This is a genomic window from Tritonibacter sp. AK171, assembly GCF_030127025.1.
GTDB lineage: Bacteria > Pseudomonadota > Alphaproteobacteria > Rhodobacterales > Rhodobacteraceae > Epibacterium > Epibacterium mobile.
In genome coordinates this window covers 162,501-274,240 of sequence record NZ_CP126134.1, presented here as the reverse complement: position 1 = coordinate 274,240, position 111,740 = coordinate 162,501, and the positions used below count along the sequence as shown (strand labels likewise).

117 protein-coding genes, 3 tRNA genes, 2 rRNA genes and 1 pseudogene (2 of these 123 cut by a window edge) are annotated in these 111,740 nt (G+C 58.7%); 41 read left to right on the top strand and 82 right to left on the bottom strand.

Features of this window, described 5'->3' with window-relative positions; translation table 11 throughout:
• From pnuC to QNI81_RS14760, 5 genes and pseudogenes are all read left to right on the top strand, one after another.
• On the top strand, positions 1-415 hold the 3' portion of the coding sequence (gene pnuC, locus QNI81_RS01340) for a nicotinamide riboside transporter PnuC (RefSeq protein WP_283967105.1). Its footprint begins 185 nt before the window's first position; the window shows 415 of its 600 coding nt (coding positions 186-600); its start codon lies off the left edge, out of view; it ends in the stop codon at positions 413-415.
• Complete coding sequence (locus QNI81_RS01335) at positions 412-1,404, top strand: AAA family ATPase (RefSeq protein WP_283967104.1); 993 nt, start codon at positions 412-414, stop codon at positions 1,402-1,404. Before pnuC ends, QNI81_RS01335 begins: the two co-directional genes overlap by 4 nt.
• Before the next feature lie 178 nt (positions 1,405-1,582).
• A complete protein-coding gene (locus QNI81_RS01330; protein ID WP_283967103.1) occupies positions 1,583-1,975 on the top strand; it encodes an ACT domain-containing protein in 393 nt (130 codons plus the stop codon).
• An 824-nt stretch (positions 1,976-2,799) separates the two neighbouring features.
• Complete coding sequence (locus tag QNI81_RS01325; protein ID WP_283967102.1) at positions 2,800-3,822, top strand: restriction endonuclease; 1,023 nt, start codon at positions 2,800-2,802, stop codon at positions 3,820-3,822.
• 274 nt (positions 3,823-4,096) lie between these two features.
• A pseudogene (locus QNI81_RS14760) lies at positions 4,097-4,375 on the top strand (nuclease-related domain-containing protein); the annotation flags it as partial.
• Positions 4,376-4,736: 361 nt separating this feature from the next.
• Here the strand turns inward: QNI81_RS14760 and QNI81_RS01320 are convergent.
• The 7 genes from QNI81_RS01320 to QNI81_RS01295 all read right to left on the bottom strand — a co-directional run bounded on the left by QNI81_RS01320 (position 4,737) and on the right by QNI81_RS01295 (position 11,615).
• Positions 4,737-5,812, bottom strand: a protein-coding gene (locus QNI81_RS01320; protein WP_283966187.1) for an IS3 family transposase whose coding sequence is annotated in 2 segments (ribosomal slippage) — positions 4,737-5,563 and positions 5,563-5,812 — 1,077 coding nt in all. Because the reading frame shifts where the segments join, the coding sequence is not laid out codon by codon here.
• A 29-nt stretch (positions 5,813-5,841) separates the two neighbouring features.
• Positions 5,842-6,270: a hypothetical protein gene (locus QNI81_RS01315; RefSeq protein ID WP_283967101.1), complete on the bottom strand. Its 429-nt coding sequence runs from the start codon at positions 6,268-6,270 to the stop codon at positions 5,842-5,844.
• Complete coding sequence (locus QNI81_RS14755) at positions 6,267-6,809, bottom strand: DUF6932 family protein (protein WP_502999757.1); 543 nt, start codon at positions 6,807-6,809, stop codon at positions 6,267-6,269. Before QNI81_RS14755 ends, QNI81_RS01315 begins: the two co-directional genes overlap by 4 nt.
• A gap of 894 nt (positions 6,810-7,703) precedes the next feature.
• A tRNA-Arg gene (locus tag QNI81_RS01310) sits at positions 7,704-7,780 on the bottom strand.
• Between the two features lie 275 nt (positions 7,781-8,055).
• Positions 8,056-9,441: a sensor histidine kinase gene (locus QNI81_RS01305; RefSeq protein WP_283967100.1), complete on the bottom strand. Its 1,386-nt coding sequence runs from the start codon at positions 9,439-9,441 to the stop codon at positions 8,056-8,058.
• A 17-nt stretch (positions 9,442-9,458) separates the two neighbouring features.
• On the bottom strand, positions 9,459-10,874 hold the full coding sequence (locus QNI81_RS01300; protein WP_283967099.1) for a dihydrolipoyl dehydrogenase family protein: 1,416 nt from the start codon (positions 10,872-10,874) through the stop codon (positions 9,459-9,461).
• Positions 10,875-10,877: 3 nt separating this feature from the next.
• Positions 10,878-11,615, bottom strand: coding sequence for a TVP38/TMEM64 family protein (locus tag QNI81_RS01295; protein WP_283967098.1), 738 nt, complete (start codon positions 11,613-11,615; stop codon positions 10,878-10,880).
• Between the two features lie 427 nt (positions 11,616-12,042).
• Here QNI81_RS01295 and rpmH point away from each other — a divergent pair, with 427 nt between their 5' ends.
• From rpmH to yidD, 3 genes are all read left to right on the top strand, one after another.
• Positions 12,043-12,177, top strand: coding sequence for a 50S ribosomal protein L34 (gene rpmH, locus QNI81_RS01290; protein WP_005632162.1), 135 nt, complete (start codon positions 12,043-12,045; stop codon positions 12,175-12,177).
• Positions 12,178-12,210: 33 nt separating this feature from the next.
• Entirely contained in the window at positions 12,211-12,678 is a 468-nt protein-coding gene (rnpA, locus tag QNI81_RS01285; RefSeq protein WP_283967097.1) for a ribonuclease P protein component, read from the top strand.
• 132 nt (positions 12,679-12,810) lie between these two features.
• A complete protein-coding gene (gene yidD / locus QNI81_RS01280) occupies positions 12,811-13,071 on the top strand; it encodes a membrane protein insertion efficiency factor YidD (RefSeq protein WP_168595064.1) in 261 nt (86 codons plus the stop codon).
• Position 13,072: 1 nt separating this feature from the next.
• Here yidD and QNI81_RS01275 read toward each other — a convergent pair whose 3' ends face one another.
• Positions 13,073-13,621: a DUF3833 domain-containing protein gene (locus QNI81_RS01275; protein ID WP_283967096.1), complete on the bottom strand. Its 549-nt coding sequence runs from the start codon at positions 13,619-13,621 to the stop codon at positions 13,073-13,075.
• A gap of 134 nt (positions 13,622-13,755) precedes the next feature.
• Between QNI81_RS01275 and ttcA the strand changes: the two genes are divergently transcribed.
• From ttcA to QNI81_RS01240, 7 genes are all read left to right on the top strand, one after another.
• Positions 13,756-14,643, top strand: a complete 888-nt coding sequence (gene ttcA / locus QNI81_RS01270) for a tRNA 2-thiocytidine(32) synthetase TtcA (protein ID WP_039982583.1) — start codon at positions 13,756-13,758, stop codon at positions 14,641-14,643.
• Positions 14,644-14,710: 67 nt separating this feature from the next.
• A complete protein-coding gene (locus QNI81_RS01265) occupies positions 14,711-16,255 on the top strand; it encodes a putative bifunctional diguanylate cyclase/phosphodiesterase (protein ID WP_283967095.1) in 1,545 nt (514 codons plus the stop codon).
• A gap of 304 nt (positions 16,256-16,559) precedes the next feature.
• Positions 16,560-18,395, top strand: coding sequence for a membrane protein insertase YidC (gene yidC / locus QNI81_RS01260; protein WP_046002749.1), 1,836 nt, complete (start codon positions 16,560-16,562; stop codon positions 18,393-18,395).
• Positions 18,392-19,129: an MOSC domain-containing protein gene (locus QNI81_RS01255; RefSeq protein WP_283967094.1), complete on the top strand. Its 738-nt coding sequence runs from the start codon at positions 18,392-18,394 to the stop codon at positions 19,127-19,129. The genes yidC and QNI81_RS01255 overlap by 4 nt, the downstream gene beginning before the upstream one ends.
• The gene (yihA, locus tag QNI81_RS01250; protein WP_005635897.1) at positions 19,129-19,779 is read left to right on the top strand and encodes a ribosome biogenesis GTP-binding protein YihA/YsxC; all 651 of its coding nucleotides are present in this window, start codon (positions 19,129-19,131) and stop codon (positions 19,777-19,779) included. Before QNI81_RS01255 ends, yihA begins: the two co-directional genes overlap by 1 nt.
• A gap of 16 nt (positions 19,780-19,795) precedes the next feature.
• Complete coding sequence (locus QNI81_RS01245) at positions 19,796-20,155, top strand: DUF2946 family protein (RefSeq protein WP_283967093.1); 360 nt, start codon at positions 19,796-19,798, stop codon at positions 20,153-20,155.
• Between the two features lie 68 nt (positions 20,156-20,223).
• Positions 20,224-21,636: a PepSY-associated TM helix domain-containing protein gene (locus tag QNI81_RS01240; RefSeq protein ID WP_283967092.1), complete on the top strand. Its 1,413-nt coding sequence runs from the start codon at positions 20,224-20,226 to the stop codon at positions 21,634-21,636.
• A gap of 46 nt (positions 21,637-21,682) precedes the next feature.
• Here the strand turns inward: QNI81_RS01240 and QNI81_RS01235 are convergent, their stop codons facing one another.
• Complete coding sequence (locus QNI81_RS01235; RefSeq protein WP_065334421.1) at positions 21,683-22,414, bottom strand: SDR family NAD(P)-dependent oxidoreductase; 732 nt, start codon at positions 22,412-22,414, stop codon at positions 21,683-21,685.
• Positions 22,415-22,585: 171 nt separating this feature from the next.
• Here QNI81_RS01235 and argB point away from each other — a divergent pair, with 171 nt between their 5' ends.
• From argB to QNI81_RS01215, 4 genes are all read left to right on the top strand, one after another.
• Positions 22,586-23,446 (top strand): acetylglutamate kinase, encoded by an 861-nt coding sequence (gene argB, locus QNI81_RS01230; RefSeq protein ID WP_046002741.1) that lies wholly within the window; start codon positions 22,586-22,588, stop codon positions 23,444-23,446.
• Between the two features lie 69 nt (positions 23,447-23,515).
• Positions 23,516-24,211 carry a ferredoxin gene (locus QNI81_RS01225; protein ID WP_283967091.1) on the top strand — a complete coding sequence of 232 codons (696 nt, stop codon included), beginning with the start codon at positions 23,516-23,518 and terminating at the stop codon, positions 24,209-24,211.
• On the top strand, positions 24,208-24,705 hold the full coding sequence (locus tag QNI81_RS01220) for a SixA phosphatase family protein (RefSeq protein ID WP_009176851.1): 498 nt from the start codon (positions 24,208-24,210) through the stop codon (positions 24,703-24,705). Before QNI81_RS01225 ends, QNI81_RS01220 begins: the two co-directional genes overlap by 4 nt.
• 216 nt (positions 24,706-24,921) lie before the next feature.
• Complete coding sequence (locus QNI81_RS01215) at positions 24,922-25,347, top strand: GNAT family N-acetyltransferase (RefSeq protein WP_283967090.1); 426 nt, start codon at positions 24,922-24,924, stop codon at positions 25,345-25,347.
• A gap of 236 nt (positions 25,348-25,583) precedes the next feature.
• On the opposite strand, the gene QNI81_RS01210 is transcribed toward QNI81_RS01215, so the two are convergent.
• The 8 genes from QNI81_RS01210 to crcB form a co-directional block, all read right to left on the bottom strand.
• Positions 25,584-26,375 carry an amino acid ABC transporter ATP-binding protein gene (locus QNI81_RS01210; RefSeq protein ID WP_065326685.1) on the bottom strand — a complete coding sequence of 264 codons (792 nt, stop codon included), beginning with the start codon at positions 26,373-26,375 and terminating at the stop codon, positions 25,584-25,586.
• 12 nt (positions 26,376-26,387) lie between these two features.
• The gene (locus tag QNI81_RS01205; protein ID WP_283967089.1) at positions 26,388-27,716 is read right to left on the bottom strand and encodes an amino acid ABC transporter permease; all 1,329 of its coding nucleotides are present in this window, start codon (positions 27,714-27,716) and stop codon (positions 26,388-26,390) included.
• A 1-nt stretch (position 27,717) separates the two neighbouring features.
• The gene (locus tag QNI81_RS01200; RefSeq protein ID WP_283967088.1) at positions 27,718-28,986 is read right to left on the bottom strand and encodes an amino acid ABC transporter permease; all 1,269 of its coding nucleotides are present in this window, start codon (positions 28,984-28,986) and stop codon (positions 27,718-27,720) included.
• A gap of 139 nt (positions 28,987-29,125) precedes the next feature.
• The gene (locus QNI81_RS01195) at positions 29,126-30,142 is read right to left on the bottom strand and encodes an amino acid ABC transporter substrate-binding protein (protein WP_065322993.1); all 1,017 of its coding nucleotides are present in this window, start codon (positions 30,140-30,142) and stop codon (positions 29,126-29,128) included.
• A gap of 310 nt (positions 30,143-30,452) precedes the next feature.
• On the bottom strand, positions 30,453-31,157 hold the full coding sequence (locus tag QNI81_RS01190; RefSeq protein ID WP_283967087.1) for an ATP12 family chaperone protein: 705 nt from the start codon (positions 31,155-31,157) through the stop codon (positions 30,453-30,455).
• 42 nt (positions 31,158-31,199) lie between these two features.
• The gene (locus QNI81_RS01185) at positions 31,200-31,868 is read right to left on the bottom strand and encodes an HAD-IA family hydrolase (RefSeq protein WP_283967086.1); all 669 of its coding nucleotides are present in this window, start codon (positions 31,866-31,868) and stop codon (positions 31,200-31,202) included.
• Complete coding sequence (locus QNI81_RS01180; RefSeq protein WP_283967085.1) at positions 31,865-32,911, bottom strand: RluA family pseudouridine synthase; 1,047 nt, start codon at positions 32,909-32,911, stop codon at positions 31,865-31,867. The genes QNI81_RS01185 and QNI81_RS01180 overlap by 4 nt, the downstream gene beginning before the upstream one ends.
• Positions 32,908-33,288: a fluoride efflux transporter CrcB gene (gene crcB, locus QNI81_RS01175; protein ID WP_283967084.1), complete on the bottom strand. Its 381-nt coding sequence runs from the start codon at positions 33,286-33,288 to the stop codon at positions 32,908-32,910. Before crcB ends, QNI81_RS01180 begins: the two co-directional genes overlap by 4 nt.
• A 167-nt stretch (positions 33,289-33,455) precedes the next feature.
• Here crcB and QNI81_RS01170 point away from each other — a divergent pair, with 167 nt between their 5' ends.
• Complete coding sequence (locus QNI81_RS01170; RefSeq protein WP_283967083.1) at positions 33,456-34,850, top strand: multicopper oxidase family protein; 1,395 nt, start codon at positions 33,456-33,458, stop codon at positions 34,848-34,850.
• Positions 34,851-34,917: 67 nt separating this feature from the next.
• Here QNI81_RS01170 and QNI81_RS01165 read toward each other — a convergent pair whose 3' ends face one another.
• The 3 genes from QNI81_RS01165 to QNI81_RS01155 all read right to left on the bottom strand — a co-directional run bounded on the left by QNI81_RS01165 (position 34,918) and on the right by QNI81_RS01155 (position 38,927).
• Positions 34,918-36,249: a replication-associated recombination protein A gene (locus QNI81_RS01165; RefSeq protein ID WP_046002746.1), complete on the bottom strand. Its 1,332-nt coding sequence runs from the start codon at positions 36,247-36,249 to the stop codon at positions 34,918-34,920.
• A 4-nt stretch (positions 36,250-36,253) separates the two neighbouring features.
• Positions 36,254-37,651, bottom strand: coding sequence for a trypsin-like peptidase domain-containing protein (locus tag QNI81_RS01160; RefSeq protein WP_283967082.1), 1,398 nt, complete (start codon positions 37,649-37,651; stop codon positions 36,254-36,256).
• Between the two features lie 181 nt (positions 37,652-37,832).
• A complete protein-coding gene (locus QNI81_RS01155; protein ID WP_283967081.1) occupies positions 37,833-38,927 on the bottom strand; it encodes a 3-deoxy-7-phosphoheptulonate synthase in 1,095 nt (364 codons plus the stop codon).
• Between the two features lie 356 nt (positions 38,928-39,283).
• Here QNI81_RS01155 and QNI81_RS01150 point away from each other — a divergent pair, with 356 nt between their 5' ends.
• Complete coding sequence (locus tag QNI81_RS01150) at positions 39,284-40,681, top strand: MATE family efflux transporter (RefSeq protein ID WP_283967843.1); 1,398 nt, start codon at positions 39,284-39,286, stop codon at positions 40,679-40,681.
• Here the strand turns inward: QNI81_RS01150 and QNI81_RS01145 are convergent.
• Entirely contained in the window at positions 40,656-41,321 is a 666-nt protein-coding gene (locus QNI81_RS01145; RefSeq protein WP_283967080.1) for a YitT family protein, read from the bottom strand. The two genes, QNI81_RS01150 and QNI81_RS01145, sit on opposite strands and share 26 nt — an antisense overlap.
• Positions 41,322-41,472: 151 nt before the next feature.
• Here QNI81_RS01145 and QNI81_RS01140 point away from each other — a divergent pair, with 151 nt between their 5' ends.
• Complete coding sequence (locus QNI81_RS01140; RefSeq protein WP_283967079.1) at positions 41,473-42,372, top strand: NAD-dependent epimerase/dehydratase family protein; 900 nt, start codon at positions 41,473-41,475, stop codon at positions 42,370-42,372.
• 55 nt (positions 42,373-42,427) lie between these two features.
• Complete coding sequence (locus QNI81_RS01135) at positions 42,428-42,766, top strand: zinc ribbon domain-containing protein YjdM (protein ID WP_005621798.1); 339 nt, start codon at positions 42,428-42,430, stop codon at positions 42,764-42,766.
• 187 nt (positions 42,767-42,953) lie between these two features.
• Here QNI81_RS01135 and rplQ read toward each other — a convergent pair whose 3' ends face one another.
• From rplQ to QNI81_RS01090, 9 genes are all read right to left on the bottom strand, one after another.
• The gene (gene rplQ / locus QNI81_RS01130; RefSeq protein WP_126136193.1) at positions 42,954-43,379 is read right to left on the bottom strand and encodes a 50S ribosomal protein L17; all 426 of its coding nucleotides are present in this window, start codon (positions 43,377-43,379) and stop codon (positions 42,954-42,956) included.
• Between the two features lie 146 nt (positions 43,380-43,525).
• Positions 43,526-44,542, bottom strand: a complete 1,017-nt coding sequence (locus tag QNI81_RS01125; protein ID WP_005621805.1) for a DNA-directed RNA polymerase subunit alpha — start codon at positions 44,540-44,542, stop codon at positions 43,526-43,528.
• A 113-nt stretch (positions 44,543-44,655) separates the two neighbouring features.
• On the bottom strand, positions 44,656-45,045 hold the full coding sequence (gene rpsK / locus QNI81_RS01120; RefSeq protein WP_005621807.1) for a 30S ribosomal protein S11: 390 nt from the start codon (positions 45,043-45,045) through the stop codon (positions 44,656-44,658).
• A gap of 16 nt (positions 45,046-45,061) precedes the next feature.
• Positions 45,062-45,430: a 30S ribosomal protein S13 gene (gene rpsM, locus QNI81_RS01115; protein ID WP_005621809.1), complete on the bottom strand. Its 369-nt coding sequence runs from the start codon at positions 45,428-45,430 to the stop codon at positions 45,062-45,064.
• Positions 45,431-45,804: 374 nt separating this feature from the next.
• Complete coding sequence (locus tag QNI81_RS01110) at positions 45,805-46,386, bottom strand: adenylate kinase (RefSeq protein ID WP_005621812.1); 582 nt, start codon at positions 46,384-46,386, stop codon at positions 45,805-45,807.
• On the bottom strand, positions 46,383-47,747 hold the full coding sequence (secY, locus tag QNI81_RS01105; protein WP_065328343.1) for a preprotein translocase subunit SecY: 1,365 nt from the start codon (positions 47,745-47,747) through the stop codon (positions 46,383-46,385). The genes QNI81_RS01110 and secY overlap by 4 nt, the downstream gene beginning before the upstream one ends.
• A 110-nt stretch (positions 47,748-47,857) precedes the next feature.
• Positions 47,858-48,328, bottom strand: a complete 471-nt coding sequence (rplO, locus tag QNI81_RS01100; RefSeq protein WP_283967078.1) for a 50S ribosomal protein L15 — start codon at positions 48,326-48,328, stop codon at positions 47,858-47,860.
• A gap of 185 nt (positions 48,329-48,513) precedes the next feature.
• Positions 48,514-49,206 carry a hypothetical protein gene (locus QNI81_RS01095; RefSeq protein ID WP_283967077.1) on the bottom strand — a complete coding sequence of 231 codons (693 nt, stop codon included), beginning with the start codon at positions 49,204-49,206 and terminating at the stop codon, positions 48,514-48,516.
• 451 nt (positions 49,207-49,657) lie between these two features.
• Positions 49,658-49,873, bottom strand: a complete 216-nt coding sequence (locus QNI81_RS01090; protein ID WP_005621822.1) for a DUF1127 domain-containing protein — start codon at positions 49,871-49,873, stop codon at positions 49,658-49,660.
• 260 nt (positions 49,874-50,133) lie between these two features.
• Here QNI81_RS01090 and QNI81_RS01085 point away from each other — a divergent pair, with 260 nt between their 5' ends.
• Entirely contained in the window at positions 50,134-50,874 is a 741-nt protein-coding gene (locus QNI81_RS01085) for a class I SAM-dependent methyltransferase (protein WP_283967076.1), read from the top strand.
• A gap of 94 nt (positions 50,875-50,968) precedes the next feature.
• On the opposite strand, the gene rpmD is transcribed toward QNI81_RS01085, so the two are convergent.
• The 15 genes from rpmD to QNI81_RS01010 all read right to left on the bottom strand — a co-directional run bounded on the left by rpmD (position 50,969) and on the right by QNI81_RS01010 (position 58,447).
• On the bottom strand, positions 50,969-51,157 hold the full coding sequence (gene rpmD / locus QNI81_RS01080; RefSeq protein ID WP_005621828.1) for a 50S ribosomal protein L30: 189 nt from the start codon (positions 51,155-51,157) through the stop codon (positions 50,969-50,971).
• A 12-nt stretch (positions 51,158-51,169) separates the two neighbouring features.
• Positions 51,170-51,733, bottom strand: a complete 564-nt coding sequence (rpsE, locus tag QNI81_RS01075) for a 30S ribosomal protein S5 (RefSeq protein ID WP_009176874.1) — start codon at positions 51,731-51,733, stop codon at positions 51,170-51,172.
• A gap of 167 nt (positions 51,734-51,900) precedes the next feature.
• Positions 51,901-52,260 carry a 50S ribosomal protein L18 gene (rplR, locus tag QNI81_RS01070; protein ID WP_005621834.1) on the bottom strand — a complete coding sequence of 120 codons (360 nt, stop codon included), beginning with the start codon at positions 52,258-52,260 and terminating at the stop codon, positions 51,901-51,903.
• 11 nt (positions 52,261-52,271) lie between these two features.
• Positions 52,272-52,805, bottom strand: coding sequence for a 50S ribosomal protein L6 (rplF, locus tag QNI81_RS01065; RefSeq protein ID WP_005621838.1), 534 nt, complete (start codon positions 52,803-52,805; stop codon positions 52,272-52,274).
• Between the two features lie 15 nt (positions 52,806-52,820).
• Positions 52,821-53,213, bottom strand: a complete 393-nt coding sequence (gene rpsH / locus QNI81_RS01060; RefSeq protein ID WP_005621841.1) for a 30S ribosomal protein S8 — start codon at positions 53,211-53,213, stop codon at positions 52,821-52,823.
• Positions 53,214-53,225: 12 nt separating this feature from the next.
• Entirely contained in the window at positions 53,226-53,531 is a 306-nt protein-coding gene (gene rpsN, locus QNI81_RS01055; protein WP_005621844.1) for a 30S ribosomal protein S14, read from the bottom strand.
• Positions 53,532-53,550: 19 nt separating this feature from the next.
• Positions 53,551-54,114: a 50S ribosomal protein L5 gene (gene rplE, locus QNI81_RS01050; RefSeq protein ID WP_005621847.1), complete on the bottom strand. Its 564-nt coding sequence runs from the start codon at positions 54,112-54,114 to the stop codon at positions 53,551-53,553.
• On the bottom strand, positions 54,114-54,419 hold the full coding sequence (gene rplX / locus QNI81_RS01045) for a 50S ribosomal protein L24 (protein WP_005621849.1): 306 nt from the start codon (positions 54,417-54,419) through the stop codon (positions 54,114-54,116). Before rplX ends, rplE begins: the two co-directional genes overlap by 1 nt.
• Positions 54,419-54,787 carry a 50S ribosomal protein L14 gene (gene rplN, locus QNI81_RS01040; protein ID WP_005621870.1) on the bottom strand — a complete coding sequence of 123 codons (369 nt, stop codon included), beginning with the start codon at positions 54,785-54,787 and terminating at the stop codon, positions 54,419-54,421. Before rplN ends, rplX begins: the two co-directional genes overlap by 1 nt.
• Before the next feature lie 101 nt (positions 54,788-54,888).
• Positions 54,889-55,119 carry a 30S ribosomal protein S17 gene (gene rpsQ / locus QNI81_RS01035; protein ID WP_005621877.1) on the bottom strand — a complete coding sequence of 77 codons (231 nt, stop codon included), beginning with the start codon at positions 55,117-55,119 and terminating at the stop codon, positions 54,889-54,891.
• A gap of 12 nt (positions 55,120-55,131) precedes the next feature.
• On the bottom strand, positions 55,132-55,332 hold the full coding sequence (gene rpmC, locus QNI81_RS01030; RefSeq protein ID WP_005621881.1) for a 50S ribosomal protein L29: 201 nt from the start codon (positions 55,330-55,332) through the stop codon (positions 55,132-55,134).
• Positions 55,333-55,561: 229 nt separating this feature from the next.
• The gene (locus QNI81_RS01025) at positions 55,562-56,602 is read right to left on the bottom strand and encodes a succinylglutamate desuccinylase/aspartoacylase family protein (protein ID WP_009177189.1); all 1,041 of its coding nucleotides are present in this window, start codon (positions 56,600-56,602) and stop codon (positions 55,562-55,564) included.
• A gap of 72 nt (positions 56,603-56,674) precedes the next feature.
• Positions 56,675-57,295, bottom strand: a complete 621-nt coding sequence (locus QNI81_RS01020) for a 2OG-Fe(II) oxygenase family protein (RefSeq protein WP_009176738.1) — start codon at positions 57,293-57,295, stop codon at positions 56,675-56,677.
• A gap of 117 nt (positions 57,296-57,412) precedes the next feature.
• Complete coding sequence (locus tag QNI81_RS01015; protein WP_065323005.1) at positions 57,413-58,123, bottom strand: substrate-binding periplasmic protein; 711 nt, start codon at positions 58,121-58,123, stop codon at positions 57,413-57,415.
• Between the two features lie 69 nt (positions 58,124-58,192).
• Complete coding sequence (locus tag QNI81_RS01010; RefSeq protein ID WP_009176451.1) at positions 58,193-58,447, bottom strand: hypothetical protein; 255 nt, start codon at positions 58,445-58,447, stop codon at positions 58,193-58,195.
• Between the two features lie 274 nt (positions 58,448-58,721).
• Here QNI81_RS01010 and QNI81_RS01005 point away from each other — a divergent pair, with 274 nt between their 5' ends.
• Positions 58,722-59,372 (top strand): glutathione S-transferase family protein, encoded by a 651-nt coding sequence (locus QNI81_RS01005; protein ID WP_283967075.1) that lies wholly within the window; start codon positions 58,722-58,724, stop codon positions 59,370-59,372.
• Positions 59,373-59,460: 88 nt separating this feature from the next.
• Here QNI81_RS01005 and rplP read toward each other — a convergent pair whose 3' ends face one another.
• From rplP to rplB, 5 genes are read right to left on the bottom strand one after another with little or no spacing between them, the layout of a single operon-like run.
• The gene (gene rplP, locus QNI81_RS01000; RefSeq protein ID WP_005621901.1) at positions 59,461-59,874 is read right to left on the bottom strand and encodes a 50S ribosomal protein L16; all 414 of its coding nucleotides are present in this window, start codon (positions 59,872-59,874) and stop codon (positions 59,461-59,463) included.
• Between the two features lie 12 nt (positions 59,875-59,886).
• Positions 59,887-60,606, bottom strand: coding sequence for a 30S ribosomal protein S3 (gene rpsC / locus QNI81_RS00995; protein WP_005621904.1), 720 nt, complete (start codon positions 60,604-60,606; stop codon positions 59,887-59,889).
• Positions 60,606-60,986, bottom strand: a complete 381-nt coding sequence (gene rplV, locus QNI81_RS00990) for a 50S ribosomal protein L22 (RefSeq protein ID WP_005621907.1) — start codon at positions 60,984-60,986, stop codon at positions 60,606-60,608. The genes rpsC and rplV overlap by 1 nt, the downstream gene beginning before the upstream one ends.
• 3 nt (positions 60,987-60,989) lie before the next feature.
• A complete protein-coding gene (gene rpsS, locus QNI81_RS00985) occupies positions 60,990-61,268 on the bottom strand; it encodes a 30S ribosomal protein S19 (protein ID WP_005621910.1) in 279 nt (92 codons plus the stop codon).
• A gap of 3 nt (positions 61,269-61,271) precedes the next feature.
• On the bottom strand, positions 61,272-62,114 hold the full coding sequence (rplB, locus tag QNI81_RS00980; protein WP_008207548.1) for a 50S ribosomal protein L2: 843 nt from the start codon (positions 62,112-62,114) through the stop codon (positions 61,272-61,274).
• A gap of 309 nt (positions 62,115-62,423) precedes the next feature.
• Here rplB and QNI81_RS00975 point away from each other — a divergent pair, with 309 nt between their 5' ends.
• Entirely contained in the window at positions 62,424-63,035 is a 612-nt protein-coding gene (locus QNI81_RS00975; protein WP_283967074.1) for a hypothetical protein, read from the top strand.
• Positions 63,001-63,240: an abortive infection family protein gene (locus QNI81_RS14750; protein WP_502999756.1), complete on the top strand. Its 240-nt coding sequence runs from the start codon at positions 63,001-63,003 to the stop codon at positions 63,238-63,240. The genes QNI81_RS00975 and QNI81_RS14750 overlap by 35 nt, the downstream gene beginning before the upstream one ends.
• Before the next feature lie 185 nt (positions 63,241-63,425).
• Here QNI81_RS14750 and QNI81_RS00970 read toward each other — a convergent pair whose 3' ends face one another.
• The 6 genes from QNI81_RS00970 to QNI81_RS00945 form a co-directional block, all read right to left on the bottom strand.
• Positions 63,426-63,722, bottom strand: a complete 297-nt coding sequence (locus tag QNI81_RS00970; RefSeq protein WP_005621923.1) for a 50S ribosomal protein L23 — start codon at positions 63,720-63,722, stop codon at positions 63,426-63,428.
• On the bottom strand, positions 63,719-64,336 hold the full coding sequence (gene rplD, locus QNI81_RS00965) for a 50S ribosomal protein L4 (protein ID WP_005621925.1): 618 nt from the start codon (positions 64,334-64,336) through the stop codon (positions 63,719-63,721). Before rplD ends, QNI81_RS00970 begins: the two co-directional genes overlap by 4 nt.
• Entirely contained in the window at positions 64,333-65,052 is a 720-nt protein-coding gene (rplC, locus tag QNI81_RS00960) for a 50S ribosomal protein L3 (RefSeq protein ID WP_009176269.1), read from the bottom strand. Before rplC ends, rplD begins: the two co-directional genes overlap by 4 nt.
• A gap of 18 nt (positions 65,053-65,070) precedes the next feature.
• On the bottom strand, positions 65,071-65,385 hold the full coding sequence (gene rpsJ, locus QNI81_RS00955; protein WP_005621947.1) for a 30S ribosomal protein S10: 315 nt from the start codon (positions 65,383-65,385) through the stop codon (positions 65,071-65,073).
• A gap of 170 nt (positions 65,386-65,555) precedes the next feature.
• Positions 65,556-66,164 carry a hypothetical protein gene (locus tag QNI81_RS00950; protein ID WP_283967073.1) on the bottom strand — a complete coding sequence of 203 codons (609 nt, stop codon included), beginning with the start codon at positions 66,162-66,164 and terminating at the stop codon, positions 65,556-65,558.
• A 368-nt stretch (positions 66,165-66,532) separates the two neighbouring features.
• The gene (locus QNI81_RS00945) at positions 66,533-67,021 is read right to left on the bottom strand and encodes an NYN domain-containing protein (protein WP_283967072.1); all 489 of its coding nucleotides are present in this window, start codon (positions 67,019-67,021) and stop codon (positions 66,533-66,535) included.
• Positions 67,022-67,234: 213 nt separating this feature from the next.
• On the opposite strand from QNI81_RS00945, the gene QNI81_RS00940 reads away from it, so the two are divergent.
• The gene (locus tag QNI81_RS00940; RefSeq protein ID WP_283967071.1) at positions 67,235-68,074 is read left to right on the top strand and encodes a phytanoyl-CoA dioxygenase; all 840 of its coding nucleotides are present in this window, start codon (positions 67,235-67,237) and stop codon (positions 68,072-68,074) included.
• A 4-nt stretch (positions 68,075-68,078) separates the two neighbouring features.
• Positions 68,079-68,993, top strand: coding sequence for an aldo/keto reductase (locus QNI81_RS00935; protein WP_283967070.1), 915 nt, complete (start codon positions 68,079-68,081; stop codon positions 68,991-68,993).
• 168 nt (positions 68,994-69,161) lie between these two features.
• Here the strand turns inward: QNI81_RS00935 and tuf (QNI81_RS00930) are convergent, their stop codons facing one another.
• The 4 genes from tuf (QNI81_RS00930) to rpsL form a co-directional block, all read right to left on the bottom strand.
• A complete protein-coding gene (gene tuf, locus QNI81_RS00930; protein ID WP_074712646.1) occupies positions 69,162-70,337 on the bottom strand; it encodes an elongation factor Tu in 1,176 nt (391 codons plus the stop codon).
• Positions 70,338-70,399: 62 nt separating this feature from the next.
• Positions 70,400-72,520, bottom strand: a complete 2,121-nt coding sequence (fusA, locus tag QNI81_RS00925; RefSeq protein WP_065323907.1) for an elongation factor G — start codon at positions 72,518-72,520, stop codon at positions 70,400-70,402.
• A 21-nt stretch (positions 72,521-72,541) separates the two neighbouring features.
• On the bottom strand, positions 72,542-73,012 hold the full coding sequence (gene rpsG / locus QNI81_RS00920; protein ID WP_005621089.1) for a 30S ribosomal protein S7: 471 nt from the start codon (positions 73,010-73,012) through the stop codon (positions 72,542-72,544).
• Positions 73,013-73,030: 18 nt separating this feature from the next.
• A complete protein-coding gene (gene rpsL, locus QNI81_RS00915) occupies positions 73,031-73,402 on the bottom strand; it encodes a 30S ribosomal protein S12 (RefSeq protein WP_005621086.1) in 372 nt (123 codons plus the stop codon).
• A gap of 337 nt (positions 73,403-73,739) precedes the next feature.
• Here rpsL and QNI81_RS00910 point away from each other — a divergent pair, with 337 nt between their 5' ends.
• On the top strand, positions 73,740-74,546 hold the full coding sequence (locus QNI81_RS00910) for a putative rhamnosyl transferase (RefSeq protein ID WP_283967069.1): 807 nt from the start codon (positions 73,740-73,742) through the stop codon (positions 74,544-74,546).
• Here the strand turns inward: QNI81_RS00910 and QNI81_RS00905 are convergent.
• The 17 genes from QNI81_RS00905 to parC all read right to left on the bottom strand — a co-directional run bounded on the left by QNI81_RS00905 (position 74,525) and on the right by parC (position 97,240).
• On the bottom strand, positions 74,525-75,406 hold the full coding sequence (locus QNI81_RS00905; protein ID WP_283967068.1) for a DMT family transporter: 882 nt from the start codon (positions 75,404-75,406) through the stop codon (positions 74,525-74,527). The two genes, QNI81_RS00910 and QNI81_RS00905, sit on opposite strands and share 22 nt — an antisense overlap.
• A gap of 1 nt (position 75,407) precedes the next feature.
• Complete coding sequence (locus QNI81_RS00900; protein ID WP_283967067.1) at positions 75,408-76,220, bottom strand: glycosyltransferase; 813 nt, start codon at positions 76,218-76,220, stop codon at positions 75,408-75,410.
• A 164-nt stretch (positions 76,221-76,384) separates the two neighbouring features.
• Positions 76,385-80,617, bottom strand: a complete 4,233-nt coding sequence (gene rpoC, locus QNI81_RS00895; RefSeq protein WP_110365824.1) for a DNA-directed RNA polymerase subunit beta' — start codon at positions 80,615-80,617, stop codon at positions 76,385-76,387.
• Positions 80,618-80,670: 53 nt separating this feature from the next.
• Positions 80,671-84,810 (bottom strand): DNA-directed RNA polymerase subunit beta, encoded by a 4,140-nt coding sequence (gene rpoB / locus QNI81_RS00890; protein WP_283967066.1) that lies wholly within the window; start codon positions 84,808-84,810, stop codon positions 80,671-80,673.
• Between the two features lie 293 nt (positions 84,811-85,103).
• Positions 85,104-85,478, bottom strand: a complete 375-nt coding sequence (gene rplL, locus QNI81_RS00885; protein ID WP_005621055.1) for a 50S ribosomal protein L7/L12 — start codon at positions 85,476-85,478, stop codon at positions 85,104-85,106.
• Positions 85,479-85,558: 80 nt separating this feature from the next.
• A complete protein-coding gene (rplJ, locus tag QNI81_RS00880; RefSeq protein ID WP_065323902.1) occupies positions 85,559-86,077 on the bottom strand; it encodes a 50S ribosomal protein L10 in 519 nt (172 codons plus the stop codon).
• A gap of 309 nt (positions 86,078-86,386) precedes the next feature.
• Positions 86,387-87,331: a glycosyltransferase family 2 protein gene (locus QNI81_RS00875; protein ID WP_283967065.1), complete on the bottom strand. Its 945-nt coding sequence runs from the start codon at positions 87,329-87,331 to the stop codon at positions 86,387-86,389.
• 162 nt (positions 87,332-87,493) lie between these two features.
• The gene (gene rplA, locus QNI81_RS00870) at positions 87,494-88,192 is read right to left on the bottom strand and encodes a 50S ribosomal protein L1 (RefSeq protein WP_005621045.1); all 699 of its coding nucleotides are present in this window, start codon (positions 88,190-88,192) and stop codon (positions 87,494-87,496) included.
• A gap of 1 nt (position 88,193) precedes the next feature.
• A complete protein-coding gene (gene rplK, locus QNI81_RS00865; RefSeq protein ID WP_009176390.1) occupies positions 88,194-88,619 on the bottom strand; it encodes a 50S ribosomal protein L11 in 426 nt (141 codons plus the stop codon).
• Positions 88,620-88,779: 160 nt separating this feature from the next.
• Entirely contained in the window at positions 88,780-90,003 is a 1,224-nt protein-coding gene (locus tag QNI81_RS00860) for a glycosyltransferase family 4 protein (RefSeq protein WP_283967064.1), read from the bottom strand.
• Positions 90,004-90,118: 115 nt separating this feature from the next.
• The gene (gene nusG / locus QNI81_RS00855) at positions 90,119-90,652 is read right to left on the bottom strand and encodes a transcription termination/antitermination protein NusG (RefSeq protein WP_005621026.1); all 534 of its coding nucleotides are present in this window, start codon (positions 90,650-90,652) and stop codon (positions 90,119-90,121) included.
• Positions 90,653-90,847: 195 nt separating this feature from the next.
• Entirely contained in the window at positions 90,848-91,045 is a 198-nt protein-coding gene (gene secE, locus QNI81_RS00850) for a preprotein translocase subunit SecE (protein ID WP_005621023.1), read from the bottom strand.
• Positions 91,046-91,385: 340 nt separating this feature from the next.
• Positions 91,386-91,461, bottom strand: a tRNA-Trp gene (locus QNI81_RS00845).
• Between the two features lie 152 nt (positions 91,462-91,613).
• Complete coding sequence (locus QNI81_RS00840) at positions 91,614-92,672, bottom strand: hypothetical protein (protein ID WP_283967063.1); 1,059 nt, start codon at positions 92,670-92,672, stop codon at positions 91,614-91,616.
• A 211-nt stretch (positions 92,673-92,883) separates the two neighbouring features.
• On the bottom strand, positions 92,884-94,059 hold the full coding sequence (gene tuf, locus QNI81_RS00835; RefSeq protein ID WP_074712646.1) for an elongation factor Tu: 1,176 nt from the start codon (positions 94,057-94,059) through the stop codon (positions 92,884-92,886).
• A 113-nt stretch (positions 94,060-94,172) separates the two neighbouring features.
• Positions 94,173-94,757, bottom strand: coding sequence for a hypothetical protein (locus QNI81_RS00830; RefSeq protein ID WP_009177211.1), 585 nt, complete (start codon positions 94,755-94,757; stop codon positions 94,173-94,175).
• Between the two features lie 134 nt (positions 94,758-94,891).
• On the bottom strand, positions 94,892-97,240 hold the full coding sequence (gene parC, locus QNI81_RS00825; protein ID WP_283967062.1) for a DNA topoisomerase IV subunit A: 2,349 nt from the start codon (positions 97,238-97,240) through the stop codon (positions 94,892-94,894).
• A gap of 305 nt (positions 97,241-97,545) precedes the next feature.
• Between parC and QNI81_RS00820 the strand changes: the two genes are divergently transcribed.
• The 4 genes from QNI81_RS00820 to QNI81_RS00805 all read left to right on the top strand — a co-directional run bounded on the left by QNI81_RS00820 (position 97,546) and on the right by QNI81_RS00805 (position 99,909).
• Positions 97,546-98,199, top strand: a complete 654-nt coding sequence (locus tag QNI81_RS00820; RefSeq protein ID WP_065326371.1) for an SH3 domain-containing protein — start codon at positions 97,546-97,548, stop codon at positions 98,197-98,199.
• Between the two features lie 30 nt (positions 98,200-98,229).
• Positions 98,230-99,060, top strand: a complete 831-nt coding sequence (locus tag QNI81_RS00815) for an SDR family NAD(P)-dependent oxidoreductase (protein ID WP_283967061.1) — start codon at positions 98,230-98,232, stop codon at positions 99,058-99,060.
• Between the two features lie 71 nt (positions 99,061-99,131).
• The gene (locus QNI81_RS00810; protein ID WP_005616935.1) at positions 99,132-99,335 is read left to right on the top strand and encodes a twin transmembrane helix small protein; all 204 of its coding nucleotides are present in this window, start codon (positions 99,132-99,134) and stop codon (positions 99,333-99,335) included.
• A gap of 1 nt (position 99,336) precedes the next feature.
• Positions 99,337-99,909, top strand: a complete 573-nt coding sequence (locus tag QNI81_RS00805) for a cob(I)yrinic acid a,c-diamide adenosyltransferase (protein WP_216012656.1) — start codon at positions 99,337-99,339, stop codon at positions 99,907-99,909.
• A 140-nt stretch (positions 99,910-100,049) separates the two neighbouring features.
• On the opposite strand, the gene QNI81_RS00800 is transcribed toward QNI81_RS00805, so the two are convergent.
• The gene (locus QNI81_RS00800; RefSeq protein WP_283967060.1) at positions 100,050-100,859 is read right to left on the bottom strand and encodes a CatB-related O-acetyltransferase; all 810 of its coding nucleotides are present in this window, start codon (positions 100,857-100,859) and stop codon (positions 100,050-100,052) included.
• A gap of 294 nt (positions 100,860-101,153) precedes the next feature.
• Here QNI81_RS00800 and QNI81_RS00795 point away from each other — a divergent pair, with 294 nt between their 5' ends.
• Together QNI81_RS00795 and QNI81_RS00790 are read left to right on the top strand one after the other, a co-directional pair.
• Positions 101,154-101,912 (top strand): electron transfer flavoprotein subunit beta/FixA family protein, encoded by a 759-nt coding sequence (locus QNI81_RS00795; protein ID WP_005616943.1) that lies wholly within the window; start codon positions 101,154-101,156, stop codon positions 101,910-101,912.
• Positions 101,912-102,841, top strand: coding sequence for an electron transfer flavoprotein subunit alpha/FixB family protein (locus QNI81_RS00790; RefSeq protein ID WP_283967059.1), 930 nt, complete (start codon positions 101,912-101,914; stop codon positions 102,839-102,841). Before QNI81_RS00795 ends, QNI81_RS00790 begins: the two co-directional genes overlap by 1 nt.
• Before the next feature lie 79 nt (positions 102,842-102,920).
• Here the strand turns inward: QNI81_RS00790 and QNI81_RS00785 are convergent, their stop codons facing one another.
• Entirely contained in the window at positions 102,921-103,745 is an 825-nt protein-coding gene (locus tag QNI81_RS00785; protein WP_283967058.1) for a DUF6473 family protein, read from the bottom strand.
• 168 nt (positions 103,746-103,913) lie between these two features.
• Between QNI81_RS00785 and QNI81_RS00780 the strand changes: the two genes are divergently transcribed.
• The 5 genes from QNI81_RS00780 to QNI81_RS00760 all read left to right on the top strand — a co-directional run bounded on the left by QNI81_RS00780 (position 103,914) and on the right by QNI81_RS00760 (position 108,506).
• Positions 103,914-104,789: a 3-hydroxybutyryl-CoA dehydrogenase gene (locus QNI81_RS00780; RefSeq protein WP_283967057.1), complete on the top strand. Its 876-nt coding sequence runs from the start codon at positions 103,914-103,916 to the stop codon at positions 104,787-104,789.
• A 125-nt stretch (positions 104,790-104,914) separates the two neighbouring features.
• Positions 104,915-105,787 (top strand): LysR family transcriptional regulator, encoded by an 873-nt coding sequence (locus QNI81_RS00775; RefSeq protein ID WP_283967056.1) that lies wholly within the window; start codon positions 104,915-104,917, stop codon positions 105,785-105,787.
• Positions 105,788-105,971: 184 nt separating this feature from the next.
• Entirely contained in the window at positions 105,972-106,949 is a 978-nt protein-coding gene (locus QNI81_RS00770; RefSeq protein ID WP_283967055.1) for a DUF1852 domain-containing protein, read from the top strand.
• Positions 106,950-106,974: 25 nt separating this feature from the next.
• Positions 106,975-108,015: a methionine synthase gene (locus tag QNI81_RS00765; protein WP_283967054.1), complete on the top strand. Its 1,041-nt coding sequence runs from the start codon at positions 106,975-106,977 to the stop codon at positions 108,013-108,015.
• Positions 108,012-108,506 carry a flavin reductase family protein gene (locus QNI81_RS00760; protein ID WP_283967053.1) on the top strand — a complete coding sequence of 165 codons (495 nt, stop codon included), beginning with the start codon at positions 108,012-108,014 and terminating at the stop codon, positions 108,504-108,506. The genes QNI81_RS00765 and QNI81_RS00760 overlap by 4 nt, the downstream gene beginning before the upstream one ends.
• 150 nt (positions 108,507-108,656) lie before the next feature.
• On the opposite strand, the gene QNI81_RS00755 is transcribed toward QNI81_RS00760, so the two are convergent.
• From QNI81_RS00755 to QNI81_RS00745, 3 genes are all read right to left on the bottom strand, one after another.
• A tRNA-Met gene (locus QNI81_RS00755) sits at positions 108,657-108,733 on the bottom strand.
• Positions 108,734-108,784: 51 nt separating this feature from the next.
• Positions 108,785-108,899 (bottom strand): 5S ribosomal RNA (gene rrf, locus QNI81_RS00750).
• 217 nt (positions 108,900-109,116) lie between these two features.
• Positions 109,117-111,740: ribosomal RNA gene (locus QNI81_RS00745) — 23S ribosomal RNA — on the bottom strand (it continues 205 nt past the right edge of the window).

Genomic DNA, 111,740 nt, shown 5'->3' with positions numbered 1-111,740 from the left:
GCAAATTTACTTTTTCATCATTCAGATCTACGGCCTTAACATCTGGCTGAAAGGACGCGCTCAGGACGGTCGCGTCGTCGTTGCGCCCTTGCGTAGCGCCACCTTCGCACTTTACCTCGGTGCCACCGCTGTGGTGTGGTTGCTCGTTGCAACCTTGATGGCGACCTATACCGATGCCGCCGCACCGTTCTGGGATGCTGCCATTGCAGCGCTTAGCATCTCTGCGCAATTTCTCTTGTCGCGCAGACACCTGCAAAGCTGGTACTTGTGGATCGCGGTAGATATCTTGGCGATTGGCCTCTTCTACACACGCGGGCTGGAACCAACAGCTGCCCTTTATGTGATTTTCTTGGGGCTTGCGATCACAGGATTGATCCAGTGGCGCCGGGCACCAATTCAGCACGCTGCACCATGACAACGCACGGTTTCTTGCTTGGGAAGTTCATGCCGCCGCATGCGGGGCATCTGTTCTGCGCCGAAGTGGGTAAAGCGCGGTGCGATGTAATGACCGTGCTGGTCTGCAGCCATGACGCAGAACCGATCAACGGGCACTTGCGCGCCAAATGGATGCGGGCCTGCCTACCGCATCCTGAATATCGCGTACTTCACCTACATCGCGACATCCCCCAGGCACCTGAAGATCACCCCGATTTTTGGCAGATCTGGCGTGCGGCCATCACAGAGTTCCACCCCGAGCCAATTGACTGGGTGTTTGGATCGGAAGGATACGTCCACCGTCTCGCGCAAGAGGTCGGCGCGCAGCCCTTCCCAGTGGATTCTGAACGCCGAATTGTTCCTGTTTCCGCCACCGCCATTCGACAGGACCCATGGGCGAAATGGGATCATGTGCCCGGCCCCGTGCGCAGCCATTATCAGCGTCGCCTCGTTTTGCTTGGCGCAGAAAGCACCGGCAAAACCACATTAGCCCAAACCTTGGCCGCCCGGCTCTCGGCAGCGCCGGTCCCTGAATACGGTCGTGAATATGACGCGGTGTTCCGACATGGGCAAAAATGGCACGCAGCAGATTTCGAAGCCATTGTCGCTGGCCATATCGCGGTGGCAAACTCAATCGCAAAACGTGGCGGCCCAATTGTTGTTGAGGACACCGATGCGGTCCAGACATTGGTCTGGGCTGAGGCCTTGCTCGGACAGATTCCAGAGATGCTTGTCGATCAGGCAAGAGCCGCCGTTGCAGGCAAAACCTACCTTCTGCTCGATCATGCGGTGCCATGGCAGGATGACGGAACGCGCTACTTTGCCGACACCGCGCACAGGGGATGGTTCACCGACCGGCTCATCACATGGCTCGACACGTTTGGCGCAGATTGGCAGCTTATCGAAGGTGAGGATTGGCTCGCACGTACGGAGGCTGCGGTGGCCCAACTGGACGGGCTCACCCCGTAACCCCCAATGGGTATCCCTTTGTTCAGCACGGACTCTTTTGCGAATACCCACTTGGAGATGCAGAGCAATAGGCTTACGCTAAGAAGACGTACCATCTTGGAAGATGAAGCTCCCACTTTGAGACGGCACATTGCAGCCGGGAATGTCCTTCTTCAGTTCAACTGTGGAAGGCCGTCACATGAACAATGCTCTGAAAATACACTTCGTTCCGGGGCGCTATGCTGTCTCACGCCTCGCCCCCAATGCCACCATTCCGGATTGGTTCAATGGCCCTGCCTTCAAGGCCGTTATCTACTCTGACGACGAGACAACCATTGTTTGTCTCGAAGATCGCGTTCCGGCTAAAATTGAAACAGAAAAGGGATGGGCTTGCTTGCGTACGATTGGCCCCTTCCCGTTTGATGCGGCAGGGATCGTTCAGTCTTTGGTCACGCCACTCTCCACCAATGGCATTGGCGTCTTTGTCATCTGCACATTTGACGGAGAGCATGTGCTGATACCTGCCTCGGACACCAAAAAGGCCAGCCAGGCTTTAAAAGCGGCAGGTCACGACTGCCAGCAACCGCGCTGAGCCATCTGCTCTACAATGAGAGCAACGGAAGCACAGGCCAACTCGCCCGTCAGGCATCCGATCACCTCGGTTTCGATCTCATCTTGGATGACAAGGGGCACAAAATCGACGACGTCCATAACCAAATGCGCAGCCGCGACATCCAACCTTTGCCCTCGGCTACGCCTGCGGGCCGCACCAACCCGGTCGAATAGCATTGCCTCGCCCCCTCCCGCGTTCGCCCGCCGCTTGAAACTTGGGGCAGATCAGCAGGAACAGGCGACATCAAAGTCTGAACCTGCAAATCAGCCCTGATTTTCCGAATGGAAGGTCAGATCAACGCAACAAGCCACACGGCAAAACAGTGGATTGGGTCAGTTTATGACGCCTAAGTCAATTTCGTCTGACGTTCAACAAGGGGTGTGAAACGTCGGACACCTTTGACTCAATCAACGGTCAAAATCTGAGGGAACAGCAGAGACGCGTATTTCAAATCTGACCCAAACGTCAAGCATTTCTGACCCAGAAGACCGCGTATATCGATAAGCGCGCTTACCTGCGCCAGGAACTAGCGGCCCTGTCCGGACTTCCGCCGGGATGATCATCACTGCAGTGCAGCTTCCCCGAAGCGGTCATCTATAGCTTTATGCAGCATCGTCGGCAGGCCAAGGACAGCAGTGCGGAGCGTGAAGCTGCCGTTTCGGCATCAGCAGCCAGCCGGAATGACCGCCCAGAGCGGATGCAGGTGCCTGTGGCTACCTGGAGCAGATTGGGACTTTGCGGCTTTTTTTCTTGCTTCGACGCTGCAGAAGCCATTGACTAGATAAAAATTTTGAGGTGCCGTTTTGAAACAGATTTCGCGGGTATGGGGCGTCCATATGGGCGAGCACGTCGGCAATCGCCCATTGGACGAGGGCTATGTCGCAATAGGTTGGTCAGCCTTAGGCGACCCAAGGCAATACGCAGACCGGGAAACAATCAAGGCCGCGCTGGCTGAGCACTACCCGGACAAGAAGGCCGGGTCGCGGCCGGTGGATGCAGGCATACTATATCGCTTCGCTTACGAAATGCAGGCGGGCGACATCGTTGTTTATCCGTCAAAACACGACCGGATGGTCAACATCGGAAGATTTACCGGCACCTTTGACCATATTGCTGATGATCCCGATGACTACCCGAACCACCGCGGTGTGGAATGGATTTTGCACTTGCCCCGAAACGAGTTTGGGCAAAGCGTCCTCAATGAGATCGGTGCGTTTATCACTGTCTTCTTGATCCAAAGAAGTGCGGACACATTCCTCGGCAAACTAGGTGTGTCCGGTTCCGCAGGAGTTATGCCCGAGGATGAACCTGCCGTTGAAGTAGAGGACGACGATACAGCGACAGTCGCAGTCTCCAAGCAGGCGGAGCTGACGACTGGGGACTTTATTATCCGTCAAATCATGACCAAACTATCAGGCTACGAGTTCGAGGAGTTCGTCGCGCATTTGCTTGAGTGCATGGGGTATACCGCGCGCGTCACGCAACGCTCGAACGATGGCGGGGTCGATGTGATTGCGCATCGTGACAAGCTTGGGTTCGAGCCGCCGATTTTGAAAGTTCAGTGCAAGCGCAAGACCGATCAGACACCCCGCCCGGAAGTGGACCAATTGCTCGGAACCTTGGGAGAAGGCGAGTATGGGCTGTTCATTGGACTGGGATCATTCAGCCGTCAATCCGTGGAATTGGAACGAAACCGCCCCAAGCTCCGCCTGATTGACGGCGAGCAATTTGTGGAGCTTGTGATCGAAAACTACTCCAAGCTGTCGCCGCGCTACAGGACCATGCTCCCTTTGAAGCAGATCTATGTGCCCGATCTCCCAGGGTGAAGGTTCCAGAGGTCATTTCTATCCACACCCGTCGGCGCAGCGCAAAAGGCGGAGTTCGACCCACGGGCGACCTTGGGCTGCCGCATGCCGTTGACCGAAAGCGGTCGGTCGCGTCACGCTGTTATCGTATTTCAGCTTTTAGCCCACGCTTCATTTCGCATTATGCTCAGATTTAGATGGCCATTGGACGGAGAACATAAAGCCCTTGGAACTAGTTTTGGTTTTGCTCGCGGTCGGCGTAGCAGTTCTTTACTTCTACCTGAATTCTCCCACAGTGATTGGCGCAGAAGGCGAACGACGCGTTAATGCGTCGCTCAGCCGAACACTAGATGAACAGAATTATATCCTCCTAGAAGATCTCACCTTGCCAACCAACCATGGCACGACACAAGTCGACCATATCGTCTTGTCACGTTTCGGTGTTTTCGTGATTGAAACCAAGAACATGTCAGGATGGATTTTCGGTAGCGAAACTCAAGGACGTTGGACGCAGGTCATGCGTCGCCATAAATCACAGTTTCAGAATCCCCTTCGTCAGAATTACCATCACGTAAAAGTCGTCCAAGACTTGCTTGGTATCAGGCTAGATCAACTAGAAAATCTTGTAGCATTTGTCGGCTCAGCGGTACCAAAAACTGCAATGCCAGCTAACGTGTTTTGGGACAGACGAGAGCTATCGAACTACATTGCCTCGCGGACAGACGTTCGGTTCACTGAAAATGAGGTTCGCGATTTTGCCCGCATACTCCGCAGCAGCGCTTTGGATTCCAACAAGGAAACGCGGCGTGCGCACGTCCAGCACATCCGTGAAAAAACCAATCAAAAAGAAACTGATCTCACGAAATGCCCCCGATGTAGGTCGAAGATGATCGAGAGAGCCAATCGAAATGACCTGCCCCCCACTGGTCCCTCGTTCATGACGAGAGTCTGCGGGTTTGATTTTGGTAGTCGTCGGTTTCGGGCTTGGCAAGCGCGCCGGGCGCGGAGCCCTCAAATTGCTCAAGCGTCCGGCGGGCGTCGTCCAGGGTGTCAAATATCTCCTCGTTCAGCAGTTCGTCGCGCAGGCTGCCGTTGAATGACTCGATAAAGGCGTTCTGCTGCGGCTTCCCTGGGTCGATATAGTGCCACGGAATTGCGTTCTGATCGGCCCACCTCAGAATGGCCCGGCTCGTGAACTCTGTCCCGTTGTCGCTGACTATGCATCCGGGTTTACCGTAGATCCGCACCAGCGCATCCAGCTCACGCGCAACACGCGCGCCGGAGATGCTGGTGTCAGCAATCAGGCACAGGTTTTCGCGGCTGCAATCGTCTATCACTGCCAGGATGCGGAATTTCCGGGATGCCCCGAAGCTGTCAGCCAGGAAGTCCAGAGACCAGCGCGCATTGGGATACGCAGCCTCCGGCATCGGGGAGCGCGTTCCACGGGACCGCTTGCGGCCGCGCCGCCGCTTCACTGACAGCCCTTCTTCCCGGTAGAGCCGATACAGTTTTTTGTGGTTCATTCTCATGCCCTTGCGCTCAAGCAACACGCCAATCCGGCGGTAGCCGAACCGGCGCCGCTTTCCGGCGATCTGCTGCATCTCATTGCGGATCTCAGGGCAGTCCGGCGGGCGTTCGCGCCGGACTGTCTTTGGGTCGACACCGACAAGCCGGCAGGCCCGGCGCTGCGAGATGCCGTGATCCCGCATCGCCCTGAGCGCTGCCTCTCGCCGCTTGGTCAGCGTCGTCAGTTCTTTCCCAGAAGATCCTTCAGAACCACATTGTCCAGCATCGTATCGGCCAGCAACCGCTTCAGCTTGGCGTTCTCGTCCTCCAGCGCCTTCAGCCTCGCGGCCTCCGACACCTCCATGCCGCCGTACTTGGACTTCAGCTTGTAGAACGTTGCAGGGCTGAGCCCGTGCCTGCGGCACACCTCCGTCGTTGGTATGCCTGCCTCTTGCTCCTTGATCATCCCGATGATCTGCGCCTCGGTAAAACGGCTCTTCCGCATTCGTCTGCTCCTTAAGGGTTGGGCAGACTCTACATCATGGTGAGGGATTTCGCGGGGGGCAGGTCATCTGGCACTTCCATCTCGAAGCCGAATGAGCCTAAAGCTGTGCCAGTAATCATCAAAGGGAACTGCGCCTTGTCTGGAATTGGGCCGGAGTAACGCAATCTCGAATTGATACCCGCAAGAATAGCGGAAAAAGCGTCATGAAAAGCCGTAGCTGCTTTTCCGGCGAAATCGGCGGAAATGGCGTGACTTCCGATGACCGGCTCACCGCGAAATGTTAGGGCAAGCTTCTCAGGTTCCGGCCGAGCATCCGGCAGAAGCATGAGGTTGCTATTCAGCTCCGCTAGTCTTTGTTCAATGCTGAATCGGTCAATGACATTCTCCTCCGGTATTTCGTCGAGAATAGATTGAACTTGCTTTATTTCAGCTTTGAGGTTTTCGGCGCGCGTGCTCATGGTTTAAAACCTGATGCTGTCACCTGTGCGAGGGCTGTTTGGGCCGCAGAATCGTTGACAGGGTCTAATGGAAGCTGCGCAAACCCCTTCCAGAGGCCGTCACGCCGATGCGACCAAAGACTATACCAATAGCAGACGTTTGGAATTGTAACCTGATGCAAGCTAAAAACATGCGCATCGACCTTATACTTTGCCTTGGTAGCGTTTTTGTCCATTAGCGGTGCCAGTGCAGGTAGTAGCGAAGCCTGAGAGGTTCCAGTTGGTATCACAATATAGGTTACCACATCGACATCATTTGGGGGCCGACTTTGGTTGGTTTCGATGTCCTCCAAGAAGCTGCCATTAACCCATTGAAAACCATCAACGATGCCGGTTGCGTAGAGGTCTGCACGGTAGTCGATGAGGCCTTCTAGTATTGCTGCTCTCTCGGGGGAAGTAGCAAACCTGTTAACAAGGTCGTGCAGCGAAACTGCGTAGGGCGAACGGTCAGGGCCCGCTGGACTAGCTCCCGGTCGCACAGGGGGCAGAGCTCCAGCCATGTTCCAATTGGGTAAGCTCAATGATCTATCATATCTTTTTGGTCACACGGGAAAAGATGCTATTCAGCCAGTCGCGCAACCACTGAGAGTTAATCACATTAGGATTCCGCTGTGCAAGGGTGACGCTTTTCACTTCCTCTTCTCGCGGGTCCGCCTTGGCGTTAAAAGGCAGCTATGGCGGGCCGCGCCGCAGCATCCGAGGAAGCCTTTCGACGTCTCAATTGGGCCGGTCGGAACACACATCTCGCCAGGGAGACCTCAGCTTTGCAAAGGTCGCTATCTGCGCTTTGCCGACCTCTGAGCTGAGCGCGGCATCGCCCTGGTCATCGGAGCCGTTCGAAGGTCCGCTCTCAGGAGATCGTTCGCGCTTGCAGCAAAGGTATCGCTGCACCTTGCATGAGTGTCGTATTCGGGCTGGCTACGGTCATCGATGCGGGTATCAGCACTAGCGGTTGGGTCCCAAACCTGTGAACTCAGTTTTCAAAATTGAATGACCGCAACACGGAGGCGGGCCTGATGGCCCCGCCGCTTCTGTTTTGTGGGCCAGCGGGATTTGGACAAGCCAAACGCCCCTGGCCGTCAGGGAGAGGGTGCTACCCTCCCCCTCGGGCAATCCGATTAGACCGGGCCGTGTCCCGTGTCCTCGGCTGCGCCTGCGGGCCGCACCAACCCGGTCGAATAGCATTGCCTCGCCCCCTCCCGCGTTCGCCGGCCTTTAGAAACATCGGGCAGATCAGCAGGAACAGGCGACATCAAAGTCTGAACCTGCAAATCAGCCCTGATTTTCCCAAAGGAAGGTCAGATCAACGCAACAAGCCACACGGCAAAAACAGCGGATTGGGTCAGTTTATGACGCCTAGGTCAATTTCGTCTGACGTTCAACAAAGGGGGAAGTGGCGGACCGAGGAGGATTCGAACCCCCGACCCCTTGATTCGTAGTCAAGTACTCTATCCAGCTGAGCTATCGGTCCACTGAGGGCGGGGTTTATAGCTGGCCCTCGACGGGCGCAACCCCAAATCAGAACTTTTTTGAACCATCTATGACAGCGCGCCCTGTTGATCGCTCCGAGGGTAGAGATTCTCCTAGCAGAAAGGAGACCCTTGGAGGATGCCGCCGTCGCAATAAAGAGCATTCAGGCCACGGCTTAGACCGGTCAGCGTTTGTTCACCAAAGACCCCCGCAAAGAACTCTGTAATTGCCCCGGCTGACATCATCGCAACCACCCAAACCCAGCAGATCAGAGAGTTAAACCGCGCCATCGCCTTTGGGCAGGCAAATCTCAAACACCGTGCCTTCTGGGCCGGTTTTGCCCAGCGTCAGTTGTCCGCCGTGCCCTTTGACCAGTTCCGCCGCAATCGCCAGCCCAAGTCCGGTACCGCCCTTGCGCGCACCGCCCTGAAACGGGGTGAACAGATTGTCGAGCGCCTTTTTCGGCAGACCGGGGCCATCATCGGCCACTTCGATCCACCACGCATCCTCTTCTTCGCGCAAGGACACCGTAACGCGCCCATCACGCCCTGTGGCGATGATCGCCTGCCGGGCATTGCGCACGAGGTTCATGATCACGCGAAAGATCTGTTCCTTGTCGCAGCGGATCATCGTGGGCAGCGGCACAGTATTGGCGATCTCCACCAACACATCAGAGGCGACGAGGTTTTCACTCTCTGCCACATCATCAATGATCTCACTGAGGCACACCCGGCCAAATGTCGGCGCCGGTTCTTCGGCGCGCCCAAAGGCCAGCGTGCCCTCGCAGAGCGACACCGCGCGGGTGATGGAATTCACCAGCTTCGGCGCCAGACGTCGCACAAGGGGGTCTTCGCTCATCTCGATGCGGTCGGTGAACAGTTGCGCCGAGGTGAGGATATTGCGCAGATCATGGCTGATCTTGGCCACCGCACCGCCAAGCTGCGCCAGCCTCTCGCGCTGCTTTAGCGCATGGGTCAGCTCGGTCTGGAGCTTTTGCAACGCCTCTTCGGCTTCGCGCAGCTCGATCACCCCGGCCTTCGGAGTAATGATCCCACGTGCATCTTCGGGCGCGGCTGCATAGCGCTGCATATAGCCAATCACACCCTTGATCGGCTTCACCAGCACCATGCGCACCGCGATAAACAACAACACCGCCGTCAGCACAGAAATCACCGCCGAGAGCAGCAGGATACGCAGGCCATAGTCGATCATTGCCGTCCGCAGCGGACCGGTCTCCATGGTGATCTCAATAAGCAGACCCGCATCCCGCACCGGTGCGCCGATCACCCGAATGATGTCGTTGCCCGGCGTCGAAAGGCGCATCAACGCATCGCCAATCAGGGTCAGCGCGCTGGCGTCGCGCAGATCAAATGTCGCACCAATCGGGCGCGGGATGGGCGAGGACAGCACCAGTTGGCGCATCTCGTCGCGTCGAAGCACCACGTTATAAACGCCCGCATTCTCCAACAGCTCCCGCTCTAGGCTGCTTTCGATCATGTCATCGGCCAACAGCGCAAGCGAGGCGATCTGGGCCCGCTCCAGACGGTCCTCCAGATAGTCCTGCCGAAACCGAGAGATCGAGGGGACAAAGATCAACACCTCGGCCAACATCACGAAGACCGTTGTCAGGATCAGGAATCTGCCCGAAAGCGTGTTTAACATCAGTCCCCGTTTTCGCCTCAGGGTAGCCAGCGCTGCACCAGCCGGACAACCCGTTTTATGCCGGAATTTTCAAATAGTCTCGGTGAGAAATACGCCCCCGCGACCCGTTTGTTAAGTTCCGCGATTGTTGGATAAGGCGCAACCATTGCGGCGATTTGGCTCATCTTCATCGCATTGGCAATGGCAAGCGACCATGTGGCGATCAACTCTCCGGCCTGATGACCGGCAATGGTCGCCCCCACCGGGCGGCCCCTGACCACCATCACCTTAATGAAACCACGCGCCTGACGGGTCGCAATGGCGCGGTCGTTGTGGCCGTAGTCAAACCGCGCCACCTCCAGTCGCCCCTCGTATTTTTCGCGCGCCTCAGCCTCCGTAAGCCCCACTTGGGCGATCTCCGGATCCGTATATGTGGCCCGCGGGATGTGGTCGCCCTTGGCCTTGGCGGGCAGGGCAAACAGCAAAGAGCGGATAATGACACTGGCGTGATAACCCGCCAGATGGGTGAATTGCCCCTGCCCGGCCACATCCCCGATGGCGTAGACTTTGGAATTGCTGCTGCGCAGGTCCGGCCCGACCTTGATACCGGCGCGTGTGACATCGACCCCTGCTGCCGCAAGGTTCAGCCCGTCGATATTGGGCTTGCGCCCCACCGCCACCAAAAGATGCGAGCCAGAGACCGTCCCGGCGCTGGTCTGCACCACGATCTTGCCTGCCTCCTGCCGCACAGCCTGCGCTGCGGTGTGTTCGCGAATGTCGATCCCCTCGCCGCGCAAACGCTCCAGCACAAAGGCTGCCGCCTCCGGGTCATCGCGCCCCAGCGCGCCCTGCGCCTCAAGCACCGTGACCTTACTGCCCAGACGGCGATGCGCCTGCGCCATCTCCATGCCGATCGGGCCGCCGCCAATCACAATCAGATGCGCCGGACGTTCTTTGAGATCCCACAGCGTTTCATTGGTCAGATAGGGCACATCCTCCAACCCCGGTATCGGTGGCACAAACGGGCTGGACCCCGTGGCAACCACGATCCGCCGCGCGGTGATCCTTGTCTCGCCAGCCTCCACCTCATTGGGGCTGACAAACCGGCCCTGTTCACGGATGACCCGCACGCCAAACCCTTCAAACCGCTCTTGACTGTCCACCGGCGCGATGGTGTCGATCACCTCCTGCACATGGCCCTTGGCGGCGGCATAATCCACCTGAGGCGCATGATCCGCGATGCCAAACGCCGCGCCATGTGCCTGTGCATGGGCCATATGGCCACTCGCCAGCAGCGCCTTTGACGGAACGCACCCGTAGTTCAGACAGTCGCCGCCCATCTTGTGCGCCTCAAGCAGCACCACATCGGCCCCCATCTGGCTTGCACCCGCCGCCAGCGACAGCCCGCCGGACCCCGCACCGATAATAAGCAGATCACATTTGATCGATTGCATCTCTCAGACCTCCGTCTTGCCGCGCAGGGCCTTGATGACAATGGGCAGCGCCGCCAGGGCACACAGACCAAGGATCGGCCCCAAGACATGCGGCTCCCACAAAAGGCTGAGGTTCGGGTTTTCGCCGCGATCAAACACCTCGCCTAAACCGACACCAATCCATGTGAACACAATCGCCCCCGGAATGATGCCCAGCGCCGTGGTCCAGAAGAAATTCCACAGCTTCACCCCCACCAGCGCCGGCAGGAGGTTCGCGACAAAAAACGGCACCGCTGGCACCAGACGCAACAGCAGCAGCACCTCGATCTCGGTGTCATGGAGCGCAGCTTTCAACCGTTGGACACGGCCTTCGCTGGCCGCCATCTTGGCCGACAGTGTCGCCCCCAACCCCCAGCGCGCGGCCAGAAAGATCGCCATCGCCCCAATGGTGGCGGCGATCACGTTGAACGCGGTGCCCGCGATCAGACCAAACAGGAACCCCCCGGTCATTGACGCCACCGCCGCGCCCGGCAACGAAAAGGCAACAATCACGATGTAAGCGGCCAGAAACGCCAACACGAGCCCCACATAGTTCTGATCCCGAAATGCCAACAGCGCCTCGCGGTTGTCACGCAGGGTTTCAAACGACAGCACATCCCCGAGGGTCACAGCCCCAATGATGGCAACGACCGCCACGAGGGCCAAGGGCACATGTCTGGCCCAGGTCTTTTGGGGCGGGGAGGGCGGGGTTTCGCTCATCATCTCATATTCCTTACGCGGGCTCTGCAGGCATCCGTCGGTGCGGGTGCTCTTTTGCTCTAGCGCTCTAGATGTGGAAATGGCGAGAGCGCTGCAGCCTCTCTCACGCCCGCTTGATGACGGCCTGCCGTTTCGTGATGATCCGGGCCCTTCGATGACAGAATTGAAACATTTCCTCGACGTTGCGCGCTGTGCATTTTGGTGTAAGTGATTCCCTTCGATGACGTGTCACCGCCGCGCCATTGGGCGATTTGCCCCGTTCGATCGCGCCGCGCCTTGCGTTTTTTAACAGAAATATGGCAGCAGGCGCTGAAATTGCCCGCATGGGGTTTGACAGCCGGGCATCAGGCGTCTAGAGACCGGGCTTCGAGATAGACCCCGGGGGGCGATTCCGCGCCGTACCCGATGACAACATTTGGAGACCGGAGCGATGAAACGCACCTATCAGCCTTCGAACCTGGTTCGCAAACGCCGCCACGGCTTCCGTGCGCGTATGGCCACCAAGGCAGGCCGCAAAATCCTGAACTCACGCCGCGCACGCGGTCGTAAGTCCCTGAGCGCATAAGTTTTCGCGCTCAAACGACTGGTTCTGACGGACATGACACCGCCGGAGGCTCCCATGGACGGCAAAGCTGACCAGGGGACACAGCCTCCGGCGGTGTCCGTTTGCGCATCTGCCACCCCCAAAACAAGCCGCGCCCCGCGCCCGTCCAAGCCTGCAAAGATTCGGGCGGGAATGGAACTCTTGACCAAACGCGGCGATTTCCTCGCTGCCGCCCGCGCGCGCAAGCAGGGCACAAGGTCGATGATGGTGCAGGGACGCAAGCGCGGCGACGATGATCCGTTTCGGGTTGGCTTTACCTGTTCCAAAAAGGTCGGCAACGCGGTGATGCGCAACCGCGCCAAACGGCGCTTGCGTGAAATCGCGCGGCTGCTGTTGAAAGAGCACGGCAAACCCGGCTGGGATTATGTGCTGATCGGACGCGCAGGCGAGACCACCACCTGCCCGTTTGAGCAAATGCAAAAAGACTTTGCCTACGCGCTGCGCAAAATCCACGGCTCCTGACAGCGGGAGGCTCCCGCCCGTGTCGGGTGCATTAAAATGCCCCCTCCCCCGTTGGGCCCAGCGCCGCTGCGCGGCGCGATCTGCCGCCCCATCAAAGTTGCGCTGTCAGATCCCAGCGCTTATGTCGGTGTCATGCGCTTTCTCGCCCGTCTCATCGCCCTCCCCGTCCGCGGCTATCGGCTGCTGTTCAGCCCATGGGTGGGCTTTAACTGTCGCTATCAGCCGACCTGTTCCGCCTACGCGCTGGAAGCGCTGGAGAGACATGGCCCCCTCAAAGGCACATATCTGATGCTACGCCGCATTGCCCGCTGCCATCCCTTTGGCAGCTCTGGCTATGATCCGGTGCCCGGCGCCGACCCTGAGCATGACCGCTGCTGCGGCCACGACCACTAGGTCACTGGCGTTTTTCAAAGAAGATCGTAACCTCGCCCAACGTCACGCCAAAGCGCTGCATGTAAGCGATATTCAATAGACGCCCATCCTCCTGAAGCCACATCCAGTCGTCAAAATCGACCCGCATGCTGTCGCCATCGGGCATCGGCAGATCAATGGTGTAGGTCCAGTTAAACGTGTCTCCGACCTCGCGCCCCTGCGCCTGCCCCTGCACCCCTTCGGCGGTGCCAACCCATTGATCCGCGCCAGCTTTCGTCAGCACCCAGTTGCGCGTCTCGCTTGAGCCATCCGCATAGGCGAACCGCTCGTTCAAGGTGAGCTGCTCGCCATCCCATGCGCCGTCGATATCCACTTTGAACCGTCGCCGCACTGTGCCAAAGCGATCCTTGAACTGACCGTAGGCCACTGTTTTTCCGGCAAAATAGTCCTCAAGATTGAGCTGCCGATCGCTGAGTTTTGCATCCCCCAGCGAGGGCCGCCCGCAATTGGCAAGCCCCAGCATTGCCAGCACTGCAGTCACCATCAGCGCCGCGCGCCATATGTATTTCATCGCGCTCTCTCCCTGCTGTTACATGAGGGAATACGCGCCATCCCCCCGCGTGGATCGAAAGTCTGCGGATCTTTTGCGCAGGCTTCATGCAGGTTTTACTTGGCAAGCCCTCAGACAGGCGCTACGGGGCGCTTATGCTGGACCAGGACATCGACGACATTCACCCGCTCTTTCACGGCGCGCCGCAGACCACCGAGTTCAAAAAACTCCGCAAACGTATCGTGCGCTACACGCGCGAAGCGGTGGAGCAATATGGCATGGTGGAACGGCGCGAGGACGGCTCTGTGCCGAAATGGCTGGTCTGCCTTTCTGGCGGCAAGGACAGCTACACCCTGCTGGCCGTGCTCTATGAACTCAAGTGGCGCGGGCTGTTGCCGGTGGATCTGCTGGCCTGCAACCTTGATCAGGGGCAGCCGGGGTTTCCCGCCACGGTGCTGCCGGAGTTTCTGGAAAAGATGGGTGTGCCACACCGGATCGAATACCAGGACACCTATTCCATCGTGATGGACAAAGTCCCGCAAGGACGCACCTATTGTGCCCTGTGTTCGCGCCTGCGCCGTGGCAATCTCTACCGTATTGCGCGTGAGGAAGGCTGCTCCGCCGTGGTGCTCGGCCATCACCGCGATGACATCCTTGAGACGTTCTTTATGAACCTCTTTCACGGCGGTCGTCTGGCCACCATGCCGCCGAAGCTGGTTAATGAAGAAGGCGATTTGTTTGTGTTTCGCCCCCTTGCCCATGTGGCCGAGGCCGATTGCGAGAAATTTGCGCGCTCGATGAATTATCCGATCATCCCTTGCGATCTTTGCGGCAGTCAGGACGGGCTGCAACGACAGCAGGTGAAACAGATCATTGATACATGGGAATCAAACAGCCCCGGACGGCGTCAGGTGATGTTCCGGGCGCTGATGAATGCGCGCCCGTCGCATCTTCTGGACCCTAAGCTGTTTGATTTTGCCGGGTTGGCGCTTAAAAATTTCGAAGATGTGACGGAATCCGAGGAAATCCCGCAGCTGCGTTAACTCCTCAGTCAGACCCGCGATTTAGTCTGTGCTTGCACCACCGGCGAAGTCGAAAGGTCTCGAACTCATGAATTTTCCGTATTCACGTCTCCTACAGCGGGTCAGAGACGGAATCTCGCAAGTGGTGTTCGGCCCGCCGATGCTGGCCTTCCTGCCTGCGCTCACCCTTGGGGCGTTCTGGTTTGGTGGCGAAAAAGCATTGGTGGCGGTGGCGCTCGGCCTGCCGCTGACATTTGCCCTCTTTTCTGGTTTCTCCCGCAAACGCGTGGTCACACCGGGGCGTGACGGCTTGACGGGTCTGTTGCTGGCGTCCGGGTTTGAAACCCACACGCGCGACGTTTTTAATCGCACCGAGGACAGCGGCCTGAAATCCGCGCTTCTGGTGATCGAGATCGACGATTTTGACGAATTGATTGGCGCGCATGGTCAGGATGCCGGGGATATCGTGATGCAACGCGTCGGGGAGCGAATCCGTTCGGTTTTGCGCCATCGCGACACCGTGGCCCGGCTGGGGCGCAACCGGTTCGCGATTTGCCTCACCCCGATCATGCAGCTTGATCTTGAGCTGTGCATCCAGCTTGCGGGCCGGTTGCAGTACCGCGCCGAAGAACCCATTCCCTTTGGCGGCACCTCTCTCTTTGTGTCCTGCTCTATCGGCATTTGCCAGCGCCACCGCGTCCCCAAGGATGCAGGCAGCAGCTGGCTGGAGTGCGCGGTGGCCGCGCTCGACGAGGCGCTGATCGTTGGCCCCTCCAGCATCCGTGCCTTTTCCAGCGATACGCATGTGCACCTCAACCGCACGGATAACCTGCTGGAGGACGCCGCTTCCGCGCTGCAAAATGGCATGATCCAAGCATGGTTCCAGCCGCAGATTTGCACCGATACGGGCCGCGTCTCCGGGTTCGAGGCCCTTGCGCGCTGGTGTCATCCGGTAAAGGGCATGATCCCGCCCTCGGCTTTCCTGCCCGCACTGGAGCAAGCTGGCCTTTTGCAAAAGCTCAGCCAGGTCATGGTGCAACAGGCGCTGACTGCGATCAAATCATGGGACGCTGCTGGCCTGAAAGTGCCGTCGGTTGGGGTCAACTTCGCCACTGACGAGCTGCGCGACCCTGCTTTGGTTAACCGCATTCGCTGGGAACTTGATCGCTTCGGCCTCACGCCCGACCGGCTCACCGTCGAGGTGCTGGAAACCGTGATGACCGATCAGCCCGACGAGGTTGTGGCGCGCAATATCACAGCGCTTGGCGAGATGGGCTGCCACATAGATCTCGATGATTTTGGCACCGGTCATGCCTCGATTGCCTCCGTGCGCCGCTTTCGGGTCTCCCGGATCAAGATTGACCGCTCCTTTGTGACCAAGGCAGATCACGATCCCGAACAGCAGAAGATGATCGCCGCCATCCTCACCATGGCGGAGCGTCTGGACCTCAAAACCCTCGCCGAAGGGGTGGAAACCGCAGGCGAGCATGCGCTCTTGGCACAATTGGGCTGCGACCACGTACAGGGGTTTGGTATTGGCCGCCCGATGCCCTTCGACCAGACGCTCGATTGGGTGATAAATCACGAGGCTAAGCTGCAAGACGCCCCAGCCATCGGTCGCCAGCGTCACTGACAGATTTCACTGACAGGTTTCACTGACGACAGATACCACGCCTTCGCCTGGCTATCGCGGGGCAATCTAGGCGTGGCAAAAACGGCGAATCCCGGCGGCTGCAATACACGTCCGGAGACGCCCCCCTCTTATGCAACGAGACAGGCGGGCTGCATCCACTCTGATACGACTTGCCGCACCAAAGCCAATGTTTTTGGGGATTCCGCCCCTTGCGCGCACTACGATCCCCGGATTTCCCTTGACCTTCTGGACCGACCTCTGTTGAACCACACCCTGACTTTGCATGCATGAGGTGGCTGTCCAGATGGACGATCAGAACAAGAATCTATTGCTCGCAACCGCTCTGAGTTTCCTAGTGATCCTCGGCTGGTACTTCTTCTTCCCGCCCCCGGAAGAGGCCCCGCAGCCAGCGGCACAAGTCACCGAAACCACCGCGACACCGGGCGACACCTCTGGCCCTGCGGCCGCGCCCAGTGCCGGTGAAGCAACCGCTGAGGCTGACGCGGCCGCCACCGCCGAGGTTGACGCAGCCGAGGACGCCCCGCGCCTGGCGATCAACACGCCGCGGGTTGAGGGCTCCATCTCGCTCAAAGGTGGACGTATCGATGATCTGCGCCTCAAGGATTACCGCGAAACGCTGGACGACGATTCGCCCATCGTGACGCTGCTGTCCCCCGCCGGTCAGGCCAACGCCTATTATGCGCTCTATGGTTGGGCGCCGGGCACGGGCCTCGGAATTGAGGACGTCCCCACTGCCAACACCCGCTGGCAGGCGGCAGATGGCGCAACGCTGACGCCCGAAACCCCGGTGACCCTCACGTGGGACAACGGCAAGGGGCTGACCTTCTCGCGCGAGATCGCCATCGACGAGGACTATATGTTCTCGATCACCCAGTCGGTCACCAATACGTCTGGCGAAAGCGTCGCACTCGCGCCCTACGGCACCTTGGCCCGCCACGGCCTGCCTGCAAATCTTGAGAATTTCTTCGTCCTGCACGAAGGCGTCGTTGGCATGGCCGATGGGGAACTGGCCGAAATCGACTATGACGACATGACCGATTTCGACCCCGATCCGCGCGATGGTTCGCGCTCTCAGATCACTTCCGTCACTGAAAACGGCTGGATCGGTTTCACGGGCCACTACTGGATGTCGACGCTGATCCCCGCACCGGGCGACGCATTCCGCTCTATCGTAAAATACGACGAGCGCCGCGACATCTACCAAACCGACGTTGTATTGCCGACCGTAACCCTCGCCGCGGGCGAGAGCACCTCGGCCAGCACCCAGCTTTTTGCCGGTGCAAAAGAATGGGCCACCATCCGCGAATACGAACGTGGCGGCATCGCAGGTTTCCTCGACTCGATCGATTGGGGCTGGTTCTTCTTCTTCACCAAACCGATCTTTGCTGTGCTGCATTGGCTAAATGCCGCCATCGGCAACATGGGTGTCGCGATCATCGCGCTCACTTTCCTGTTGAAAATCCTCGTCTTCCCGCTGGCCTATAAATCCTACGCCTCCATGGCGCGGATGAAGGAACTGCAGCCTGAGATGGAAAAACTGCGTGAACGCGCAGGCGATGACCGTCAGAAGATGCAAAAGGAGATGATGGAGCTTTATAAGCGCGAAAAGGTGAACCCGGCTGCGGGCTGTCTGCCGATCCTGATCCAGATCCCGATCTTCTTCTCGCTCTACAAGGTGATCTTCGTCACGCTGGAACTGCGCCATTCGGCCTTCTTTGGCCCGTTCCAAGACCTCTCCGCACCCGATCCGACCTCGCTCTATAACCTCTTTGGCCTACTGCCATGGGGTGCGCCTGCGCCGGATTCGATCCTTGCGCTGGTCTTTATCGGCATCCTGCCAATCCTGCTCGGTATCTCCATGTGGCTGCAGCAGAAGCTGAACCCGGCCCCCGCCGATGAGACCCAGAAGATGATTTTCGCGTGGATGCCTTGGGTCTTCATGTTCATGCTGGGTGGTTTTGCCTCGGGCCTCGTGGTCTACTGGATCACCAACAACGTGATCACCTTTACCCAGCAATACCTGATCATGCGTTCGCACGGCTACACGCCGGATGTGTTCGGCAATATCAAGTCGAGCTTCAAACGCGGTGAAAAAGCCGAGAAGGCCGATAAAAAATGACAGCAACTGTCAAACAAATGTGGCGGCACCCGATCAAAGGGATCGGGGCCGAACCACTGACAGAGGTCCGCTTGGAAACAGGCGGGCCTATGCCTTTGGATCGGGCCTGGGCGGTGCTGACCGGCACATCCGAGGATACCGGCGCGTGGCAGCCCTGCCGGAACTTTGCCCGTGGCTGTTTCGGCCCCGAGCTGATGGCGATCACCTCCGAGTGTAACGGCGATCAGGTCACTCTGCGCCATCCCAAACAAGGCGAGATCACCCTTGATCCGGCCACCGATGGTGCGCGGCTTCTGGACTGGCTGTTGCCGATCTACCCGGCCGAGCGTCCCCAGCCCCACAGCCTGATCAAGGCCCCTGCAGGCGGCATGGCGGATGCGAAATTCTCTGCCGTCTCGATCCTGTCGCTGACCTCGCTAAAGGCGCTGGGTGATGCCTTGGAACAAGACCTCGACCCGCGCCGTTTCCGTGGCAATCTCTGGATCGACGGCACCGCCCCTTTTGAAGAATTCGACTGGGTGGGACGGGAGCTGAAAATCGGCTCCACCCGGCTGGAAGTGGTGGATCGCATCACCCGCTGCCGCGCCACCGAGACCAACCCCGACACCGGCGAACGCGATGCCAACACGCTGAAGGCACTGCGCGCGCATTGGGGCCACACCGATTTTGGCATCCGCGCCAAAGTCCTGAGCGGTGGCGACATCGCGCTCTCCGACAGCCTAGAGGTTCTGTGATGCAGCTTCCCTTCCCCCTCGCCGAAGATCCCGAAGCAGTGGCCGCAGAAACCGGGCGCAAGCTCTTTGCCGGCCAGTCCGAATTCCTCAAGGGCGTGGTGGCCATGTCCGGCCTGCCCCCAGCGGATCGGATCGAGGTCTGCTTTGCCGGGCGCTCCAACGTGGGGAAATCCTCGCTGATCAACGCGCTCACGGGCACCAAGGGGTTGGCGCGCGCCTCAAACACGCCGGGGCGCACGCAGGAGATCAACTTCTTCACCCAAGGGCCCGAGCTCTATCTCGTTGACTTGCCCGGCTATGGCTACGCCAATGCGCCGCTGGCGGTGGTGGAAAAATGGCAGCGCCTGCTGAAACAGTATCTCTCCGGTCGCCAGACCCTGCGCCGCGCCTTTGTGCTGATCGACACCCGCCATGGTGTCAAAAAGGTCGACGAGGAGATCATGAAGCTTCTGGATAGCGCCGCCGTGACCTTTCAGGTGGTGATGACCAAGGCCGACAAGGTGAAGGAGAAAGACCGCGCCAAGATCCTCGATCAGGTGCGCGACGCGCTCTCCAAACACCCCGCCGCCTACCCCGAGATCGTGCTGACCTCGTCGGAAAAAGGCGACGGCATCGCCACGTTGCGCTCCATCATCGCGCATCTGGACTAAGCCGCTGCGCCGCCTCATGCCATATCTGGGCCTGCTGGCCATCCTGATCGCCGGGTTGATCCCGGCGGGCTGGATGCCGGTGACGGCGCATGATGGCAAGGTGCTGCTGGTGCTTTGTACGGGCAACGGCCCGGAGGAACGTTGGGTCGACCTCGATGAGGGAACGCCCGCGCACGACGAACACGAAGAGGACGAAAGCGCCAGCCGCAATTGTCCCCTCGCCGCCCAGCCGCAGCTCGCGGCCCATACGGCCACGCAACTGCCTCTGCCCCTGATGGGGCCAGAGCGTGACCTGTGGTATCGCGCCCCCTTCACCCATCACAGCGCCGGGTTTCACTGGCGCTATGATGCCCGCGGCCCGCCCGCTCTCTCCTGATCCTTCGCAAAATCACCCTGATTGCACCGCGCTTTGACGCGGCTTTACTGGTATGGAGAACTCCCACAATGGCACTCAGCCAAACCGCTGGCGCGGATAGCCGTCCCGCCACCCCGAATCTGTCGCAAAAATTCTATTTCGCCGCATGGCGCTGGCATTTCTATGCGGGCCTCTACGTCATTCCATTTCTCATCATGCTGGCCGTCACCGGCCTTGCGATGATGTATATTTCGATCTTTGACGGGCGCGATGGTGAATATGTTGCCGTGCCCGTCGGCGCATTGGTGCAGCCCATCGAGGCCCAGACCCAAGCGGCCGTGGACGCCATTCCCGGCGCCACGCGTGTTGAATGGATCGGCCCCAAGGCCGCAGATCGCGCCGCCGTGGTGCGCGTCGCCACCGAGGGCGGCATGCGTATGGTCGCCGTTGATCCCTACACCGCCGAGGTTGTGGAGACATGGGACCGCCGCGCGGGCTGGTATGACTTCCTCTCTGACATTCACGGCACATTGCTGATCGGCGACACCGGTGATCGCCTCATCGAGATCGCCGCAGGTCTCGCCATCGTTTTGGTGCTCACCGGGCTTTATCTGTGGTGGCCCCGCGGCGACTGGACCTCTGCCTTTGTGCCGCGCCTGCGCGCCAAGGGCCGCGCCCTGTGGAAGAGCCTTCATGCGGTGATCGGCGTCTATATCTCGCTTATTCTGGTGGTGTTTCTGGTGTCCGGCCTGTCCTGGGCCGGGATCTGGGGCGAGCGTTTTGTGCAGGCCTGGTCCACCTTCCCGGCGCAGAAATGGGAGGCCGTGCCGCTCTCGGACAGCACCCACGCAGACCACATGAACCACGGCGCCATGAAGGACACGCCTTGGGCACTGGAGCAGACCCCGATGCCCGAATCCGGCTCTGACGCCGGGATCACGGGCCTGCCCGAAGGCAGTGCTGTGACCGGTGACAGCATCTACGCGCTGGCACGCACGCTGGGCTACGAGGGCCGTTTTCGCATCGTGTTTCCCGGTAGTGACACCGGCGTCTACACGATCAACCAAGACAGCATGAGCAACGACAGCGCCTGCCCGACGTGCGACCGCACCGTCCATGTCGATCAGTTCACCGGCAAGATCCTCGCCGATGTGAAATTCTCCGACTACTCACTGGCCGGGAAGTCCATGGCGGTGGGCATTGCCTTTCACGAGGGCGACATGGGGCTTTGGAACATCGTGCTGAACACGGTGTTCTGCCTCTCGGTGATCTTCGTCTGTGTGTCGGGCGTGGTGATGTGGCTCAAACGGCGCCCCTCGCGCGCAGGCCGTCTTGCCGCGCCGCCAGTGCCGCAGGATCTGCCGTTCTGGAAAGGCGCTGTGCTAATCGGGCTCTTTGCCTCATTGGCCTTCCCGCTGGTGGGTCTGACGCTCTTGGCGGTGCTGGCACTGGATGTGTTGATCCTGTCGAACCTGCCCCGCCTCAAGCGCGTGGTCAGCTGACCCTCGGCCCGGCTTTGCGCGCAAGGCCGGGCCAATCCCGCTCCGCTCAGACGTGCTGCGCGCCGTTCACCTCGATCTCGGTGCCGGAAATATAGCTGCTCTGTTCGGAGCACAGGAAATAGATCGCATCCGCCACTTCAGAGGGCTGACCCAGCCTGCGCAGCGGCAGTTTTTCCACGATCTTGTCGGTGCCGGGGCTGAGGATCGAGGTCTCCACCTCACCCGGCGCAATCGCATTGACCCGCACGCCCATCGGCCCGAAGTCATGCGCCATCTCGCGCGTCAGCGCCGCTAAAGCCGCCTTGGAGGTCGCATAGGCCGCGCCCGCAAAAGGATGCACCCGGCTGCCCGCAATCGAGGTCACATTGACCACCGCGCCCTTGGCGGCCGCCAGTTCCTCGCGCAGGCCCCGCGCCAGCACAACGGAGGCAAAGAAATTGACGTGAAACACCTTGGCCCAGTCCATCAGATCGGTGTTGAGCGTGCTCAGGCGTTCGCCATCGGGTCCCTTGGGCGAGATCCCGGCGTTGTTCACCAGCGCATCCAGCTTGCCATCCTCCAGCCGTTCCTGAATGATGCCAACCGCGTTGATGGTATCTGAGGGATCCGACAGATCCAGCTGCACGTGGTTTTCCTCGCCCCCACCCCAAGGGCATTCCTTTGGGAAAGGCTGGCGCGAACAGGTAATCACCCGCCAGCCCTCGGCATTGAACCGGCGCACGGTGGCATGACCGATGCCCCGGCTGGCTCCGGTCAAAAGCAGGGTTTTACGACGCATGGGATGTCCTCTCGCGGGTGATGCTGCGCCTGCAACAGTAGCATTCGGCGCGGCAACGGCAATGGGATGCGTGGCTGTCAGGCCAGATCATCCTTGGCAGGGGCTGCGGAAATGCGTAACACCTCAGTGACACCCCGCTCCGGTGCGCCGGGGCCTCAGGACCTGACAGCGATGAAGACCCGAGACATGAACCGCGACTGGATTGCCACTGCTGAAACCCTCTCAAGCGCCCTGCCCTACCTGCAGCGCTATGACGACGCCATCGTGGTGATCAAACTTGGCGGACACGCCATGGGCAGCGACGAGGGCATGGAGAGCTTTGCCCGTGATGTGGTGCTCTTGCGTCAGGTGGGGGTAAACCCGGTGATCGTGCATGGCGGCGGGCCGATGATTAATTCGCTGCTCGATAAATTGCAGATCAAATCCGAATTTGTGAACGGCAAGCGTGTGACCGATGCGGCCACCATGGAAGTGGTGGAGATGGTGCTCTCCGGCATGGTCAACAAACGCATCGTGCAGGCGATCAACGCCCAAGGCGGCAAGGGTATCGGTCTTTCCGGCAAGGACGCCAACCTGATCACCTGCGAGATGACCGATCCGGCCCTTGGCTTTGTCGGCACCCCCTCAGAGGTGAACGCCGACATGCTGAAGAACCTCTTTGAAAAAGAGTTCATTCCCGTAATCGCCCCCATCGGTGCAGGCCGCGCGGGCGAGACGTTCAACATCAACGGCGACACCGCCGCCGGTGCCGTCGCCGCCGCGCTCAAGGCCGACCGGCTTTTGCTGCTGACGGATGTGGCGGGTGTCAAAAATGCCGAGGGCGTGGTGGTCACCGAACTCAAAGCCGCCGATGTCGAGGCCATGACCGCAGCAGGCGTGATTGCAGGTGGTATGATCCCCAAAACCGAGACCGCGCTGACAGCCGTCCGCGGCGGCGTGCGCGCTTGTACCATCGTCGATGGCCGCGTGCCCAATGCAGTGCTGCTGGAACTGTTCACCGATCACGGCGCAGGCTCGATGATCCGCAGCTGATCGCACAGATCACGAAGGTCGCGTAACGCGCGACTTGTCAGCACGCCCGCTTCGGGCTTTGCTGGCGCTATGGTCGCAAATGATCCCCACGCACTGACCGATGACCGCTATGGGCAGCTTGATGTGGCCCTCGCGCCTTATGGTCTGATGATTTACGGCGGCATTCACCCTAGACGTGTGCCCGTCCCCGAATACGACAGCGGCACACTGATCCTCATCGGCACCGCTCCGGCGTTTTGGGACCGCCTCCGCGCGGCACCAGAGGGACGCGACCAAGACCCCGATCCGGTGGATCGCTATTCCCTGCGCGTGCTCGGCTCCATCGCTCGCAAGCACCAGGCGCAGGCCGTGAAATTCCCCTTTGATGGTCCACCCTACGCGCCATTTATCGCTTGGGCGTTGGCCTCCGGGCGCGCTTTCACATCTCCGTCGCAGATGCTGGTGCATGATGAGGTTGGCATGCTGATTTCCTACCGCGGAGCACTCCACTTTGACGAGACTTTCACGATCCCACCACCCAAATACCAACACTCCCCCTGCAAGACCTGCGCGACGCGGCCTTGCCTCTCTGCCTGTCCCGTACACGCGTTGGTTGACGAAGGCCCCTATAAGCTGGCAGCCTGTCACGACCACCTCGACACAGCACAGGGGGCGGAGTGCATGGCATCGGGCTGTATCGCGCGCCGAGCCTGCCCGCTCAGTGACGGTGCCGGGCGCCCGCCTGCGCAAACTGCCCACCACATGAGATATTTTCACCGCCCATGACCTGCACCCTGTATCTGACCCGCCATGCCAAATCCGCCTGGAACACCGACGCCCCGAGCGACCACGCACGCCCCTTGAACAAACGCGGTCGCCGCTCTGCCGCGGCCTTGGGCGCCTGGGTGCGCGAGCAAGAGGTCCAGCCCCTACAAGTTCTGTCGTCATCGTCGCAACGCACCCGTGAAACCTATGACCTGATGGAGCTTACGGCACCGGCGAGTTTTACGGAGCGTCTCTATCACGCGACGCCCGAAATCATCCATGATGTGCTGCACGAGGCAACACAGCCGCAGGTGCTTTTGCTCGGTCATAACCCCGGCCTGATGGAATTTGCCCATGAGATCGTGAAACACCCTCCGCCCCATTCGCGGTTCGACGACTACCCGACAGGGGCCACATTGATCGTGGAGTTTGACATTGCGCATTGGGCCGAAATGCAACCCACCAGTGGCCGGGTGATTGATTTCGTGGTCCCGCGCGAGCTTTTGGGCGAATAATCCTTCTGTTCTGAATAGTTGCATGGACCCGACGCGCAGGTTATCAAAGACCACCGACATAGGAGTTTTGATGTCCCGTTGATGCCGGTGCCAAGGCACCAGTACCGCAAGAACCAAAAATGCGAAGGCAGCCCATCCGACTGCCGCTTTTGACTTGCGCAATAGAAACATCAAATTCGTCGCCTGCAGGCGACTCTAAACGGGATACCCCTGACAATGATCAGACCCTATTCTCCGTCGGACAAACCGGCGGTTCTTCATATCTGGCGCGAAGCCAGTGCCATCGCGCATCCCTTCCTGAGCGCGGCCTTGGTCGCACAGGCCGAAGCCATGATCCGTGACCAGTTTCTCGACCTCGCGGAAACCTGGATGATTGACGCAGATAACACGCCCGCAGGCTTTATCGCCCTGCTCGGCAATGAAGTCGGCGGCCTTTTTGTACTGCCCTCGCATCAAGGCAAAGGGTACGGACGCGCGTTGCTGGATCACGCGCTGCACACCCGCACAGAACTGGAACTCTGCGTCTTTGCGGCCAACCACCGGGCACGCGGTTTCTACAAGGCCAATGGTTTTCAGGCCGGGGAAAAACGGCTCAACAGCTTCTTCGATCAACCTGAAATCGTGATGCATCTTTCACGCTAACAACACGCAAACGGGCGGGTGAGCGCTCCCGCCCGTCTCCCTCGCATTAAAATGCGATATCGCCCGTTGGGCCGGGCGCGCCGCTGACGCGGCGCGATCCCGCTCTGCCTTCAGCTTTTTCCAAATATCTCGGGGGTCGGGCCCGCAGGGCGCGTATGGGGGCAGCGCCCCCTCATGCCCAAAACATGCGAAAAGGCCGGGCATCGCCCGGCCTTTTCTCAATTTAACAACAGATCTCAGTGACCGAGGATCTGGCTGAGGAACAGTTTGGTACGTTCGCTCTGCGGGTTGTTGAAGAACTCTTCCGGCTCGTTTTGCTCCACGATCTGACCGGCATCCATAAAGATCACCCGGTTCGCCACCTGACGGGCAAAGCCCATCTCATGCGTCACACAGAGCATCGTCATGCCTTCTTCGGCGAGCTCGATCATCGTGTCGAGCACCTCCTTGATCATCTCCGGATCTAGCGCCGAGGTCGGCTCGTCAAACAGCATGATCCGCGGCATCATGCACAAGCTCCGTGCAATCGCCACCCGCTGCTGCTGACCGCCCGACAACTGGCCCGGATACTTTAGCGCCTGATCGGGGATCTTCACCTTCTCGAGGAAATGCATCGCGCGCTCTTCGGCCTCTTTCTTGGGCGTCTTGCGCACCCAGATCGGGGCCAGCGTGCAGTTTTCCAGAATGGTCAGATGCGGGAACAGGTTGAAGTGCTGAAACACCATACCAACCTCGGAGCGGATCTTGTCGATGTTCTTGAGATCATTCGACAGTTCCGTGCCATCCACCAAGATCTTGCCCGCCTGATGCTCTTCGAGCGCATTGAGACAGCGGATCAGGGTGGATTTGCCGGAGCCCGAAGGCCCCGCGATGACGATACGTTCGCCTTGGTTCACCGTCAGGTTGATGTCGCGCAGCACGTGAAACGCGCCGTACCACTTGTTCATATCGGTGATCTGGATGGCGACCTCATCCGAGACTTTCATCTTGGAGCGGTCGATTTCTCGGTCGAGAGCAAGTTCAGACATATGTTGAACTCCTTAACGGTGGCCAGTCTGGAGTTTGCGCTCCAGATACATGGAATAGCGGGACATGCCGAAGCAGAAGACGAAGAACAGCAGCGCGATGAAGCCGTAAAGCTCCCACACAAGACCATTCCAGTCCGCATCAGCACGGATGGCGTTTGTCAGGTTCAGCGGGTCAAACAAACCGATGACCGACACAAGGGTGGTGTCCTTGAAAACGCCGATGAAGGTGGAGACGATGCCCGGAATGGAGATCTTCAACGCCTGCGGCATGATGATCAGCCGCTGCGCCTGCCAGTAGTTGAGGCCAAGACTATCGGCCCCCTCATACTGACCTTTTGGCAGCGCCGCGAGACCGCCCCGGATCACCTCGGCCATATAGGCGGAGGCAAAGAGCGTCACCATGATGAAGACCCGCATGATGATGTCAAAGTTGGTCCCCGGGGGCATGAAGATGTTCAAAAGCGTCGAGGCCACGAACAACAGTGTGATCAACGGCACGCCTCGAATGAACTCGATAAAGCCCACGCAGAGCGTCTTCACGATCAACAGATCCGACTGACGTCCCAGTGCCAGCACGATCCCGATCGGCAGCGACAGGCCGATGGCCACAACGCCGATGGTGATCGACAGCATGAAGCCCCCGAACTGACGCGATTCCACCGATTCCAATGCCAGTGGGACCACTGAGGCCAGCGCCGATGAAAACAGCGAGGCGACAAACAGCCACCACACAAATGCAGCGACAACACCGACGATCAGGCCGATCAGCTCCGATGCGCTCTGAGCGAGCGCTTTATAGACCACGTAGCCCAGCACAAACCCAAGTGCAGCAGACACCGGCGTCCACACGGTGCCACCCCACAACAGCCAAGGCATCAGGAACGGATAAACTGCGGTGAAGTAGATCAGCTTGGCCGGGACCTTGTCGGAAAACAGCACCGGCGCCAGCGCGACGAACAGCAACACAAAGGCCAGAACCGGACGCCAGCGCAGGTCAGCCGTCCCTTCCTCGTACCCATTGGGATAAAAGCCAAACAACAGCTGTGGCCAGCGTTCGGCAATCACGCCCCAGCACGCCCCAGCGTTGTGGCCGCTGCGCCCCAGCTCTTCAAAGATCACGCGGCATTCTGGCAGCGAGGTGGCGGACCATGTCGGCACCCATGCCCAACCAATCAATCCGATCAGGATTTTGATCACGAAGTACAACGACACCACTGTCAGGATCGAGTTGAACCAACCGGAGAACAGATTGGCGCGTGCCCATCCGACCACGCCAACTTCGCTGGCTGGCGGATCTTTGGGTGGCAGCATCTCCGTGCGAACGAAAGAAATGTCACTCATATTACCGCTCCACCAGTTTGACGCGATTGTTGTACCAGTTCATGGCGCTGGAAATCAGCAGGCTGATCGTGAGGTACACGAGCATGCCCAAGAGAACGGTTTCCAACTCCCGTCCGGTCTGGTTCATGGTGATCCCCATCAATGTCCCGGTCAGATCCATGTAGCCCACGGCAATGGCGAGCGAGGAGTTCTTCGTCAGGTTCAGATAGTTGGAGATCAGCGGCGGAATGATAACGCGCAACGCCTGCGGCAGAACCACGAGGTTCATGATCCGCTTGGGGCGCAGACCCAGGGCCGCAGCCGCTTCTGTCTGACCTTTGGAGATTGCGAGAATACCGGAGCGCACGATCTCGGCGATGAAGGCTGCCGTATAGAGCGACAAGGCCAACCACAGCGCAATCAAGGAGTTGCGCAGATGGGTCCCGCCCGAGAAGTTAAACCCTTTCAGCGCCGGGTAACCAAGGTGGAAGCCCAGCACCAACATCAAGAGTGCGGATGGAACGATCACAACCGCTGCGCGGATGTGCCAGATCGTTGGCCGCCGCCCAGTGGATTCCTGCAGCGCGTCAGCCCATTTGCGAATGCGCGTGGAAGCATAGAGGCTGCCGCCAAGCACGATCAAAAAGGCCATCAGATCAAGCGAGACATCAAAGCGCAGCGCTGAATCGCCGAACACATGCACGTTGCCAAGCGAGTTGTGAAACAGCGGCTCTGGCACATAGACACCGCGATTGGTCACGGCAACGCTGTCAAAGACGCTCATCGTGGCTTCGGGAGTGTCCCCCCTAAAGGCGCGAGGCGCAGGCAGTGTCTCGATCAGGATCGCCATGATGAAAACGATCCACAAAAGCACCGGCACGTTGCGGAACATTTCGACGTAGATGGTCATCAAACGGGCGACAAGCCAGTTCGACGACAGCCGCAAGACGCCGATGATCACGCCAAGGATGGTTGCAGTGATACAGCCAAGAACGGCCACAACCAGCGTGTTCAGCAGGCCAATCAACGACGCCCGCATGTGGCTGTCTTGATTGTCATAATCCAGAAGCCGCTGGTTGATGTCATAGCCCGCTGGCTCTGACAGGAAGCTAAAACTGGGTTCTTTACCCAGATCCGTGAGGTTGTGAACGGTGTTGCTGATGATTGATCCGATAAGGATCATAAACCCGATCATGGCAACCACCTGAATGGTCGCGGAGCGATAGCGGGTGTCGTAAATCAGCATCGACAGCCGAAAACTCTCTTTCGGCGGGTCAGTCAAAGTCGACATATATAGGGATCCCCGAGGCCTGCAGTTCCAATCCTCCCGGCGAGGTTCATCCTCACTCTGTGACTGGCCGCAGATTTCGTTATTCTTTACTGGGAAGAAGGGCGCGAGGAGAACCTCACGCCCTTTCCGGTTTCAAAACTTAACGGAACGGCGGTGCGTAAAGCAGGCCACCATCGGTCCACTGGGCGTTCAGGCCACGGGCCAGACCGACCGGAGTGTCCTCACCAATGGTCTTGGCAAAGATCTCACCGTAGTTACCACCAGCGGCCAGCGCTTTTTGGGCCCAGTCAGCGTCCAGACCGAGCATCTCGCCGAGGTTGCCCTCGGTGCCCAGCAGACGGTTGATTTCCGGGTTGTCGGTGCCAGCTGCTTTTTCGGACATGTTCGCGGAGGTGATGCCCAGCTCTTCAGCTGCGACCAGCGCGTTCAGGGTCCAGCGCACCACGTCGCCCCACTCGTTGTCGCCGTGACGGACCAGCGGGCCGAGCGGCTCTTTGGAGATGATCTCCGGCAGGATCACGTGGTTGGACGGATCGTCAAAGGTCGCGCGGGTTGCCGCCAGACCGGATGCGTCGGTGGTGTAGACGTCGCAAGCCCCCGCCAGATACTGCTGGCGCGCTTCTGCGTTGGTCTCGATCGGAACCGGCTCATAGGAGATGTTGTTGGCACGGAAGAAGTCCGCGAGGTTCAGCTCGGTGGTGGTACCGGTCTGAATACATACGGTCGCGCCGTCCAATTCCTTGGCCGAGGACACGCCCAGCTCTTTGGGGATCATGAAGCCCTGACCATCGTAGTAGTTCACGCCGATGAATTCGAACTTCAGGTCAACGTCGCGGCTGAAGGTCCAAGTGGTGTTACGGGCCAGCACGTCAACCTCGCCAGAGGCCAGTGCGGTGAAGCGGGTCTTGCCGGTGGTCGGCACGTATTCGACCTTGCTCGGGTCACCAAGGACGGCTGCTGCCACAGCGCGGCAGACCGCGATGTCAAAGCCTTCCCACTCACCGTTGGCGTTCGGCGCAGAAAAGCCGACCAGACCGGTGGAGACCCCGCAGTTCAGTTTGTCGCGTGCCTTGACGTCGTCCAGCGTGCCGGCTGCTGCAGCACCGGCTGCGAGACCGGCCACGGTCAGCGCGCCAAAGAATACGGAATTGTTCATGTTTACCTCTTCCTGACTATCCACCTGAGTTGGTGGTTCTTTATCACCCACCCCGTCACGGTGCGGGCTGTTTGAAGCGAGGTTGGCCCCGCTTTCGAGGCTGAGTTTGGGCGGATTCATCAACGTACGTCAAGGGCAGTATCACCGAAATCAATGGGCTTTTCGCCTTGATCGGCTTGAGCTTGGTATTTTTTGGGCAATGGATTCGCGAATCATCGAACCCCTGATTCGACAAACGGCGCCCCGATTGGGACGCCGCATTGATGGGCCGCCAACCGCTGGCGACAAGCATGAATCACTCAGCCCGCGCTCAGACCCGCGCGTAAAAACCCGCAGCGTGTTCAAAGGCCTGTTTTTTCTGGGCTTCAATAGCTTGCGCCTCGTCGTCCGGGCCCCAAAGCTCCTCTTGCCAGCGCTCATCAATGCGCGAGATTTCCCAGATCTCATCCAACGAGCGCCAGCCCTCTGCGGTGGCGAACCCAAGGATCAACGAACCGGTCAGCCCCACCAGATCGTGAAACGCCGCGAGCTGAAACGGCGTCATTTGATGCACCCGTTTGCGCAGCACCTCCAATGCAGCCCCGTCTTGCGGCGCATGCAGGATGCCAGCGCGCGGTAGCAGGCGTGCGCCCAGCGCAGCCTCGGCCCAATCCAGCGCCGCATCCCAAGATTCGCTCTGACGGGCGACCAGCCCCTCGGGGCTTTCGGCGCGGTAACACAACAGATCGCTGTCGCCGTACTCCGCCAGCATATCGGCAACCTCGGCGAACTGCACCGCCACCTTGTCGATCGCCGCATTGGCCGATCGCGTGTTGGGCATCGACAGCGGATCGATCTGCTCGTCCTGCGCGTCCCACTCGGCGGCAATCGCCTCAGCCAGCGCCCGTGTCGGCACCACCAGCGCGGTTTTTGCCGGTGTTTTCACGCGCCGCCCGTCCAGCGCCACGGCAAAGCCCGCGCCGTCTTCCTCGACGCTCACCTCTTTCCAGAATCGCTTCTGTTTCCATTCACTCATCTCGGTCAGTCCTTCTTCGTCTCGGGCGTGGTCGCGGCAGGATCAGTCCGGCCAGATCCGGCGCAACAGATCCGGCAGCGCGGCAAACTCCGCCAGCATGTGATCGGCCCCCAGATGCGCAGCCGCATGGTAGCCCCAATCCACGCCGATGGTCGTCACCCCGGCGGCGCGGCCCATGTCCATGTCAAATGTGGTGTCGCCAATCATCACCGTGTCGGCAGGCGGGATGCCCGTCTCCGACATCGCCGTGAGGATCATCGACGGATGTGGTTTGGAGGGGTGATGATCGGCCACCTGACGGGTGACGAACATGCCCAGATCATGCCCCTCGATCAGCGCGTCCAAGCCGCGCTGGGATTTGCCGGTGGCCACGCCAAGGATATACTCCGGCACCGCATGCAGCGCGTCCAGCACCTCGCGGGCTCCGGGATAAAGCGGTGAATGCGCCGCTCCTTTGTGTAAACGCTCTGCCTGAAAGGCACGTTTGTAGCCCTCAACCAACGCGTCCTGAACCTGCGCGGACTGATCCGCCGCCAAACGCGTCATGGCCTGCGGCAGCGACAGCCCCACGATGGACAGGATCGCCGCACGTGAGGGAGGCACCAACCCCGCACTTGCGAAGGCCTCATTCATGCAAGACACGATCGTCCCCTGGCTGTCCACCAGGGTCCCGTCCACATCAAACAAAATGAGCTTCAGCGCAGAGGTCAAAACAGCGTCTCAAAGGGATCGTCGGCGGCCAGATCCTCGGTCCAGCCAAAGGTGTCCCAGCTCTCTTTCATATGATCCGGCAGCGCGGCTGTCACCGTCACGACCTTGCCGGTGACAGGGTGTTCGAACTGCAAACGGCGCGCGTGCAGGTGCAGTTTCTTCGAGATCAGACCGCCAATTTGCGCGCCCCACCCATCGCCGAGGTTCTCCTGACCGGAGCCGCCATATTTGCCGTCCCCAATGATCGGATGCCCCATGCCCGCCATATGCGCCCGCAGCTGGTGGGTGCGGCCCGTCACAGGCTCCATCGCGACCCAGCTGGCGCGGCTCGCCACGCGGTAGAGCGTGGCATAAAAGGTATGCGCGCGCTTGGCCCCCGGCGTGGCATCCACATCGCGCGGATCAACCGGGATCATCTTTTCCCCCTCGCCGGATTTGCCGTGCCCGGGTGCCTTCACCAGCCCGGTCTTGATCTCGCCAAGGTAGGGCGTCGGCACGCCTGCGACCAAGGCCCAGTAGATCTTGCGGGTGTTTTTGTGGCGGAAGGCTGCGGTCAGCCCCTGCGCCGCCTTGCGGTTGCGCGCCAGCACCAGCAGACCCGATGTGTCCTTGTCGAGACGATGCACCAGCCGCGGCTTGTCCTCGGCGTCAAAGCGCAGTGCTTCCGAGAGGCCATCCACGTGTTTGGTGGTGCCAGAGCCGCCCTGCACCGCCAGCCCCGCCGGTTTGTTGATCACCAGAACATCGTCGTCCTTATAGACCACGCAATCGCGAATCATCTTGGCGTCGGCATCCGAGATCTTCACCGGGCGCGCCTCGGCCGGTTTCATGTCGCTCTCGGCCAGCGGCGGCACCCGCACCACCTGTCCGGCCTCGACGCGGGTGTTGGCCTTCACACGGCCCCCGTCCAGACGCAGCTCGCCCTTGCGGCACATCTTCTCGATGCGGCCCTGGTTCACATGCGGAAAAAGCCGCCGCAACCAGCGGTCGATCCGCTGGCCGCCGTCGTCCTCGGTGACGGTGATCATCTGCACGCCGCTCATGTCAGCACTCCTCTGGCCGCCATCATGCCAAGGGCAAGGGCTGCAATGGACAGGCCTGCGGAGAGGCCAATATAAAGCGCGGCCTGCCCGAAGGCCCCGCGCTCGAACAAGGTAACCGCCTCCAGCGAGAAGGCCGAAAACGTGGTGAAACCGCCCAGAACGCCGGTCATCACAAAGGGCGACAGATGCGTCAGCCCCTTATGCGCCGCGAGTACCACAAAGGCGCCCATCAGGGCTGAACCCAGGATATTCACCCCCAACACCCCCAGCGGAAACGGGGTCGGCCCGAGCATGCGCAGCACGCCCACCCCCACGAGGTAGCGACAGCTTGCCCCAATCGCGCCGCCCAGCGCCACATTCAACACGGTTATCAACATGCCCGCTCCCTTCGCGCGAGGCGCGCTGGATGTCAAGTTTTGCGGCCCAATCGCGCCCCATGGCCGCTCTGCACCAGACGCAGACCGGGCCGTTCACAACTGCGTCAGCTTCCAGTGGGTGGAAGTCTTGTTCCCGACCGCTCGCTGGTTAGGCTCAGGCAAACGATATGAAAGCCCATCTTATGCGCCTCAGCCGACGTCACGCCCTGCAAGGACTCACCGCCCTCGCCACGCTCCCCGCCCTACCCCGCATGGCCCGCGCCACGGCCCATCGCCTGACCCTCGCGCCCGCATCCCAGCAAATCGCCCCGCCAAACTACCCGGCGACGGATCTGTGGTGCGTCAACGGCACGATGCCGGGCGAAACCCTGCGCCTGAAACAGGGCGCACGGCTGGTGGCCGAGGTCGAAAACCGCCTGTCACAGCCCACCAGCCTCCATTGGCACGGCATCCGCATCGATAACGCCATGGACGGGGTTCCCGGCGTCACGCAGGACCCGATCCAGCCCGGTGAAACCTTCACCTATGATTTCGCCCTGCCCGATGCGGGCAGCTACTGGTACCATTCCCACGCGCAATCGGTGGAACAGGTCGAACGCGGCCTGCAAGGCGTGTTGATCGTCGAGGAACCGGATGCGCCGGATGTGGATCAGGACCTGCCGCTGGTGATCGACGACCTGCGTGTCACGGCCGAGGCCGCAGTCGAGACCACGTTCAATGCCCCGCATGACCTGTCACACGCGGGCCGCATGGGCAACGTGCTCTTGTGCAACGGCAAGATGGTGGCGGACCACCCCGTCAAAACCGGCGACCGCCTGCGCCTGCGCCTCATCAACAGCGCCAATGCGCGTATCTTCACCCTCGGCCTTCAGGGACTGGAAGGCTGGGTGATGGCCTATGACGGCATGCCACTGGCCGCGCCGATGCCGCTGCCGGATCAGCTTGTCCTCGCCCCCGCCCAGCGCATCGACCTCTTTGTCGACGTGACTGCCAAGGCTGGCGAGGACGCATTTCTCCTCCAGTTTGAGCGCGATGGCGGCTATGAACTGGCCCGCTTTCCGGTGTCATCCGGCGCCCGCACCCGCCGCACCGCGCCCGCTGCCCTACCGCCCAACCCCGACTTTCCCATAGATCTGAACGCCGCCCGCAGCGTCGATCTGATCACCGAAGGCGGCGCGATGGCGTGGCTGCAAAACGCCACATTCAAAGGCGAAGACCTCTCCGGCCAAGACCTCGCCCAATTGGGCCAGTTCTGGTCCTTCAACGGCACCGCAGGCCGCCCGATTGAGCCGCTGATCACCGCAAGCCCGGGGGAGACCATCCGCATCCGCATGGTCAACGACACCCAGTTCCCGCACGCCATGCATCTGCACGGGATGCATTTTTCCGAGGTCCTGCCAGACGGCACCCTCGGTCCGTTGCGCGACACGCTGCTGATGCTGCGCGGAGAGACCCGTGAGATCGCCTTTCAGGCCCATAACCCCGGCGACTGGCTGTTTCACTGTCATATGCTGTCGCATCACGCTGCGGGCATGGGCACATGGGTGCGGGTGACAGCCTGACGCCCCAGCTCTTCTAACCGCAAATATCCCCGCCGGAGGCCTTCAGGTTTTGCCCGCAAAACCTGAATTACTCTCCCTGGCGTTGGATGCGCTTCTTGGCAAAGAACTCCGTGCGTTTGCGCAGCTCGCGCTCAAACCCGCGTTCCACCGGCTGATAGAGCACAGGTCGTTTCACCCCGTCGGGAAAGTAGTTCTGCCCCGAAAATCCATCCTCGGCGTTGTGGTCGTAGTCATAGCCTTTGCCATAGCCCTGCTCTTCCATCAGCTTGGTCGGCGCATTGAGGATATGTTTGGGCGGTGGCTCTGACCCCGTCTCCTTGGCCAAGCGCCGCGCCGCCTTATAGGCCATGTAACCCGCGTTGGTCTTGGGTGCGAGCGCAAGGTAAATCACCGCCTGCGCCAGCGCCAACTCCCCCTCGGGCGAGCCAAGCCGCTCATAGGCTTCCCAGGCTTGCAGGCAGATCGCCTGCGCCTGCGGGTCGGCAAGCGCAATGTCCTCCACCGCCATCCGGGTCAGACGCCGGGCGAGGTATTTTGGATCTTCGCCGCCCTCCAGCATGCGCGCAAACCAATACAGCGCCGCATCCGGGTCGGAGCCACGCACCGATTTATGCAGCGCCGAGATGAGGTTATAATGCTCATCGCCGGATTTGTCGTATTTCGCCGCCCGCCGCATCAACCGCGTTGCCAGCGCCTCGCGGCCCAGGGGCTGATCGACCTTCCAGGCCGCGACCTGCTCGATCAGATTCAAGAGCGCCCGCCCGTCGCCATCGGCCATCTGATGCAGCGCATCGCGCGCCTCGGGCAACAGCGGCAGCTTGCGTTCCAGCGCCTGTTCCGCACGCTGCGTCAGCCGCTCCAGATCCGCAAGGCTCAGGCGCTCCAGCACCAGAACCTGCGAGCGCGACAACACGGCGGCATTGAGCTCAAAACTCGGGTTTTCCGTCGTGGCCCCCACCAGAAGGATGGTGCCATCCTCCATATGCGGCAGGAACCCGTCCTGCTGCGCCTTGTTGAAACGATGGATCTCATCGACGAACAACAGCGTGCCCTGCCCGTTCTGGCGCCGGATCTTGGCCGCCTCGAACACTTTCTTCAGGTCCGGCACACCGGTAAAAATGGCCGAGATCTGCACAAAATGCAGATCGGTTTCCTGCGCCAACAGCCGCGCAATGGTGGTCTTGCCCACCCCCGGTGGTCCCCAGAAAATGAGCGACGAGAGGCTCCCGGAGGCCAGCATTACACCCAGCGGTGCCTCTTCGCCCAAGACTTGCTCCTGACCGATCACCTCGGCAAGCGTGCGGGGCCGCAACCGGTCCGCGAGCGGGCGCGGCGCGTCATTGGCCCCGCCGTGATCGCGCTGAGCGCCCGCATCCCCGCTGTCAAACAGATCCGCCATCGCTTTAAAGCCGGAACCGCAGCGACACGCGCTGGCCCTGTCGCATCAGATCAAGCCGCATCCAGCGGCCACTGTTCATCAAGAGGTTCGCCACATCCTCCGGCGCGGCGATCTCCTCGCCATTGATGGCCAGCAACAGGTCCCCCGCGCGCACGCCGCCGCGCCCCGCATAGGGGCCGGGGTCCATCACCACCACCCCTTCGGTCGACAGCGGCAGCTGCATCTTGGTGATGACCTGCGGGTTCACCTGCCCCACCACCAGCCCCGGCATCGGGGTCTGTTCGTTCAGCGTGATCGGATCGGCGGCCGGAGAGTTGGGCGCCTCCATCAGCGCGACCTCAACGGTCTCGGTTTCGCCCTGACGCACCCGCGTCACCGCGCTGGTGCCACCCAGTTCCGCCACCGACAGACGAAAGGCCATCTCAGAGGGCGAGTTCACCGGCTCACCATCCACGGCCAGCACCACATCGCCCACCTCAAAACCCGCCGCGACAAAGGGGCTTTGCGGATGCAGCTCAGAGATCAGCATCCCATCCACCTGCCCGAGGCCCAGGGCTTCTGCCAGATCAGAGTCCACCGGCTGGCCCGTCATCCCCGCCCACGGGCGCTGAAATTCGCCTTCGCCCTCTCGCGCCTGACGCACAAATTCGTGCACCAGATTGGCCGGGATGGCAAAGCCAATGCCGTTGGAGCCGCCCGAGCGGCTGAGGATACGGGTGTTGATGCCAATGAGATCACCATTCACATCAATCAAGGCCCCACCAGAGTTGCCGGGATTGATCGGCGCGTCGGTCTGGATGTAATAGCCAAACCCCTGCCCGCCGCCAGTGCCCGTGCGTGCAAGGCCCGAGATAATGCCCGAGGACACCGTCTGCCCCACCCCAAAGGGGTTGCCGATGGCCAGGGTCAGCTCGCCCACCTCGACCTCATCGCTGTTGCGCAGGCCAAGGAATGGCAACCCTTCGGCGTCTTTCAACTGCAAGATCGCCAGATCGGACGCCTGATCCGCGAGGATCACCTCGGCCTGATATTCACGGCGGTCGTTGGTCACCACGCGAATATCCGACGCCTCGCCCACGACGTGATAGTTTGAGACTACAATGCCATCGTCGGACAGGATCACGCCAGATCCGAGCGAGTTCTGCACCCTTGGGCGGGGCTGGGCAAACTGGCGAAAGAAATCATCAAAGAACGGATCATCCGCAAAGGGGCTGCGGGCGCGGTCCTGCCGGATGATCTTGGCGTAAATATTCACAACCGCCGGTGCGGCCTCTTTGACCAGTGGCGCAAACCCCAGTGAAATCTCGGTCTGGCTCTGCGGGACTTTGGTCTCTGCCTGCGCCGCAAGCGGCAAGCTGGTCACCAGAGCGAGGGTCAGGGGAAGGGCAAGACTGCGGATCATGGGGCCTCCGGACATTTTTCTTCGGTGCTGATGATATGCGGAGGCCGGCAGATGATTGCAAGCATGTGCAGAAAAACCGGGGCTTAAGGGGCGCTGCCCCTCCTGACCTGCGGTCAGTTCACCCCGGGATATTTTTAGTTAGAAGATGAAGGGGGCGGGATTGCGCCGCCCCCGGTTCCGATCAGCCAGCAAGGCGCGCGCCGAGGGTGCGGCGGGTCTGTACCGCCTGCGCCAGTTTACGCAGCTCGGCCTCGGTTTCCTCCCAGCCGATGCAACCGTCGGTGATCGATTGACCGTAGGTGAGTTGTGACAGATCCCCGTCCTTGGGCAGATCCTGACGGCCATGCACAAGGTGGCTTTCGATCATGATGCCGGTGATGCGGGTTTCGCCCTGCGCCATCTGACCGGCCACATCCGAGAGCACCTCGGGCTGTTTGGCCGGGTCTTTGGCGGAGTTGGCGTGGCTTGCGTCGATCATCACCTGCGGGCGGATGCCATCGGCGGCGGCCTTCTGGCAGGCGGCATCAATGCTGGGCGCGTCATAATTGGTGCCACCGCCCCCGCGCAGGATGATATGGCAATCGGGGTTGCCAGCGGTGGCGGCAATCGCCGCAAGGCCCGAAGGCGCCAGCGCCATGAAATGATGCGGTGTGGCCGCAGAGCGCACCGCGTCGATGGCGATCTGCACATTGCCGCGGGTGCCGTTCTTGAACCCCACCGGGCAGCTCAGGCCCGAGGCCATCTCGCGGTGGATCTGGCTCTCGGTGGTGCGGGCGCCAATCGCGGCCCAGCTCACCAGATCGCTGATGTATTGCGGCACCGCCGCATCGAGGAATTCGGTCCCCACCGGCAGGCCCATCTCGCTCAGGTCGAGGCAGAGTTTGCGGGCAATCGACAAGCCCTTGTTGATGCGGAACGAGCCATCAAGGTTGGGGTCGTTGATCAGCCCCTTCCAGCCTGCAATGGTGCGGGGTTTTTCAAAGTAGACCCGCATCACGATCTCCAGCTGGTCGCCCAGCTCGGCGCGCAGCGGTGCGAGACGGCGCGCATAGTCCAGTGCGGCCTCGGGGTCGTGGATGGAACAGGGGCCAACCACCACGACCAGCCGGTCGTCTGCACCATGCAGGATCTTTTGAATGCTGGCGCGTGCGTTCAATACGGTCTCGCGCGCCGCATCGGTCAGCGGGTGTTTCACCGCGAGGGCTTCGGGGCAGATCAATTCCTGCATATCGGTAATCCGGAGGTCATTTGTCGGGGTCGCAGAGAGCGTTGTCATCGGGGCTTTCCTTTGGCGGGTGCCCCGTCTGGACCTCTGGACAACAAAAAACCGCCCTTGGTCCCGGGGCGGTTTGGTGCGGTATTCTGGTGTTTCTGTCAGTTCAATTCAGAAACGCGAAGACCCTCCGTCCGCCATGTGGCGCGGATAAAAGTAATACCAGAACTGAGCGAACTGTTGGGTCATGCGTCGGACGCTAGCGAAGATTCGCGCCCCTGTCGATCCCCAAAAATTGCCATGATTTCATTGCGGGCACCGGGAGGAACACGGACGGGAAAGGGTTTGTACCTGCGCGCCGTGCGACTAAATAGGACCAGCGGATGCTCCGCAACGACCAGGATGACGGAGACCCGCACATGCAACAGGCCAAGTTTCTCAAGGGCAATTTGCTGCGCCATATCACGGTGATGTCGCTCACCTCCTCGGTGGGGTTGATGGCGGTGTTTGCGGTGGATTTCATCGACATGGTCTTTATCGCCATGCTCGGCAAAGAAGAGCTGGCGGCCGCCGTGGGCTATGCCGGTGCGATCCTGTTTTTCACCACCTCATTCAACATCGGGATTGCCATTGCGGCAGGTGCGTTGGTGGCGCGGGCCTTGGGCGCGGGGGATCATGTACTGGCCAGGCAGCAGGCCTCTAACGCCTTGATATGGGGCGGGGTTTTCTCGGCTCTCTTTGCCGTGGTGATCTGGATATACCTCTCGCCTCTGGTGTCGCTCCTTGGGGCCAGCGGGCGGGCGCATGATCTGGCGGTGGACTATCTGCAAATCATCGTGCCGACCTTGCCGCTCCTGTTGATGGGGATGGCGGGAGGGGCGATCCTGCGCGCCCATGGCGATGCGCGCCGCGCCATGATGGCAACCATTGCCGGGGGGCTGGTCAATGCGGTCTTGGACCCGATCCTGATCTTTGGCCTCAATATGGAACTGACCGGCGCGGCCCTTGCCAGTGCGGCCTCGCGCGTGGCGGTTGCAGCCTTTGCCTTGGGGCCGATCTTTCGCCACCACGGCGGGTTGGAGCGCCCGCCGCTGTCGCTGTTTATCGCCGGGCTTGCGCCGATCTTTGCGATTTCCTTTCCGGCGATTCTCACGCAGCTGGCCACCCCAGTCGGGCAAGCCTTCGTCACTCGCGCCATGGCGGAGTTTGGCGAGGACGCGGTGGCGGGCATGGCGATTATCGCCCGGATGTCGCCGCTGGCCTTTGGCACCATCTTTGCGCTGTCGGGTGCCGTGGGGCCGATTGTCGGACAGAACTACGGCGCCGGGAATTTTGCCCGTGTGCGGCGCGCGTTTTGGGATGCGCTCCTGTTTACCGGCATCTTTGTGGCGGTGATGACGGCGATCCTGTTTGCCCTGCGCTCGCATGTTGCGGCGCTGTTTGACGCCGACGGCACCGCGCTCACGCTGATCTATCTGTTTTGCGGCCCGCTTGCGCTGGCGTTCTTCTTTAACGGAGCGATCTTTGTGGCCAATGCCAGCTTCAACAACCTTGGCCGCCCGTTCAACTCCACCTGGCTGAACTGGGGGCGCAATACCATCGGAACCATCCCGCTGGTCTGGCTTGGCGCGCATTTTTATGGCGCATCCGGCGCATTGATCGGTCAGGCGGTGGGCGGTGTGATCTTTGGCGTCTTTGCGATCTGGCTTGCGCGGCGCGTGATTGCCGAGGTTGAGGCCACAGGTGGCGCTCCCAAAGGCCCCGGCCTGTTCCAGCGTCAGGCGCGCCAGATCATCCTTGCTTTTGGTCGGCGCTAGGCTCTTTGGGCGTGGCACGCCCATAGCCGGGGCGCCCTGTGCCGCTTTGGGCGACGTCGAAATTCCACACGATGCAGAGGTTAGTGAACATCGCGCCAATAAAGGAATAGATCAGCTGTTCGGATGACAGCACCAGCGCGGCAGCGGCAAAGACACAAGCGTCGACGCCCAGTTGGAACCAGCCGGCCTTGAACCCGGTGCGGTGCTCGATGATGATGCCAAGAATGGTCATGCCACCGGCAGAGGCATTGTGGCGAAAGATCGCGATCAGCCCGGCCCCGCTGCACGCCCCACCCAAGAGCGCCGCAACGCCGATGTGCAGCGCATCAAAGCTCAGGTAGTGCGGCAGGATCTGCGCCCCGGCAGAGATCCCCAGAACCACCATCACCGTGCGCAGAGCAAAAACCGCGCCGCGTTTGCTCCATGCAAGGATCAGAAACGGAATCCCGATCATAAAAAACAGCGGCCCAAAGCCCAGCGGCAACACATAAGAGAGCAACAACGCAATCCCCGCCGTCTGCCCGGTCACCAGCCCCGCGGCCTTGAGGAACACCACGCCGAGCGAACACATCAACACGCCAAAGACCAGACCTTGCAGATCAAAGAGGGTCAGGAGGGGTTTGGTCTGTGTTGTGCTCATCAAAGCTGTCCTTGCGTTGCTGTGCATTGGTGATAGGACGCTGCAGCGCAGAAAACAATGTCTGAGGCGCGCGGGAGGTGGATCACGCAAGAGTGCACTGGACCGAAGCTCCGTTAACGCTATCCTCCCGCAAAAATATGAGGAGGACGTCATGCGTATTTTGTTCACCGGAGGGTCTGGCAAGGCCGGGCGTCATGTGATTGCCTATTTGCTGGCGCGGGGGCATCGGGTGGTCAACATGGATCTGAAGCCGCTGGACCTGCCCGGTGTCGACAACCGCATCGCGGATATTTCGGATGCCGGTCAGATGCACGATGTGGTGCATGCTTGGGCGGGCTATGACGAGATGGAGCATCACCGAACCCCGCCCCCCTTTGACGCGGTGGTGCATTTCGCCGCCGTGCCGCGCCTTTTGATGACCTCAGATAATGAATGCTACCGGATCAATACCATCGGCACCTACAATGTGATCGACGCGGCGCTGAAGGCTGGTGTGCGAAAGGTGATCTTTGCCTCCTCCGAGACCACCTATGGCATCTGTTTTGCAGGCGGTGAGCGCAAACCCGAGTATCTGCCCATCGACGAGGACCACCCGGTGGTGCCCGAGGATGCCTATGCCATGTCCAAGGTCGCCAATGAGCACGCCGCACAGAGCTTTCAGCGCCGCACCGGTGCCGATATCTATGGGCTGCGCATCAATAATGTGATCGAGCCGCATGAATACAAGGCGAACTTCCCCGCCTATATGGCCGATCCGGACATGCGGCGGCGCAACATCTTTGCCTATATCGACGCACGGGATCTGGGCCAGATGGTGCAGCGCTGTCTGGAGGTCGACGGCCTTGGCTATGAGATCTTTAACGTGGCCAACAGCGATCACTCAGTGAACCTGACCACCTCGGAAATCATCACCCATTATTATGACGGCATCCCCGCCAAGGAGATGGGAGAGGATGAGACCTTTTATTGCATTGAGAAGGCCGAGCGATTGCTGGGTTTTGCGCCTGAACACAATTGGCGCATGTATCTTCATGACCCGCGCGAGGCGTAGGCGTCGGGCAACATTTGACTAGGCGCAGGCGGGGCGAGGGAGTAAGGGGAGTGTCATGACAGATACCTTGCCCCCCTGCCCCGAATGCGCCTCGGTCTATACATATGCGATGGACGCCCTGCTGGTCTGCCCCGAGTGTGGCCATGAATGGTCTGCTGAGGCTGCCTCAGACGCGCCGGTGGTGCGCGACAGTGTGGGCAATGTCCTGGTGGATGGCGACACGGTGACAGTGATCAAGGACCTGAAGGTCAAAGGGTCCTCTTCTGTGGTCAAAGTCGGCACCAAAGTGCGCGGCATCCGTCTGGTCGACGGCGATCATGATATCGACTGCAAGGTGCCGGGCATCGGGCAAATGGGCCTCAAGAGCCAGTTTGTGAAAAAGGCGGCGGACTAAAATCGCCGCATAATCAGGCCCGCATAATCAAGACAGAGCCCGGGCTTAGGGCAAAAGCCCCCTCCCGAGGGGAAGTCGGGGGCTGGCCGGCCTGACGGTCGAACAGGACATCGCCATCATCCAAAGAAAAACCCCCGCCCTGTTGCCAGAGCGGGGGAAAGTCAGACGGTCAGATGACCGTGAGATCTTATTCTTCGTCTTCGACGGCTTCGATTTCTGCCAGACGGGCCTTATCGGCTGCGCCTTTTGCGGAAACGTCGCGGTCTACGAATTCGATGATCGCCATAGGCGCCATGTCACCATAACGGAAACCGGCCTTCAGGATGCGGACGTAACCGCCCTGACGATCCTTGTAGCGCGGGCCCAGGACTTCGAACAGTTTCGCGACGTCCTTTTCCTCTTTCAGCTTGGAAGCGGCCTGACGGCGGGCGTGCAGGTCGCCGCGCTTTGCCAGCGTGATCATCTTTTCGATGATCGGACGCAGTTCTTTTGCTTTGGGAAGGGTGGTCTTGATCTGTTCGTGTTCGATCAGCGAGCCAGCCATGTTGGAGAACAGGGCCTTACGGTGCTCGTGAGTACGGTTCAGGCGGCGATAACCACGTGCGTGACGCATTTTCTATATCCTTTAACTTGCGTTTTGCTTTGTCAGGCAGCTGATGCGTGTCGGCTGCTCACCTTGGGGCGGAAGGCCCAGATTTTCCCCGGCAACTCCGGGAATTTTGAAGGGGGCCTTAGCCCCCCTCAGATCGAAAGTCCAGCTTAGAAGCTGTCTTCGAATTTCTTGGCCAGCTCTTCGATGTTGTCCGGCGGCCAGTCCTCGACGTCCATACCGAGGTGCAGACCCATGCCAGACAGCACTTCCTTGATCTCGTTCAAGGACTTGCGGCCGAAGTTCGGGGTGCGGAGCATCTCGGCTTCGGTTTTCTGGATCAGATCGCCGATATAGACGATGTTGTCGTTCTTCAGGCAGTTTGCCGAACGCACGGAGAGTTCCAGTTCGTCCACTTTCTTCAAGAGAAGCGGGTTGAACTCGAGACCATCGTCCTCGTCCTGACGGCCTGCGGATTCCGGCTCGTCGAAGTTCACGAAGATCGACAGCTGGTCCTGCAGGATGCGGGCTGCAAAAGCCAGCGCGTCCTCGGGCGTGATGGAGCCGTCGGTGTCAACCTTGAGGGTCAGCTTGTCATAATCCAGCACCTGGCCCTCACGGGTGGGCTGAACGTCGTAGGAGACCTTCTTGACCGGGGAATAGATTGCGTCGATCGGGATCAGACCAATCGGAGCGTCCTCGGGCTTGTTCTTGTCGGCAGAGACATAGCCTTTGCCGGTGTTGACGGTCAGTTCCATGAACAGATCCGCACCATCGTCGAGGTGGCAGATGACGTGCTCGCGGTTCAGAACCTCGATGCCAGCGGTTTCGGCAATGTCGCCTGCGGTGACGACGGCCGGACCTTTGGCATTGATCGACAGGCGCTTGGGCCCTTCGACTTCCATGCGCAGGGAAACCTGCTTGAGGTTCAGGATGATGTCTGTGACGTCTTCACGAACACCGGCCACGGAGGAAAACTCGTGCAGCACGTTGTCGATCTGAACGGATGTGATGGCCGCGCCTTGCAGCGAGCTCATCAGGATGCGGCGCAGTGCGTTGCCGAGCGTCAGACCAAAGCCACGCTCCAGCGGTTCCGCAACGAGCGTTGCCTGACGTGCCGGATCATTGCCCGGTTTCACCTCAAGCTGCGTGGGCTTGATCAATTCTGCCCAATTCTTATGGATCATGCGTTCCCTCCATTCCTGTCTGAACCCCATGTCCAAAGGATCAGACGCCCGAGGTTTCTAATGACGAACTGAGGCCCTGCACTTGGCAAGGCCCCAGTATTCTTTGCTGTCGCTTAGACGCGGCGGCGCTTCGGCGGGCGGCAGCCGTTGTGGGCGATCGGGGTCACATCACGAATGTTGGTGATGTTGAAGCCGATTGCGGCCAGCGCGCGCAGGGCGGATTCACGACCCGAACCGGGGCCTTGAACCTCGACCTCAAGGGTCTTTACGCCGTGATCCTGAGCCTTGCGGCCCGCGTCTTCTGCAGCCATCTGCGCAGCATAGGGCGTGGACTTACGGGAGCCCTTGAAGCCCATGGTGCCAGCGGAGGACCAGGAGATCGCGTTGCCCTGAACGTCAGAGATCAGGATCTTGGTGTTGTTGAACGAAGAGTTCACATGGGCAACGCCCGTTGCGATGTTCTTACGCTCTTTACGCTTCGTGCGGGTTTTATCACGTGCCATCTGTCAGGACCCTCCCTTACTTCTTCTTACCAGCAATGGCCTTTGCGGGGCCTTTGCGAGTACGAGCGTTGGTGTGGGTACGCTGACCACGAACCGGCAGGTTGCGACGGTGGCGCAGGCCACGGTAGCAGCCGAGATCCATCAGGCGCTTGATGTTCATCTGCACTTCACGACGCAGGTCACCTTCAACGGTGAAGGTTGCGTCGATGTGTTCGCGAATCGCCAGAACTTCTGCGTCGGAGAGTTCGTTCACACGACGGGTTACGTCGATGTTCACGGCCTCGCAGATGGCTTTGGCGGATGCAGGACCGATACCCGTGATATAGGTCAGGGCGATCGGGACCCGTTTGGCAGTCGGGATGTTAACGCCGGCAATACGTGCCACGTGTCACTTTCCTTTTTGGTTGCGGTTCCGTAGCTCCAGAACCTTTTTTCACAACACTCGACCAATTGGCGTGTGCCAAAGGGTCTCGCATGTCTCGAGGTAATCAGGTGGGCAACGCAAATTGCCCGCCTGGAATGATTCCCAGCAGGGATGTGGGTTCGTATGTGGATTTGGCGGATGGGTCAACCCTCAAACCGGAAGGAAACGGCGTGGGCTGTAACTCCTGTTGCGTCACGTCAGTATCGGCCATCTCGGCAGAGTCAGCAATGCCCAATTTGAGAGCATATCGCCCCTGCCTTGCGCTCCCTGCCCCCAAAAGAAAAACAGGCCGCCCATGGGCAGCCTGTCGAGAAGTTCTGCAATGAGAATCAGGCTTACTCGCCCAAGATCCACGCGATGGATTTCTGCACCTCATCAATGGAGGCCATACCGTCGAGGCGCTGCAGGTTGCCCTTGGCCCAGTAGTAGCCAATCAACGGCGAGGTCTTTTTGTAGTATTCCATCAGGCGAATACGTACGGATTCCTCGTTGTCGTCCGCACGCGCTTCTTTGCCCGCAGCGCGCGCCTCTTCGGCGCGGTTGACGATGCGCTTTACCAGCACCTCGTCATCGACCTGCATCTCGATCACTGCATCGAGCTTCAGATCCATTTCCGCCAGCAGTTTCTCAAGCGCATCCGCCTGCGCCAGAGTGCGCGGGAAGCCGTCGAAGATGAAACCACCCTCTGAACCCTCCTGCAGGCGTTCACGGATCAGACCGATCACGATCTGGTCGGTGACAAGTTTGCCCTCGGCCATGATCGCGGCAACTTTCTTGCCCATCTCGGAGCCGGAGGACTGCGCAGCGCGCAGCATGTCACCGGTGGAGAGCTGAGTCATGTTGCGGCTTTCAACCAAATGGCTGGCCTGTGTTCCTTTGCCTGCGCCCGGCGGGCCCAAGAGAATGATATTGGTCATCGGCGAGACGGTCCCCGTTTGGTGCGTTTCTTGTTACGACCGCGCAGTTGGCTCTTCTCAATGAGGCCTTCGTATTGGTGCGCGAGAAGATGGCTCTGTACCTGTTGGATCGTATCCATGGTCACAGAGACCACAATCAGAACCGAGGTACCGCCAAAGTAAACCGGAATGGCGAAATTGTTGCGCAAAATCTCCGGCAGCAAACACACCAGTGCGAGATAGCCTGACCCGAGCACAAGGATGCGGTTCACCACATATTCGATGTATTCCGCAGTCTTCTTGCCGGGACGGATGCCGGGCACAAAGCCGTTCTGGTTCTTCAGGTTTTGCGCAACTTCATCCGGCTTGAACGAGACGTTGAAGGTGTAGAAATACGCAAAGAACACGATCATCCCTGTAAAGAACAGCAGATAGAGCGGCTTGCCGGGGCCAAAGTTCGCCAAGAGCCAGCTCATCACCGGGCTTGTTGCGGCCCCCTGGCTAAAGGTGGAGATCGTGGTCGGCAGCAACAGCAGCGAGGAGGCAAAGATCGCCGGGATCACGCCTGCCGGGTTGACCTTCACGGGCAGATGCGAGGAGCCACCATCATAGACCTTCATGCCAACTTGGCGACGCGGGTACTGAATGTGGATCTTGCGCAGCGCACGCTCCATGAAGACCACGAACATGATCACCGCAACCACCATCACGATGACCGCGATGATCACCGCCGGAGAGATCGCACCAGACCGGCCAGAGGCAAAGAACTGTGCAATCGCGGCCGGGATTTCCGCAATGATGCCGACGAAGATAATCAGCGAGATACCGTTACCGATGCCGCGGTTGGTGATCTGTTCACCCAGCCACATCAGGAACATGGTCCCGCCCACCAGCGTGATCATGCACGACAGGCGGAAATAAAGACCCGGATCAAAAGCCATATCCCCCGCTTCCAGCGAAGCCGCAAGGCCATAAGCCTGCGCGGTTGCCAGCACCACAGTGCCGTAGCGGGTGTATTGGTTGATCTTCTTGCGACCCTGCTCGCCCTCTTTCTTGAGCTGTTCGAGCGCGGGCACCATGGAGGTCAGCAACTGCACGATAATGGAGGCCGAGATGTAGGGCATAATGCCCAGGGCAAAAATACCCATGCGGCCCAATGCACCACCGGTAAACATCGACACCATACCGCCAATGCCCTGTCCGGCGGTGTCCATGAACTGGCGCAATGCATCGGCGTCGATTCCCGGAACGGGAATCCAAGTGCCCAAACGATAGACAATCAAAAGTCCGATCGTAAACAGGATGCGGTTGCGCAGATCCGTGGCCTTGCCGAGCGCTGCCCAGCTGGTGTTCGCCGCCATTTGTTCTGCTGCTGATACCATAAAAGGAGTCTCTTCTTGCGAAAACGCCGCCCGGAACCGTTTTCCGGCTCGGACGGCGTATGGGAAAACTGATGACTTATGTAAGCGGCTTACGCGCCGCTCACAAGCCGTTACTCAGCTGCGGCCTCAGATGCCACGGTCAGGGCGCCGCCTGCCTTGGAGACTGCCTCAACGGCAGCTTTGGAGGCACCGGTCACAGCGATGGTCGCTTTTGCGGTGAATTCACCTTTGGCCAGCACGCGGATGCCGTCGAGCTTGCGACGAACCAGACCGGATGCAACCAGGCTGTCTTCGGTCACAGACGCCGCGTCGAGCTTGCCTGCGTCGATGAATTTCTGGATCAGGCCGAGGTTCACAACAGCGTATTTCTTGGCGTTGGGCTTGTTGAAGCCACGCTTAGGCAGACGCTGGTAGAGCGGCATTTGGCCACCCTCGTAGCCGTTGATTGCTACACCGGAACGGGACTTCTGACCTTTGATACCGCGGCCACCCATTTTACCTTTGCCGGAACCCGGACCACGGCCAACGCGGGTCCGTTTCGAGGCTGCACCTGGGTTGTCGCGCAGTTCATTGAGTTTCATATCGCTTCTCCTACAGCCGGAAGTGACCCCATGAAGCGATCAGGGTCAGACACGGCATTTCTTGGTTTTGATTCTTGCAGCACAAAAGGCCACCGGGGGCGTATAGACGGGATGCGGTGCGGGATCAAGAGCGGCCTCACCCGATGCCCGCCTGATGACCCAAGGCAGCGCGCGATATCGCGGGGCTATTTCTTCAACGCGCTGGTGATGGTGACCGTCTCTTTGGCACCGGACCCCACATTGACTGTCCCGCCCGTCACCGAGACCTCGCCCAGAAGGCGCCCCAACTCATAGCCCCAGGCGTGATAATCATAGCACCCGGCCTGCACCGCAAACGCGCGCGTCTGACCCGGCTCGATGGTCTCTTTGGGAGCCATGGCATCTGGGGTGCGCTTGCCACAGGGGCTGATGCTGACCGATGTCAGCGCAAAAGGCGTGGCATTCCTGACGATCACTTGCGCCTTGGCCTGCGCCACAGGAGGCGTATTGGGCGCGGTGGAGCGCCCCGCGCCGGAGCTGTCCTTGCGCGCCTCCAGCACATATCGCTGCGCCGCCGCATCGAAACGATAGTTTTCCACACGGTAGATCACGCCAGTATCGGCATTATACCGCACCGCGCTATACCCCGACGTGCCAGAATAGCTGGAGAAATTCGCCTGCATGTTCCGCCCACCCTGCGGGTTTTTGGCCACCGGCTTCCCGTAGAGAGCAATCACCTCTGAAATAGTGGTGCGTCCAGGTTCAATCGCGCTCATCAACGCCGCGCGCCCCTCCGGTGAATCCCCGATCTGATTAGAGCCGCTGATGTCATCGCTCATACAGCCTGCGGCCAAAGTCAGACAAAACAGGGCAATCAGGCTGCGTCGGGCGCGAAACATGGCATATTCCTCTCAGATAGACTGAGTGGACCGTGCCGCATCGCAGCCACGGTTGTAAATCCCACAGGCGCTGCCATGCGTCATTGGGGTGTATTTTACTGCGTCTCTTCCGCTGTCTTTGTGATGAGGGCGCTGAAAGTGATAAAGGGCGGCGCCGCCAGTTTGGAAGTGGATCGGAGGCGTCACCCTCCAAGAAGAACAGATATCTGACCTTGCACCCCCAGACGTCACTCCGGGGGTCCTGCTCCAGATTGGCCAGCCTGCCACGACCGGCCTGCGAGTTGCGCAACTCGCCGAACACAATGCCCTATCTACACAAAGATCCCCCTACCGGACCGCGCGCCCCTTGCGCAACAAAAACGCCCCCACGATGTGGAGGCGCTTTTATGGGGCTACTCATCCTAAGGGAGGAGGATCGGATGGCGGCCGCCTTATCTCAGAGATCGAGCGTTCACGCACCGTAAACGTGGGTGCGCGCCAGATCAGCGATATCGCAGCGACGGATGCCGATGTCGGCCAGATCACGGTCGGTGAGCGCGTCCAGCTCGTCATAGGTGCGCTTATATTCCTTGTAGAGCGCCCAGGAGGTGCGGGCATTCTCTGCTACGCCACGCAGGCGGGCAAAAAGGGAAGAAGACGCGATGTTTGTGTTCAGTACATGTGCCATGTGTTTTGGTCCTTATCTCTAGCCGGGACGGGTTTCCGCGGCTCTTGTTGTCTCTGTTCAATTCCTTTGACACTTGCGAAGATAAGGCAGGGTGTTGGCGCTAACAACTGACAGTTCGGAACACCCGCTATGCTGCAGGTGCATAGACGATCTATTAACCCGCATTTTCCCACCTGACATTCCCCTCCCCTTTCGTGAGAGTGAACGAAAGACACGGTTTTCTCTCTTTCCCTTGCACACCAACCCATTGCGAAGGTGCCATGACCGAACCCGCCAAAGACATTTACGACCCCGAATTTGTCGCTGACCTTTTTGATCGATGCTCCTCAAGCTACCGCAGCTGGAGCGCCGTGAGTTCGTTTGGATTTGTCGCGATCTGGCGACATCAATGCGTCGCGCGCCTGCCGCGTCGCGTTGGATCGCGCCCTGTTGTGGTCGACTTGATGGCTGGAACCGGCGAGGTCTGGCCCTATGTGCTGCGCAGGATACCCGAGGTTGCGACCATCACCGCGTTGGATATTTCGCATCGCATGCATCTTGAGGCCGTTGAGCGGCTGCATCACAGCTATTCCGATAAGATCACACATATCGAAGCCAATGCGCTGCAAAGCGATCTGCCCGCAAACCATGCGGATTTACTTGTCTCGACCTTTGGGCTGAAGACCTTCAACACCGATCAACAAAGCGAGTTGGCAAGACAGATCGCACGCATCCTGAAACCCGGCGGCAGCTTTTCCCTGATTGAGGCCTCCGACCCCAAAGGATGGATACTGCGGCCCTTCTATCGGTTCTATCTCGACAGGATGCTCCCTTTGATTGAGCGGCACTTCCTGCGCGGCGCAAATGATTTCAGCATGATCGGCGCCTACACACAGAATTTTGGCGACTGCACATATTTTGCGGATGCATTGCGAGCAAATGGTCTTTCGGTCGAGATGAAGAAACACTTCTTTGGCTGCGCCACCAGCGTTGCGGGCACCAAACCACCGCAGCACACGTAGGATGGCGCGCGCCCACCGGCGCATTGACCTTATCAACAAAAAAACGCCCCCGGATCTCTCCGAGGGCGTCTTTAGTGCATGTCGACAAAGAGGCTTAGCCGCGCTCTTCGACGATTTCCACCAGATGCGGGATCTTGTTGATCATGCCGCGCACGGAAGGGGTATCTTCCAGTTCGCGGGTTTTGTGCATCTTGTTCAGGCCCAGGCCGATCAGGGTTGCGCGCTGTTCGGCGGGGCGACGGATCGGGGAACCGATCTGTTTCACGACGATGGTTTTAGCCATGGATCAGTCTCCTTACGCTTCTGCTTCCGCAGGTGCTTCGTCCCGCTTGGGCAGGATGTCAGCAACCTTTTTGCCGCGACGCTGAGCAACAGAGCGCGGGCTCTGCTCTTTTTTCAGGCCGTCGATCGTGGCGCGGATCATGTTGTAAGGGTTCTGAGAGCCAACGGACTTGGAAACCACGTCCTTGATGCCCAGCATTTCAAACACGGCACGCATCGGACCACCGGCGATGATACCAGTACCTTCCGGAGCGGTGCGCATGACCACTTTGCCGGCGCCGTGGCGACCGTACATGTCGTGGTGCAGGGTACGACCCTCTTTCAGCGGCACGCGGATCATCTGGCGCTTGGCTTGCTCGGTTGCCTTGCGGATCGCCTCGGGCACCTCTTTGGCTTTACCTTTGCCGAAGCCGACGCGACCTTTTTGGTCACCTACGACGACGAGCGCGGCGAAGCCGAAGCGCTTACCACCCTTAACGGTTTTGGACACGCGGTTGATCGCGACCAGACGATCTGCGAATTCCGGTGTCTCTTCACGGTCGCGGCGGTTGCCGCGGCGGTTTTCACGTTCTGCCATTTGGCATTCCTTCATGATGTGACGAGGAAGTCAGACCGCCCCGTCAAATGTTCCAATCCTGGTGAGCTTGCCGCAAGGCACGCTCCCGGATCATCGGGACCACCAAGGCGGTCCACTCTTTCCAAAATCGCTCGGGCGCCCCGGCCAGCGGGACGCCCGGTTGATCCTTAGATCTTCAGACCACCTTCACGCGCAGCGTCGGCCAGAGCCTTCACTTTGCCATGATAGAGGAAACCGCCACGATCGAAGTATGCTTCGGTCACGCCAGCCGCTTTCGCGCGCTCTGCGATCACGGAACCCACTTTGGTTGCCGCTTCGATGTTGTTCTTGCCTACAAAACCAAGATCCTTTTCCAGGGTCGAGGCTGCGGCGAGAGTCACACCTTTGACGTCGTCGATCAGCTGAACAGAGATGTTCTTGTTCGAGCGGTGCACGGAGAGACGCAGACGACCTGCGTTCACCTTGCGAAGCTTGTTCCGGACGCGCAGACGACGCTTCAGAAACAGGGTACGTTTGCTGTTTGCCATTTTGCTTGTCCTTACTTCTTCTTGCCTTCCTTGCGGAAGATGAACTCGCCTTTGTAGCGGATGCCTTTGCCTTTGTAGGGCTCGGGACGACGCCAGTCGCGGATTTTCGCCGCCACTTCGCCTACCGCTTGCGCGTCTGCACCTTCCACAACGATTTCGGTCTGCTTCGGTGCGGTGATGGTGACACCTTCCGGAGCAGTGAAATCGACGTCGTGGCTGTAGCCAAGGTTCAGCTTCAGGGTGTTGCCCTGCATCTGAGCCCGGTAACCAACACCCTGAATTTCAAGCTCTTTCTTGAAACCTTGGGTGACGCCCTGAACCATGTTGGCAACCATGGTGCGGGACATGCCCCACTGCTGACGCGCGCGCTTGGATTTACCGCGCGGCTCAACTTTCACCACGTTGTCCTCAACGGTGAGGGTGACGTCGTCAGTTGCGGTGAAGGTCTGGGCGCCTTTCGGGCCCTTCACTTCGATGGTCTGGCCGGACAGGCTCGCGGAAACACCGCTGGGCAGGTCGACCGGTTTTTTACCAATACGAGACATTGTGCACAGGCCTCCTTAGAAGACGGTGCAAAGCACTTCGCCACCAACGTTGGCCGCGCGTGCGTTTGCATCCGACATCACACCTTTGGGGGTGGAGACAATCGACACACCCAGGCCCTGACGGACCGACGGGATGTCATTGACGCCCATGTAAACGCGACGACCGGGTTTGGAGACCCGCTTCAGTTCGCGAATAACAGGTTCGCCTTCGTAGTACTTCAGGCTGATTTCCAGCGCCGGGTGGCCGCGTTCATCAGTCGCGCTCTCATAGCCGCGGATGTAGCCCTCGGACTGCAGCACATCCAGAACCCAAGCGCGCAATTTGGACGCCGGAGTCATGACAGTGGATTTGCCACGCAGTTGAGAGTTACGGATACGGGTGAGCATATCGCCGATAGGATCGTTCATATTGTCTCTCCCTTACCAGCTCGATTTCACCATGCCGGGGATCTGGCCATTGGAGCCCAGTTCCCGCAGAGCGATCCGGCTTACCTTCAGCTTACGGTAGTAAGCGTGGGGACGGCCGGTCAGCTGGCAGCGGTTATGCAGACGGGTTGCCGAGCTGTTGCGCGGCAGTTTCGCCAGTTTCAGACGCGCTTTGAAACGCTCTTCCATCGGGCGGGATTCGTCATTCGCGATCTCTTTAAGCTCGGCACGTTTGGCAGCGTATTTGGCCACCAGGCGCTCGCGCTTTTTCTCGCGTTCGATCATTGCTTTTTTAGCCATGGTCTCTTCCTCTCCGCGATCAGCTGTTGAAGGGCATGTTGAAAGCTTTCAACAGCGCCTTAGCTTCCGCGTCGGTGTTCGCGGTGGTGGCAATTACGATGTCCATGCCCCAGGCTTCGTCGATCTTGTCGAAATCGATTTCCGGGAACACGATGTGCTCTTTCAGGCCAAGGGCGTAGTTGCCACGACCGTCGAAAGAGGTGCCGGACACACCGCGGAAGTCGCGGATCCGGGGCATCGCGATGGTGATCAGACGGTCGAGGAATTCATACATCCGCTCGCCACGCAGGGTCACCTTTGCACCCATCGGCATGCCTTCACGAACGCGGAAGCCAGCGATGGAGTTCTTTGCAACGGTGGTCAGCGCTTTCTGACCGGCGATCTTGGTCAGGTCTTCCTGAGCCGATTTCGCCTTCTTGCTGTCTTTGACGGCTGCACGGCCGCAGCCGATGTTCAGAACGATTTTGTCCAGCTTAGGGATCATCATTTCGTTCTTGTAGCCGAATTCCTCTTTGAGGGCGCCACGGATGGTGTCCTTGTAGAGGGTCTTCAGACGCGGGGTGTAGGTTGCATCGTCAAGCATCAGACAGTCTCCCCGGTGGTTTTTGCAAAGCGCACCTTCTTGCCGTCTTCTTCGCGGAAGCCGACGCGGGTTGCTTTGCCGTTGGAGTCCAGCAGAGCCAGGTTCGAAAGATCGATCGGCAGGGCCTTGGGCAGGCGGCCACCTTGCGATGTCTGGGTCTGACGGGTGTGACGGATGGCCATGTTCACGCCATCTACGACAGCTTTACCGGCTTTGGGGTCAACGGAGGCAATGGTGCCTTCTTTGCCCTTATCGCGACCAGCAAGCACGACGACCTTGTCGCCTTTGCGCAGTTTAGCAGCCATTAGAGCACCTCCGGAGCGAGCGAGATGATCTTCATGAAGTTCTTCGCGCGAAGTTCGCGAACAACCGGGCCGAAGATACGGGTGCCGACCGGCTCGTTGTTGTTATTCAGGATAACAGCAGCGTTACGGTCAAAACGGATTGCGGTGCCGTCTTCACGACGGACCTCTTTGGCGGTGCGAACGACAACGGCCTTACGGACGTCACCCTTCTTCACGCGACCGCGCGGGATGGCTTCTTTAACCGAGACAACAATAATGTCGCCAACGGAAGCGTACTTACGCTTGGAGCCACCCAGAACCTTGATGCACTGAACTCGGCGAGCGCCGGAGTTATCAGCTACATCCAGATTTGTTTGCATCTGGATCATGTGGTTTCTCCCGACCTTTGGGGCAGCGATGCGTGCTGTGATCCCCCAGGGTTTCGACTGTGCTAAAAAGCCTAGTCGCCAGGAGCCTGAATTTCAGGCTCTTAGGCTTCCAGAACTTCCCAGCGTTTCGTTTTCGATTTCGGCGCGCATTCGATGATGCGTACGGAGTCGCCGACCTTGAAAGCGTTCTTTTCATCGTGAGCCCGGTACTTTTTGGACTTACGGATGGTTTTCTTCAGAACCGGGTGTGTGAAACGACGTTCCACGGACACGGTGACGGTCTGAGCGTTTGCGTCGGAGGTCACGACGCCTTGCAGGATACGTTTGGGCATCTGTAGAGCTCCTTATTCAGCCGCTGCTGCGGCTTTTTCGTTCAGGATGGTTTTCACGCGAGCAGCGTTGCGGCGTGCCGCTTTGATGCCTGCAGTGTTTTCCAGCTGACCGGTCGCTTGTTGAAAGCGCAGGTTGAAGCTCTCTTTTTTGAGGTTTGCGAGTTCATCGCGGAGCTCGTCCACGGTTTTGTCGCGCAGATCCTTGGCGTTCATCGCCTTGCGTTCCTTTCCTTGGCACCAGAGGGCCCCTTATGCTGGGTCACCCTTTACCCTGGTGGGTTATGTCGTCTGCAGGATATGCAGAAAAAGAATCGCCCGACACAATCCGACTCGCGAATTGCGGTGAGCGATGCGTCCCTCTACAGGAGGGGGGCTGGGAGGGCAAGGGAAAGATGCGCGTCCCTTTGGACGACCGAAAATCTTTATGCTCGCCCGTCCCTGCTCAAATAATCTCGTCCTCATCAAACATCGCTGCCCCATCAAGCTGCGCGTTCAGCGTCTCGATCTGCTGCTCTGCGGTTGCTGAGTTCACGGTGGCGATGTGAAACAACGCATCCCCTTCGTTCACGATGGGTAGGTTGGCACGGCCGATGATGAGGCCCGTCTGGCTGGCGGTCAGCTCCATCTCTTCCTCGCCGAAAGGATCAGCGACGATCCCCAGCACGTCACCGGGCTCGACCATCTCTCCGATGGTTTTATAGGCGCGCAGCAGCCCCCCTGCCGGCGCGCGCTCCCACGCGGAATCGGCGGCGCGCACCGGCACGCCTTCGGCCAATGGTACGCCGTCCTCAGGGATCATATCGAGCGCATGCATCACCCGCAGGATGCCCGCAACGCCAACACGGGCCGATTGTTCGTCAAATCTCAGCCCCTCCCCTGCTTCATAGAGCAGAATATCAACGCCCGCCTTTTGCGCTTCTTTGCGCAGGGACCCATCGCGCAAGCCCGAGCGGATCACCACCGGCGCGCCAAAGGCATCAGCATAGGCGAGGGTCTCTTGCGCCTTGGGAGAAACGCGGATCTGCGGCAGGTTTGTGCGGTGGATCGCAGCGGAATGCAGATCAATACCAAGGTCCGAGCGCGCCACGATCTCGGTCATAAAGAGATGCGCCAGACGGCTGGCGAGTGAGCCGCCTTCGCTGCCGGGAAAACAGCGATTGAGGTCACGCCGGTCCGGCAGATAACGCGAATGATTGAGAAAGCCAAAAGTGTTGACGATGGGCACAACGATCAGCGTGCCGCGCAAGCGCGAAAACTGGCGGCTGCGCAACAGGCGGCGGGCAATTTCCACGCCGATCACCTCATCGCCATGAATGGCCGCCGACACGAATAGCGTCGGGCCGTCCTCAGCGCCGTGGATAACATGGGCGGACATATTGACCGGCGTATGGTCGGACAACACGCTCACCGGCAGATCGACCGTGCGCCGGGTGCCGGGCGGAATATGAAAGCCGCCGATTTCAAAAGGTGAACGCCGCGCCATGAAAAAGCCTCTCGGAAGTGTTTTCCAAGAGGCTATGCAGCTTTGCGGGTATTTACAATCTGTCTGGCGCGCTCAGGCCCAAGCGTAGTTGAAAGACACGGAAATCCGCTCGTCTTCGGACATGTTCATCGGCACCTCATGGCGAATGAAGCTCTCCCACAAGAGGACATCGCCCACATTTGGTGCCTCGTAGACAAAGGTGCGCAGCTCACGGCGACAGTCTTTGGTGCGGGGCGGGTGCGCCATCATCATGGCGTGACGCGGATCTTCCAGTTTCAGCGCCGAGGCTCCGTCCGGCATCGACACATAGGTGGTGCCAGAAATCACGGAATGCGGGTGGATGTGGCTGGCATGGGTGCCGCCTTCGGGCAGGATGTTGATCCACAGATCCTCCAGCTTCAGCTCACGCCCGTCGAGATTGAGTTCCAGATCCTGCGCAAAGGCCGCGACATGCGCATCCAGCGATTTGACCAGATCGGCAAAGATCGGGAACCGCCACGGCAGATCGGTGAGCGACGCATAGGAGGTATAGCCGGGATAGCCGTTTTCCTCGCACCAGTCCTGCCCCGCCTCGTCATCCTCGGCGATGGTGATGCAGGAGGCTTCCATCTCCTGCGGGTCAATCTTGGGGCCGTGCTCGGAGAGCGCAGCCCGGTAAAGGCGGGTCACAAAGAGGGAATCGATCTGGGCCATGGCGCTCTCATAGCGCAAGCGCGGCAGGTTTGGCGAGAGGCCCCGCATTCCAGATCTCTTCTTGCAAGGGTGCACACGCCAGACGTGGGCGTGTGCTGTGTCACAGAGGGTGACCGGTTATTCGTATTTCGCCATGATTTCGGCCTGCGTGCCGTCGTCAATCATGCTCTGCAGCGCCTCTTGCATGCGTGCGACAAGGGCCTGATCAGTCTTGTGGCTACAGGCCACCGACATGGTGGTTGTTGAAATCACCAGCGCCTCTTCGATCTCGGCCCCATCGGCAAGTGCTGCCTCCAAGAACGAACCAGAGGTCGCCATCAGATCAATACGGCCCTGAAGCAGTTTTTTGAGCGTCGCAGATTGCGAGGGTGCGAGATCGATCGCCTCAAACCCTGCCTCCTCCAGCACTCCAACCGTGTAGTCCCCGGTCTGGGTGCCGGTTCGATATCCGCGCGCATCGTCGATTGAAGCCGGTGCGATATCGCTGCCCGCCTTGCGCACCAGAATGGTGCTGTCGCTCGCCAGAGGTTCAACCCACTGAAAGTTCGGGTCACGCTCTTCGGTGTGCGTGGTGCTGAACACGCAAGTATTGGGGCGGCGTTCCGCCTGCCCGATGGCGCGTGACCATTGCGTCAGTTCCGCCTCATAGGTGATCCCGGCACGGTTCATCATTTCAAAGACCTGATCCGCCCCAAGGCCGACGATTTCGCCGTCGCGCTCAAAATTCATGGGCGCATAGTCCTCGGTCAACAACATGACATCTGCGGCCTGCGCAGCCCCTCCAAGACCAAGGGCAACGGCGGTGGCGACACTGGTTACGAACTTCATGAGGAAGCTCCCTTTTGTTGGTTTCTATTCCGAGCCGGAGTTTATGTGCAGAATCTGAATGAATGGTTCTCAGCGGTCAGCTCTGGGCGGATCATCAAAAACATAGGCGCAGCCCTCGATCACCATGCCCCGATCCGATGCCATTGGATTCCCCACCAAGAACCAGCGCCAGCCTCCGCCGCCTGAAATCCCGCGGGAATAGGTGCAGCCATTGGCCAACGTCCAATAGGTGGCATCCTGATACCGATAGGGCGCCTGAGATATCCGGGTGACCTGCGACGGGTCGGAGCTGTCGATAGACAGAGGCTCTTGTGTGCAGGACATCGCAACACTCAGGCATAGGGCCAAACTGCAAAGCAAAACGCGTCGTATGGGTATCATGATGCAGCCTCGTTCGGTCAAAACGCGTGTCACCCACGCAGCACCGACCATAGGAACAATTAGTGAACAATTGACCAATTCAGCATGAGACCAGCGTGAATTCACCCACCCGAGCCGATGCTAACCGCCGCCATCGCCCCCCAGAACAAGGTGATTTTCTTTGGCGGTGCAGCGCCTTAGCATCGGCGCATATCAAACACGCAGAAAGGTCATCGCAATGCTGGAAATTTGGGGGCGCAGATCATCATCAAATGTTCAGGCCTTGATGTGGTGCGTTGAAGAGCTGAACCTTGAGGCGGTGCGCCATGATGCGGGTTTTATCTATGGGGTGACCGACACGGATAGCTTTGCGAAGATGAACCCAAACCGAACGGTTCCCGTCCTAAAAGATAACGGTGGGGAAGCCTTATGGGAGACGGGCGCAATTCTGCGCTATCTGGCAGATCGCTACGGGCCCTCCTCCTTCTGGCCCAAAGCCCCCGCAGAGCGCGCGCAGGTGGATAAATGGGCAGAATGGGCCAAGCTCAATGTCGCGCTGCAGTTTACGGGGCCGGTCTTTTGGCGGGTTGTCCGCACGCCGGAAGCCGACAAAGACCCGGAGGCCATCGCCTCTGCCCTTCACGCTCTTCACGCAAATTTATTGATCGCCGAGGAGCACCTGCAGCACAACACCTGGCTTTCTGGCGATAGTTTCACCTTGGCAGACATTCAGATGGGGCATGTGCTCTATCGATATTTTGACATCAATATCGCGCGCCCGAAGCTGCCGAATTTGCGGCGGTATTATGAGCGCCTGATGGAACGACCTGCGTATCTGGCGCATGTGGCAATCAGCTATGATGAACTGCGCGGCGCTCTGCCGGGTTGAACCGCCCGTCCGCAGGGCCACCGTATCAAACGAAAAGCCCCCCGCCAGTTGCCTGACGGGGGGCTTAATCAGTTACGGAAAACCGGGATTACCAGTCTTCACGCACCACGATGCGGGTCTGAACCGGCAGCTTCATGGCTGCGAGGCGCAGAGCTTCGCGGGCGATGTCTTCATTGACGCCGTCAATTTCAAACATCACGCGGCCCGGCTTCACTTTGCACGCCCAGAAGTCCACGGAGCCTTTACCTTTACCCATACGCACTTCGACGGGCTTGGAGGTCACCGGGGTGTCCGGGAAGATACGGATCCAGACACGACCTTGACGTTTCATGTGACGGGTCATTGCACGACGTGCAGCTTCGATCTGACGGGCGGTTACACGCTCGGGTGTCACTGCCTTCAGGCCGTAGGTGCCGAAGTTCAGGTCGGAACCGCCTTTTGCGAGGCCTTTGATCCGGCCTTTGTGCATCTTGCGGAATTTAGTACGCTTTGGCTGAAGCATGTCGCGTTCTCCTTAGCGATCGCCACGACGGTTGCCGCCTGCACCGCGAGGTGCCGGACCGTCCTGGAGTTCCTGAGCCTTGCGATCACGCGCCTGAGGATCATGCTCCATGATCTCACCTTTGAAGATCCAGACCTTGATACCAATGATACCATAGGGGGTGGATGCTTCAGAGTGTGCGTAATCGATGTCTGCGCGCAGGGTGTGCAACGGCACACGACCTTCACGGTACCATTCGGTACGTGCGATTTCTGCACCGCCCAGACGACCAGCGACGTTCACCCGGATACCCAGGGCGCCCATGCGCATAGCGTTCTGCACGGCCCGCTTCATCGCGCGACGGAAGGACACACGGCGCTCCAGCTGCTGAGCGATGGACTCGCCAACGAGCTGTGCGTCGAGTTCCGGCTTGCGAACCTCAACAATGTTCAAGTGCAGCTCGGAATCGGTCATGGAAGCGATCTTCTTGCGAAGAACTTCGATGTCCGCGCCTTTTTTGCCGATGATCACGCCCGGACGCGCGGTGTGAATGGTCACACGGCACTTCTTGTGGGGGCGCTCGATGATCACGCGGGCAACACCGGCCTGCTTGCACTCTTCCTTGATGAACTCACGGATCTTGATGTCCTCGAGGAGGAGATCACCGTAGTCCTTGGTGTCAGCGTACCAGCGGCTGTCCCAGGTGCGGTTGATCTGCAGGCGCATGCCAACCGGATTGACTTTATGTCCCATTAGGCTTGCTCCTCAACTTGACGCACCTTGATGGTGATCTCAGCGAACGGCTTCAGGATCTTGCCGAAGCGACCACGAGCCCGCGGGCGACCGCGCTTCATGGTCAGGTTCTTGCCGACCCATGCCTCGGCGACGATCAGTTCATCGACGTCAAGGTTGTGGTTGTTTTCGGCGTTCGCGATGGCGGACTGAAGGCATTTCTTCACGTCCTGCGCGATCCGCTTGTTGGAGAAAGTGAGGTCGGTCAGAGCCTTGTCCACTTTCTTGCCACGGATCATCTGAGCCACCAGGTTCAGTTTCTGCGGGCTGGTGCGAAGCATGCGGATTTTCGCCATTGCTTCGTTGTCTGCCACGCGGCGGGGGTTTTTATCCTTGCCCATGACTTACTTCCGCTTCGCTTTTTTGTCAGCGGCGTGACCATAATAGGTGCGGGTCGGGGAATACTCACCGAACTTCTGACCAATCATGTCTTCCGAGACGTTGACAGGAATGTGCTTCTGGCCGTTGTACACACCAAAGGTCAGACCCACGAACTGGGGCAGAATGGTGGAACGACGGGACCAGATCTTGATCACTTCATTGCGGCCGGACTCGCGCGCTGCTTCGGCTTTTTTCAGCACGTAAGCATCGACGAAGGGGCCTTTCCATACAGAGCGAGTCATAGATTAGCGCCCTTTCTTCTTAGCGTGACGCGAGCGGATGATCAGCTTCTGCGACGCCTTGTTGGTGTTGCGGGTGCGCTTACCCTTGGTCGGCTTACCCCATGGGGTCACCGGGTGACGACCACCGGAGGTCCGACCTTCACCACCACCATGGGGGTGGTCGATCGGGTTCATAACCACACCACGGACGCTCGGACGCTTGCCCTTGTGGCGCATACGACCGGCTTTACCGTAGTTCTGGTTGGAGTTGTCGGGGTTGGACACGGCACCGACGGTGGCCATGCATTCCTGACGGACCAAGCGCAACTCGCCCGAGGACAGGCGGATCTGAGCGTAGCCACCATCACGACCAACGAACTGAGCGTAAGTACCGGCTGCACGGGCGATCTGGCCGCCTTTGCCGGGCTTCATTTCGATGTTGTGAACGATGGTACCGATCGGCATGCCCGAGAACGGCATTGCGTTGCCCGGCTTGATGTCTGCCTTTGCGGAGGCGATGACCTTGTCACCAACTGCCAGACGCTGCGGCGCGAGGATATAAGCCTGCTCGCCGTCTTCGTACTTCACCAGTGCGATGAAGGCAGTGCGGTTGGGGTCATATTCAATGCGCTCGACGGTCGCGGCGACATCAAATTTATTCCGTTTGAAGTCAACGATCCGGTAAAGACGCTTTGCGCCACCACCACGGCGGCGAGAAGTGATCCGTCCGGTGTTGTTCCGGCCGCCCGATTTGGTCAAACCCTCAGTGAGAGACTTGACCGGACGCCCTTTCCAAAGCTCCGAACGGTCGATCAGAACCAGCCCACGCTGGCCCGGCGTCGTCGGTTTATACGACTTAAGTGCCATGCTTTCTGTCTTCCGTTTAGCGTGCCGAGCCTTAGGTTATTATCTTTGGCCCAGCTATGTTAAAGCCCCCTGCCTTGGCGCATCCGCGCCGGGTTCAGGTGACCGATGAAGGGCCCCGAAGGTCCCTGGGTCGAATGTCCCGACAAAGATAACGGCCCCGGAACGAATCCGAGGCCTGTCAGGATTGGTGCGATGTAGCAGAGGTTGGGAGAGGTGGCAATGGGGAAGCGGCAGCAGGGAAGTACTTGCCTTCTACGAAAGGGTGTTTTCTGTTTTGGAAAGGTTGTTAACGCACTTGGGAAGCTATTTATGGAACGAATTCCAACAAAAGTGATCGGTAATCTAAGTTCTATTCTGCCTGATTGGTACTCTCATGCAGGAATAGATGCTCTTTTTCTATATGCCGGGGCACCAGAAGAGGTGCCTGATTTGAGTAAACCTAAGAAAGTTGAGACTTGGCTGCGATCCACAAACAAATTCGTAGACGAGCCCTTGTCGGTACTGGAGGTAATTCTAGACGACTTCTTCGAAAAGCCACTTGAACAGTTTTCGGCGTGGATGCCAGAGGCAGGTGAGCGGCAGGAGAAACTCGATGCCGACAAACGAAAGCTCGACCGCACCTTGGCAAGCGGGGGGCTAGTGTTTTCCAGTGGAAAGCTTCGGCCGACCCGAGGAAGTAGTAGTACCCTGTCACTCGAAGAAGAAGTTAGGCGACATGGCCTCTCATCCGTCGACAAAGAAATCAAACGAGCCCTAGAGCAGGTGGAAAAAGATCCACACGCCGCCGCGCACTATGCAGGCAACGTTCTGGAAGCCGCTTTCAAGGCATATTTGGATAAGAAAGCCATCAAGTACTCTCTCTCATACTCTGTCAGAGCTATGGAAAATGGTGGCCAAAGATATTGGTCTCAAACCCGGTGAATTAGAAGACAAGGACTTACGAAAGATCGCGTCAGGCATGCATAGTGTCGTGGATGGCATAATGTATCTTCGCAACAAAAAGAGTGGTGCCCACGGAAAATCCGAAAGTGAAGCCCGTACCTACAAGATTGCGCCACGCCATGCGCGCCTCGCAATAAATGCAGCACATACCATCGCTGCATACGTACTCGAAGTTGCCGACTGATCAAAACCAAGCAATGCTATCAACCTTCACTGATAACGCGGCCGCAGGCCGGGCAGCGCCCGACCCTCCCCACGGGAGGGCGCTTCACGCCCACCCAGGGTCAGGCGCTACCCTTCGTGGTATCCACCAACAGAGAAAGGCCCCCGCTTTCGCAGGGGCCTTTCCAATTCTCAGACAAGCAGATCTCAGAGTCCGGTGGACACGTCGATGGTGTTGCCTTCTTCCAGGGTGACGTAGGCTTTTTTCACGTCTTTCCGCTTGCCCAGCTGGCCGCGGAAGCGCTTGACCTTACCCTTGGTGACGGTGGTGTTGACCGCTTTGACCTTCACACCAAAGAGAGCTTCGACAGCTTCTTTGATCTGCGGCTTGTTGGAGTCGATTGCCACCTCGAACACCACTGCGCCGTGCTCGGACGCCATGGTGGATTTCTCGGTGATGATCGGCTTGCGGATCACGTCGTAGTGTTCTGCCTTCGCGCTCATTTCAGGCGAGCCTCCAGTGCTTCGACAGCCGACTTCGTGAGCACGAGGGTGTCACGCTTCAGGATGTCATAGACGTTTGCGCCCATCGACGGCAGGATATCCAGACCTTCGATGTTCTTGGCGGCACGAGCGAAGCCTTCGTTGACGGCAGCACCGTCGATGACCAGAGCGCGTTTCCAGCCCAGGTTTGCAACCTGTTTGGCCAGAGCAGCGGTCTTGCCTTCGGCTTCTGCGTTCTCGATCACGACCAGTTCACCCGCTTTTGCTTTGGCGGACAGCGCGTGGCGCAGACCCAGCTTGCGGAATTTCTTGGTCAGATCGTGGCCGTGGCTACGCGGGGTCGGACCCTTGTAGATACCACCTTTGCGGAAGATCGGCGCGTTACGGTCGCCGTGGCGTGCGCCACCGGTGCCTTTTTGGCGGTAGATCTTCTTGGTGGAGTAGGAGGTCTCGGAGCGGGTCTTCACCTTATGGGTGCCGGCCTGCGCGTTGTTGCGCTGCCAACGGACCATACGGTGCAGGATGTCCGCACGCGGCTCCAGGCCGAACAGGTCTTCGGACAGTTCGATGTCGCCCGCTTTGCCGCCGTCCAGTTTGATCACGTCAAGTTTCATGCTTCACCCCCTTCCGCGGGTGCTTCAGCCGCAGCTTCAGCAGCAGTCTTCAGAGCCGCCGGGAACGGCAGACCTTCGGGTGCTTTCTTCTTCACGGCGTCTTTGACGGTGACCCAGCCGGATTTCGGACCAGGAACAGCGCCTTTGATGAAGACCAGACCACGATCGGCGTCGGTTTTGACAACCTCGAGGTTCTGGGTGGTCACGCGTGCAGCGCCCATGTGACCGGCCATCTTCTTACCTTTGAAGACTTTGCCCGGATCCTGACACTGACCGGTGGAACCGTGGGAACGGTGAGAGATCGACACGCCGTGAGAGGCACGCAGACCGCCGAAGTTCCAGCGCTTCATTGCACCGGCGAAACCTTTACCAATGGAGGTACCGGTGACGTCGACTTTTTGACCAGTCAGGAAGTGCTCGGCGGAGATTTCCGCGCCGACTTCGATCAGGCCATCCGCGGGAACGCGGAATTCAACCAGCTTACGCTTGGGCTCAACTTTGGAGGCCGCGAAGTGACCGCGCATAGCCTTGGAGACGCGCTTTACTTTTGCGGAACCAGCACCGAGCTGAACGGCGGTGTAGCCGTCTTTGTCTTCGGTACGCTGAGCGACAACCTGCAGGCCATCAAGGGAAAGAACGGTCACAGGGATCTGCTTGCCGTCTTCCATGAACAAGCGGGTCATGCCCACTTTTTTTGCGATAATACCAGAGCGCATATGAATTACCCTCCGATCTTATGACTGCAGCTTGATTTCGACGTCAACGCCAGCAGCCAGGTCGAGCTTCATCAGCGCGTCCACGGTCTGAGGAGTCGGGTCGACGATGTCGAGAAGACGCTTGTGCGTACGGATCTCGAACTGATCGCGGGATTTCTTGTCCACGTGGGGACCACGCAGAACAGTGAATTTCTCGATCTTGTTCGGCAGCGGGATCGGGCCGCGCACTTGGGCGCCGGTCCGCTTGGCAGTGTTGACGATCTCTTGTGTGGACGCATCCAGCACACGATAGTCAAATGCCTTCAGCCGGATACGGATGTTTTGGCTTTGCATCGTATAGCCTTTTAGTCAGGCGTTGAGGTTGAGAGGAAGGTCCCGTGCTCGTCACGCACCCTCATCGAACCCAAAAGGCGGGAATCACCCCGCCCATTTCCCGCAGTGCGGGATGGGGCCTGTTACACCTGTTGCGACAGTGTGGCAAGGGGGAGGAGAGGCTTTATGGATCATCGCAAACTCTCCCGCTCAGAACGGATCAAAACAAAACCCAGAAACACCATACCAACGCTAAAGCCCAAGAATACAATTTCGCCGATCCAAAGCCACACCACGGCTCGCCCACGCCTGTCAGTGAACACCTCCGCATAGTAAATTTTTCCCTGCAAATCGTGCCCCTTGCGCCGAAGGTCGTTCTTGATGCGACGGGCGTCAATATCCCCGTAGTCCGCAAAGCCGTGGATACGAACATATGCGGGCAATTCCCGCTTCCCGTGCATGAGAGTGCTGAGATACGATCCGATGTTATGGTTTCGTTGAATTGCGATCAGATGCGGGCCCTCCTTGCTAAGGGGGAACGCGCTAAAAACAGCGTATGACCTCGTTCCCTTATCAACGTCGTAAGAACCCGCCAAGCCAGCGAACCAACCACTGACATCAAACTCGTTGAAAGCGCCAACAAAATAGCCGGGATGTAGAAAACGAAGCTGGACAGCTCTCGGTCGCTCGCTATTGCCCTTGATTGCTTTCTCGACGTTATCTTGGAGAGACAGCAGCGCAACCAGCGTTAAACCAACCCCCATGAGCATGAGACCCGCGCCAAATACCAGCTGCGCCATTCTCTTCAGGAATGAGAATGGCATCTTAATCAAATCAGAAACCCAGACATTCAATACTCAACTTTCGACAACGTCCACTGCTTCTCTGAGCAGAACTTTGTAAGTACATCTCCGGTGGATGCGAACGGTAAATAACATAGCCTACTGTTCTCGGCTTGGAAAAGCTCACCGCCTCTAGCCCAAGCCCTGTTACGCGCCTGCTTACCTCTTCCGGCGCGCGAGGTTGCGCGTTGCAACCCAAATGGGCGCTGTTTGAGCGTCCTCAAACCTCTATCTGACGCGCCAACTCTTGCACGTCCCGCACACATCACGGGGCGGGCCGCCCTCATAGGTCGCGCCCCCCCCCCGCCCTTGCCCAATCAGCGCTGCTAAGAGACCTTTTCCTTTGGCAGATCGAGCCAGATCTTGTCACGGCGATAGCCACCACGCACCACCCTGCCCGCGGCAGTCTCCTTCGCAAACTCCTGCTCCCAGTCGCGAAACCGGTCACGGGAAATCACGATCCCGCCGCTATCGCGCGCCAGCTTTAGGATATGCGGATCAGCAGGTTCGCCCTTGTGCACCACATGAGACTGCGAAGACCGAAGGCCAAGCCTTTTGGCAAAGCTCGGCCCGTTCAAGTAGCGCCCGGCCACCAGATAGCCTGCGTTCGCGTCGAAGACTACGCAAGGGCGGTAGCCGGCTGTCTCCAACGCTTCGATCGCATCTATAACAGGCTCCAGCGATAGAGCCTCACCCTTCCAGTAGAGCAGGTTCGATCCATCAATAATGGCAAGCCTTGTGGCCTGCCTCCCACGGCGACGCAGGAGAAAAACCAGAAGGCCAACTAAAAATGCAAAAAAGAGAAATTCAACCATAGGCGGATTTGCTCTGAAACCACCTTGCAAATCAAGGCGCAAATTCGTCGCCCGCTGACTTTAGCCGCACGACACTTTGAGCCCCGCACGCACTGATCCACCTCTCACCCCAATTGCCGCATTCAATAGAGTTTTTCACTCGCTTTAAACGAATTGCACATATCACACCGACAGACTTCGAAACGGGTCAGATCAACTACGGGGCGACCGATCATGCAAACTCAGTATATCATTAACGGCACAGAAATCGCAGTTCAGCTCGCAGCTGAGGACGCTTACAGTGTGGGCTCAGACGAGGTGTTGTCCACCAAGTTCGACGATATCACCAAACACACCGACTGGTATGACGCTGGCTATACGACACTAAAGGCTGATGATTTTTATGATCCGGCCACGATCTACAGCGAAACCACAGCGGCAATTGTCAAGATCATCACTGAGTTACGCCCAGAAATTGACCTCAGTGGTTTTACACTAGAGCGGTATCACGCTTACGTCGACGATGCGCTCCATGGCGAGGTGATCAAACGTAGCCGACGCCTGTTTCCCGCCGACCTCGGCTTTGATAGCGCCAAGATACTTAAAAATTTTAGCACCTACCTCGGGGTTGATCTGAGCTTTACCAATCCGCAAACGAATACGGATGTTTGGATGATCGCGCGCATCAACAAGCCCAAAAGTCACAACTACAATACGGTTCACAAAGACATCTACGAAGCCTTCGACCAACACGGTTCCGTGCCCAAGATGGTCAATATCTGGATCCCTGTATGTGGCGTGAACGATTGTAGTGGGCTACCGATGGCCCCTGGAAGCCACCTTCTGCCAGAGAGCAAAATCACCCGCACCAAAGCAGGTAGCACGATGAATGCTCAGCGCTACAGTGTTGCAAGTATTCGCGATTGGGGCGGAAACTCCAATCTGGTGCGAGAAAACCCGAAATCTGATGAATTCCTGATTTTCTCCTCCCATCTGATTCATGGCCTCGCCCTGAACAACAACGAAGACGAAACGCGCGTCTCCTTCGAATTCAGACTATACGAAAAGCTCTGACAACGTGCGCTATGGCAAGATCGGATTTGGCTGCTGGCAACTGGGTGGGGAACAGACCATTAACGGGATGCAAAATGGTTGGCGCGTGGGTCCTGAGGCGCAACGCATCAAGCTCATCGAAGACGCAATCACGAGCGGGATTGATGTATTTGACACAGCGCAAGCCTATGGCGACGGAATAAGTGAAACCTTGCTCGGAACAGCCGTAAGCCGTTCCGGGCAGAGAAACGATCTGCTGATTGTCACAAAACTCTCGCACCTCAACACATTAGCACCGGACGAGATCAACTGGTCGACGTTCCTCTCCTGTCTTGATGATAGCCGCAGGCGGCTCCAGATGGATGTGATCGATGTGGTGTTGCTACACGGCCCCTCACTAGAAATGCTCTCTGATCAGATTCAGACACTTTTTGAGAGGGCGCGAGAGGAGGGATACATCAATTCCTATGGTGTCAGCCCCCGCGGCTGGGAGGATTTGCAACATGCGACTGACATCGGGTTTGGAACCTATCTGCAATGGAACTATTCGGCGCTGGAGCGCAGATGCGATGAACAGTTTTTATCGAAACTGCGTCGGCGCGGGCAGAACTTCATTGGTCGCTCCACCCTGTTTCGCGGCCTGATAACTGAAACGTTCTTTCGCGACGGTCCCGCCTGCCCCTTTTATGACGCAAGAGACCAGCTTCCTCAGGTGCTTCTGACGGAAATCCACGAGAAAATCTCTGCCTTGCGTCCCGTTGCACAGGCTCTTGATCTTACACTCAGCGAGCTTGCAATTGGGGCCACACTGTTAAATGAGCTGTCGCTGTGCAGCCTTGTTGGCATCAGCAAGCCAGAGCACCTGACCTCTATCATCAAAGTCAGAGACCTACCGCAAACAAAACTCGACGAGATCAAATCTGCTCTTGAGGCCCTATAGATGTACCGCAGCGCTAAGGTAGAGCGCTGCCCTATCTCCTAGGGCGAATGCTTCATCTTTTCCCAAATACCTCGGAGCGCGAGGCGGCGCCTCGCAACAAAAAAGGGCCTCCCGCTGGGAGGCCCTTTCTATTGTCACTCGCCGTTTAAATCAGGCGAGGCTCTTCGCTTACGCGAGGATCTTGGACACAACGCCCGCGCCAACGGTGCGGCCGCCTTCGCGGATTGCAAAACGCAGACCGTCTTCCATCGCGATCGGGGCGATCAGTTCAACTTCGAACTTCAGGTTGTCGCCCGGCATCACCATCTCGGTGCCGGCAGGCAGAGTCACGGTGCCGGTCACGTCGGTGGTGCGGAAGTAGAACTGCGGACGGTAGTTCGCAAAGAACGGCGTGTGACGGCCACCTTCTTCTTTGGTCAGAATGTAGGCTTCTGCCTCGAATTTGGTGTGCGGGGTCACGGAGCCCGGCTTACACAGAACCTGACCACGCTCAACCGCTTCACGGTCGATACCACGCAGCAGCGCGCCGATGTTGTCGCCTGCTTCACCACGGTCCAGCAGTTTGCGGAACATTTCCACACCGGTACAGGTGGTGGTGGTGGTGTCTTTGATGCCAACGATTTCGATGTTGTCGCCAACATTGATCACGCCACGCTCAACACGACCGGTCACAACGGTACCACGGCCAGAGATCGAGAACACGTCTTCGATCGGCATCAGGAAGGGCTGGTCAACAGCGCGCTCAGGGGTCGGGATGTACTCATCCACAGCCGCCATCAGCTCTTTGATCTTCTCTTCACCGATGTTGGCGTCACGGCCTTCCATCGCCGCCAGAGCGGAACCTGCGATGATCGGGATATCGTCGCCGGGGAAGTCATAGGAAGACAGCAGTTCGCGGATTTCCATTTCGACGAGCTCGAGGAGCTCTTCGTCGTCGACCTGGTCCACTTTGTTCATGAACACGACCAGCGCGGGAACGCCAACCTGACGCGCCAGCAGGATGTGCTCGCGGGTCTGGGGCATCGGGCCGTCTGCTGCGTTCACAACCAGGATCGCGCCGTCCATCTGCGCCGCACCGGTGATCATGTTTTTCACATAGTCAGCGTGGCCGGGGCAGTCGACGTGTGCGTAGTGACGCGCGTCGGTTTCATATTCCACGTGGGCGGTGGAGATGGTGATACCGCGTGCTTTTTCTTCCGGTGCGCCGTCGATCTGGTCGTATGCGCGGAAGTCGCCGAAGTATTTGGTGATTGCTGCGGTCAGCGTGGTTTTACCGTGGTCAACGTGGCCAACGGTGCCGATGTTGACGTGCGGTTTATTACGTTCAAACTTTTCCTTAGCCATGATGGCCTCCTTTTAGCTTTGGGAGGGAGCGCCGGCCGCGGCACTCCCCCAAATCGTCACGCTTACGCGTATTTCGCCTGGATCTCGTCAGAGATGTTCTGCGGGACCGGATCGTAATGCGAGAACTGCATCGTGAACTGCGCGCGGCCCGAAGACATGGAGCGCAGGGTGTTGATGTAGCCAAACATGTTCGCGAGCGGCACGTTTGCGTCGATCGCAATTGCGTTGCCGCGAGGCTCCTGACCGGACACCTGACCGCGACGGGAGGTCAGATCGCCGATGATACCGCCAGTGTATTCTTCCGGGGTGATCACTTCGACTTTCATGATCGGCTCGAGCAGTTTCGCGCCAGCTTTGCGCATGCCTTCACGCATACACATACGGGCTGCGATCTCAAACGCCAGAACGCTGGAGTCAACGTCGTGGAATTTACCGTCGATCAGGGCAACCTTGAAGTCGATCACAGGGAAGCCAGCAAGCGGGCCGCTGTCCATGACCGAGTTGATGCCTTTTTCAACACCGGGGATGTATTCCTTGGGAACCGAACCGCCAACGATGCGGGACTCGAAGGAATAGCCTTCACCAGCTTCTGTCGGCGAGATGATCATCTTCACCTCAGCGAACTGACCCGAACCACCCGACTGTTTCTTGTGGGTGTAGGTGTGCTCGACCTCGTGACCAATGGTCTCGCGGTAGGCAACCTGCGGGGCACCGATGTTGGCTTCGACTTTGAACTCGCGCTTCAGACGGTCCACCAGGATGTCCAGGTGAAGTTCGCCCATGCCCTTCATGATGGTCTGACCGGACTCGAGGTCGGTTTCGACGCGGAAGGACGGGTCTTCGGCAGCAAGACGTGCCAGACCTTGGGACATTTTCTCCTGGTCGCCCTTGGTTTTGGGCTCCACGGCGATCTCGATAACCGGATCCGGGAAGGTCATGGTTTCCAGAACCACCGGCTCCTTGGCGTCGCAGAGGGTGTCACCGGTGGTGGTGTCCTTAAGACCCGCCAGCGCGATGATGTCGCCTGCAAACGCTTCTTCGATCTCCTCGCGGTTGTTGGAGTGCATCATCATCATACGACCGATGCGCTCTTTCTTACCTTTGGTGGAGTTCAGGATGGAGTCGCCCTTGTTCAGCACGCCGGAGTAGATCCGGGTGAAGGTCAGGGAGCCAACGAAGGGGTCGTTCATGATTTTGAACGCAAGACCGGAGAAGGCCATGCTGTCGTCGGCACGACGCGGGATGTTACGAACTTCTTCTTCGTCGCCCGGCTTAAAGCCCATGTAATCAACAACGTCGAGCGGGCTCGGCAGGTAGTCGATCACAGCGTTAAGCAGCGGCTGAACACCTTTGTTCTTGAACGCGGAACCGCCCAGAACCGGAACGAAGGAGAGCGACAGCGTACCTTTACGCAGCAGGCTGCGCAGGGTCGCGACGTCGGGCTCTGCGCCGTCCATCAGGTAGTTTTCCATCGCGTCGTCGTCCATTTCGACGGCCGCTTCGATCATCTTGCCGCGCCATTCGTCAGCCATGTCTTTCAGGCTGTCGCGAATGTCGACCTGAATCCAGGACGCGCCGAGGTCTTCACCCTGCCACAGCCACTCTTTCATGGTGACCAGGTCGATGAGGCCTTCGAGCTCGTTCTCGGCGCCGATCGGAATACCAACCGGAACCGCGCGGGCGCCGGTGCGGTCTTCGATCATGCGAACGCAGTTGAAGAAGTCCGCGCCGATCTTGTCCATCTTGTTGACGAACACCATCCGCGGAACCTTGTAGCGGTCAGCCTGACGCCACACGGTTTCGGTTTGGGGCTCAACACCAGCGTTGGCGTCGAGAACACAGACTGCACCGTCGAGAACCGCCAGCGAGCGCTCAACTTCGATGGTGAAGTCAACGTGGCCGGGGGTGTCGATGATGTTCAGACGGTGCTTCGGAGTGTCAGCGGTTTCGCCGTCTTCGGTGCGTTCCCAGAAGGTGGTGGTCGCAGCCGAAGTAATGGTGATGCCGCGTTCCTGCTCCTGCTCCATCCAGTCCATGGTGGCTGCACCGTCGTGCACCTCACCGATGTTGTGGGATTTGCCGGTGTAGAACAGGATGCGCTCGGAGCAGGTGGTTTTACCTGCATCGATGTGCGCCATGATACCGAAGTTACGGTAGCGGTCTAGCGGATAGTCGCGTGCCATATTGGATCAGCCTCTGAAGAGTTACCAGCGATAGTGCGAGAAGGCTTTGTTTGCCTCTGCCATCTTGTGAGTGTCTTCGCGCTTCTTAACGGCAGTACCCCGGCTTTGTACAGCATCGAGGAGTTCACCGGCGAGGCGTTCTTCCATTGTGTTCTCGTTGCGGCCGCGCGCAGCGGTGATCAGCCAGCGGATTGCCAGCGCTTCACGACGCTCGGGGCGCACTTCGACGGGAACCTGGTAGGTTGCACCACCCACACGACGCGAACGGACCTCAACGGAGGGTTTCACGTTGTCGAGAGCTTCGTGGAACACTTCCACGGGCGCGCGCTTGATTTTCGATTCAACGCGATCAAAGGCGTTGTAAACGATGCGCTCTGCGACCGATTTTTTACCATCGATCATCAGGTTGTTCATGAATTTGGTGAGAACGCGGTCGCCGAACTTGGCGTCGGGCAGAACTTCGCGTTTTTCAGCAGCGTGACGACGGGACATCTATGCTTATCCTTCTTCTTACTTAGGACGCTTCGCGCCATACTTGGAGCGACGCTGCTTACGGTCTTTGACACCTTGGGTATCCAGAACACCACGCAGGATGTGGTAACGGACACCCGGAAGGTCTTTTACACGGCCGCCACGGATCAGAACCACGGAGTGTTCCTGAAGGTTGTGGGATTCACCGGGGATGTAGGAGATCACTTCGAAACCGTTGGTCAGGCGAACCTTCGCAACTTTCCGCATAGCGGAGTTCGGTTTCTTAGGTGTGGTGGTGTAGACGCGAGTACAAACGCCGCGCTTCTGCGGGCACTGCTCCAGGTGCATGGACTTGGAGCGTTTTACTTTCGGCTGACGCGGCTTGCGGATCAGCTGTTGGATCGTTGGCATTCCGGTTATTCCCCGTTTTGCAACACTATGTCATGCACGGCACGCGCCGTGCGGCGAGATCTTCAGCAGCGTCTGCGCAAACGCAAAAACCGCAAACGTTCCCATTCCGAGGTGAACGTCGCGGTGGGTTTACAGAGGGTCCGGGTGAAAAAAGTGCCCTGACCTTGAGCCACTACAGATATGAGTTCGGCGTAAGAGGGACTTCTCCCCCATGCCGGATAGCGCGCGTATATTGAGAGTCGCAGAGCTTGTCAACACATGCCCCTGCTTGCAGACCTTGTCCGGCCGGGTTCGGCCCGCCATAGTCGCGCGTGTTTCTTCATGAGGATTTTTAGTGATGCAAGTCATCGGGCTTTGTCGATTTTCCTATCCTGCCATCGGCGGCTTTCAAGTAGAGCACGACAGCATCGAGGAGCGCATCGCCTTTCTCTACGGCGAGGCCCGCCTTGAAGAGCGCTTTCGCCTGTTTGAAACGGTCGCCCTGCCCTGTCTGCGCGCGCAGACAGATCCCGATTTCGATCTGATCGTCGTCATTGGTGACAGCCTGCCCGCCCATCACGAGGCGCGTCTTCGTGACCTCGTCGCCGGGATGCCGCAGGTCCGGATTGAAAAACACCCCCCAATGCCCCAGCGCGCGGTCATGAAGGACATTCTGAACAAGGCGCGCCGCGATCCGGACAAACCGTGCCTCCAGTTTCGATATGATGATGACGATGCAGTCTCGGTCGATTTCATCGAGCGGTTGCGTGGCACCATTTCAGACTGCCCCGGACTGGTCGCGCGTCATCGCAGCGTGGCGGTCGATTTCAATATGGGTTATGCGGCGGAGTTCGGGGCGAATGGGATTTCTGCGGCGGAAATTCACCGCCCCTATTTTGTCGCGGGCCTTGGCATGTATGTGCGTGGTGGCACTAAACTCACCATCATGAATTTCGCCCATGAGAAGATCCTGCGCTTTATGCCCACCATCACGCTATCGGATGCGCCGATGTTTGTGCGTGGGCTGCATTCTTCCAATGACTCCCGGCAAAAGCGCGTGAAACCCATCCCCGTGACGCCGCTCACGGTCGAGCAGGTCGCAGAGTTCGAGGCACGCTTTGCCATATCCGAGGCAGATGTGCGTCAGGTGTTTTCGGCAACCTGACGTTCGCGCAGCAACGTGAACAAGCCCGCCGCGACCACAATGCCAGCCCCAAAGAGCGTAAGACCGGAGGGAAATTCACCAAACACCAGCCAACCGAGCAGCAACGCCCAAACGAGCCCGGTGTAGCGCAGCGGTGCTACGGCAGAGACCTCGCCGACGCGAATGGTCATCACCGCACAAAGATAGGCCAGCAAGATCAGCACGGCAGTGGCAGACAGCAAGAGCCACTCGCGCCCGCCCACCGGCTGCCAGCTCTCGCCAATACCCAAACCAAGGCCAAACAGCATCACCGAGAACGCCGATAGAAATGTCACGGTGAGCGAAGGCACCGCCGGTGACATCTGCCGCGTTACCAGATCCCTGAGCGTCAGCAGCGCAACGGCCAGCAACGCATAAATCGTCGCCGGACCAAAATCCGCACCACCGGGGCGCACAATCAGCAGCATACCGACAAACCCGAGTGCGATGGCAAGGCTCCGCCGCCAGCCGACCGTTTCCCCAAGGAACAACGCCGCACAGAGCGTCACAGTCAGTGGCAGCATTTGCAGCACAGCCGTGATATTCGCCAGTGGCATCTGCAAAAGGGCCGACAGAAAGAAATAGGTCACAGCCATTTCGGTCGCGCATCGCGCCAGAACCAGCCCCCAGTCACGACGCGAGAGATCAAAGCGCAAGGCACCCATTGCGCGTGCGAGACACAGCAGCAGGACGCTCGCCATCACGCCCCGCACAGTCACGATCTGCCACAAAGGCACGGTTTCTCCCACCAGTTTGACCAATGTGTCGTTGATGGTGAAGAACGCCATGCTGCCCAGCATCAGGAGCGCGCCTTTCTGGTTCGGGCTCAACGATCCTGTCATGTCAGATCGCCTTAAGCGCACGAAGGCTCATGCCAAAATGGGTTTGCAGGTCTGCATCAATCTCGGCCTCGGTCTGCCGCGCCGTCAGCCCCATCATTGCCGGGGTAGAATGGTTGTCACCGTGGACCGTCCGCAAAAAGGATGGAACGGCAATATCCGAAAACAGCGGGTAATGCTGGGCAAACTTGCGGTGATTGTAGCGATAGGGATTGCCCTTGCCCGACACTGGCCGCACCAACGCGGAGCCCGCCGAGAGCGGCGCCCGTTCGCAACTGTCCACCACGACGGGCGGTTGGCCTTCTTCGCGAACAAGGTAGATGCCGCGATTAAAGGCGATGGCAAAAGGTGTCTCGGCGCTTGCCTGCAAGGGGAGAAGCCCCGCGGCGAGCCGTTTGCACCGGGCCACATAGCCGCCGTCCAATGCATCGTCATCATCAAGGCGAAACAGGATACGGTGGCTTTCGCCCTGTTCCGGAATTGCGCCGTAGGCCTCTTTCAGGATTTGAAAGTGGTTCTCCGGCGCAAACTGCAACAGCCGCATGTGATCGTGCGGGGCAAGCAACTCCTGTAGGCGTTTCAACACCGGTTGCGGCAGACGATCAGAGGTCGCCACCACCAAATGGAAATCGGCGTCCCCCTGCCGCACCAAGGAAGGCAGGCACAGCTTTTCAAACAAGTGCAGCCGCAGTGCCATGCGGTCGGGCGCAAAAATCGCCTCAGCGGCGGCGTCCAGATCCGGGTAGCGGTCTGCATTGAAGGTCGGTGTCAGCAGCGAGAAGCGGATGACCCCCACCATATTGAATGTTGCCGCCATCGCGTCGTCTCTCTCCCCCGGCCTTGATCACCAACAGAAACCACGCCCTCGCCCGCTTGCCAAGAGGCTTGGTGCACCGCCTGCCCGGCCCCGCGCACGCAACGAAAAAGCCCCGCGTCACAGTGGACGCGGGGCTTTCTCAATTCAGCAACAAGCCGTCGGGCTTAGTCGCGGCTTTCCGGGGTTTCCACGAGGAAATCCGCATCCGCAACATCATCCGCCATCGGCGCTGCAAGGGCTGCTGCCGCTTCGGCCTCTTCGCGACGGGCCTCAAGGACCACATTGTCGCGCGAGGATGCGATATGGCGCACCTGCTGGGTTGCACCACCGGTGCCCGCCGGGATCAGACGACCCACGATGACGTTTTCCTTCAGGCCGACCAGCTTGTCCTTCTTGCCCTGCACAGAAGCCTCGGTGAGGACTCGTGTGGTCTCCTGGAAGGAGGCCGCGGAGATGAAGGAGCGGGTCTGCAACGACGCCTTGGTGATGCCAAGAAGGATCGGCTCGCCTTGTGCCGGGCGCTTGCCACGGCTGAGCGCCTTCTCGTTTGCCGCGTCGAACTCCTGCTTGTCGACGTGTTCGCCCTTGAGGAGCGTGGTCTCGCCAGAGTCGGAGATCTCCCACTTTTGCAGCATCTGGCGAACGATCACCTCGATGTGCTTGTCGTTGATCTTCACACCCTGCAGGCGATAAACGTCCTGCACTTCGTCGATCATGTAGTTCGCCAGAGCCTCGACACCCATGATGGACAGGATGTCATGCGGCGCCGGGTTGCCGTCCATGATGTAGTCGCCCTTCTGAACGAAGTCGCCCTCGACAACCGGGATGTGCTTGCCCTTGGGCACCATGTATTCCACGGCCTCCATGGACTCATCGGCCGGCTCGATGGAGATGCGACGCTTGTTCTTGTAGTCGCGACCAAAGCGCACGTAACCATCGATTTCGGCGATGATCGCGTGATCTTTCGGACGACGCGCCTCAAAGAGTTCGGCCACACGCGGCAGACCACCGGTAATGTCCTTCGTCTTCGCACCTTCACGCGGGATACGCGCAACAACGTCACCGGCTTCGATCTTCTGACCGTCTTCACAGGACAGGATCGCATCCACGGACATCGGATAGGTCAGCGGGTTGCCAAGGGAGTTGCGGACCGGTTCGCCATCATCACCCACAAGGATGATTTCCGGCTTCAGGTCAGAGCCCTTCGGTGCCGCACGCCAGTCGATCACGATCTTCTGGGTCATGCCGGTGGCATCGTCGGTTTCTTCGCGCACGGCCAGACCGGACACGAGGTCCACGTACTTCGCAGTACCTGGCTTTTCAGCGATGATCGGCAGGGTGTAGGGGTCCCACTCGAACAGTTTGTCGCCGCGCTTGACCTGCTGGCCTTCCTTGACGAACAGCTTGGTGCCGTAGCCCAGCTTGTGGCTGGAGCGCTCTTCACCGTGCTCGTCCTGAATGATCAGCTTCATGTTCCGGCCAATGGTCAGAACTTCGCCGTTGGCGTTGGTGAGCGTGTTCGTGTTCTCGAACACGATCTTGCCCTCTTGGGACGCCTCAAGGAAGGACTGCTGACCACCCTGTGCCACGCCGCCGATGTGGAAGGTCCGCATCGTCAGCTGTGTGCCGGGTTCACCGATCGACTGCGCCGCGATGATGCCGACGGCCTCACCGGAATTGACCATGGTACCGCGCGCAAGGTCACGGCCATAGCACATGGCGCAGACGCCCTCTTCGCTTTCACAGGTCAGCGGGCTGCGGATGCGCATGGACTGAACACCGGCTTCCTCGATCGCGTCCGCCATGCGTTCGTCGATCAACTGACCAGCGGCGACCACGATCTCTTCGGTGCCTGGACGTTTGACATCATCCGCGGCAACACGACCCAGAATACGCTCGCCGAGGGAGGCCACGACCTCACCATCATTGACCGCAGTCTCTGCAGTGATCGCACGCTCGGTACCACAGTCGTGCTCGCGCACGATGCAGTCCTGCGCCACGTCCACAAGACGACGGGTCAGGTAACCGGAGTTCGCCGTCTTAAGCGCCGTATCCGACAGACCCTTACGGGCACCGTGGGTGGAGTTGAAGTACTCCAGAACGGTCAGACCTTCTTTAAAGTTCGAGATAACCGGGGTCTCGATGATGTCGCCGTTCGGCTTTGCCATCAGACCACGCATCCCGCCCAGCTGACGCATCTGCGTCACGGAGCCACGCGCACCGGAGTGAGCCATCATGTAGACCGAGTTCGGTTCCATGTCGGAGCCGTCTTCAGCCTTTTTGACCGCCGAAATGGTGGACATCATGGCTTCGGTGAGCTTGTCGTTACACTTCGACCAGGCATCCACGACTTTGTTGTACTTTTCGCCCTGAGTGATCAGGCCGTCCATGTACTGCTGTTCAAAGTCTTTCACCTGATCGCGGGTGTCGTCGACGATGGTCCACTTGTTGTCAGGGATCACCATGTCGTCCTTGCCGAACGAGATGCCCGCCTTGAACGCCTCGCGGAAGCCCATGGTCATGATCTGGTCACAGAAGATCACGGACTCTTTCTGGCCGCAGTAACGGTAGACGGTGTCGATGACCTGCTGAACTTCACGTTTGCGCAGCAGACGGTTCACCAGTTCAAACGGTGCCTTGGCGTTTTTCGGCAGCAAGGAGCCCAGACGGGCACGGCCCGGCGTGGTCTCAAAGCGTTGGAAGACCTCGTTGCCCTCTTCGTCGATCTGCGGAACCCGCACGGTGACTTTGGAGTGCAGGTGCACAACACCGGCGTCCAGCGCGTGCTGAACTTCATCGAGGTTGCCGAAGACCATGCCTTCGCCCTTCATGCCTTCACGCTCCAGCGTGAGGTAGTAAAGGCCAAGAATCATATCCTGCGACGGAACGATGATCGGCGCGCCGTTGGCAGGCGACAGAACGTTGTTCGTGGACATCATCAGGACGCGCGCTTCCAACTGGGCCTCAAGGCTCAGCGGGACGTGCACAGCCATCTGGTCACCGTCGAAGTCAGCGTTAAACGCCGAACAGACCAGCGGGTGCAGCTGGATCGCTTTACCTTCGATCAGCGTGGGTTCGAACGCCTGAATACCAAGACGGTGCAGCGTCGGTGCGCGGTTCAGCATCACCGGGTGCTCGCGGATCACCTCGTCGAGGATGTCCCAAACTTCGGGACGCTCTTTTTCAACGAGCTTCTTCGCCTGCTTCACGGTGGAGGACAGACCTTTGGCCTCCAGACGCGAGTAGATGAAGGGCTTGAAGAGTTCGAGCGCCATCTTCTTGGGCAGACCACACTGGTGCAGCTTCAGCTCGGGGCCGGTCACAATGACCGAACGACCGGAGAAGTCGACGCGTTTCCCCAAAAGGTTCTGACGGAAGCGACCTTGCTTACCCTTCAGCATGTCGGAGAGCGACTTCAGCGGGCGTTTGTTGGCACCGGTGATGACGCGACCACGACGGCCGTTGTCGAACAGAGCGTCAACGGATTCCTGCAGCATCCGCTTTTCGTTGCGGACGATGATGTCAGGTGCGCGCAGCTCAATCAGACGCTTCAGACGGTTGTTCCGGTTGATCACACGACGATAGAGGTCGTTGAGGTCGGAAGTCGCGAAACGACCCCCATCCAGCGGAACCAGCGGACGCAGTTCCGGCGGGATAACCGGGATCACGGTCATGATCATCCACTCGGGACGGTTGCCCGACTCGAGGAAGGATTCCACGACTTTCAAACGCTTGATGATCTTCTTGGGCTTCAGTTCGCCGGTGGCCTCGGCCAGTTCGGCGCGCAGGTGCTCGGCTTCTGCCTCAAGATCGATCGCCGCCAGCATTTCGCGGATCGCTTCGGCACCGATATTGGCGGTGAAGGCGTCCATGCCATAGGCGTCTTGCGCATCCATGTACTCTTCTTCGGTCATCATCTGGCCGTATTGCAGGTCGGTGAGACCCGGCTCGATGACAACGTAGTTTTCGAAGTAGAGAACGCGTTCCAGATCACGCAGGGTCATGTCCAGCATGAGGCCGATCCGGGAAGGAAGCGACTTCAGGAACCAGATATGCGCAACGGGTGCCGCCAGTTCGATGTGGCCCATGCGCTCACGGCGCACTTTTTGAAGGGTAACTTCAACACCACATTTCTCGCAGACAACGCCGCGATACTTCATGCGCTTATATTTGCCGCAGAGACACTCGTAGTCTTTGATCGGGCCAAAGATACGCGCGCAGAACAGGCCGTCACGCTCGGGCTTGAACGTACGGTAGTTGATGGTTTCCGGCTTTTTGATCTCGCCGTAGGACCACGAGAGAATCCGTTCCGGGCTGGCCAGCGACACCTTGATCTCGTCAAAGACCTTCGGCGGGGTCAGCGGGTTGAACGGGTTATTGGTGATTTCCTGGTTCATTTTGATACCTCAAATCTTGCGGAAGGGGGGACGTGGGGTGAGGGGAAGCCCCCTCACTCCTCAACCTCCGCATCCAGGAGTTCCATGTTCAGGCCGAGGCCACGGACTTCTTTAACCAGAACGTTGAACGATTCCGGTACGCCCGCTTCAAAGTTGTCCTCGCCCTTGACGATCGACTCATAGACCTTGGTCCGGCCGGCGACGTCATCCGATTTCACGGTGAGCATCTCTTGCAGGGTGTAGGCGGCGCCGTAAGCTTCCAGAGCCCAGACCTCCATCTCACCAAAGCGCTGACCACCGAACTGCGCCTTACCACCGAGCGGCTGCTGGGTAACCAGCGAGTACGGACCGGTGGAACGGGCGTGGATTTTGTCATCCACGAGGTGGTGCAGCTTCAAGAGATACTTGATGCCCACGGTCACCGGACGTGCGAACTGCTCACCCGTGCGGCCGTCGAACAGGATCGACTGACCGGACTGGTCAAAGCCCGCGCGCACCAGCGCGTCGTTGACGTCATCTTCTTTTGCACCGTCAAAGACCGGCGTTGCGATCGGCACACCACGGGTGACGTTGCCTGCGGCCTCGATGAGCTGGGTTTCGTCCATGGAAGAGATACCCTCTTCATAGACGTTCTCACCATAGGCCTCGCGCATCGCATCACGCACAGGGGTCAGATCGCCAGTGCGGCGATAGTCCTGCAGCGCGTCGTCGATTTTCAGACCCAGACCGCGTGCGGCCCAACCCATGTGCGTTTCAAGGATCTGACCAACGTTCATACGCGACGGTACGCCGAGCGGGTTAAGGCAGAAGTCCACCGGGGTACCATCTGCGAGGAACGGCATGTCCTCCATCGGCACCACGCGGGAGATAACACCTTTGTTCCCGTGACGACCGGCCATCTTATCGCCCGGCTGCAGCTTGCGCTTAACGGCGATGAAGACTTTGACCATCTTCATCACACCCGGGGGCAGATCGTCGCCGCGACGGACTTTCTCAACCTTGTCCTCAAAACGAGCGTCCAGAGCACGTTTTTGTGCTTCGTACTGCTCGTTCAGAGCCTCAAGGATCTGAGCGTCCTGCTCTTCTTCCAGAGCAAGCATCCACCACTGACCACGGGTCAGCTGGTTGTCCAGCAGATCCTCGTCGATAACGGTGTTGCCGCGCACGCCTTTGGGGCCTTTGACGGCAGTCTTGCCGAGCAGCAGATCCCGCAGACGGGCGTAGATGTTGCGGTCCAGAATGCCGAGTTCGTCGTCCCGGTCACGGGCCAGACGTTCGACTTCTTCACGCTCGATCTGCAACGCACGTTCGTCTTTTTCGACGCCGTGACGGTTGAAGACGCGAACCTCAACAACAGTACCGTAGTCGCCCGGCTTCACACGCAGCGAGGTGTCGCGCACGTCGGAGGCTTTCTCACCAAAGATGGCGCGTAGAAGCTTTTCTTCCGGCGTCATCGGGCTTTCGCCCTTCGGTGTGATCTTACCCACGAGGATATCGCCCGGCTCCACATCGGCACCGATGTAGACGATGCCCGCCTCGTCGAGGTTGCGCAGGGCTTCCTCACCGACGTTCGGGATATCGCGGGTGATTTCTTCCGGCCCAAGCTTGGTGTCACGGGCAGCAACTTCGAATTCCTCGATGTGGATCGAGGTGAAGACGTCGTCACGCGCGATACGCTCGGAGATCAGGATGGAGTCCTCGTAGTTGTAACCGTTCCACGGCATAAACGCGACGACCACGTTTTTACCGAGAGCCAGTTCACCCATATCGGTGGAGGGACCATCTGCGATCACTTCGCCCTTCTCGACCGTCTGACCCACTTTCACCAGCGGACGCTGGTTGATGCAGGTGTTCTGGTTCGAGCGCTGGAATTTGCGCATGCGGTAGATGTCCACGCCTGCGTCGCCCAGCTCCAGATCGGAGGTTGCACGGATAACGATACGCTGAGCGTCGATCTGGTCGATCACGCCTGCGCGCTTCGCCATGATCGCCGCGCCAGAGTCGCGCGCCACGATTTCCTCGATCCCGGTGCCGACCAGCGGCGCTTCTGCGCGCAGCAGCGGAACCGCCTGACGTTGCATGTTCGAACCCATCAGAGCGCGGTTAGCATCGTCGTTTTCAAGGAACGGAATGAGCGAGGCCGCAACAGAAACCAACTGCTTGGGCGAAACGTCGATCAGGTCAACGCTCTCGTTCGGGGCCAGCGTGTAGTCGCCCGACTGACGGGTGGACACGAGGTCGTTCACAAAACGGTTGTCGTCATCGAGGTTGGCGTTCGCCTGCGCCACGGTGTGACGCATTTCCTCGGTGGCGGACATGTAGTGAACCTCATCGGTCACCTGTCCTTCTTTCACCACGCGATACGGGGTCTCGATGAAGCCGTATTTGTTCACGCGGGCAAAGGTCGCCAGCGAGTTGATCAGACCAATGTTCGGACCTTCCGGCGTTTCAATCGGACACATCCGGCCATAGTGGGTCGGGTGAACGTCGCGCACCTCAAAGCCAGCACGCTCGCGGGTCAGACCACCGGGGCCAAGCGCCGAGAGACGGCGTTTGTGGGTGACTTCCGACAGCGGGTTGGTCTGGTCCATGAACTGCGACAGCTGCGAGGAGCCGAAAAATTCACGCACAGCCGCGGCAGCGGGCTTGGCGTTGATCAGGTCCTGCGGCATCACGGTGTCGATCTCGACAGAGGACATACGCTCTTTGATCGCGCGCTCCATGCGCAGCAGACCAACGCGGTACTGGTTTTCCATCAGTTCGCCAACGGACCGCACACGACGGTTGCCGAGGTGGTCGATGTCGTCGATGTCGCCCTTACCATCGCGCAGTTCCACCAGCGCCTTGATGCAGGCGACGATGTCTTCTTTGCGCAGGGTCCGCTGGGTGTCTTCTGCATCCAGAGCCAGACGCATGTTCATCTTCACGCGGCCAACGGCAGAGAGGTCATAGCGCTCGCTGTCGAAGAACAGAGTGTCAAACAGCGCGGAGGCCGCTTCGACGGTGGGCGGCTCGCCCGGACGCATCACGCGGTAGATGTCCATGAGCGCGGTGTCGCGACCCATGTTCTTGTCTGCCGCCATGGTGTTGCGCATGTAGGGGCCGACGTTGACGTTGTCGATGTCCAGAACCGGAATGTCGGTGATACCCGCATCCAGCAGTTCCTTGACGGTACCACCGATGATGTCGCCGTCTTTGTCATACTCGAGGGTCAGCTCATCGCCAGCCTCGACGTAGATCGCGCCGTTTTCTTCGTTGATGATGTCCTTGGCGACATATTTGCCAACGATATGCTCGAAGGGCACCAGAAGCTCGGTGATGGTGCCTTCGTCGATCATCTTCTTGACCGCGCGCGGGGTCACTTTCTTGCCCGCTTCGCAGATGATTTCGCCCGTGGCGGCATCTACGAGGTCATAGGTCGGACGGGTGCCACGCACACGTTCGGGGAAGAAGGGCGTGACCCAGCCGCGCGACTTCTCAAGCTTGAAGTCGACGGTGTTGTAATAGGCATCCATGATGCCTTCCTGGTCGAGACCCAGCGCATAGAGAAGCGTGGTCACCGGCAGTTTGCGGCGACGGTCGATGCGGGCAAAGACGATGTCTTTGGCATCGAACTCAAAGTCGAGCCAGGAGCCGCGATACGGGATGATGCGGCACGCAAACAGCAGTTTACCGGAAGAGTGGGTTTTGCCCTTGTCGTGGTCAAAGAACACACCCGGTGAGCGGTGCATCTGAGACACGATCACACGTTCGGTGCCGTTCACGATGAACGTACCGTTCGGGGTCATCAGGGGCATATCGCCCATAAAGACATCTTGTTCCTTGATGTCTTTTACCGATTTCGCACCGGTGTCCTCGTCGACATCGAACACGATCAGACGCAGCGTGACCTTCAGCGGTGCCGAATAGGTCATGTCGCGCTGCATACATTCGTCGACGTCGTACTTGGGACGCTCAAGCGCGTAGTTCACGAACTCCAGAACGGAGGTTTCGTTGAAGTCCTTGATCGGGAAAACCGATTGGAACACGCCTTTGATGCCTTCGCCGTCAAGCGGCTGAGGTTCATCGCCGGAGCGCAGGAAAAGATCATAAGAAGATTTTTGAACCTCAATGAGGTTCGGCATATCCAGCACTTCGCGGATCTTGCCGTAATATTTGCGAAGACGTTTCTGGCCAAGGAACGTTTGAGCCATGTCAGAGTTCACCTTTCAGAGTTCTCAACAAACAAGGCAGCCGCCGGGCCCCGGCACCTCATCCGTCAGAGACAGCGTGGTCTGGATCAATTCATGGCCACCGTCCCGAATGGCGACCTCCCGATCCAACGAACCTCGCCTGAAAAAAGGGCCACCACACTTAGGTGAAAAGGCCCCTTTCTGAGACAGGTTCAGCTGGACCCGGGTTTCCCCGGATCCAGCCAAATGATTTGAGGCCTATAGAGCAGAAGTTCCCGCAGGAAATCCAGCCCGAATGTCCTCTATCGAAGGGCTTAAGCCAGCTCGACTTCGGCGCCAGCTGCTTCCAGCTTGCCTTTGATGTCTTCGGCTTCGTCTTTGGAAACGCCTTCTTTGATCTTGCCGCCGGCTTCAACGAGCTCTTTGGCTTCTTTGAGGCCCAGGCCGGTGATGCCGCGGACTTCTTTGATGACGTTGATTTTGGATGCGCCGGCGTTCTTCAGAACGACGTCGAATTCGGTTTTCTCTTCCTCAGCAGCTGCTTCGCCGCCTGCAGGACCAGCCATCATCACTGCGCCGCCAGCTGCGGGCTCGATGCCGTACTCGTCTTTGAGGATGGTTTTCAGTTCTTGTGCTTCCAGCAGGGTCAGACCAACGATGCTTTCCGCGAGTGCTTTCAGATCAGCCATTGTATTAGCTCTTTCCGTTTACAGATGTGTGTTCCAACGTGGGTAATGTCACCCTACGCCAGTCATTAAGTGCCAACCGCTTACGCAGCTTCCGCCTTCTCTTCGATGGTCGAAAGAATGCTTGCGATGTTGCTTGCAGGTGCGCCAATTGCGCCGGCGATGTTGGAGGCCGGTGCGCCGATGCAGCCAACGATGGAAGCAATAAGCTCCTCGCGGGACGGCATTTTCGACACGGCTTCAACGCCTGCGCGGTCAAGAGCGTTCTCGCCCATTGCACCGCCAAGGATTTCGAACTTCTTGTTCTCCTTGGCGAAGTCCTCGGCCACCTTGGCTGCTGCCACGGGGTCCTCGGAATAGGTCAGAACGGTCATCCCTGTCAGCAGGTCAGACATGCTTTCACACGGCTTACCCTCGAGGGCGATTTTGGCGAGCCTGTTTTTGGCAACACGCACGGAGCCGCCCGCGTCACGAGCACGTGCGCGAAGGTCCTGCATCTCGGCAACTGTCAGACCGGTGTAGTGGGCTACGACCACCACGCCAGAGCTTTCGAAGATCTGGCCGAGTTCCTCGACCACTTTCTCTTTCTGGGCTCTATCCACAGTTCTCTCCAAATTAGGGGCAGATGCCCCGGCTCATTTTCTGCCACACCCCGAAAGGTATGGCGGTCAAGTCCGTTTTACGGGGTTTCAGCCAAAGTCGCCCGAGAGTCGAAAAACCCTCGATCTTTCATTGGTCCTACCCGTCTCAGGAGGGAAATTAAGGCCCGATCGACAGGCCACCCACCATCTTGGACGAAAAGGAGAAAAGCGCACGACGAATCGCACGCTTTGCTCCGTGGAGGCTACATAGTCCTGCGGGTCATGATTTCCAACCCCTAAACGACACATCAACCCATCGGGTATGTGTCATCAAGGCGCGTCGATGCGTTCCAGATCGATGCCGAATTCTCGCTGCACCAGCGCGGTCAAACCCCACTCGAGCCGCAAAAGCGCATCCTCCCGTTCCAGATGCGCCACCTGATCAGGGCGTAGCGCATGAAGGCGAGAGAACAGATCCCGCAATTCCTCTTCGCGTTGTGAGGAAGCCAGTGCCGCCTCAATGCGCTCTGTCAGCGGATCGGTAAAGCCGCGCGACCCGCAGCGCCATGCCAGCTTGTTACGCCAGATTTCAAAATCGGCCCCGATCATGTGCAGCAAATGCGCGCCATCACGATGATCGAGCAGAACCTCTTCTCCCGCCTCCACGGTGCCAGCACGCGGCCAATGTTGGCGCAGCTGCAATCCCGCGACACCGCACCGCACGAAGGATTTCCCCTGCGGATGTCCCACCAGACCGGACCGTTTGGGGCCAAAAAGTTTCGCATCCGTGCCGTAAACCGATTTGCGTACATCATAAGCCATGGGGCGGCGGAACAAAGTCTCGCCCACCCCTTCAGGCGCAATCACACGCTCTGCCGTGATGACCCGGATCGACAGCGCCTGCCCGCCTTCTTGCTGCAGCACATCCGCTACACCGCGCCCCTCGAAATACATGAACTCATCCGCATCGACGTTCAGCAGCCAGCCGTCAGGATATTGTCCATAGATCCATGTCAGCGCTGCATTCTGGCGTTTGACAAATGCGCTCTCGGCTGTGAGGCCAAGCGATTGCCAAAATGCCGGGGTGCAGGGAATGCAACGCACGCGAGGATGTTCGGAGAGGGCTTCAATCGCTGGGTCATCAGGATTGTCAAAACAGATCGTTAGCTCGTCAGCACCCAGCGCGAGATACCACGCACAGAACTTCAACACCTCTTTGAGAGGTTCATTCATGATGGCGCCCACGCGCCAAACCTGCGTTACAGTTGGTGCCATTTCCGCACTCATTTCACTCGTCATTTTGCCAATCAGCACTTTCTGCCTGATCGCCCTATCGGCGCCGGATTCCTTGCCGTTTTCTCACTATACGGAGATCTTGCGCAAAAAAAGGCGACACCGAAGTGCCGCCTTTCTTTTCTCAAACATGGAAGGGTCCGATTACTCGGAAACAGCGCCGTCCACGTCAAGTGTCACGCCCGGGCCCATGGTGGAGGACAGGACGATCTTTTTCATGTAGGCACCTTTGGCACCGGTCGGCTTCGCTTTGGCCACTGCGGACACAAATGCGCGCACGTTTTCAGCCAGTTTGGCTTCGTCGAAGGACGCTTTGCCAACGCCTGCGTGCACAACGCCACCTTTTTCAGCTTTAAACTGAACTTCGCCGCCCTTGGCTGCTTCCACGGCCGCTTTCACGTCCATGGTCACGGTGCCAACTTTGGGGTTCGGCATCAGGTTGCGCGGGCCGAGGATCTTACCCAGACGACCGACGACGGGCATCATGTCCGGGGTTGCGATGCAGCGATCAAATTCGATGGTGCCGCCCTGGATGGTTTCCATCAGGTCTTCTGCGCCAACGATGTCTGCGCCAGCGGCCTGCGCTTCTTCAGCTTTGGGGCCACGTGCGAACACAGCAACACGCATGGTTTTGCCGGTGCCGTTGGGCAGGCCAACAACGCCGCGCACCATCTGGTCTGCGTGACGGGTGTCAACACCGAGGTTCATCGCGATTTCGACGGTTTCGTCGAATTTGGTGTTGGCGTTTGCCTTCACCAGTGCGACGGCTTCCTCGATCGTGAGGTTCGATTTGCCTGCGAAGGCTTCGCGCGCTGCGCGGGTACGTTTACCGAGCTTTGCCATCTTACTTCACCTCGATGCCCATGGAGCGGGCGGAGCCCAGGATGATCTGCATCGCGGCGTCGATGTCGTTCGCGTTCAGATCTTTCATCTTCGCTTCGGCGATCTCTTTCACCTGAGCGGCAGTGACGGTGCCTGCGGTCTCACGGCTCGGGTTGTTCGCGCCGGATTTAATCTTCGCAGCCTTCTTCAGGTAGTAAGACGCGGGCGGCGTCTTGATGTCCATGGTGAAGGACTTGTCCTGATAGTAGGTGATCACGGTCGGGCAAGGAGCGCCGGGCTCCATGTCTGCGGTCTTGGCGTTGAACGCCTTGCAGAATTCCATGATGTTGATGCCGCGCTGACCCAGCGCCGGACCGACCGGCGGGGACGGGTTTGCCTGACCTGCAGGAACCTGCAGTTTCATCGAACCAACAAGCTTCTTAGCCATGTGGTTGTCTCCTTTTCAACAGCTTTTGGGCGCGCCCAAGAGCTCTTTTACGTTGCGTGGTTCGACCCATCACGTCGCGACGCTTGGGCCTCCCACAAGAATCACGCCCGGTTAAGGAACCGGGCAGATTGGCGGCTGATACGCCCCCTTGCTGCAGGAATCAACCCCCGGCGCTGCGCTTTGCGCCTTGATCATGCGCATCATGCGCCGCAAGGGCTGCGGCGTACCAGCTCTGTGCTACCTGCGCCCATGGAAACGCGGCCTCGGCCTTGATCCGCGCTGTTTTCGACAGGGCCTCGGCGCGTTCCGGCTGTTGCGTCAACTCTACAATCGCGGCAGCCAAGTCCCGTACCACCTGTGCCGGATCATGGGCCTCGACGAACAGCGCTTCGTCATCTGTGGCAAGCCCAAGCGGGCCGCCCCAGCGCAACGGCACCACCGGTAGGCCAATGGCCATGCATTCCTGCACAATAATGCCATTGGCCTCCTTGAGGCTCGGGAACAGCAGCGCACGATATTGGCCCAGCTCCTGCGACAGATCCTCATGCGCGAGCCAGCCTGCAAATGTCACCCGCTCAGAGAGGCCCAGATCCCGCACCAGAGCCTCCAGCGCGGCACGTTGCGGCCCATCCCCATATAGCGTGAGCCGCGCCTCCTCTGGGGCTTGAGACAGCGCACGAATAGCCAGATCTGCCCCCTTGTAGGGCACCATGCGGCCAATCCAGACAAAATGCGCCGGGTTTTCAGCCGGGCACACACGGGGCCGCGCAAAGAGGTCATCGCTGAGCCCGGCGTCCCAAACATCTCGCATCCGAGCCTCGGGACAGCCCGCCCAGCCCAACGCCTCTCGCGTGCGCATGTAGCCCGAAACCAGCACCCTGTCGGCGCGCGCAAACTGGCGAGAGACCAGTCCCAGAGCCTTTTGCAGAGGGCGATAGATGCGCTGCTGCAGTCGCAGGCTTTTTTCCGCGAGATGCTGGAACCCTTGCGGATAGAAGATATTGCCCGAAAGCGGCCCGATCACATAGCGATAGCCCTTTGGTGGGAAACGCTGCTCCACCGGTGAGATCGGACATAAGTAATGGATCACCACCTGTGCGGGATCAAAGCCGCGACAGATCCGGGCGACCTCCACATGGAAGAAACTGTTCACAAATCGCGCCAGACCCGGCGTGCGCCAGCAGGTTTTCATCATGGCGCTGTCGCGCACATAGATCACCCGATCCGCTGGCAACTCCTCGGTCAATGCATCACGGCAGCGTTCGTGGGTGATGAGGGTTGCGTCGCGACCATCTGCCAGCAGTTGCTGCATGTATTGCAGCGCCTTCATCGCCTCGCCCCCCATCGTCAGGGCAGCATTCGTCGACACGACGAGCAATTTCATGGACGCAAAACTCCAGTGAACAAAACAAAATCGGCCCCACTCTAGGGGCCGATCGTCAGGTTCCCAATGGGAAATGCGATGTGATGTCCGGCATGTGTGCCGAAACAGGCGTGGATTACACCTGTTTGGTGACCTGCGTGAAGTCCAGCTCCACCGGGGTCTCGCGACCAAAGATCGACACGGTGACCTTGAGTTTCTGGTTCTCGTCGTCCACGCCTTCGACCATACCGTCGAAATCCTCGAACGGGCCGTCGTTGACTTTGACCTTCTCGCCCACCTCGAAGGAAATGAGCGTGCGCGGTGCCTCAACACCTTCTTCGACGCGGCCCAGAATGCCCTGCACCTCAGCGTCGCGCATTGGCATCGGGCGACCTTGCGGGCCGAGGAAGCCAGTGACGCGGTTGATGGAGGAAATCAGGTGATAGCCCTGATCGGACATCTCCATATGCACCAGCACGTAGCCCGGCATGAAGCGGCGCTCGGTCGAGACTTTTTTGCCACGACGAATTTCGATCACTTCCTCAGTGGGAACCAGAACCTCGTCGATCTCGTCCTCAAGACCCTGCTCCACGACTGCGGTGCGAATCTGTTCTGCGATTTTCTTTTCGAAGTTCGAAAGAACGCTGACCGAATACCACCGTTTCGCCATGAACCTGCTCGTCCTTCTTGTTCCCTGCGGGCCTGTGCCGCGAAATATCTCCGTGCAGCCATTGGCTGCGGTCCAACAAAAATCGGCGTGCGAATCGCCGCACGCCTCATCCAGTATCGGCTGAACTATCCCTCTGAGCAGGCAAGATCAAGAGGCAACGGCACCACAACAACTGCAGCACATCAAATGCCTATCTTAGCCAAAGATCCCGTAGATGCCGCTCAGACCGGTGCGGATCAGCAGATCCACCACTGCAAAGAACGCCGCAGCCAGTGCCGCCATGATGAACACCATGACCGTGGTCAGCAGAACCTCGCGGCGAGTCGGCCAGACAACCTTGCTGACTTCTGCGCGCACCTGCTGGATGAACTTAACGGGATTGATGGTGGCCATAGGGCTCTCGCACTCTCTCTTGTCGACTAGGAGGGCGATCTACCCGAGAGCGGTGGTAAATTCAAGGCCCGCCGCTCGGATGGAGCGCCTCTGCGGCCAATTCAACCTCAATTTCTGAAAACCACAGCTTGAATCCACCGAGCCGCGAAAATCTCACCTGTGTCGCACAAGGGCGTTCCACGGCTCCGCAGTCGCCTGAAACGGGGCAAGATCCATCACCATCGCCTGCTTTGACCGCGATCAATTCGTTGGAAGTATCTGGCAACATCGGAAAAAATCACAAGTGCCCAACATAGAGGTGATGGGTCAGCGGTGAATTTTCTGATGTCATTGATTTTAATGGCAGGGGCAGCAGGGTTCGAACCCGCGACCTACGGTTTTGGAGACCGTCGCTCTACCAACTGAGCTATACCCCTGTGGTGCGGCGTTCCTAAGCGAGTGCGCCAGAGGACGCAAGAGAGAAGTTCGCATTTTTGCACTTGCCAGCACGCGCACGGATCAATGACCTCAGGTATCGTACCGCGCATTCCGGAAATAAGGCGATGTCAGCACCGATTCCGTCTCTGGTTTATGCCGAAAACAGACCCATCGCCTTTCGCTTGAGGCGGTACGCCCAGCGCCGCACGAAAGGCCAGCGCGGGCCGAAATCGCCATCCACCATTGTTTTGACCAGAGGCTCAACACGCTCAGCGGGAAACTCCAGTTCCTGCTGGGCGGCGTAGCGGTCGAACATGGTTTCAGCTGGAACAACGTCCTCCCACGGTGCGCCAAAGTGTTCTGCGGCGACCGCTGCGGTTTGATGGGAAACTCTGTGACGTATATTCTCGGCATATGCGTTGTCACAGCCAACAAAACCCGTCTCAAACCCCTCAAGTTTGGTCAAGACCGACTTAAACTCCAGACGCCTGCGGCGGCGCTCCGGTGCAGTGATGTCAGAGGGCAAACGCGCATATATTTCCCGAGCGACATGGATCGCAAAGGGCCCCATGCTTGGGTTTTGAACAGAAATAGCCTGGGGCTGGCATCGATCGATTTCTTCGCTCGAACGGCCCATCGCCTCCAGAAACACATATTCCAACGCTTTGCTGTCGCGACGAAAGGGCAAGGCAATCACCGGTGCGGCAGCGGCGAAAAACTCTATGCGTTCCGCATAGTTGCAATACCCCTGCTTGAGCTTTTCCTCTGCGTAGTCCTCAAAAGAGCAGCCTGCATTAAAGCGTTTGACCGCCTGAACATAGAGAGAGTTCAGATAGGCGGGTGGATCGCGCAGAAAGATAATGAACCTTGTCTCCAACCCAAGGTCGGCAAAGAAGCGCACTAAGCGCCTGACATGTTCTGGCGCCTTCATCCGGTCACTGAAAGTCTCCGAAGAGATCACCACATCGCCCGAGGTTTCTGCAACAATATCTGCAAGCTGCGCCCATGACTCGGTCTCGGACAATGTGTCAGGTGCAGTGCGCGCCTCTAGCGCCAGCACTTTATGTGCAGCATCTTTTGGCGTCAGGCCTATGTCGGGATACACGATCCCAAGTTGTGCGAGCGTATTTGCATTCTTGCGCATCCAGCTTTGCAGATAGGTCGTGCCAGTCTTGTGCGTACCGATATGGACATATGCTGTGCGAGGCAAAAAATCGTCTTTCCGTTTTCATATCCACCAGAAGTCCAATGTGGCGATCTGGCGAAAACACCCATTTTTCATGTGTATGCACAGCCTTGAGCACCGAGGCAAGGCATCCCGGCGCCAAGGCCCAGAACGCGCAAAAACATGAGAAAAGGGCCTCCCGTTGGGAGGCCCTCTCTATTATCACTCGCCGTTTAAATCAGGCGAGGCTCTTCGCTTACGCGAGGATCTTGGACACAACGCCCGCGCCAACGGTGCGGCCGCCTTCGCGGATCGCAAAACGCAGACCGTCTTCCATCGCGATCGGGGCGATCAGTTCAACTTCGAACTTCAGGTTGTCGCCCGGCATCACCATCTCGGTGCCGGCAGGCAGAGTCACGGTGCCGGTCACGTCGGTGGTGCGGAAGTAGAACTGCGGACGGTAGTTCGCAAAGAACGGCGTGTGACGGCCACCTTCTTCTTTGGTCAGAATGTAGGCTTCTGCCTCGAATTTGGTGTGCGGGGTCACGGAGCCCGGCTTACACAGAACCTGACCACGCTCAACCGCTTCACGGTCGATACCACGCAGCAGCGCGCCGATGTTGTCGCCTGCTTCACCACGGTCCAGCAGTTTGCGGAACATTTCCACACCGGTACAGGTGGTGGTGGTGGTGTCTTTGATGCCAACGATTTCGATGTTGTCGCCAACATTGATCACGCCACGCTCAACACGACCGGTCACAACGGTACCACGGCCAGAGATCGAGAACACGTCTTCGATCGGCATCAGGAAGGGCTGGTCAACAGCGCGCTCAGGGGTCGGGATGTACTCATCCACAGCCGCCATCAGCTCTTTGATCTTCTCTTCACCGATGTTGGCGTCACGGCCTTCCATCGCCGCCAGAGCGGAACCTGCGATGATCGGGATATCGTCGCCGGGGAAGTCATAGGAAGACAGCAGTTCGCGGATTTCCATTTCGACGAGCTCGAGGAGCTCTTCGTCGTCGACCTGGTCCACTTTGTTCATGAACACGACCAGCGCGGGAACGCCAACCTGACGCGCCAGCAGGATGTGCTCGCGGGTCTGGGGCATCGGGCCGTCTGCTGCGTTCACAACCAGGATCGCGCCGTCCATCTGCGCCGCACCGGTGATCATGTTTTTCACATAGTCAGCGTGGCCGGGGCAGTCGACGTGTGCGTAGTGACGCGCGTCGGTTTCATATTCCACGTGGGCGGTGGAGATGGTGATACCGCGTGCTTTTTCTTCCGGTGCGCCGTCGATCTGGTCGTATGCGCGGAAGTCGCCGAAGTATTTGGTGATTGCTGCGGTCAGCGTGGTTTTACCGTGGTCAACGTGGCCAACGGTGCCGATGTTGACGTGCGGTTTATTACGCTCAAACTTTTCCTTTGCCATTCCTTAGGCGCCCTTTTGAAAATTGGGGGGTCCGACCGGACCCGGTTTCCTCTGCGCGCGCGGCTTATTTGGTTTGCGCGCAAAAATCAAGCGGTTCGTTCTTGACAAACGCGCTATCCGCTGGCCGCGTCGGCGGCGTTCTCAACCACATCCGCCTCACGCGCATCAAACCAGCCGTTTTCCTTATGCTGTTCAACCATCCAGGTTTCGATGGCCCTGACCGCATTGCGGGCCAGACCCTGCATCTGCTCTTCACGTGTGCGGGCATGGCCCGACCCAACCAGGAAGCTCTCTCCCGAGGTGGTTTCAAAAACGGTGAAGGTTTTGGGCTCTGTGTTCAGCTTCTTATTCGCGGCGTCGTCCCAGACGGTGACATTTACCGCAAGCACGGATTTCGGGCTCAGCACCAGAGGCACACCGCCGGGAGCGACAAAATACCCCTCTACGCTGATGCCAAAGTGATAAAGCTGATCGCCCTCATACTGAGAAAATCTTGCGGACACTTCATTGGTCAGCAGATCGACCCATTCCTGCGCCTCCACCGGACGGGAGCCGGGTACCATCTGCACCTTGGGCGCGACCACGATATTGTGGCCGAGTTTGTAGCTGCCAAGGTCGCGCAGCTCATCGTCGGGGCTGGGCGGTGTACAGGCTGCGACAAGAACGGTCAGGGCCAGAAGGGCTATCGTGCGCAACATCAAATCTCTCTATCTCGCTCTCGGATCAGGGTGGCCAAGTGATAGACCGGGATTTCCCTCCCGGTAAACCCGCACAAAAGCGAACCCCCGCGCGGTTGCGCAGGGGCCACATGTTTTCCGGCAATATATTGCCGTTATTTGAATTTGTAATCCTTGGGGAACCCATAGGGGGGGCGCTTGCCAACCCCTGCCCGCTTGCCGAGCCACTGGCTGAGATCGGTTTCATGGCGGGTTTTGCCGCCGCCCATTTCCCACTGCAGCCCTTCATCCCAGTTGAAGGTGGTGACATCCGCAAGGCCGCCATCCAGTTCCAGCGAGCCCTGACGCCCTCGGGCCATGTTGTATTTCTGCAGGCGCACGCCCTTGCCGCGGGTGAGTTCAGGCATTTCCTCAATAGAGAATACAAGGAACTTGCCGTTCTCGGAAACCACCGCAACGTGATCGCCAGAGACAGGAATACAGATCTTGGCGCGCTCGTCGTCCTTGACGTTCAACACCTGCTTGCCGCCCCGTGTCTGCGCCACGATCTCTTTTTCTGCACAGACAAAGCCATTGCCTGCATCCGATGCCACCAGCAGACGCCCTTCCGGGTTGTGGATGAAGAGATCAACGATTTCGACCTCATTGGGCAGGTCCACCATCAGGCGCAGAGGTTCGCCCATACCACGACCGCCGGGCAGATTGGCCGCTGACAGGGTATAGAACCGCCCGTTGGAACCAAAGACCAAGAGCCGGTCGGTGGTTTCCGCATGGAAAATAAAGCGCGGGCCGTCGCCGTCCTTGAACTTCAACTCACGGTTCAGGTCGATATGGCCGGTCATCGCGCGAATCCAGCCCATCTGCGAGCACACCACGGTGATCGGTTCGCGGTCGATCATCGCCTCAAGCGGCACGTCTTCGACCTCGCCCGCCTCGGCAAACTGGGTGCGACGACTGCCGCCCTCATAGTCTTTGCCGAACTGTTTTTTGGTCTCACGCAACTGTTCGGTGATCTTCTTCCATTGCAGATCTTCACTCTCCAGAAGCTCGGCCAAGCCCGCGCGTTCTTCGCGCAAGGCATCCCGCTCGCGGGTGAGTTCGATCTCTTCGAGCTTGCGCAAGCTGCGCAGGCGCATGTTGAGGATCGCTTCGGCCTGCACCTCGGAGAGTTCACCTTCGCCTGCGGCAGGCGTGATATACTCGGCCTCGGTGAAGGCACGGGGATGTTCGCGATCCCAGTTTTCACGCATCAATGCCGCTTTGGGATCATCGTCATAGCGGATGATGTCGATCACCCGGTCGAGGTTCAAAAACGCGATGATGAAACCGTCGAGCACCTCAAGCCGGTGGTCGATCTTGGCCATCCGGTGGCGCGAGCGGCGCTGAAGCACATCACGGCGGTGATCAAGGAAGGCGCGCAGCACCTCCTTCATCGAGCAGACTTTGGGCGTCACACCGTCGATCAGCACGTTCATATTGAGCGAGAACCGCACCTCCAGATCGGAGTTACGATACATCAACCCCATCAGGACCTCGGGATCGACGTTCTTGGATTTCGGCTCCAGAATGATGCGGATGTCTTCGGCGCTCTCATCGCGCACGTCTGCAAGGATCGGCACCTTCTTGGTCTGGATCAGCTCCGCGATTTTCTCGATGAGCTTGGATTTCTGCACCTGATAGGGGATTTCGGTGACAACAACCTGCCATTGGCCCCGGCCCAGATCCTCAATTTCGTGTTTGGCGCGCAACCGGAATGATCCACGGCCCGTGCGATAGGCCTGTGCGATGTTTTCCTTCGGTTCCACAATGGTGCCGCCGGTTGGGAAATCCGGCCCCGGCACATATTGCAGCAGCGTGTCATCACCCGCGTTCGGTGCCTTGATCAGGTGGATACAGGCATCGATCAGCTCGGAAATATTATGCGGCGGAATATTGGTCGCCATACCCACGGCAATACCGCTGGATCCATTGGCGAGAATATTCGGGAAGGTCGCAGGCAGAACGCTCGGCTCTTGCAGGCGGCCATCATAGTTGTCGCGAAAATCGACCGCGTCTTCGCCCAGCCCCTCCAGCATCGCCTCAGCGATGAAGGTCATCCGTGCCTCGGTGTAGCGCGAGGCCGCAGGGTTATCGCCGTCGATGTTGCCAAAGTTACCCTGACCATCAACCAGCGGATAGCGCACCGCAAAATCCTGCGCCAGACGCGCCATGGCGTCATAAATCGCCGCATCCCCGTGAGGGTGGAAATCCCCCATGGTGTCGCCAGAAATCTTGGCGGACTTCAGAAACCCGCCCGATGACGACAGACGCAATCGGCTCATGGCGTAAAGGATGCGCCGATGCACAGGCTTCAGGCCGTCACGCGCATCGGGCAAGGCCCGGTGCATAATCGTGCTCAGCGCATACGTTAGGTATCGCTCGCCAATGGCGCGGCGCAGCGGCTCGCGCAGCTCGCCATTTGCAGGCATCTCGGGGGTCGTGGGATCATCAACGATGTCGGTCATCTCATCCTGATACTGCCCACCTCGTCATGCGGCAAGCGGGCATCGCCCGTTTTCCACAGAAGAGCGACATGGCGTGGCCGCGTTGCCCTGAAATCATTTGAAAATTCGCCCCATCAAGCCACTGCGGGGGAGGAATTTGCCACCTCTCCCCTCGTTTTATGTTAAAATTGTAGAATATGATCGCACCCAATGCGATTCTCGCTGCCAATTTCAGGTTCGGAACATCTATGTGCCTGCCGCGTTGAGCGCGGGAGCGGGGTAAGCTGCTTGTTTTACAGCGATCAATTTTCGGGGGAGTGTACGCGATGTCGCGGTTTTTGGTGGTTTCTTTTGCCGGTTTGGCACTAGCTTTTTACGAACTCAGCGGAGGTGCGGATTTCTCCCCTCCCGAGCGCCCTCAAACTGAGACCCCGAGTGCCCGCGTCGCCGCAGCCAGTGACCGTGGCCGGATCATCAGCCGCCCTGCGGAAACCCAGCTCGCCAGCCCTGTTCTGACTCCATATAGTGCACCGGCTGTGATCAAAACCGCCACTGGCAATCGCGCAGATACCGCATCCGACACCCCGACCGGGTCGGATGCTGCGGTTATCAACATCTCCTTGCGCGAACCGGCCTCGGTGGTTTCCCTGCCGCAGCCGATTTCTCTCAATCTGCCCGTCACGGGTCTGCGGATCGGATCGATAGAGGGGGGTCTTGGCGCGATCACAACCGATGAACCGCAGCCCGTCGCTGCTGTCGCAACCCCCGAGCCGATCGGCGACATGCGCAAGATACGAGCCTCTCGCGCCAATGTGCGCCTTGGGCCCGGCACCCGTTTTCCGGTGCTGATGCAACTGCTTGCCGGGGACAAGGTGCGCGTGCTTAACGACGATCCTTCCGGTTGGTCACTGCTGGAAAACCCAAAGACCGGACAAGTGGGCTGGATTGCGGCTTCCCTGCTGAGCGCGAAACAGTCATAACTCGGCCCCGGACCTACCCGGGGAGCGACGATGACCAAAACCTTGCTGATTACTGGCTGCTCATCCGGCATTGGCCACGCAGCCGCCCATGACATGCGCGCCCGTGGTTGGCGGGTGTTTGCCTCATGCAGGCAGCAGCGCGATTGCGACCGCCTGCGCGCCGAAGGCTTTGAAAGCCCGCGCATTGATTATACCGACGCAGACAGCATTAAAACTGGGCTGGCCGAAGTGCTAAAATCCACCGGCGGCACGCTGGATGCGCTGTTCAACAACGGCGCACACGGGCTGCCCGGTGCGGTCGAGGATCTGCCCACAGATGGCCTGCGCGAGATTTTTGAGACCAATGTGTTTGGCTGGCACGAACTGATCCGACAGGTGGTCCCGGTGATGCGCGCGCAGGGACACGGGCGGATAGTGCAAAACTCATCTGTGCTTGGTCTGGTAACATACCCTTGGCGCGGGGCCTATGCGGCAACAAAATTTGCAATCGAAGGGCTGAGCGACACCCTCCGGCTGGAGCTGTCCGGCACCGGGATCGACGTAATCCTGATTGAGCCGGGCCCCGTTACATCCAAAATCCGGGAAAACTCCATTCCGCATTTTGAAAAGCACATCGACTGGAAAAACTCGCCGATCCGCGATCGATACGAGGGATCACTGTTGAAGCGGCTTTATGAATCCAGCGGGCCAGATGCGTTTGAACTGCCACCTGCGGCAGTGTCCAAGAAACTCGCGCACGCCCTAGAGGCACGCCGCCCACGTCCGCGTTACTATGTCACCACGCCAACCTATATCGCCGGGACGCTGCGCAGGGTACTGTCCACGCGCGCGATTGACCGCATCTTGCTGCGGTATAGATAGACGCACCACAGCGAACCGAATGCAAATCAGAGGCATCCGGCGCCACAGGACAACAAAGGACCACACGGATCATGGGCTCTCCACTTTATATTTTGGGCATCCTCGCAATGGCCGCAGTGGCCATCGTGCTTGCCATCGGCATCGGCGGCTTTGGCGTCGGCGGAGAATTCAACCGCAAGAACGGCAACAAGATGATGCGCCTGCGTATTTTCTTTCAGTTCATCGCCGTGGTCTTGATGGTTGCTTTTGTCTATTTTGCCGGCACAGGAAACTAACATGGTCGTTCTCAGCAAAATCTACACCCGCACCGGCGATAAGGGCGACACCGCGCTTGGCAATGGGGCGCGCGTTGCCAAACACTCTGCCCGTGTGACCGCTTATGGCACTTCGGATGAGTTGAACGCGCAGGTGGGCGTTGCCCGACTGGTCGCTGAGGGTGACATGGACGCCGCTCTGGCACGCATTCAAAATGACCTCTTTGATCTTGGCGCTGATCTGTGTCGGCCCGATATGCATCTGGATGCAGACGCTGAGTATCCGCCGCTGCGTATCGCGCAAAGTCAGGTGGATCGCCTCGAGGCGGAAATCGACGTCATGAACAAAAATCTGACGCCCCTGCGCAGTTTTGTTCTCCCCGGCGGCAGCGCGCTTTCGGCGTATCTGCACGTTTGTCGCACCGTCGCCCGCCGCGCTGAGCGTTTGACAACAGAACTGGCCACAGAAGAAGACGTCAACCCATCGGTGACGATCTACCTCAACCGGCTTTCGGATTGGTTCTTCGTGGCCTCGCGCATCGCCAACGAAAATGGCGAGAAAGATGTGCTCTGGGTGCCCGGCGCTAACCGGTAGTCCTTTTTTGCCTGCGGAGCAGTTCCAGCTTCAAAGAAGAAAACTCTACAGGCCACCGAGGTCTTCAGTCGAGCAACGCCCACACGCAACCTGTTCCTTGGGGATACCGCTCTGAGGATCCGCAAGGTCTGGTTGAGTGCCTACGTTCCAATCGCAAATGTGGGACAATCGGCAAAATGCGTCTCGGCGGTGTTCAAGGCCTCGACTTCATCAAGGAATGACAGAACATTGCCCGATTGAAATGCCTTAAGTGTTTCCAATGACAGGTCCCACCACTGTGATTGCAGCAGTCGCTCCCGCACCCTCTCCGGAAAGCGGAACCGAATGTGACGTGCAGGGCTTCCTGCGACTATCGAATATGGGGCGACATCTTTAGTGACCACGGCATTTGCGCCAATAACGGCTCCTGCCCCAACAACCACACCCGGCATGACAATGGCCCCATCTCCGACCCAGACATCCGCCTGCAGGATGGTGGGCGCATCTCCCCTGGAGGCAGCCGAGAACTCAAGTGCCTCCATCTCATCTGCGCTATAGAATGCTTCGGCAGGCCCCTGTGCCAGCGCAGGATTTGTAGACACTCCCGTCATGTAGTGCGCACCTGCTGCGATCGACACGCGACGACCGATACTGCAGTACCGACCGATAAAGACCCTGTCCCGCACAATGCCCGAATCATTCATATAGCTTTGGGCACCGATGAACACGCTGTGCTGCGAAATAGGGGCCGGGCTTTCCATTCGCGCACTCTGCTCAAAAAGGAATGAGCGTAGAGGTGCGAACTCTCTCGCCAGTCCTGCAGCGCTTATGCTCTTGGCATCCAGCCTGACCGAAGGGGCGAGTGTGCCCGCGACAAATTGTGCTTCCTTGCTGGCCAATGACTGCATTCGTAAATTTCTCGTCGATTTTTTTCGAATGAAGTGAACTACACAACTGTTAACAAACCCCATTCAAAAGTCATAAAGCGCACGCATACATCAGCCGCGACCTGCGTTTCGCCGAAACCCGAATTGGCCCGGGTACTGCCCGACTATCGGCGGGAGGAACTTTTATATGCCCCTCAGCAGGTTTGCGGAAAGAAAATTCCGTAACGAAATTTGGCGTTATTGCTGCAAACGCGACGTCCTCGAGCCACAACGTGACGATTTTACCCTGTTGCCGTCGCCCTCTAGTCGGTATCAACACCTCGAGAGCATTCATGGGACCCGTGGGAGCGGGGCCCGATTGTTAAGGAGAAACGCACTATGAAGGTACTCGTGCCTGTCAAACGCGTGATCGACTATAACGTGAAAGTCCGCGTCAAAGCGGATGGAAGCGGTGTTGATCTCGCCAACGTCAAGATGTCGATGAACCCCTTTGACGAGATTGCCGTCGAAGAGGCCATCCGCCTCAAAGAAGCGGGCAAGGCGGATGAGGTGGTCGCAGTCTCCATCGGCGTCAAGCAGGCTCAGGAAACCCTGCGCACCGCGCTCGCCATGGGTGCCGACCGCGCCATCCTCGTAGTTGCAGCCGACGATGTGCATCAGGATATTGAACCGCTCGCGGTTGCCAAGATCCTCGCCAAAGTTGTCGAAGAAGAGCAGCCGGGCCTCGTGCTGGCAGGCAAGCAGGCGATCGACAACGACATGAACGCCACCGGTCAGATGCTGTCGGCACTGCTGGGCTGGTCTCAGGCAACCTTTGCGTCCGAAGTCGACATCGACGGCGATAACGCGAAGGTCACCCGTGAGGTGGACGGCGGTTTGCAGACCATCTCTGTGAAGATGCCAACAATCGTCACCGTGGATCTGCGCCTCAATGAGCCGCGCTATGCCTCCTTGCCGAACATCATGAAGGCAAAGAAAAAGCCGCTCGACGAGAAAACCGCTGCTGATTACGGCGTCGACGTCACCCCACGCCTGACCGTGGTGGAGACCAAGGAACCCGAGGCCCGCTCTGCAGGCATCATCGTGGGCTCCGTGGACGAGCTGGTTGCGAAACTCAAAGAAGCGGGGGCTGTGTAATGGCTGTTCTTCTCCTTGCCGAAGTCAACGCAGGTGAGCTGGCGTTTGATGCCACTGCAAAGGCTGTTTCCGCCGCGAAATCTCTGGGCGATGTGACCGTATTGGCTGCAGGCGCATCCGCTGCTGCAGCGGGCGAAGTTGCCGCCAAAATCGATGGCGTTGCAAAGGTGCTGGTTGCCGAAGACGAAAGCCTCGGCCACCGTTTGGCAGAACCCACCGCAGCGCTGATCGCATCGCTCGCGGGCGATTACAGCCACATCGTTGCGCCCGCGACCACCGATGCCAAGAACATCCTGCCCCGCGTGGCAGCTCTGCTTGATGTGATGGTGATCTCGGACGTGACGGCCGTGGTTGACGCCGACACATTCGAGCGCCCGATCTACGCAGGTAACGCCATCCAAGTGGTGAAATCAGCGGATGCAAAAAAGGTCATCTCCTTCCGGACGTCCACCTTTGATGCCGCTGGCGAAGGTGGCTCGGCTTCTGTCGATACCATTTCCGCAGCCGATAACCCCGGCCTCAGCTCTTGGGTTGAAGACAAGCTCGCCACCAGCGACCGCCCTGAGCTCACATCCGCTGGTGTGGTTGTCTCCGGTGGTCGCGGTGTCGGCTCTGAAGAAGACTTCAAGATCATCGAAGCCTTGGCCGACAAACTGGGCGCTGCGGTTGGCGCATCCCGTGCCGCGGTCGATTCGGGCTTTGCTCCGAACGACTGGCAGGTGGGTCAGACCGGTAAGGTGGTTGCGCCTGAGCTCTATATCGCTGTCGGCATCTCCGGCGCGATCCAGCACCTTGCAGGTATGAAAGATTCCAAGATCATCGTCGCCATCAACAAAGACGAAGAAGCACCGATCTTTCAGGTTGCCGACTACGGGCTGGTTGCAGACCTGTTCCAAGCCGTACCGGAACTGACCGAAAAGCTCGGCTGATCCAAACAGCTTCGAAGAATGCGAAAGGCCCGCCAATTGCGCGGGCCTTTTTTGCATTTCAGGCGTATTTCCGTGTGGCTCAGGCAGCCGCCAACATATTGAGTAGTCTTGACGCCACGACATCCGCGATCCGGTCATGTTCCTTGGGGCCAAGCATCATCTGCGCAGCAGGCAGGTCCATCGGGCCAAACATCATCCCCGGAATATCCTGCGCCTGCCCGGCTGTCGTCACCTCAAGCTCAATCACGCCAGATACACGCGGACGCAGAACATCAACCATAGACCGCTCCACAAGGCTTGGAGAAGGGCCAAGCGTGTCGACCGTTCCCATATCATACCGGAGCCACAGCAGCACAACCCGCCCACCAAGCGCATCCACGATGCGGCTCATTCGTGTCAGCCAAGTTTCTTGAAGGCCAGCCCTTACCCGCTCAAACCGGTCCTCGGACACGTCCTTAAGCGATGTCAGCAGATGCTTGTTGAAGTTGAAGTCGGTAAAATCGACCTCTGGAAACAAATGCACAAGCGCGTCATAGGCGCGCAAAAAGCGATCATTGCGCCGAGGATGGACCTTATAGAAACTATTGGTGAGGTTCTGCGCCCCCATCACCTGCAGCACGGTCATTTGCCCACCTGCCGCTATGTCCATCAACGACTCATCATGTAAAAACGCATCAACCCCTGCGTTCACACAACCAAGGTTGATACAGGCCAAACCAATTTGCCCTTCAACGCCTTGGGCGAAAGGCCGTTCAACGAAACGCCCAAACACTTCGGTTCCACCAAGGAAACTGATGTAAGGATCACTCAGCGCACGCGCCGGTCCCCTGACACGCAGCCGCGACTCACCGTAGCTGCATAACTCGCTCACAAGCGCGTCTGCGCTTTTGAGTTCATAGCTCATTTCATCCACCACTTTTTCACCCAAGAGCCATATTGCCGCCCGAATCTTTCCAAACTGCTAAACGGCGAATTTGCTGAAAACAGAGGCAATCGGCCTTGTTTCTGCAGGCGCGAAACCTTTAGTATCCGCCCGCAGGCACTAGGCAGGCGCAAGGAAAGGCCATCCATCATGGACGTGAAAAAAGTTGGGGTTATCGGTGCAGGTCAGATGGGCAACGGCATTGCCCACGTCTTGGCGCTTGCAGGATTTAATGTTGTTCTCAATGACATAAGCCAGCAGGCGCTCGACAGCGCGCTGTCACTGATCCAGAAAAACCTCGCCCGTCAGGCCAGCCGTGGCAAGATTGAAGACGCTGAAGTTACCGCCACGATGGACCGGATCTCGACCACGCTCACTCTGGCAGATTTGGGTCAAACCGATCTGGTGATCGAAGCTGCAACCGAGCGTGAAGCCGTAAAGCAGGCAATCTTTGAGGATCTGCTGCCCCATTTGCAACCGCATACGATTCTCACGTCCAACACATCGTCGATCTCAATCACACGTCTGGCGAGTCGCACGGATCGGCCTGAGCGTTTCATGGGGTTCCACTTCATGAACCCGGTACCGGTGATGCAGCTGGTCGAACTCATTCGTGGCATTGCGACTGATGAGGACACGTTTCAGACCTGCCAAGCCGTGGTTGAAAAGCTTGGAAAGACGGCTGCCAGCGCCGAGGACTTCCCTGCTTTCATCGTGAACCGTATTCTCATGCCCATGATCAATGAGGCGGTCTATACGCTCTATGAAGGCGTAGGCAGCGTGCGCTCCATCGATGAATCCATGAAACTTGGTGCAAACCACCCGATGGGTCCACTGGAGCTGGCGGATTTTATCGGCCTCGACACCTGCCTTGCGATTATGAACGTGTTGCACGACGGGTTGGCCGATACGAAGTACCGTCCCTGCCCCTTGCTAACCAAATATGTCGAAGCGGGATGGCTTGGCCGCAAAACCCAACGCGGTTTTTACGACTACCGCGGTGAAAGACCCGTTCCAACGCGCTGACAAATCACTTTGGGAGTTTGTGAGAGGCGCTACGGGCTGCAACTGCTGTTGAGCGCCTTATGGCGTCTTGTCCACAACGCTTGATCTCAGCTCGGAAGCGATTGAATGACACTCAGTCAAGCCTCATGATCGACATCCAGCCGCTGGCCATTTTGCGTGAAATCGAACGGACCGGTAGCTTAACCGACGCCGCGGATCGGCTGAACCTGACTCAATCGGCCGTCAGCCATGCGGTCCGGCGCTTCGAAGAGCGTCACGGCGTGAAGCTCTGGGATCGCGAGGGGCGCAAGCTGCGGCTCACGCCGACAGGGGAATATCTGCTTGGGTTGGCCATGCGGGTCTTGCCGCAACTTGAACACGGCGCTTCGGTGCTGGAGGATTACGCGCGCGGGCGACGTGGGGCGATCCGGGTCGGCATGGAGTGCCACCCATGTCAGGACTGGCTGATGCGGATCGTCGATCCGTTTCTCGCCGACTGGCCAGATGTTGATCTCGACGTGACCTCGGCTTTTCAGTTCGGCGGGCTCGCTGCCCTGCTGGGGCACGAGATTGATCTTCTGGTCACCCCCGATCCGATAGAGCGTCCAGGCCTCGAATACCGGCCTGTTTTTGACTACGAACTGGTGCTGGCGGTAGCCAACGACCACCCGCTGGCCCGGAAAGCGCAAATCATGCCCACCGACATCGCGGCGGAGACGCTCATCACGTACCCAGTTGCGCGCGAGAGGCTCGATATCTACACGCAGTTCCTCGTGCCTGCCCACGCCCTGCCTCGCAGGCACCGCACGGTGGAGACCACTGACTTAATGTTGCGGATGGTCGCCTCGGGTCGTGCGGTCAGTGCCACGCCGGACTGGCTGCTGCGCAACGTCAAAGATGTGACAGGCGTGCGCATCGGCTCCGGCATCCCGAAGTCCATCCATCTTGGCTATCGGGCAGGGACGTTACCGAGCTATCTCGACGGATTCATCCAGCTGGCGGAAACAGTCGAAATCTGACGGCCTGAACCTGATGCAGAGCTGTGAGCTCGCACCCCAACACATGACAACAGGTCATGTTTTCTTTCTGATAAGTCATTTTTATTCATGTCAAATCTGCGGCAGAAGGAGGCATTGCCAGAAACATCGGGCCGTTCGTCCGCGACCACTGGCCTCATGACTTTTGACTGGAGACCGGAGCACCATGACCGAGCCTTTCTCATTCCAAATCAAGAGCCTTCGGTTTGACGAGGGTTACATGCCCGAGAGCGGCACGAGATTGACCACGAATTTCGCAAACCTTGCGCGCGGAGACCATCGCCAACAAAATCTGGCCAACGCGTTGCGCATGATAGACAATCGGTTCAACGACTTGGCCAACTGGGACAATCCGCAGGCGGATCGCTATGCGGTCGAACTGGACATCATTTCAGTTGATTTGAACCTTGGTGGCAGTGGCGACGTGTTCCCCGCGATTGAAGTGCTTCAGACGACGACCTTGGACCGTAGAACCAACACTCGCTCGCAAGGCTTGGTGGGGAACAATTTCTCGTCCTATGTGCGGGATTATGATTTCAGCGTGGTGCTTCCAGAGCACAACAAGGGGCGCGACGGTTTCAGCCTGCCGAGTGATTTTGGCGAATTGCATGGCAAAATCTTCAAAGCGTTTATTGCCTCCGGCGCCTTCAAGGCGCAGTTTCGCAAACCGCCAGTGATCTGCCTGAGCGTGTCTGAATCCAAGAGTTACGAGCGCACAGCGAATGTGCATCCCGTGCTTGGTGTCGAATATGTCCCGAGCGGTGCATCCTTGACCGAGCAGTATTTTGGTAAGATGGGGATGCAAGTTCGCTATTTCATGCCGCCGCGCAGCGTCGCCCCCCTCGCCTTCTACTACTTTGGTGATTTGTTGAACGATTACAATAATCTAGAACTGATCGGAACGATCAGCACCATGGAAGCCTTCCAGAAGATCTACCGCCCTGAAATCTACAACGCCAATTCAGTAGCAGGTCAGACTTACCAGCCCAGCCTGAAGCATCAGGATTTCTCGCCGACCCGCGTGGTCTACGATCGTGAAGAACGCAGCCGCCTCGCAACCGAGCAAGGCAAGTTCGCTGAAGAAGCTTTCATCAAACCACACCGTGCTCGGTTGACCGAATGGTCCACCCAATTCGCCGCCTGATTCAAAAACCAAGAAAGACTTTACCATGACCAAATTGCTCCCCACCTCCACCGCTGGCAGCTTGCCGAAACCCTCTTGGCTGGCGGAACCCGAAAAGCTCTGGTCTCCGTGGAAGATGGACGGTGACGCCTTGGCGCAGGCGAAAAAAGACGCCCTGCGCGTGACCCTCGGCGAACAGCGTGGCGCAGGAATCGACATCGTCAGCGACGGCGAACAGACCCGTCAGCATTTCGTCACCACCTTCATCGAAGGGCTTGAGGGCGTCGATTTCGAAAAGCGCGAGACGGTGCGCATCCGGGATCGCTATGACGCCAGCGTGCCCACAGTGGTCAGCGCTGTATCCCGCCCCCGCTCGGTCTTTGTCGAGGATGCAAAGTTCCTGCGCAGCCTCACCGACGCGCCGATCAAATGGGCGCTGCCCGGGCCGATGACCATGATCGACACGCTCTATGACGCGCACTATCGCAGCCGCGAAAAGCTGGCCTGGGAATTTGCCACGCTTCTGAACGAAGAGGCGAAGGAGCTTGCGGCCGCAGGGGTAGACATCGTCCAATTCGACGAGCCTGCCTTCAACGTCTTCTTTGACGAGGTGAACGACTGGGGCATGGCGACGCTGGAGCGCGCCATGGAGGGGCTGAAATGCCAGAAGGCCGTCCACATCTGCTATGGCTACGGCATCAAGGCGAACACCGACTGGAAGGCGACGCTTGGTTCTGAATGGCGGCAGTATGAGATGATCTTCCCGGCGATCCAGAAATCCAGCGTCGATCTGGTGTCCCTCGAATGTCAGAATAGCCATGTCCCGATGGAGCTGATCGAGCTGATCCGCGGCAAAAAGATCATGGTGGGCGCTATTGATGTGGCAACCAACACGATTGAGACGCCCGAAGAGGTCGCCGCTACTCTGCGCAAAGCGCTGCAATTCGTCGATGCGGACAAGCTTTATCCCTGCACCAACTGCGGAATGACGCCCCTGTCGCGACAGGTTGCACGCGGCAAGCTGGAGGCGCTGAGCGCAGGAGCCGAGATCATCCGGCGCGAGCTCGGGGCCTCTGCGGCGGCATGACCCTGGCACCGGCGGATATCGACCCCGATGCGCTGCGCACCTGTTGCGGCCGTTTCGCCACCGGCGTAACGGTCGTCACCACCCGCACGCCCGAGGGCGATCACGGTATGACGATCAGCGCTTTCATGTCGGTCTCGCTCGACCCGCCGCTGGTGTGCATTTCCGTGGGATGCGGGGCGCGGATGCTGCCCAAACTGCGCGCCTCCGGGCGCTATGCGGTCAACATCCTGGCCGAGGACATGCGCGCCCATGCACTGCATTTCGCCGGGCGCCCCGCTGCGGACTTGCGCGATCTGTTCGAAAACCGGCACGGCCTGCCGGTCTTGCGGGGTGCGACAGCAGTACTGGTGACAGATGTAGTCCAGACAATTGAGGCTGGAGATCACGTACTGCTGATCGGTAAGGTTCGACATCTCGATAGCAGCGCCGAAGCGCGACCGTTGCTACATCACGGTGGACAGTTCTGTGGTGTAGCTGTCAATAAGACCTGAGGCGCTCCAAAACGTAATAGCCGAGCCTGCCTTGGTAACAAAGGTCAGCCAGCTATTGGTAACCGCCCTCAGGTATCACTGCAACGCCCGCATCCGCTCGCTGTGTTGAGGCGCGGTTTGAAGGCACTGATATTATTGGGGAATTAGTATTGGTTGCGGGAGTAGGATTTGAACCTACGACCTTCAGGTTATGAGCCTGACGAGCTACCTGGCTGCTCCATCCCGCGGTGTTTGTTTTGTGTTTTTGTTTAGAGAGGTTTTATTTGGGTTCTTATTAGGTTTGGCGGTGCCCTACTCTCCCACACCTTAAGATGCAGTACCATCGGCGCAACAGCGCTTAACTTCCGGGTTCGGGAAGGGACCGGGTGTTTCGCTTGTGCTTTGGCCACCAAACCGAATAAGAACCCATGATCTTCGATCCTGGGTTCTTATTCGGTCGGCTGTGAGAGACTTGTGAAGCAAGTCTCGTAAGCCGCCGGAAGGCTTGTACGTTTGTACGAGCCACCCAGGGTCTAGATTTATCAACGTGTTGATCGTCCTGTTTTCAGGAGGGTCAACGTGTTGTCCAAGTCAGTTTTGCTTTTTGGTGTTTGGCTGTCTTTTACTGGATCAGATCAAGCCAATCGGGCGATTAGTACCGGTCAACTGAACGCATTGCTGCGCTTACATCTCCGGCCTATTGACGTGGTGGTCTTCCACGGCCCTCAGGGATACCTTGTTTTGAGGGGGGCTTCCCGCTTAGATGCCTTCAGCGGTTATCCTTTCCGATCATAGCTACCCTGCACTACCGTTGGCACGATAACAGGTCCACCAGTGGATCGTTCACCCCGGTCCTCTCGTACTAGGGGCAACTCCTCTCAAGTATCCTACACCCACGGCAGATAGGGACCGAACTGTCTCACGACGTTCTAAACCCAGCTCACGTACCTCTTTAAACGGCGAACAGCCGTACCCTTGGGACCTGCTCCAGCCCCAGGATGAGATGAGCCGACATCGAGGTGCCAAACACTGCCGTCGATATGGACTCTTGGGCAGTATCAGCCTGTTATCCCCGGCGTACCTTTTATCCGTTGAGCGATGGCCCTTCCACTCGGGACCACCGGATCACTATGGCCGACTTTCGTCTCTGCTCGACTTGTCAGTCTCGCAGTCAGGCTGGCTTTTGCCATTGCACTCAACGAGCGATTTCCGACCGCTCTGAGCCAACCTTCGCGCGCCTCCGTTACGCTTTAGGAGGCGACCGCCCCAGTCAAACTACCCGCCACGCAGGGTCCCGGACCCAGATAATGGGCCGCGGTTAGACATCAAGAGTGCGAAGGGTGGTATCTCAAGGAAGGCTCCACCGCGACTAGCGTCACGGTTTCGATGCCTACCACCTATCCTGCACATCACAATCCTGATGCCAGTGCGAAGCTGTAGTAAAGGTGCACGGGGTCTTTCCGTCTAACCGCGGGAAGCCTGCATCTTGACAGGCAATTCAATTTCGCTGAGTCGATGTTGGAGACAGCGGGGAAGTCGTTACGCCATTCGTGCAGGTCGGAACTTACCCGACAAGGAATTTCGCTACCTTAGGACCGTTATAGTTACGGCCGCCGTTTACCTGGGCTTCAATTCGGAGCTCTCACCCCTCCTTTTAACCTTCAGGCACCGGGCAGGCGTCAGACCCTATACGTCGTCTTGCGACTTCGCAGAGCCCTGTGTTTTTAATAAACAGTCGCCACCCCCTGGTTTGTGCCCCCGGATTCCACTTGCGTAGGACCCGGGCCTCCTTCTCGCGAACTTACGGAGGTATTTTGCCGAGTTCCTTCAACATCGTTCTCTCAAGCGCCTTGGTATTCTCTACCAGTCCACCTGTGTCGGTTTAGGGTACGGTCTGATGGAGGGCTATTTCCAGGGACTGCTCAGCAGCCTGCTCAATCCGATAAGAGCAAACTACCTTCGCAATCCGTCACATCCTCCTGGCCCAGGAATATTAACCTGGTTCCCATCGCCTACGCCTTTCGGCCTCGGCTTAGGGGCCGGCTTACCCTGCTCAGATTAGCTTTAAGCAGGAACCCTTGGACTTTCGGCGAGAGTGTCTCTCACACTCTTTGTCGCTACTCATGTCATCATTCTCGCTAGTGATCTCTCCACGGGATCGCTCACGCGCCCGCTTCATCGAAAGAACTGTTCCTCCAATACGCCCGAAGGCGTTAAGGAGGAGCTGTTCTATGTCACACTACGCTCTGCTACCATGCACTATGTGCATCCTCGGCTTCGGCTCATGGCTTGAGCCCCGTTACATCTTCGCCGCAGGACGTCTTATTTAGACCAGTGAGCTGTTACGCTATCTTTAAAGGATGGCTGCTTCTAAGCCAACCTCCTGGTTGTTTTGGACATCCCACCTGCTTTCCCACTTAGCCATGAATTAGGGGCCTTAGCCGGAGGTCAGGGTTGTTTCCCTCTCCACTACGGACGTTAGCATCCGCAGTGTGTCTGCCATCTAGTACTCCCGGGTATTCGGAGTTTGGTTAGGATCAGTAAGCCTGTGGGGCCCCATTACCCATCCAGTGCTCTACCCCCCGGGGTATTCGGATGACGCTCTACCTAAATAGATTTCGCAGAGAACCAGCTATCTCCGAGTTTGATTGGCCTTTCACCCCTAGGCACAACTCATCCCGACCTTTTTCAACAGGTGTGGGTTCGGACCTCCAGTGCGTGTTACCGCACCTTCATCCTGGTCATGCCTAGATCACTCGGTTTCGGGTCTGATCCCACGAACTCATTCGCCCTATTAAGACTCGCTTTCGCTGCGCCTACACCTAACGGCTTAAGCTTGCTCGTAAGACCAAGTCGATGACCCATTATACAAAAGGTACGCTGTCAGCCCTCAAGGGGCCTCCAACTGATTGTAGGCGTTCGGTTTCAGGTACTGTTTCACTCCCCTCGTCGGGGTGCTTTTCACCTTTCCCTCACGGTACTGGTTCGCTATCGGTCAGTAAGGAGTACTTAGCCTTCGGAGGTGGTCCTCCGATCTTCAAACAGGATTTCACGTGTCCCGCCCTACTTAATACGTCCCTCAGAGCTTCCTATACGGGGCTGTCACCCGCTATGGCTGTGCTTCCCAACACATTCTAGTCACTCATCAGGCTCGGCTGGTTCCCGTTCGCTCGCCGCTACTAGGGAAGTCTCTATTGATGTCCTTTCCTCCGGGTACTTAGATGTTTCAGTTCCCCGGGTTTGCTCTTAAAACCC

Coding starts and splice junctions, on each gene's coding strand:
- crcB (WP_283967084.1), bottom strand. CDS start 33,288: ATGTTGATAACCGTGTTGAATGTGGCGCTGGGCGGCGCGATTGGGGCA.
- QNI81_RS00830 (WP_009177211.1), bottom strand. CDS start 94,757: ATGTTGCGCACGATAGCCCTTCTGGCCCTGACCGTTCTTGTCGCAGCC.
- rplE (WP_005621847.1), bottom strand. CDS start 54,114: ATGCTTGACGATGCAACCTACACCCCGCGTCTGAAGACCCTCTACAAG.
- QNI81_RS01155 (WP_283967081.1), bottom strand. CDS start 38,927: ATGACAACGCTCTCTGCGACCCCGACAAATGACCTCCGGATTACCGAT.
- QNI81_RS01190 (WP_283967087.1), bottom strand. CDS start 31,157: ATGAGTGAATGGAAACAGAAGCGATTCTGGAAAGAGGTGAGCGTCGAG.
- rpsG (WP_005621089.1), bottom strand. CDS start 73,012: ATGTCCCGTCGTCACGCTGCTGAAAAACGCGAAGTTCTGCCCGACGCC.
- rpsH (WP_005621841.1), bottom strand. CDS start 53,213: ATGAACGATCCTATCGGCGATATGCTCACCCGTATCCGTAACTCTCAA.
- rplB (WP_008207548.1), bottom strand. CDS start 62,114: ATGGCACTTAAGTCGTATAAACCGACGACGCCGGGCCAGCGTGGGCTG.
- rpmH (WP_005632162.1), top strand. CDS start 12,043: ATGAAACGCACCTATCAGCCTTCGAACCTGGTTCGCAAACGCCGCCAC.
- QNI81_RS00910 (WP_283967069.1), top strand. CDS start 73,740: ATGCAAGTCATCGGGCTTTGTCGATTTTCCTATCCTGCCATCGGCGGC.
- rplA (WP_005621045.1), bottom strand. CDS start 88,192: ATGGCAAAGCTCGGTAAACGTACCCGCGCAGCGCGCGAAGCCTTCGCA.
- QNI81_RS01165 (WP_046002746.1), bottom strand. CDS start 36,249: ATGGCGGATCTGTTTGACAGCGGGGATGCGGGCGCTCAGCGCGATCAC.
- QNI81_RS00900 (WP_283967067.1), bottom strand. CDS start 76,220: ATGGCGGCAACATTCAATATGGTGGGGGTCATCCGCTTCTCGCTGCTG.
- QNI81_RS01300 (WP_283967099.1), bottom strand. CDS start 10,874: ATGCAATCGATCAAATGTGATCTGCTTATTATCGGTGCGGGGTCCGGC.
- QNI81_RS01200 (WP_283967088.1), bottom strand. CDS start 28,986: ATGTCGACTTTGACTGACCCGCCGAAAGAGAGTTTTCGGCTGTCGATG.
- QNI81_RS01215 (WP_283967090.1), top strand. CDS start 24,922: ATGATCAGACCCTATTCTCCGTCGGACAAACCGGCGGTTCTTCATATC.
- secY (WP_065328343.1), bottom strand. CDS start 47,747: ATGGTATCAGCAGCAGAACAAATGGCGGCGAACACCAGCTGGGCAGCG.
- yidC (WP_046002749.1), top strand. CDS start 16,560: ATGGACGATCAGAACAAGAATCTATTGCTCGCAACCGCTCTGAGTTTC.
- rpmC (WP_005621881.1), bottom strand. CDS start 55,332: ATGAACGCCAAGGATCTGCGCGACAAAACCGTGGACGAGCTCCGCGAT.
- QNI81_RS01095 (WP_283967077.1), bottom strand. CDS start 49,206: ATGTTTCGCGCCCGACGCAGCCTGATTGCCCTGTTTTGTCTGACTTTG.
- QNI81_RS01145 (WP_283967080.1), bottom strand. CDS start 41,321: ATGAGCACAACACAGACCAAACCCCTCCTGACCCTCTTTGATCTGCAA.
- QNI81_RS01275 (WP_283967096.1), bottom strand. CDS start 13,621: ATGAAATACATATGGCGCGCGGCGCTGATGGTGACTGCAGTGCTGGCA.
- QNI81_RS01255 (WP_283967094.1), top strand. CDS start 18,392: ATGACAGCAACTGTCAAACAAATGTGGCGGCACCCGATCAAAGGGATC.
- rpsS (WP_005621910.1), bottom strand. CDS start 61,268: ATGACTCGCTCTGTATGGAAAGGCCCCTTCGTCGATGCTTACGTGCTG.
- rplR (WP_005621834.1), bottom strand. CDS start 52,260: ATGGCAAACAGCAAACGTACCCTGTTTCTGAAGCGTCGTCTGCGCGTC.
- rnpA (WP_283967097.1), top strand. CDS start 12,211: ATGACACCGCCGGAGGCTCCCATGGACGGCAAAGCTGACCAGGGGACA.
- QNI81_RS00795 (WP_005616943.1), top strand. CDS start 101,154: ATGAAGGTACTCGTGCCTGTCAAACGCGTGATCGACTATAACGTGAAA.
- rplL (WP_005621055.1), bottom strand. CDS start 85,478: ATGGCTGATCTGAAAGCACTCGCGGAAAGCATCGTTGGTCTGACCCTG.
- QNI81_RS00940 (WP_283967071.1), top strand. CDS start 67,235: ATGCAAACTCAGTATATCATTAACGGCACAGAAATCGCAGTTCAGCTC.
- QNI81_RS01205 (WP_283967089.1), bottom strand. CDS start 27,716: ATGAGTGACATTTCTTTCGTTCGCACGGAGATGCTGCCACCCAAAGAT.
- yidD (WP_168595064.1), top strand. CDS start 12,811: ATGCGCTTTCTCGCCCGTCTCATCGCCCTCCCCGTCCGCGGCTATCGG.
- secE (WP_005621023.1), bottom strand. CDS start 91,045: ATGGCCACCATCAATCCCGTTAAGTTCATCCAGCAGGTGCGCGCAGAA.
- QNI81_RS01110 (WP_005621812.1), bottom strand. CDS start 46,386: ATGACCAATATCATTCTCTTGGGCCCGCCGGGCGCAGGCAAAGGAACA.
- QNI81_RS00820 (WP_065326371.1), top strand. CDS start 97,546: ATGTCGCGGTTTTTGGTGGTTTCTTTTGCCGGTTTGGCACTAGCTTTT.
- QNI81_RS01140 (WP_283967079.1), top strand. CDS start 41,473: ATGCGTATTTTGTTCACCGGAGGGTCTGGCAAGGCCGGGCGTCATGTG.
- QNI81_RS01160 (WP_283967082.1), bottom strand. CDS start 37,651: ATGATCCGCAGTCTTGCCCTTCCCCTGACCCTCGCTCTGGTGACCAGC.
- tuf (WP_074712646.1), bottom strand. CDS start 94,059: ATGGCAAAGGAAAAGTTTGAGCGTAATAAACCGCACGTCAACATCGGC.
- QNI81_RS00810 (WP_005616935.1), top strand. CDS start 99,132: ATGGGCTCTCCACTTTATATTTTGGGCATCCTCGCAATGGCCGCAGTG.
- QNI81_RS01265 (WP_283967095.1), top strand. CDS start 14,711: ATGAATTTTCCGTATTCACGTCTCCTACAGCGGGTCAGAGACGGAATC.
- QNI81_RS00975 (WP_283967074.1), top strand. CDS start 62,424: ATGGAACGAATTCCAACAAAAGTGATCGGTAATCTAAGTTCTATTCTG.
- rplN (WP_005621870.1), bottom strand. CDS start 54,787: ATGATCCAGATGCAAACAAATCTGGATGTAGCTGATAACTCCGGCGCT.
- rpsL (WP_005621086.1), bottom strand. CDS start 73,402: ATGCCAACGATCCAACAGCTGATCCGCAAGCCGCGTCAGCCGAAAGTA.
- rpsC (WP_005621904.1), bottom strand. CDS start 60,606: ATGGGACATAAAGTCAATCCGGTTGGCATGCGCCTGCAGATCAACCGC.
- rplV (WP_005621907.1), bottom strand. CDS start 60,986: ATGGGCAAGGATAAAAACCCCCGCCGCGTGGCAGACAACGAAGCAATG.
- QNI81_RS01010 (WP_009176451.1), bottom strand. CDS start 58,447: ATGTCCTGCACACAAGAGCCTCTGTCTATCGACAGCTCCGACCCGTCG.
- yihA (WP_005635897.1), top strand. CDS start 19,129: ATGCAGCTTCCCTTCCCCCTCGCCGAAGATCCCGAAGCAGTGGCCGCA.
- QNI81_RS01025 (WP_009177189.1), bottom strand. CDS start 56,602: ATGGCGCGGCGTTCACCTTTTGAAATCGGCGGCTTTCATATTCCGCCC.
- rplK (WP_009176390.1), bottom strand. CDS start 88,619: ATGGCTAAGAAGCTTGTTGGTTCGATGAAACTGCAGGTTCCTGCAGGT.
- rplP (WP_005621901.1), bottom strand. CDS start 59,874: ATGCTTCAGCCAAAGCGTACTAAATTCCGCAAGATGCACAAAGGCCGG.
- rpoC (WP_110365824.1), bottom strand. CDS start 80,617: ATGAACCAGGAAATCACCAATAACCCGTTCAACCCGCTGACCCCGCCG.
- QNI81_RS01225 (WP_283967091.1), top strand. CDS start 23,516: ATGGTCGCAAATGATCCCCACGCACTGACCGATGACCGCTATGGGCAG.
- rplC (WP_009176269.1), bottom strand. CDS start 65,052: ATGCGCTCTGGTATTATCGCAAAAAAAGTGGGCATGACCCGCTTGTTC.
- QNI81_RS00800 (WP_283967060.1), bottom strand. CDS start 100,859: ATGGGGTTTGTTAACAGTTGTGTAGTTCACTTCATTCGAAAAAAATCG.
- QNI81_RS00770 (WP_283967055.1), top strand. CDS start 105,972: ATGACCGAGCCTTTCTCATTCCAAATCAAGAGCCTTCGGTTTGACGAG.
- QNI81_RS01090 (WP_005621822.1), bottom strand. CDS start 49,873: ATGGCACATGTACTGAACACAAACATCGCGTCTTCTTCCCTTTTTGCC.
- QNI81_RS00905 (WP_283967068.1), bottom strand. CDS start 75,406: ATGACAGGATCGTTGAGCCCGAACCAGAAAGGCGCGCTCCTGATGCTG.
- QNI81_RS00760 (WP_283967053.1), top strand. CDS start 108,012: ATGACCCTGGCACCGGCGGATATCGACCCCGATGCGCTGCGCACCTGT.
- QNI81_RS01330 (WP_283967103.1), top strand. CDS start 1,583: ATGAACAATGCTCTGAAAATACACTTCGTTCCGGGGCGCTATGCTGTC.
- ttcA (WP_039982583.1), top strand. CDS start 13,756: ATGCTGGACCAGGACATCGACGACATTCACCCGCTCTTTCACGGCGCG.
- rplQ (WP_126136193.1), bottom strand. CDS start 43,379: ATGCGTCACGCACGTGGTTATCGCCGCCTGAACCGTACTCACGAGCAC.
- QNI81_RS01125 (WP_005621805.1), bottom strand. CDS start 44,542: ATGATCCATAAGAATTGGGCAGAATTGATCAAGCCCACGCAGCTTGAG.
- rpsN (WP_005621844.1), bottom strand. CDS start 53,531: ATGGCTAAAAAAGCAATGATCGAACGCGAGAAAAAGCGCGAGCGCCTG.
- QNI81_RS01295 (WP_283967098.1), bottom strand. CDS start 11,615: ATGATGAGCGAAACCCCGCCCTCCCCGCCCCAAAAGACCTGGGCCAGA.
- QNI81_RS01195 (WP_065322993.1), bottom strand. CDS start 30,142: ATGAACAATTCCGTATTCTTTGGCGCGCTGACCGTGGCCGGTCTCGCA.
- rplF (WP_005621838.1), bottom strand. CDS start 52,805: ATGTCTCGTATTGGTAAAAAACCGGTCGACCTGCCCAGCGGTGTTTCC.
- QNI81_RS00950 (WP_283967073.1), bottom strand. CDS start 66,164: ATGGCGCAGCTGGTATTTGGCGCGGGTCTCATGCTCATGGGGGTTGGT.
- QNI81_RS01150 (WP_283967843.1), top strand. CDS start 39,284: ATGCAACAGGCCAAGTTTCTCAAGGGCAATTTGCTGCGCCATATCACG.
- nusG (WP_005621026.1), bottom strand. CDS start 90,652: ATGGCGAAACGGTGGTATTCGGTCAGCGTTCTTTCGAACTTCGAAAAG.
- QNI81_RS00875 (WP_283967065.1), bottom strand. CDS start 87,331: ATGGCACCAACTGTAACGCAGGTTTGGCGCGTGGGCGCCATCATGAAT.
- QNI81_RS00860 (WP_283967064.1), bottom strand. CDS start 90,003: ATGAAATTGCTCGTCGTGTCGACGAATGCTGCCCTGACGATGGGGGGC.
- rplD (WP_005621925.1), bottom strand. CDS start 64,336: ATGAAACTTGACGTGATCAAACTGGACGGCGGCAAAGCGGGCGACATC.
- rpoB (WP_283967066.1), bottom strand. CDS start 84,810: ATGGCTCAAACGTTCCTTGGCCAGAAACGTCTTCGCAAATATTACGGC.
- rpsE (WP_009176874.1), bottom strand. CDS start 51,733: ATGGCAGAACGTGAAAACCGCCGCGGCAACCGCCGCGACCGTGAAGAG.
- QNI81_RS00780 (WP_283967057.1), top strand. CDS start 103,914: ATGGACGTGAAAAAAGTTGGGGTTATCGGTGCAGGTCAGATGGGCAAC.
- rpsK (WP_005621807.1), bottom strand. CDS start 45,045: ATGGCACGTGATAAAACCCGCACGAAGCGTAAAGAGCGTAAGAACATC.
- rpsQ (WP_005621877.1), bottom strand. CDS start 55,119: ATGCCCAAACGTATCCTGCAAGGCGTCGTGACCTCCGACGCAAACGCT.
- QNI81_RS01305 (WP_283967100.1), bottom strand. CDS start 9,441: ATGTTAAACACGCTTTCGGGCAGATTCCTGATCCTGACAACGGTCTTC.
- rpsJ (WP_005621947.1), bottom strand. CDS start 65,385: ATGCAAAGCCAAAACATCCGTATCCGGCTGAAGGCATTTGACTATCGT.
- QNI81_RS01170 (WP_283967083.1), top strand. CDS start 33,456: ATGAAAGCCCATCTTATGCGCCTCAGCCGACGTCACGCCCTGCAAGGA.
- QNI81_RS00775 (WP_283967056.1), top strand. CDS start 104,915: ATGATCGACATCCAGCCGCTGGCCATTTTGCGTGAAATCGAACGGACC.
- QNI81_RS14755 (WP_502999757.1), bottom strand. CDS start 6,809: ATGGCTGGAGCTCTGCCCCCTGTGCGACCGGGAGCTAGTCCAGCGGGC.
- QNI81_RS01235 (WP_065334421.1), bottom strand. CDS start 22,414: ATGCGTCGTAAAACCCTGCTTTTGACCGGAGCCAGCCGGGGCATCGGT.
- QNI81_RS00945 (WP_283967072.1), bottom strand. CDS start 67,021: ATGGTTGAATTTCTCTTTTTTGCATTTTTAGTTGGCCTTCTGGTTTTT.
- QNI81_RS01220 (WP_009176851.1), top strand. CDS start 24,208: ATGACCTGCACCCTGTATCTGACCCGCCATGCCAAATCCGCCTGGAAC.
- rplO (WP_283967078.1), bottom strand. CDS start 48,328: ATGAAACTCAATGAACTGCGCGACAACCCAGGTGCAGCCTCGAAACGG.
- QNI81_RS01315 (WP_283967101.1), bottom strand. CDS start 6,270: ATGAGCACGCGCGCCGAAAACCTCAAAGCTGAAATAAAGCAAGTTCAA.
- QNI81_RS01005 (WP_283967075.1), top strand. CDS start 58,722: ATGCTGGAAATTTGGGGGCGCAGATCATCATCAAATGTTCAGGCCTTG.
- QNI81_RS01210 (WP_065326685.1), bottom strand. CDS start 26,375: ATGTCTGAACTTGCTCTCGACCGAGAAATCGACCGCTCCAAGATGAAA.
- fusA (WP_065323907.1), bottom strand. CDS start 72,520: ATGGCACGCGACTATCCGCTAGACCGCTACCGTAACTTCGGTATCATG.
- rplX (WP_005621849.1), bottom strand. CDS start 54,419: ATGGCTGCTAAACTGCGCAAAGGCGACAAGGTCGTCGTGCTTGCTGGT.
- QNI81_RS01015 (WP_065323005.1), bottom strand. CDS start 58,123: ATGAAGTTCGTAACCAGTGTCGCCACCGCCGTTGCCCTTGGTCTTGGA.
- QNI81_RS00785 (WP_283967058.1), bottom strand. CDS start 103,745: ATGAGCTATGAACTCAAAAGCGCAGACGCGCTTGTGAGCGAGTTATGC.
- QNI81_RS01020 (WP_009176738.1), bottom strand. CDS start 57,295: ATGGCCCAGATCGATTCCCTCTTTGTGACCCGCCTTTACCGGGCTGCG.
- QNI81_RS00805 (WP_216012656.1), top strand. CDS start 99,337: ATGGTCGTTCTCAGCAAAATCTACACCCGCACCGGCGATAAGGGCGAC.
- QNI81_RS14750 (WP_502999756.1), top strand. CDS start 63,001: ATGGTGGCCAAAGATATTGGTCTCAAACCCGGTGAATTAGAAGACAAG.
- QNI81_RS01335 (WP_283967104.1), top strand. CDS start 412: ATGACAACGCACGGTTTCTTGCTTGGGAAGTTCATGCCGCCGCATGCG.
- rpmD (WP_005621828.1), bottom strand. CDS start 51,157: ATGGCTAAAACCATCGTCGTGAAACAGATCGGTTCCCCGATCCGTCGC.
- QNI81_RS00815 (WP_283967061.1), top strand. CDS start 98,230: ATGACCAAAACCTTGCTGATTACTGGCTGCTCATCCGGCATTGGCCAC.
- QNI81_RS00790 (WP_283967059.1), top strand. CDS start 101,912: ATGGCTGTTCTTCTCCTTGCCGAAGTCAACGCAGGTGAGCTGGCGTTT.
- QNI81_RS01180 (WP_283967085.1), bottom strand. CDS start 32,911: ATGAGCGGCGTGCAGATGATCACCGTCACCGAGGACGACGGCGGCCAG.
- QNI81_RS01135 (WP_005621798.1), top strand. CDS start 42,428: ATGACAGATACCTTGCCCCCCTGCCCCGAATGCGCCTCGGTCTATACA.
- QNI81_RS00970 (WP_005621923.1), bottom strand. CDS start 63,722: ATGAGCGCGAAGGCAGAACACTACGACGTGATCCGCAAGCCGATCATC.
- tuf (WP_074712646.1), bottom strand. CDS start 70,337: ATGGCTAAGGAAAAGTTTGAACGTAATAAACCGCACGTCAACATCGGC.
- QNI81_RS01245 (WP_283967093.1), top strand. CDS start 19,796: ATGCCATATCTGGGCCTGCTGGCCATCCTGATCGCCGGGTTGATCCCG.
- QNI81_RS00765 (WP_283967054.1), top strand. CDS start 106,975: ATGACCAAATTGCTCCCCACCTCCACCGCTGGCAGCTTGCCGAAACCC.
- QNI81_RS01240 (WP_283967092.1), top strand. CDS start 20,224: ATGGCACTCAGCCAAACCGCTGGCGCGGATAGCCGTCCCGCCACCCCG.
- argB (WP_046002741.1), top strand. CDS start 22,586: ATGAAGACCCGAGACATGAACCGCGACTGGATTGCCACTGCTGAAACC.
- QNI81_RS01085 (WP_283967076.1), top strand. CDS start 50,134: ATGACCGAACCCGCCAAAGACATTTACGACCCCGAATTTGTCGCTGAC.
- parC (WP_283967062.1), bottom strand. CDS start 97,240: ATGACCGACATCGTTGATGATCCCACGACCCCCGAGATGCCTGCAAAT.